Below are 115343 nucleotides of genomic sequence, written 5' to 3' on the forward strand. Positions count from 1 at the left end.
TCAACCGAGGTGGTTAAGGGTGCCTTCGACTCCGCTCAGGCACCGGAAGCAACCATCAACACATCACCACATCCTCAAATCATCCCTTTGCGTCCTTCGAGGCTCTCTGTGTTCTCCGTGACTAAAAACTTCAGTACGAACTCTCTTCGTCTCCCCCTCTCTTCGTCTCAATCTGAAAGTTAAGGGTTAAAGAAATTCGGAGCTGGCTTGACTTTATACTCCGGCCTTGAGGCAGGTTTGCTTGTTTGTGGATTCAACCGAGGTGGTTAAGGGTGCCTTCGACTCCGCTCAGGCACCGGAAGCAACCATCAACACATCACCACATCCTCAAATCATCCCTTTGCGTCCTTCGAGCCTCTCTGTGTTCTCCGTGACTAAAAACTTCAGTACGAACTCTCTTCGTCTCCCCCTCTCTAAGTCACCCTCTCCCTTAGTCCCTCCGTCCCCAATTTCATTTGTGACTAAAAATAGCTGTATGGCATTTCTTTCCTAAAAGCCATTTCCTGAAACGAAAAATTTCAATTCAATTAAGCTGGTATAATTCAGACTTTTATTTATCTTTAGCCGTCTTATGATCAGGAATATACACTTTAAATAAAGGCTGTTGGTTTATGTGGAGGAGAAAGATTTTAGCTTATGGTATAATTCAAAAAATAACGTACCAAATACTTTTTAATGTAAGTGAAATCAGATAAATTTGTTTCAATTGTTTTCATGTCTGAATAGACCAACCTTTTTTTCATGATCGATTTTAAGAAAAAAATCAACATCGTTCCCCGATGGATCATAGCCTCCTTAGATGGTTTGATCATGTTCCAATCCGCCCTGTTGGCATTTTGGCTCCGGGTAAATTTTGACTGGTCCGATATGGAACATTTTAATGTGTTCAGAGGGGCTTTGGTTTATTTTCTGGCGGGCTTGCTGGCCATGTTTTTTACCAAAAGTTATGTGGGCATTGTCCGGCATACCTCCATGAGGGATGGGTTGATATTGCTGCGCACCATTGCCATTACTGCTGGCATCATTACCATCCTGAACCTTATTCTGGCCAATTTTCTGGAAGGCAGGAGTCATATTGTACCTTTTTCTGTGCTGATCATTGCGGCTGTACTGACTTCTTTTTCCCTGATGTTGTACCGGCTGATTGTCAAGGATATTTTCAGGCTGCTCAGGAGTAATGCTGAACCCAATTTACCCAGGAGAAAAGTAGTCATTTACGGGGCAGGAGAAGCCGGTATTTTGACCCATCAGGCCATAGCCAAGGACAGCCAGTATAAATTTGTCACCTATGGATTTCTGGATGATGATCCATCCAAGAAAGGAATGAAAATCGAGGGCAGGTCGGTTCACGGTAGTTTGGAAGTACTGGAGGATTTGGTAAAACGGAAGGGAATCAATGAACTGATCATTTCAATCCTGGAATTACCTGCGGAGAGAAAGCGGGAAATAATAGACCAATGCATTGCCCTTGGCATTCACGTGATGACCATTACCCCGGTAAATCAGTGGGTGGATGGAGGGAAGCAGCCGGGGAGTTTGCGGGAAGTCAACATTGAAGATTTGCTGGGCAGGGATGCCATTATTTTGAATAATAAAAGGGTGATTAATTACCTGAATGGTAAAACCATATTGGTCACCGGCGCTGCCGGCTCCATAGGCAGTGAATTGTGCCGGCAAATTGCCCGAGCCAGCCCTGGGTTCCTGATCATGCTCGACATTGCGGAGTCCCCCTTGCATGACCATGAAATCCGCATGGAAAGGGAGTTCAAAGACCTGAGGCTCCATTCGGTTTTGGGAGATGTTACGGATATTAAATCTTTGCGCCGCATCATGGAGAATTACCAGCCTGAAGTGATTTTTCATGCCGCAGCTTACAAGCATGTACCCATGATGGAGAAATACCCGGAGGCTTCAGTTCGCTGCAACGTGCTGGGAACGAAGAATATGGCTGATCTGGCAGTGGCCTACGGGGTGGAGAAATTTGTACTGGTCAGTACGGATAAGGCAGTGAATCCCACCAATGTGATGGGTGCCAGCAAAAGGATTGCCGAAATGTATGTGCAATGCAAAAACAGCATGCGTATCAATACCAGCAATGAACCCACCAGGTTCATTACTACCCGATTTGGAAATGTACTGGGCTCCAATGGGTCAGTCATTCCCTTATTCCGCGAACAGATAAAAAATGGAGAACCAGTCACAGTGACAGACTCCCGGATCACCCGGTATTTCATGACGATTCCTGAAGCCTGCGACCTGGTACTTGAAGCCGGCGTGATGGGAAACGGGGGAGAAATTTTTGTATTTGACATGGGCAACCCGGTTAAAATCATAGATTTGGCCAGAAAAATGATTCACCTCAGCGGGAAAATTCCGGATGTAGATGTGCCCATCAGAATTACCGGCCTGCGGCCAGGGGAGAAATTGTATGAAGAGGTGCTCAATGATGCGGAAAAAGCCCTTGAAACCCACCACAAAAAAATCAAGATTGCCCAGGTAAACCCTGGCTCCTATGCGCAGGTCAACAGGGAAGTAGACTTGCTGATGAACCTGGTAGAGCGGGAAAATGAGATGGACCTGGTAGCTCAAATGAAAAAAATGGTGCCCGAGTACATCAGCAAAATGTCCCGCTTTGAAGTCCTGGATGGACAGAAAGTGGAGAAATAGTATTTTTTTTCTTCCCACTCCGCCCCGTACCTCTCCTCGGGATTTGCAATCCCGAGGACAGACCTGGGGATTTGTAATCCCCAATACGTCCCCTAAAATCAGGACCGTAACCATCAAACATCCCCTGCTCCTTGAGATTTATAACCCCCGGATGCGCACGAAGGCAGGATTACAAATCCTGCTCATCTGTGGTTCGACATGGCAAATGTCGAACAGCACACCGCTCGCTCCTTGGGATTTGCAATCCCGAGGACAGACCCGGGGATTTGTAATCCCCAATACGTCCTCGTAAATCAGGATCGTAACTATCAAACATCCCTTGCCCCTTGAGATTTATAACCCCCGGACGTGCACGTAATGCAGGATTACAAATCCTGCTCATCTGTGGTTCGACATTGCAAATGTCGCACAGCATGCGCTCCTTGGGATTTATAACCACCCCGGTTCTACCTGGAACAAGGTTTGTTGCCAAAAGCAAGCCTGAAAACTTTCATCCTATTTCCGGCCAAATTAACCCTTAACATCCACGATCCTACATAATTTAAGCCTAATTGCTAAAGGTAGCCTCCCTACCACCAAATCACCTGCCGAACCCATTAACCCTTTACAAACAACCAGGCTAAAAATTTAAGGCTTATTGGGATCCTCCGGCAAGCCATGCTTTTTGAAAAAGGTGGCCGGATCTTCCGGAACTTCTACCGTTTGGTCATAGGCCCTGCCGGTTTTTTCAAACAGCTCCCTTCTGCCTTTGGTATCATCCACCAGCTCCATATAGGCAATCTGCCCCACCCGGACAGCCACCCTGCGGGGAACGACTACTACCCCATCAGAATCAGCCACTATCACATCCCCCGGGTAGACCGTACATCCTCCCACCACCACGGGCCTCTGTACATCGATCACCTCATTTCTTCCGATGCGTTCTCCTCTTCCCCTTTTGGTATAATCGGTGTATACCGGATTTTTCTGCCGGATGACTTCATCAATGTCCCGGACACCACCTGCGGAGACCAGCCCTACGGCTCCTTTCTCCTGCCAATCCATGATATTCTTGGATCCGGTGGATCCGGTGTCATTGTCATCCCTGTTGTCCATCACCACTACCGTACCTGCTTTGATAAACTCTCCAAAAGGCTCAGCAGATAATTGGGAGTACCACATGCCCCGCCATTGGCGGTAAACTTCATAATTTTCCGGTTGGGTAAGGTCTGCTCCAGGATGCATGGGCCTGTTGGTCGGGCCATAGCGGACGGTGACGGCTATTCCGGAAAACCGGTGTTCCATGGTTTCCACATCCCGCCACAAAGGGGCAATGCTTGGATCCATTACCCCCACATCCATATAACCTACCGTGACCAGGCCATCGACCACATCCGTGACGCGGGCTCCTTGGTATAACTCGAGCAGCACCTCATCCGATACGCCGGCGGCTTCCTGAGCGTAAGTTGCGGTACCAAAATCAATGAATACGGCTACCAATAATCCCATCAAGTAGGATATAGGCTGGTTGGGGAGAAGTATCCGGACAGGAAAGGATGGGTAATTCATGGTTATTTTGGGTTTAATGGTTATACATCAGCTTTTGAGTTCATCAGGTATGCATGGCGCCATTGACCTGCAGGGTTTGTCCCGAAATGTAGGCACTCATGTCAGAGCCCAGGAAGACGCAGGCATCGGCGACCTCTTCCGGCTTGCCTCCCCGTTTCATGGGTATGGCCTCCCGCCAGGATTGAACGGTCTTTTCGTCCAGCACTTCGGTCATTTCTGTTTCGATAAAGCCCGGAGCTATGGCATTGCAGCGAATATTTCGGGATCCCAGTTCCAGGGCCACCGACTTGGTAAAGCCAATAATGCCGGCTTTGGAGGCCGCATAGTTGGCTTGACCGGCATTTCCTTTTATCCCTACGACAGAAGTGATATTGATGATGGAGCCTGCTTTGGCCTTCATCATGGTGCGGGTTACCGCTTTGACCGTATTGAAGCAGGACTTCAGGTTTACATTGATCACCTCATCCCAGTTTTCTTCGCTCATGCGCATCAGCAAATTGTCCCGTGTAATGCCTGCATTGTTGACCAGTATATCCAGTCCTCCCAAAGCAGCGACCACATCGCTGATCAGTTGTTCGGCGGCTTTAAAATCGGAGGCATCAGAGCGAAACCCTTTGGCATTGACCCCGAAAGCGGCCAGTTCCTTTTCCAGTGCTTCTCCTTTTTCCACGCTGGACAAAAAAGTAAAGGCCACATCAGCGCCTTCCTGAGCAAAGCGGAGGGCGATGGCCCTGCCAATACCTTTGGAAGCCCCTGTTACCAGGGCTTTTTTACCTGTAAGTAATCCCATATTGAAAATTTTTATTGTTTTTTCCTGGCCAAAAATAGGTATTTATTCCAAAACTTAGGGTATGCGATTTAATTTTCTGCTTGTTCCTTCTTTCGCCATTTGATCTGCTTTTGGGTATTCATTGGGTTTAGGTCCCATTTGATTATCAAAACCAAATTTTTTTCTGAACATTATTATTATAAATTTGCATAGCAAAAAAGTAATCAAAAATATAAAAATATGTCTACAACAAAATTCGATGTCATTGTTCTGGGCAGTGGTCCAGGTGGTTATGTAGCTGCAATCCGGGCCTCTCAGCTTGGATTGAAAGTGGCCGTAGTGGAAGCTGAAGAACTGGGAGGCATTTGCCTCAACTGGGGTTGTATTCCTACCAAAGCGCTGATCAAGAGTGCACAGGTTTTTGAATACATCAACCATGCAGGGGATTATGGCATTTCCGTAGACAAGGCCAGTGTCAATTTTGAAGACATGATCAAGCGGAGCCGGGAGGTAGCCGATGGCATGAGCAAGGGCGTGCAATTTTTGATGAAGAAAAATAAGATCGAAAAACTGATGGGCTGGGGCAAAGTAAAGCCCGGCAAGAAGGTAGAAGTTGAAGACAAGGAGGGTAAGAAAACCGAATACAACGCAGACCATATCATCATCGCCACAGGAGGCAGGTCCAAGGAGCTTCCTGCGCTGAAGATCGACAACAAAAAGATTGTGGGATACCGCAAAGCCATGACCCTGGACAAAATGCCCAAAAAGATGGTAGTGGTGGGATCAGGTGCCATAGGCGTTGAATTTGCCTATGTGTACAGTTCCATAGGCGTGGAAGTGACCATTGTGGAGTTCCTGGACCGGATCGTGCCCAATGAAGACGAAGAGGTATCCAAGGCCCTGGAAAAGATCTACAAGAAGAAAGGCATCAACATCATGACCAGTGCCGAAGTCACCGAGGTAGATACCAAGGGGGCCGGCTGTAAGGTCACCGTCAAGACCAAAGAGGGTGAAGAGAAGATCGACTGTGATGTGGTACTTTCTGCCGTAGGTGTGGTTTCCAATGTGGAAAACTGTGGCCTGGAAGATGTGGGCATATTGGTAGATAAGGGTAAAATCAAGGTAGACGAATTCTACCATACCAACATGCCGGGTTATTATGCCATAGGAGATGTGGTAGCAGGACCAGCCCTGGCCCATGTGGCCTCCGCAGAGGGCATCATCTGTGTGGAAAAAATTGCCGGAGAGGATCCCGAACCCCTGGATTACAACAACATTCCGGGCTGTACCTATTGCCTGCCTGAAATTTCCTCTGTGGGCTATACAGAAGCCAAGGCCAAAGAGGCCGGCTATGAGTTGAAAATTGGTAAATTCCCCTTTTCTGCGTCGGGCAAAGCCGCAGCAGCCGGTGCCAAGGATGGTTTTGTGAAACTGATCTTTGACGCCAAATACGGAGAACTGCTGGGGGCACACATGATCGGCTACAATGTGACCGAAATGATTGCCGAAATCGTGGCCATCCGCAAGCTGGAAACCACCGGCCATGAGCTGATCAAAACCGTACATCCGCATCCGACCATGTCAGAAGCTGTGATGGAAGCCGCCGCAGCAGCCTATGGGGAAGTGATACACCTTTGAGATGACCTTTAGCTGATCCGGAAATTGTAAATACCACCTACTGACCAACAGGTTTTTTGGAAGAACAAACATTGATACAGGGGCTTAGGGCCAGAGACAGACAAGTTCAGGAATATTTGTACGAAAAATATTCCAGGGCCTTGTTTGGTGTGATCAGCCGGATCATTTATGACCCGGACCTGGCCGAGGAAGTGTTTCATGATGCCTTTGTCAAGATCAACCAGAAGATAGACAGGTATGATGCCTCCAAAGGTCGCCTGTACACCTGGATGGCCAATATATGCCGGAATGCGGCGATCGATAAAACACGCTCCAAAGAATTTTCCAAGAGCAGTAAGACCAATACCATCGATGACTACGTATATGGCATGGAGAGCGAGTCCGGCACCGCAGCAGCTGTGGATGGAATCGGTGTCAGGGAATTGATGGCGGAACTGAACGAGGAGCAACGATTTGTCATGGAATGCATTTATTTTAAAGGCTATACCCATACGGAAGTAGCCGAAAATTATGACATTCCGCTGGGAACGGTGAAGTCCAGGGTACGGTCTGCGATCAATGTGTTGAAAAAGAAAGCTGATATAATCTAGTGGATATCCAAAACTACATATCGTCCGGTAAATTGGAGCTTTTCGTTTTGGGTGACCTCAACGAAACAGAGCAGCAGGAAGTCCTGTCCATGGCCAGAAAGTATCCTGAAATACAGCAGGAAATTGATGCCATTGAAGCGGCCATGTTTGCCTTTGACAAGGCATCCGGAAAAAACCCTTCTCCTGCGGTGAAAGATAAAATTTTCGCCAGCCTGGAAGCGGCAGGACCAGTCATGGAACAAGAAGATTCTCCCGCTCAGGCAGAGCCTGTTGAAAAGGAAGTGAATTTGTATCCCGGGATCAATCCCTGGAAACCTTTTGCCGTGGCAGCCTCCCTTACTGCTTTATTGGCCATCGGTGCTGCAGCTTATTTTGCCTACAGCTACTTTGATGCAGAAGAAAGGTATGCCATCGCCCTGCAGCAAAATGCCATCCTGGCAGATGATATCCAAAGCAATCAGGTAAAACTCAATGAATTGGATCAAAGCATGGAAAGGCTGCTTTCCGGAAATTTTGAGAGGGTTCCCATGAAAGGGGAAGGCTTGCCCATGCAGGAAGATGCCCTGGTAGATGTGTTCTGGGACAGGGAAAGCCGGGAAGTATTGCTTTCGGTAAACCAGCTGGCGGACCTGGATGAGAACAGTGATTACCAACTTTGGGCCATTGGAGCCGATGGGCCGGTAGGTATCGGACTGGTCAATGCGGCAGAAAAGCTGAACCTGCAGGCCATGCAGGAAGCTGTTGAGGCACAGGCCTTTGCCATTACCATAGAGCCCAAAGGGGGCAGTGAAAGCCCCACCCTGGAAAAGCTGGTAGTCCTGGGAGAAATTTCCTAGTTTTGAAATTGGTTTAATTGACATCCGGAACATGCCCCTACTCCTCCATGGAACTACAACTTTCTACTCCAGCCCTGCTTTTTTCAGCCATCACCCTGATGATGCTGGCCTATACCAACCGTTTTCTGGCCATGGCCAACCTGATCCGGGGCCTGCACAAGAAATACCTGGAAAACAGCGGACAGGAAAAGGTACTTATCGGGCAAATAAATAACCTGAGAAAACGCCTGAACATGATCAAAAACATGCAGATTTTCGGAGTATTGAGTTTCCTGCTTTGCGTGATTTGCATGTTTCTTTTGTACCAGGAATTCATTACGGCCGCCAACTGGGTCTTTATGGGCAGCATGCTTTGCCTGCTGATTTCCCTGGCCATTTCCTTAATGGAATTACAAATATCCACCAATGCGCTGAACCTGGAACTCCTGGACATGGAAGATGTGCTCAACCGGCAGGGCAGTAAAGGACTGGATCAATTCTTCACCAAAAAAGACTAAAGCCAATGCCTCAGGAAGATGAGATCATAGACCTGCGCAGCGATACCCTTACCCAACCTACCCGGGAGATGAAGGAAGCCATGATGATGGCCAGCCTGGGAGATGATGTGTTTGGAGAGGATCCTACCGTGCGGCAGCTCGAAGGCAAGCTGGCCGGAATTTTTGGCATGGAAGCCGGGATGTTTTGCCCTTCCGGTACCATGACCAATCAAATTGCTATCCGCCTGCATACCCGACCGCAAACGGAAGTGATCTGCCATAAAAACTCCCACATTTACCTGTACGAAGGCGGTGGCATCATGTCCAACAGCCATGCTTCTGTGAAGCTGCTGGAAGGAGACCTGGGAAAACTCGATGCAGAAGCCATCCGGCAGGCGATCAACCCGGACGATGACCATGCCCCGGAAACAGCACTGGTATCTTTGGAAAATACCATGAATAAGGGAGGGGGAAGCGTCTACCAGCTGGAGGAAGTGCGACCCATCCGGCAGCTCTGCAAGGAGACCGGTTTGAAATTGCACCTGGATGGGGCAAGGATATTCAATGCCCTGATCCATTCCGGAGAGCGGGCACACGACTGGGGCAGGATGTTTGATACCATATCCATCTGCCTGAGCAAAGGCCTGGGATGTCCCGTGGGTTCGGTATTGCTGGGAAGCCAGGCCGGGATCAGGCAAGCCCGGAAAATCAGAAAAGCACTGGGCGGAGGCATGCGGCAGGCAGGAATGCTGGCAGCAGCAGGGATCTATGCCCTGGATCACCATGTGAGCCGCCTGGAGGAAGATCATGAGCGGGCCCGTGCCATCGCAGCAATCATGGGCAAACTCCCCCATGTCAAAGCGACCCTGCCAGTAAGTACCAATATTGTGATTGCCCGGTTGGATAAGATCAGTCCGGAATCCTTTTTGGAGAAATTGGCCGAAAAGCAAATCAAGGCAGTGAAGTTTGGACCGGATCAAATCCGCATGGTGACCCACCTGGATATAGAAGACCGGCATTTGGAAGCCCTGGAAGAGCGGCTGGCCAATTGGAAAATGACCCTGTAAATACCGTCGGAAAAAGAAAATACTGTAGCCATGATGGATCAAACCCCGCTGGCAGAAAGGATGCGGCCGGTTAGGCTGGAAGAGCTGATCGGCCAGGAACACCTTTCTGAACCCCAAACCTTTCTCTATAAAGCCATTCGCTCGGGATCTGTGCCCTCCCTGATTTTATGGGGACCTCCGGGGGTAGGTAAGACCACCATTGCCAATATCATCGCCAATGAAGTGAAAGCCCCCTTTTATACCCTCAGTGCCATCAGTTCAGGAGTAAAAGATATCCGGGAGGTGATCCAAAAGGCCCGGTTTCAGCAGGGAGTAGTACTTTTTATCGATGAGATCCACCGCTTCAACAAATCCCAGCAAGATGCTTTGCTGGGGGCGGTAGAAAAAGGCACCATTCGTTTGATAGGGGCCACTACAGAAAACCCCTCCTTTGAGGTCAACGCTGCCCTGCTTTCCCGTTGTCAGATTTTTACTTTAAATCCCCTGGGCAGGAAGGAATTGGAGGCCATGATGCTGCAAGCCCTGGAAAAAGATGAGGTCCTCAAAAATAAAAAAGTGACCTTAAAAGAAACCGATGCCTTGTTGCGGATCTCCGGAGGGGATGGCAGGAAGCTGTTGAATCTCCTGGAAATTGTCATCGATAGCTACAAGGGAGAAGAAATAATCATCGAAAATGAGCGGGTCATGCAGGTTGCCCAGCAAAAGGTGGCCCTGTATGATAAATCCGGTGAGCAACATTACGATATCATTTCTGCCTTTATCAAGTCTATTAGAGGCTCTGATCCCAATGCGGCAGTTTACTGGCTGGCCAGAATGATTGAAGGCGGGGAGGACGTCAAATTTATTGCCCGCAGACTGCTGATCCTTGCCTCTGAAGACATTGGTAATGCCAATCCCAATGCCCTGCTTTTGGCTACCAATTGTTTTCAGGCCGTCAATATCATAGGCTATCCTGAAGCCAGGATCATTTTATCGCAGTGTGTGACCTATCTGGCCGCTTCCCCCAAGAGCAATGCCAGCTACACAGCCATCAACCAGGCCCAGGCCCTGGTAAGGCAGGAGGGTGATTTGCCGGTACCCTTGCACCTGCGCAATGCGCCTACCAAATTGATGAAGGACCTGAATTATGGCAAAGCCTATCAGTATGCCCATGATTTCGAGAATAATTTTGTCTGGCAGGAATACCTGCCGGACAAAATCAAACATACCAAACTCTATGATCCCGGCAACAATGCCCGTGAAAATGACCTGAGAAAGCAGTTGCAGAAGTTGTGGGGGAAGAAGTACGGCTATTAATCCTCCTTGCTAAACGTATAGCGCAGACCAATCAAAGCCCGGAAAGTGAAATCAAAGGCATACATCGGGGTGCCCTCCAGTACCACTGCAAATTGCCGGTGGGCAGCGATGGGTTTGATGCTCAGCCCTACAGGTAACCCAAACCTGCCATCATCAAATTCTGTGTACCCCACCATCAATCCGGCATGGGCATTGTACCAATCGGTTCGTTTCAGGTTATAATGCCCCAGGGCTTCCAGACCCATGTAAGCATAGAACACGTCACCGGCCATGATACGGGCTTCTCCAAAAAATTGTTTTTCCGGATTGGTGCCCAGCCCAATGTGGTTCATGATCCCTCCCTGATATACCCCTACATGCACCTGGGCCTGCAGGCCAGCTGTTCCCGTAAAAAAAAGTATCAAAAGCAGACCAAATAATAAAGTGTAATTTTTCATGAGCGTTTTTTTTAACAAAATTAAAGAAATCTTTCGTTATTCACAGGTTTGTGTGAAAAGTCACCGGGGCTTATCTGAAAAAAAAGTAGTTTTGTAAAAAATTAGCGGACTATGAACTGGAAAAAGGAAATAAAAAGTTGGGGCATCATGCTGGGTTTTTTTGCTTTTTTGTATTTTACCGGGCTGATCACACCTATAGTTGGGGGGCTGCAATCTGTCATGCTTTCTACCGGTTTGATCCAGCCCAAGGTGCTTTTAGACAACAAGGAAAAGGAGGCCTTTGATTATTCCGGGCAATTTCTGGATGAATACGGTGACCGTGTAGGCTTGTCTCAATACAGGGGTAAAACCCTGTTTATTAACCTTTGGGCTACATGGTGTCCTCCTTGCAGGGCAGAAATGCCCCATATTTCAGATTTGTATGACAAGGTAAAAGATGAAGGCAAGGTGGAATTCCTCATGATTGCCCTGGATGATGATTTCAGCAAAAGCATCAAGTTCGTGGAGGACAAGGAGTTTTCTTTTCCTGTGATCCATGCCGCCTACGGGCTGAATCCTTCCCTTCAAAGCCAGGCCATCCCTACCACCCTGGTAGTGAGTCCGGAAGGAGAAATTGTTTTTTACCAGGAAGGCATGAGCAATTTCAATAACCAGGAGTTTCAGGATTTTCTTTTAAATCTTTAATAAATATGCCCGCTCCTTGGGATTTGCAATCCCGAGGACAGATCTGGGGATTTGTAATCCCCGGTAGGTACACGTAAATCAGGATTACAAATCCTGCTCACCTGTGGTTCGACATTGCAAATGTCGAAAAGCCCGTGCACCTCGGGATTTGCAATCCCGTGGTGCAGATCTGGGGATTTGCAATCCCCGGATGGGTGCGAAATAAATCCCCCTCCCCCCTTTTTTAAGGGGAATTTCGTTCGTACTGGATTTTTTATTTGCCTTTTCGATTTACTTTTCCATCAGCCGGATGAAATTTAAGCTACCAACAGTATTATCTGTATCACTCCTTGGGATTTGCAATCCCCGGTACGTGCACATTAAAAAAAACGGACTTTCCTGCTGTTTCAATCCTTATTTTCCACCTTTTTTCTGTCTGGTTTATGGCCGGACCTGGCCATTTCCACGAATCAGCCATTTGTAGGAACACATTTCTTCCAGGGCCATGGGGCCGCGGGCATGCAGTTTTTGGGTGCTGATACCAATTTCGGCTCCCAGCCCAAACTGTGCCCCATCCGTAAATGCCGTAGAAGCATTGGCATAAACGGCTGCTGCATCTACTGCCTGGAGGAACTTATCTATGGTTTTTTCATCCGTAGCCAGGATGGCTTCACTGTGTTTGCTGCTGTATCGGGCAATATGCTCCAGGGCTTCTTCCAACCCGCTTACGGTCTTTATCGCCAGGCTAAGGGAGAGGAATTCTGTGCCAAAATGCGCCTCTTCGGCCGGAAAAAGCAAAGCCTCGGGATATTTTCCTGACAACGCATCATAGGCGGCTTTATCGGCATAGATTTTTACCTCCTTTTTTGCCAGCGGCCTGCTGATGGCCTCCAGATCAGGCAGGCGGCTTTGGTGGATCAGCAGGCAATCCAGGGCATTGCATACACTGACTCTCCTGGTCTTGGCATTGAAAATGATCTGACTGCCTTTTTCCAGGTCTGCCGACTGGTCAAAGTAAGTATGGACGATACCCGCACCGGTTTCAATCACAGGAACTTTAGCATTGTCCCTGACAAAATCTATCAATCCCTGACTGCCCCTGGGGATGATGACATCTACAAAACCCACTGCTTCCAGCAGAGCTCCGGTCGCTTCTCTACCAGCAGGAAGCAGGTGGACGATATTTGTATCAACTTTATTTTTTTTCAAAACCTTGTGGATGACTTCCACGATCAGGGCATTGGAAGCATAGGCATCTGAACCGCCTTTCAGGATCAGGGCATTCCCGGTTTTGAGGCAAAGACTGAATACGTCAAAGGTTACATTGGGGCGGGATTCGTAAATGATCCCGATAACCCCAATGGGCACCCTGGTTTTTTTTAGTTCCAATCCGTTGGGAAGGCGTTTTTCTGCCAGCACTGTTCCCAGTGGAGAGTCCAGTTTGGCTACATTGATGAGGTCTTCTGCAATATTTTCTATGCGTTCTTCGGTGAGTTTCAGCCGGTCATATTTGGGATCAGCAGGGTCCATCCGGTCCAGATCTTCCTGATTGGCATCCAGGATTTCCGGGGTATATTTGATGGCCGCCATGGCCAGGTCATCCAGTATTTTGTTGATTTTCTCCTCAGGCAGCAAGGACAGTTTTCTACTGGCAGCCTGCACTTGTTGAAAGATGTGTTCGAGGTTTTTCATAAGAAGCATTTGGTCTCCGGCCAATTTTCAATTCAATTCTGATATGTAAAGGTAATCATAATGCACCAATGGTCTTTGTCCTCCCAGGCCAATTTTGTCTCTGGCCGTAGCAGCACCATATTCGGCTTTACCCAGTCCAATTCTTTTCCCAGAAGTATCCATGATGCGCACAATATCTCCTTTGAGGAAATCTCCTTTAATGGCATGAATGCCTACAGGCAGCAGGCTGGTGATTTTATCAGAAAGCAAAGCCTGTTTTGCCCCTTCATTGATGATGATTTCTCCCTTGGAATAATTGTCACTGTGGGCGATCCATTTTTTATGGTTGTGTTTGGATTTTCCAGGTTCAAAATAGGTGCATTGCAATTCTTTGTTGTAATAGTCGATCAGCACATGGTCTTTTTTCCCATTGGCGATCAGTACTTCAATGCCCAGGTCAGCGGATTTTTTGGCCATGGTCATCTTAGTCAGCATTCCCCCTCTGCCGAAGGAGGACTTATGGGTGGAGATGTATTGGCTGAGGTCAGGCATTTTTTGTCCCACATGAGGAATCAGCTCTGAAGCCGGGTCAGAAGGATGCCCCTTGAAAATGCCATCCACATTGGTAAGTAATATCAGGCTGTCTGCATCTACCATGGCGGCCACCAATCCTGCCAGCTCATCGTTATCGGTAAACATCAGCTCGGTGACCGCTACCGCATCGTTTTCATTGATTACCGGCACAATATGGTTTTTGAGCAGGCCCTCCAGGCAGTTTTTCATGTTCAGGTAGTGGGTGCGGTCCCTGAAATCCTCCCTGGTTACCATCAATTGGGCTATGGGATGCCCCTTAGCTGAAAACAATTCCTTATAGGCCCTGATCAGGTCAATCTGCCCAATGGCTGCCCATACCTGCTTTCTCGAAACGGCGTCGGTTTTGGAGGATAGCGGCTGGGATTTTCTACCGAAAGCTACCGCCCCGGAGGTCACCAATACCACCTTCAACCCTTTTTCCAGCAAAAACACCATCTGCTCCACCAGGCTGCGCATCCGTTGAATGTCGGGGCTGCCATCGGCCATGGTCAGGACATTGGAACCGATTTTAATGACCAGGGTACGTGGGGGAAAGGGCATAAGTGTTGAATTAAGGCGTTTTTCTGCAAAAATAACAAGCTTTGGGCAAATAGACTATTTTGTAAAGCCCATTTATCAAAGGGGCCGAGGGTATTTTCAGATTTAATCATTACTTTGTGCCGCATACGATCATTAAAATTGCAAGCCTAAAAAAATTACACCTTGGGAGATTTAATCATTGATTTCAGTAATTGGATATGGGGCACCCCCTTGTTGGTCCTTTTGATGGGCGGAGGTTTTTTCATGTTGCTGTATTCCCGCTTTATCCCTTTCAGAGGCTTAAAGCATGCCATGAAGGTAGTAGGAGGTAAGTACGATGACCCCAATGCGTCAGGAGACATCAGCTCTCTGCAGGCTTTGTCTTCTGCCATAGCGGCTACAGTAGGGCTGGGGAATATCAGTGGGGTGGCCCTGGCCATAGGTACCGGTGGACCGGGAGCAATTTTCTGGATGTGGGTATCTGCTTTCGTAGGTATGGCAACAAAGTTTTTTACCTGTACCCTGGCCATCATGTACCGCGGTAAAGATTCATCCGGCCATGTGCAAGGTGGTCCCATGTACGTAATAGAGGAGGGGATGGGTAAAAATTGGCGTTTCCTCTCTGTCATTTTCTGTGTGGCAGGGATCATGGGGCTGCTGGCCATCTTTCAGGCCAACCAGCTCACCGAGGTGCTGCGCGTGGTGATGCTGAGGCCTTTTGGGCTGGATTGGGGACAAACGTCCAAGTGGATCATTGGCATTACGGTGATGCTGCTGGTGGCACTGGTAATCCTCGGAGGTATCAAACGCATCGCCAAAGTGGCTTCTTTCCTGGTTCCTTTTATGGTGATCATGTATTTTATCTCTGTTTTTATCATCCTTTTCAAAAACCTGGGAATGGTACCGGAAATGTTTCTGGTCATCATAGAAGATGCCTTTACCGGTAAAGCAGTGCTGGGTGGGGCAGTAGGGCAGGTGATCATCATCGGTGCCAGAAGGGCCGCATTCTCCAATGAGGCAGGGATCGGTACCGCACCCATGGTCCATGGGGCTTCCAAGACCAGCGAACCGGTAAGGGAGGGATTGATTGCCATGCTGGGTCCTTTTATCGATACCATCGTGGTTTGTACCCTGACAGCCCTGGTGATCATGGTCACTGGGGTATGGAAATCCGGAGAGAGGGATGGGGTACTTTTGACCTTGTCTGCCTTTGAACAGGGTTTGCCGGGAATTGGCAAATACCTGCTGATGGCTGCCGTGCTGATCTTTGCCCTCTCCACCATGTTTACCTATTCCTACTATGGACACAAGTGCTTCAACTATTTGTTTGGAGCAGACAAGGCCAATTATTACAATTATTTTTACCTGATTACCATTGTGGCCGGAGCGGTAACCTCCCTGAGCGTGGTCATGAGTTTTGTGGATGGCATGTATGCAGTCATGGCCTTTCCAACCATGATTTCGGCCATTTACCTGTCTCCAAAGGTGGTGGCAGCGACCAAAGACTATTTTGAAAGGATGAAAATCATGGATAAAAAATGAAATGGCTGGTAGCACCCAATGCCTTTAAGGGAACACTGTTGGCAGAAGAGGCTGCTGCCATCATCGAAAGGGAGATTTTGAAAATGAGCCCTGAAGATCAGGTGGATACCTGTCCCATTGCTGATGGGGGAGATGGTACCTGCTTTTTGCTGACGGAACAATTGGGCTTGGAAAAAATCCCTGCCATGGTCTGTGGTCCGTTGGGAAGGCCTATAGAAGGTTTTTTTGGTTATGACAGGGATACCCAAACAGCCTACCTGGATGTGTCTACCGTTTCGGGGATCAAATGGCTGTCTGAAAATGAAAAAGACCCCTGGATAGCCAGTACCTATGGCACAGGAGAGCTCATCCAAAAGGCCGTCACCAAAGGAGCAAAAAACATCATTCTGGGATTGGGGGGAAGTGCCAGCATCGATATGGGTACAGGTATTCTTCATGCCCTGGGAGTTCAATTTCTGGATAAAAAAGGCCGGGAATTGACCCTGTTCAGTCCCGGATTTCTGGAAAAAATCGGACACATTCAATTGAATGGAAAGCTTCCTGAACTGTCATTCACCTGTTTGTGTGATGTAAGCAATACTTTTTTCGGCCCTGCGGGCGCCATCCCGGTATTTGGTCCCCAAAAGGGCTTGCTGCCCGGTGACCACCAGAAATTTTTGGAAGCCGGTCAGCATCTGTTTACTTTATTGCAAAAGAAATGTAAGTGGAAGCTGGATGACCAAGCCTGTTTCGGAGCGGCAGGAGGAATAGCCTTGGGTTTAAGTGCCTTTTTTCCTACCGAAATGGTGCAGGGGGCCAGGTATTTTTTTGAAAAGACCCGCCTGGAAGAGCGGATGTCAACAGCCGATAGGGTCATTACGGGGGAAGGGAAGTTTGATACCCAATCTGCCCAAGGCAAAGGAAGTTTTGAATTGTTGCAACTGGCTAAAAAAATGGGAAAACCGGTTTGGCTGATCTCATCGGGCAAGGAAGGAGAGCAGGTAGGTTTTGAGAAGGTACTGCAATTGCCGGACCTGGATTTCCATTCACCGGACCTGGTTGATCGGGCTGAAGAAAACCTAAAGGCCACTATTTTGAAAGGATTAACAGGATCTTAGGGTAGGTGCTGTTTGACATTTGGCATATAACAGGATTTGCCATCCTGCTTATGTACGCAATAGGGGATTACAAATCCTCCGGTCTGCCGTAAGGGGTACAAATCCTGAGGAGCGGATGCTAGAGGGTATTGATTTTTCTTAATAGATCCTGTTTAAATGGCTTACTGATGGGCAAGGTTTTCTTATTGATTTCAAGAAAGCTGTCCCCCACGGCTTCAATTTTAGCGATATTGACCAGAAAAGACCGGTGGATCCGGATAAACCGATGGGTAGGAAGTTTGTTGGCCAGTACTTTCAGGGGACAGACTACCAGGACCGTATGCTCTTTGGTATAGATTTTTGCATAGTTTCTTTCCGCCTCCATGTAGAAGATATCATCGTAGAAAATTTTCACGAGTTTATTTTGATTCCTTATAAAAATACTGTCTTCATTGAAAGTGGGAGGCTGTACCTGCTCCTTTTTCAGTTGAATCTGGTCGATGAGCAGTGCCAGCGTCCTTTCCAGTTCCTGGAAGCGAAAAGGCTTTGAAATAAAAGCAAAGGGATGGGTTTTTTTTGCCAGATCAAAGTAATCCTCGGCATCGTTGCCGGTAAGAAAGATCGTTTTCACCTCATGGTTTTCCTGTATCTTTTCTACCGTTTCAATACCATTCATTTCTCCTCTCAGACCGATATCTACCAGTAAAATTTCTGGTAGAAATTTCTGAAAATGAAGAATGGCTTCTGCACCATTATTTTTTATCCCGGTTACTTCATAACCCGACTTTTGGAGTCTCTGGGCCAAATCGCTGGCCAGGACCATATCGTCTTCAATGATCATTAATTTTGTCATGAGAAAACCGGTTGGTTGACGTTTTGGAAGTTTAGCAGATAGTAGGTGCCTTCATGGTTTAATTTTCTTATTTGCCCATCAAGTTGAGCTGTAAGCAATTGTATCAACTGCGCGCCAAATCCTGTAGGGGTATCAGGATTCTTTTCCTCGAATCCTATGCCATTGTCCATGTAATGCAGGGTCAACGTAGGATCGGTTCTCTCTAAATATATGGTAATCTGACCTGATGACAAGTTCGGAAAAGCATATTTAAGAGAATTGGTGATCAATTCATTGATGATCAAACCTATGGGAATGGCTGTAATGATATCTAATTCTATGGGCTCCATGTCACATTTCAGGGTTACTTTTTCCAGGGCACCAAAACTAAAGATAATGTCCTCCCCTAATTTGGAAAAATAATCCCTCATTTCAATACAAGCCAGGTTTTTTCCCTGATAGAGTTTTTGATGAACCAAACCCATACTTTGCACCCTGTTCTGGCTCTCAATCATAATTTGCTGCATTTCGGGATCTGTAATGCGTTCTGATTGAAGAGATAGCAGACTACTCACCACTTGGAGGTTGTTTTTTATGCGGTGATGGGTCTCTCTGACTAAAAAAGTTTTTTCCTTATTTTGAATTTCTAATAAATTATTTTTCTTTTTGATGATTCTATAGCCACGAAAAAGCAATAAAAAGAATACCAGCAGGAGTATACTTCCCACAAACCAATAGGTGGACCTTTTTTTCTGCTGGGCCAGGTTAAAGGCTTGCTGTTTAATGGTGTTTTCTTTTTGCGCCAGGTCAAGGGCAGACATCAAGGCAGCGGTCTTCTGTTCGGTTTCCTGATTGAAAATGGTTTGATTTAACCTATGGTAGGTTTTAAAAGCAGTCAATGCCTTATCTGCGGCTCCTGTTTTTTCATAAACCTCACTTAAATTTTCGTAAGCCTGGCTTAAGAAATAGTGGTCGCCAAAATCTTCTCCTGCCACCTCAATACTCGACAACAAATGATTTTCTGCCTCCTTAAAATTTCCTCTGGCTATGGCTACCTCTCCCAGTCCCAACAGGGACCTCATCTGCATGAATTTGTTGTCCAGTAAGGTGGCATAGTTCAGGGCTTTGCTACCTGCTTTTTTTGCAGCGGTGAAATCTTTTTTGAGGATATAAAGGCTTACAAGCGATATGTACGCATCACTGAGGTTGTTATAAAAACCAAACCTTTCGCCCATGGCGATGCTTTGCAGGAAGTGGCTTTCAGCCTGGTCCAGTTGGGATAGGGCCAGGTAATTGTTACCCACTACATAATGGGTAAAATCAAAGTCCAAATCATCAACTCCTCGGTTTCGAAACAATTCCAGGGATTTGAGCCCATAGTTTAACCCCGTTTCAAATTTACCTTGTTTCCAGAACAAATAACTGATGTCGCTGTAAGCCATTGCCTGGGCTTTCAGGTCTGCAGTGGCCAGACCCAGGTCCAGGGTTTTTTTGGCCCATTCAAAGGCCATGCTGATATCTCCTCTTCTTTCATACACATAACCCAGGTTGGTGTATAATAACCACAGGTCACTGTTGTTGACTTTGTTCTGGGCGGAGCGCAGGTAAAGCTCCGCCTGATCCGGTTCATCCATTCTCAGCAGAATAGCCCCCTTTATCAGCTGAAACCTGCCTTCCCAAAGGCTGTTTTTTTCTGATTTCGCTTCCTCCAGCCCCATATCGGCAAAAGTAAGTGCGCGTGTAAGGTTTCTGGTGTGCGTATAATAGCTCAGGTCCCATAATATCTCCCAGCGCAGGCTGTCCGGCTGTTGCGCCTGTTGGACCAACTCAGACAAATCATTCAGGTATTCCTGTTCAAAATCGGGAGGATAAGAAAATACCGGTTGGTAAGTAGGTACTTGATATACAAAACCGGAGAAGAAATAACACGGTATAAACCCGATTAAGATAAGCAAAAATTTCATATACTAAATATAGTAAAAAACCAATAGAATTGGATCATGCCTAAATTATTGATTGTTGTTATCCAAGGGATTCAGACTAATTTGGGAAAATAAAACTGGTCATTTGGACAAAAAATACGCCATTTGGGAATAATTTCCTTGTTTTGGGGGAAGATTATGGTTTCCTTTAAATCAGGAAAAAATCCTACAAAATAATAAAGATTAAGGTTTTTAACAATATAAAAGCAGCCTCTCCTGGAGGCTGTTTTTATTTATATTACCCTATGGATAAACTACTTTTTAATTGGGTTGAATTTCTTTTTGTTTATGATAAAATTTATAAAAAATTAATTCACATATACCTATCAGGTAAATAATTATTATAAAAGTACCAATTATGTTTTAATTCTTTTATCTTACTTTTTAATTGGTAGTTTTTTGATCATGCTTTCGTTTTCCGGATATCCCTTTTTGTTGATTTTGATGGTGGCAGTAGCTATCGTGCCCCTACTCTTTCCCCTTTTTGTCAGAAAAAGGGATCAGGAATCGGTGTATACCTACTTCATTTGGATCATGGTAGCTTGTTTTACCTATTCCTTTACCTATGTTTTGGAATTGGCTCTGACTACTGTTTCTTTAAAAATCCTGATGATCAAAGCACAATACCTGGGAGCGGTATTTTTTGCGCCGCTGGTCATTTTGTTTACCCTGGCTTATACTGAGAGGAACAGGTGGATCACAAGAAGATTGATGTATGCTTTGTTTTTCCTTCCCCTGCTAAATTTATTAGGGGTGTGGACCAATGAGTGGCACCATTTGTTTTATACTTCTTTTAGTACCACGGGCAATGGTCTTTTTCAGGTGATGCACACAGGGAAGGGAATCGGTTATTGGCTCCACCAGGGCTATACCTTGATTTTATTGTTTGTCAGCCTTTGGTTTCTGGTCAAGAGAGTAAGGGAAATTCCACCTGCTGATTCCAGGCAGGTGATCATGGTGATACTGGGTTTGTGCAGCCCCTTGCTGTTGTATGTTTTGTATTTGGCGGACATGATCCCTTCACTCCTGGATCCCATGCCCTTTGGTTTCCTGGGGACGGGTCTTTTTTTTTATCTGGGACTAAAAAAATTCAACCTTTTCAAGATGGTACCCATTGCCTACCGTACCCTGTTTGACAACATGCAGGAAGGGGTACTGGTCCTGGATACCAAGGGAGATCTGGTTACTTTAAATTTATCTGCAGCCAGTTTAATTGGTGTCAGCAGTGTTCAGGAAAAAATAGCCGTTCAGGAAATCAAAAAGTGCTGGCCCGAAATCCATCAACTATTTTCAGACAGGAATAGCTATCAGATTCATGAATTGAAAAGACAGGTAGATGGTTTTTCCCATTGGTACCTGATTACCAAATCCCTGGTGCGGGACGAGAACCAAAGGATTGCCGGGAGTTTGCTCGTCATAAGGGATATTACCCAGCAAAAGAATTTCCAGATAGAAATAGAAAGATCCAGGGAGCTGGCTGAGGAGGCCAATCAGGCAAAGAGTGAGTTCCTGGCCAATATGAGCCACGAAATCAGGACTCCCCTAAACGGCGTCATAGGCTTCACAGAATTGCTAACCAAAACCAATTTGAATGAACAGCAGCTGAGGTATGCCCAGACTGCCTTAAATTCGGCCAATGTGCTTTTAGGGCTTATCAATGATGTATTGGACCTGGCAAAGATCGAGTCGGGCAAGGCCGAGCTTCACCCGGAAAATATCTCGCTCCATACACTCCTCGAAAATATTCTGGATGTATTGAGTTTCCTGGCACATCAAAAGGGATTGGAGTTGATTTTGGATCTGGACGCCAATGTGCCGGGAAATATTGAGACGGATGAACTCAAGCTCAGGCAGGTATTGATCAATTTACTGAACAATGCATTAAAGTTTACCGAATCAGGTGAGGTAATCCTGAAAGTGGAATGGGAGGCAATTGCTGGTAATAGCAATAAGGGACAAGTCAGGTTTTCGGTAATCGATTCTGGTATCGGAATAGCGAAGGAAAAACAAGAATTGATTTTTGAAGCTTTTTCTCAGGCCGATTCTTCTACAACCAAGAAATTTGGTGGAACAGGCCTTGGATTGACAATCTCCAATAAACTGCTCCAGCTGATGCAGAGTAAGTTACAAATAAGGAGCGAGGAAGGAATTGGCAGCTGTTTTTATTTTGAGCTGGAAGTGAATTTTCAAAATTATAAGCAACGGCTAATAAAAGGGTTTTCTCAGGTATTGATAGTAGATGGGAATGAACCCTCCGGCATGGCTATTAAAAAATATTGCACCCTTTTTGGCTTGGAAGCCCTACTCGTTACTTCAGTAAACGATTCATTTCTGGTTCTGGAAAAAAACAAAGACATATCCCTGGTCCTACTGAACCACAAGATAATGGGTAAAAATAGCATGGCAGCCATGGAGCAGATGATGCGCATTGTCCGCCAATCGGGTCAAAAAGTTGATTTTGTGGCCTTGGTAGGTAGCCATGATAAGGAGGAAACCATTGAGTCCTATGAAAAAATCGGATGTCACTGGATAATAGACAAGCCTGTGACACCAGGTAAATTGGAATCATTACTTGTCAAAATCCTGGATAAAGGCAACAAGCCAAAACCATCCTCCGTAGCAGCCGAAATGCCTGCACAAAAACTGCAAAAGCATTTCAAATTTTTGCTGGCGGAAGACAATGCTGTCAACCGCATGTTGGTAAAAATATACTTTGAGAAAATGTATCCCGGAGCGCAGGTACTGGAAGCTGAAGACGGAAAACAGGCATTGGAAGTTTTTCTGAAAGAAAAGCCCGACTTGGTCATCACCGACATCCACATGCCTGAAATGAATGGGTATGAATTGTTACGGGCCATCAGGACATCAGCTTTTGGTAAAAAAGTCCCTATAATAGGATTTACTGCCAATGCCATAAACAGGGAAATGCCAGCCCGTCCGGAGTATGATTTTAACGCCTACCTGACCAAGCCAGTCAAACAGGATAAATTCAGAAAGGTGGTGGGTGACTTGCTATCCCATAAAACAGTACCATAGAAAAGGGAGACAGAATATCTCCTGTCTCCCTTTTTAGTAAAGTTTAGTTGTCTTCTCCTCTCAGTTTGATGACAGCACCCTCCAACTCTTCACTGATCCTGATCTGACAGGCCAACCTGCTGGTAGGGTAAAACTCCGGTAGTGCTTCCAATTGATCCAACTCCACATCGGTGGCTTCCCCCAGGCTTGCTTTTCCGGCCAAAATCTCTACGTGACAGGTGGCACAAAGTGCCATGCCACCACAAGTGGCCAATACGGGATACTCAGAGGCTTTTAAAACTTCCATCAAACTGAGCCCCATATCATCGGGTGCTTCAATGTCCTGACGATTACCTTCCAGATCTTCTACAGTGAATGTTACCATTTGCTAAAAATACGATTAAAATGAATTGACTCCGTTTACAGTGGTATATTTAAAACTCAGTTTTTTGTCAGGATACACGTATTTAAAGGCAGACTGCATCATGATGGCTGCTTCGTGAAATCCACACAAAATCAGCTTCAGTTTGCCGGGGTACGTATTGATGTCACCAATGGCGTAAATCCTTTCCACACCGGTGGAATAATCTCTGGTATCCACTTCAATGGCATTGCGATCTACGGTCAGCCCCCAGTCGGCAATCGGTCCAAGTTTGGGGCTAAGGCCAAAGAGCGGGATTAAATAATCGGTGTCAATCTTTATTTTAGCTTTGGCTTTGTCCTCCAGAAGAACAGATGCCAGGTGGCCGTTTCCACCCAATTCTTTCAGATTGGCAGATAAAATCAAGTCAATTTTCCCCTCGTTAGCCAGGTTAAATACCTTTGAAGCGGAATCTGGTGCACCCCTGAAGGTTTCGTTTCTGTGTACCAGGGTGACCCGCTGTGCTATATCGGAAAGGTAGATGGCCCAATCCAGGGCTGAATCACCGCCTCCGGCAAGAATGACCCGCTTGTCCCGAAACTGCTCAGGATTTTTTACCATGTAAGATACTCCCTTGCCCTCAAAAGTTTCCAAATTTTCAAGTACCGGTTTTCTGGGTTCAAAACAACCCAGACCTCCTGCGATGACCACTACCTGCGCATGGATCTGCGTTTTGTCATTGGTGGTAAGGATGTAAGAGCCATCGGCCTGTTTGCTAAGGTGATCTACCCGTTCTCCCAGTGAGAATGTTGGGGTAAAGGGTTTGATCTGTTCCATGAGCTTGTCTACCAACTCCTGAGCCTTTACCTCAGGATAGCCGGGAATATCATAAATGGGCTTCTGAGGGTAAATCTCAGAAAGCTGACCTCCTACCTGAGGCAAGGCATCTATCAAATGGCAACGCATTTTCAATAAACCAGCTTCAAATACGGCAAACAAACCCACCGGGCCTGCTCCTATAATACAAATGTCAGTAGTAATCATGGTATTATTCGATTTTTATGGTTGAACCCCATGGGGATTCGATTGTTTGTACAAATATAGTTAGTATAACAACTATTATAAATAATTGGCAAATTTATTCTGCCAGGTTGCTGTAAATGGTATTAAGGATCCGCTTAAATTCTTCAAAATCTTTCTCATTTAAATTTTCCCAGGCCTTCTGCCGGATCAGGGCTATTTGAGGCTTTAGTGCAGCTACCTTGTCTTTCCCCGCTGCTGTCAAATGTAACTGATAGCTTCTCCTGTCCTCCGGATGTTGAATTCTTTCTACATACCCTTTCTTACAAAGGATATCCACTATCCTGGTCAATGTCGGGTGGTCTTTGAAAACAAGATGAGCCAACTCTGTCTGGCTGAGCTTCTCTTTCTCATCCAGATTTTTCATGACCAGCCACTGATCTACCGTGATGTCAAATTCCTTAACTTTAAACTTTTGCTGGGCATATTGTTTGACCTTCCTTGCGGTCCTGTCCAGCAAAAAGGAATACCTGCTAAATTGCTCGTATGTCATGCCAATAATTAGTAGGACAAATATAAATATTATTTTTCAACAACTTCCAACAAAGCCTATAAAAATTATAGGCTTTGTTGATTATTTCCCTTACAATTTGTTCTCCTGGATTTTTGGCCAAGTGAAGGGTATGCTTTATTTTCAGGGATCAAAATGAATAGCACCTGCCATGAAATCGACACGATTAAAATCATCATTAAACACACAGGGCAATGATTATTTTAATCGTCAAAGATTCCATCTGACCATTAAAAATCAAATTATAAACAGATGAAAACTTCTACCTATGATTATTGACTTAACAGGCTACCATGCCGTAGTGGGCGGAGCCACCCGGGGATTGGGCCTGGCCATTGCCCGGCAACTGGCAAAAAGTGGGGCGACCATTACCCTTCTGGCCAGAAACAAGGAAAAGTTGGCAGCGGCCAGAGACTCCCTACCGGTACAGGCCGGACAAAAGCATCAATACCTGGAAGTTGATTTTTCAGATTTCAATTCCTTCAGGGATCGTACCAGCCAGTATTTTAAGGATAAAAAAGTGGACATCCTGGTCAACAATACCAATGGTCCCCAGGCGGGAACGGTGGAAGAAAAAAACCTGGAGGCCTATCAGGAAGCTTTTGACCTGCTTTTTAAAACCTACCATCACCTCACTCACCTCCTGCTGGAAGGGATGAAAAAGCAGGGCTATGGAAGGATTTTAAATGTTTCTTCCGTGTCTGTTAAGGAGCCCATGCCCAACCTGGTCCTTTCAAACAGCATTCGGACGGCAGTAGTGAGCTGGGCCAAATCCCTGGCAACAGCAGTGACTCCATTTGGCTTGACTGTAAATTCCATCCTTACCGGGGCATTCGAAACGGAAAGGATCCGGGAGCTGACGGAAAAGCAGGTGCCAGGCAGTGGAAAATCCCTGGAAGAACTGATGGAAGCCAGAAAGGCAGCCATTCCCGCAGGCAGGTTTGGAAAACCTGAAGAATACGGGTATTTGCTTGCTTTTCTGGCCTCCCCACAAGCAGCCTATATCAATGGAGCCAGTATTCCCATAGACGGAGGGGCATCCAGGGGCTTATGAATGCTCACTGGCGATAAATTTCGTAACGGCGTTCTCTACCGGCTCCAGGCTTTGCAGGTAGTCGTAGATGGCTCCCAGGTCTTCCCGGCTCATGCCGGCATACATGGCCCAAGGCATGATGGTCTGCATTTCTCCGGGATTCAATTTCCTGATATGCTGGCTGTTTTCGTAGGCTTTGAATTGTTCAATAAATTGAGATTTGCTCCAGTTTTTTAGTCCTGTTTCATGAGGGGTAAGATTGGCGGAGCTCAGGACACTACCATCAGGAAACATAAACTTCCGCCCTCCGGCAAGGGGCTCACCGGTGTAGGCTCCGTTTTCAAATTGGGTATGGCAGTCTGCACAGGCGGATGCAGTGGTAAGGTATTTGCCATAAGCGATGGCGTCCTCAGGAGAGGGTTTTTTCGATAATTCAGCTTTTACAGGCATGGTGCGCATGATCAGATTTACCGGAAAGTCTGCTTTGGATACCTGCTTTTCAGAGGGCTTGGGCTCCAGGCTGCGGATGTAGGCAATGACGGCTTCTATATCTTCTGCATCCATCTTGCCATAACTGGCATAAGGCATGACCGGAAAAATGGGATTTCCGTCTTTTTTGACACCTGTGGTAATCAGTCTAAACAACTCTCCATCAGTATAATCCCCTATACCTGCCGGGGTAATGTTGGGCGAGATAAATACACCCGGGAAGCCCATGCTATGGTCAAACCGTTCGCCTCCTTTGGCTTCCGTCCCGGGTATGGGGGGCGCACTAAACAAGCTGAAGTCCCTTTGGGAATGACAATCGATACAAAGCATGACATGATTGGCCAGGTACTTGCCCCGTTCAATTTTTTCCGGACTGACCGTCACCTTGAGATTTTCAGGTGCAGGTCCCACATCAGGCAAAGCTGTAGACACATAGACCAGGCCGCTAATCAGTAATAACACAATGAAGGATACTGAAATGAGGATAATTTTTACTAATCTGGACATTTTACTGGGTTTTTTTGGGTATTGTATAATTTAACTTCATTCAGGCACAGCGCAATCGCCGTCATAATATTCAGTCCAATCAATATTGATTAAAAGACTGAAAATTCGAGATCAATGGAATTAAATATAGGTGGTGTTGTTTTCTAACGAATGATAAATTGAGAATAAATGTAATAAAAAAATTTATTATTTTTGAAAGTGATCCCTATTTTTACAGCCTTCACTGCTGCAAAAACCTGATCATTTCAGCAATACCATTGAGCTCTTCTGTTCGATCCGCAAAAAAAAGACGGATACCGAAAGGCTGATCCCTTACCACAATTCTTTCAGGCCGGGTCAATTCAGGATTTTTTCTAAAAACATTCCTGATCCAATGGCTCAAATGAATCGGTCCCTCTATCTGAGGGAGATTTGGGGGGTCTTTAAGCCTGATTTTGCCCGATTCCGGGTCTATCTGCCACTTGTCGCCCGGCAACAGGCTTTGGATACCTCCCTGTATCATGAGGTCCTCGGGACTTCCTTGCTGCAGGGCTTTGCCGGCTTCCATCAACCAAAGGGTATCTGCTGTTTCCATGGCCACTTCCAAATCATGGGTGACCACCAGGATGGCCTTGCCGGCTTTTTTGGCCAGGTCCCGCAGTAAATACATGATTTCAAAGCGGTTAGTCAGGTCCAGGTGGGCGGTAGGTTCGTCCAGGATCAGGATGGGACTATCCTGGGCCAGGGCCCGGGCAATCAGTGCTGTCTGCCTTTGGCCATCACTGAGGGCAGCCAGTTTTTTACCGGCCAGCTGGGTGATTCTGGTAATGTCCATGACTCGTTTTACCACGGACCGATCCTGTGGACTGAGCTGTCCCCACCAACCGGTATGCGGCACCCTGCCTAAAGCCACCAGTTCATGGACGGTCATGGCACCGGCAGGGATCTTTTCTGTAAGCACCACAGCCACCTTTCTGGCGCGCTCCCTGTCGCTCAGCTGCCTCACCTCTTCATTTTCCAGAAAAATACTCCCTTTTAAGGGTGGGTGCTGGTGGAGGATGGCTTTTAGCAAGGTGGACTTACCGACCCCATTGGGTCCCATCAGGCAGGTAAGTTCCCCCCGATGCAGGTCAAAGGAAACACCGGAGGCCAGCAGATTAAGGCCTTGTGCAGAACGGTAACCCAATTCCAGCTCTTCGGCATGGATAGCGGGGAAATTGGCTGCAGTCATTTTATCTTTTCCATCCATCGCCAGTAAAATTAAAACTCCTCGCTAAAATTCCTTCTCATGATCAGCCAGATGATGAGAGGAGCACCAAAAGCCGTGGTCACCGCATTGATAGGCAGGCTGGTGGCCATACCGGGCAACTGGCTGATGCTGTCACAAACCAGCAATACCAATATTCCCAAAAGGGCTGCTGCCGGGAAAAGCAAGGTATGGTTGTTGGTTTTGAACAACAACCTGGTCAAATGGGGAACTGCTATTCCAATAAATGCTATGGGACCACAAAAGGCTGTGATGCTTCCCGTTAAGATCCCTGTACTCACGATCATGGACCAACGCAATCGTTGAAAATTGATGCCCATGCTGACCGCATAGTTTTCTCCCAGAAGCATGGCATTGTAGGCCTTAACAGAAGCCAGGGCAGGTACCAGCCCCAGCAGTACCGCTCCGGAAAGCAAGCCCAATTTCTCCCAACCGGTATTTCCCAAATTGCCCATGGACCAGATGGTAAACATTTTTAATTCTTCGGCCGCACTGAAATAAGCCAGCAAAGTGATCAGGGAAGAGGCCGCACTGCCAAACATCAGGCCTACAATCAGTAAAGTCATGCTGTCCCGCACTTTCCATGCTGCCAGCCCCATCATCACCAGAACGGCGATGGAACCCAGGCTGGCTGCTATGATGGCCGACCAGTAATTTCCGGATCCGGCCAGAAATTGCCAGCCAAATGCCGAACCTGCCATGGATAGCAGGGCCACCCCTAATCCGGCCCCTGAACTGATACCCAGCACATAGGGCCCGGCAAGGGGGTTTCTGAAGAAAGTTTGCATTTGCAAGCCACTGATGGTTAGCCCTATCCCGGCCAATATGGCCGTAAGGGATTTGGGAAGGCGGTATTCCATGACGATGATTTCCCAACTGTCCGAAGGAAAGGGGATCCCTAAGAGTCTTTGCAGCAGGTGGTCCACCGGAATGGATACCGATCCCAGGCTCAGGTTGATCAGCCATAAAATCATGCAAAGTAGCAGGCTGAGCAGTAGCTTGTATGACTTGAGTTTATTCATCCAATGGCTGGAAATATTGAAAGTCATGGGTCGCCGCCTTTGAGGGGTGCAGGATTTTGATCATGTCCAGCAGTACCCAGTCCGGCCGAAGGTAGCCCTCTTCAAAGTACATCAGCCCTCCGGTTTCCCCTTGCTTTAGTGTATAGGTATAAACCTGTTTATTTTTCAAAGCTGCAAAATTGCCGTATTTGGGATTTTCAGCCAGCATATGGTCCAGACTTCGAAAATCAGCAGCTCCAATCCAGTAATTCGCATCCCGTGCATTTTCCAACACGAATTCATAGTTCAGGGTCAGACTCCCGGTCCCATCCTGTTCATCAAAGAGGTAATGCCCTCCCGCATCCTGAATAATCCGGGCCGCCCAGCTGTCTTTGGCAGGAGCATACCAGACATCCTTATAAAGCGTTCCTGAAAGTACGGATGGTCGTTCCCCTGCCGGAATATCTCTGGTTTTGGCCAGGGCGGCCAGGTAATTTTGTTCAATTTGAGCAAAAACACTATCTGCCAGCGCCGTTTTGCCCAAAAGTACCCCGCTCAGTTTGATCCATTCGCTCCTGCCCAGGGGATGTTTTTCCAGGAACTCACCATTGACAATGACGGGAATATTTGCCGCCTGCAGGCGCTCCTCCAATTGGGCGGCTGAACCGAAGTCCGAAACCATGAGCCAATCGGGATCCAGGGAAACGATTTTTTCCAGATCAGGGGAGGCTCCCTTTCCCAGGTCCGCAATTTTCTTTCCGTCAATGCTTTCCCTGATTTCCGGGGAGGATACCAGGTCCAGATTGGGGAAGGCTACCAGGTGCTCTACGGCCTTCAGGTAGGTCAGGTGAGGGAGTTGTGGGGTAGCTGTAAGGATGACTTTCCGGCCACCTTCGGGGATGTATCCGTCGATTTCGCCGGCAAATGCCATGTTTTCCTTCCCCGATTTATGGACCAGAAAGCGGCTTTTGTTTGGCCGGTTGGGTCCGATTTCCAACAGGTAAAAACCTGATCCCTTGTAGATGGCAAATCCCTCCGCATAAGCCATTGGGATTTTTTCCAGGGAGGAGAGATCGGTTGCAGCCTGCTTTTCGTTACAGGCAGCAAACATTGCCCAGAGCAAGATAATGAAAGGGTTGAAAACGGATCCTGGTTTGAAAGGGGACATCTGTGACCTTAATTTGAATCCAAAGTAAACCATTGTGTTTCCCAAATCCAACACCTTATTTTTTTGCATAAATTTTTTGATTGGGGATTTTACAGTATGTTTGTATCGAATTGTGGTTCCTGAACCTGTACCAGGCACTCAGGATTAATAGGGAATTCGGTGAGAATCCGGAACTGTCCCCGCAACTGTAACCCCTGCCTCCCTTTTGTGGAGGAGCGTTTGTCCATCCTTTGCCATTGTCCCCGGAGAGGGGATGAGAAGGCGGATCAACGAAGGGAAGTCAGGAGACCTGCCATTATTCTTTACATTCAAGGCTTTCGGGTGAAAGGCGGAGAAGAAGGGTTTTTTCCAATTGGATGGTCAGGTTTCTGCAGCGCTCAGGCTGGAGTGACTTTGCTTTAATCTTTGGAAGCAAGCCGTTTCTCTCTTTAATTTCCGATGCATGCCTCGAATAAATAAGACTTTATTATTTGGTTCAGGATGCTATACTACTTTGGGTTCGTATTTACTTTGTTTTCCGGAATTTCCCTGGCAGCGTCACCGGTAAAATTTTTGCAGGACACGGTAGATCTTGAGCCTGTGGAAATTCGTGCCGAACAGCTGCAAAAATATGCCTACGGGCAGTGGGTCAGAACCCTGGACAAGGCGCAGCTGGCCCAAATGTCTGGAATGAGCCTGGGTGAGGCCTTACAGCAAAATACAGGTTTATTTGTCCGGCAATACGGCCCTGGCATGCTCGCTTCTGTCAGCATGAGGGGTACTTCAGCAGGTCATAATGCCCTTTTCTGGAATGGTTTGCCGGTAAATAGTCCCTCCCTCGGCCAAGCCGATTATTCGATCTTCTCTCTGTCCGGATTTGACCAGGTGTCCGTCCATTACGGTAGTTCAGGTGCCCTCTATGGCACAGATGCTATCGGTGGAGCCATCCACCTGAGCAACAGTCCTTCATTCGAAAAAGGCCATGAAACCACCATCAATACCCGTCTGGGGAGTTTTGGCCGCTGGGATCAGGAGCTGAGCCACAGGTATGGGGGAGATGCTTTTTCCTTCAAAACAAGGGTTTACAGAAATTTTGCAGCCAACCGCTTTCCCTACAGGGACTGGGCCAGCGCAGGCACGCCCGAAAGGGTGCAGGACCATGCCGAAGTCACCCAAACGGGCTGGGCACAGGATCTGGCAGTCAAACTGAACCCGGAGCAGTCCATAGAAGCCTCTTTCTGGCTCAATGAGATCAATAGGGAGATCCAACCCCTGCTCGGCTCTCCGGAGCGGGATCAGCAGCTGGATTGGAATATCAGGGGAGTGGTGGATTATTACAGGCGGGGAGAAAAAGCCAGCTGGAACATGAAAGCCGGTTTGGTAAGGGATTTTATGAAGTTCAACCAGGAGGAAAACCAAACCCTTCTGGCCCTGCTGGGTGCAGAAGTGGATTGGGAGCATTCCGCCAAATGGCAGAGCCGGACCGGGATCCGTCTGACCCATATCGATGGAAAGCTGGCCAGCTACCGCCAGGAGGAACAACGGTTGGAATTGTATCAGGCCACAAATTACAAGCCCCTGCCCCAGCTGGGTTTTTCCTTGCAGGTTCGGCAGTTGATCCATGATGGCGAACGGGTTCCCTTTACTCCAGGTCTGGGTGCCTCCTGGGGCTTTTTTGAAAATCAGAACCATGAATGGGAATTGACAGCAAACCTGTCCCGGAGCTTTAAGGTGCCCACTTTAAACGACCGGTATTGGGTACCCAGTGGCAATCCGGACCTGCTACCCGAGCAAAGCTGGAGCCGGGAAGCAGGCCTGAACCATTCGCTGAGCCACTCTGGCATTCATATCAAAAACAGGCTTGCCTATTTTCACATGGCGGTGGACCAATGGATCATCTGGCTGCCAAAGGGTACGATCTGGACTCCTGAAAATGTCCGCAAGGTAGTCAATCAGGGACTGGAATATTTCTTTGAAAGCGAATGGGAAAGAGGAAATTGGAAATGGGGCCTGGATCTGGAGTATGCGTTTACACGCCCTGTCATCCAATATGATGAGCAGGTACAAAATATAGGCAAACGTTTGCCCTATGTGCCTGAGCACAAGGTTCAGCTGCAATTGGATGCCGGAAATGGTCCCCTTTCGCTTTTTATACGGGGACAGCAAACCGGTGAAAGGTATGTAACTACGGACAACCGCAGCTCCCTGCCGGCATTTACCTTATGGGGAGCTGGGGTACACTACGATTTCAAGTTTTCTACCTGGTTAATGGGGAATATGGGTCTTGATGCTCACAATATTTTTGACCAGGCCTATCAGATTTTGCGTTTAAGGCCCATGCCGGGCCGGAATTTTCAATTTAATATAAACCTAGTTATATGAAAAAGCTACACCTTGCCAGTTATTTATTGTCGATTTTCCTGTTGTTTTCCTGCGGGACAGATCCTGTAGAACTCCCTCAAGGGGCCTATGAGGAAGGGGTGTTGGTCATCAATGAAGGGGCTTTTGGAGCCAATGATGGAGAGATCTTTCATTTTGATGAAGATTCCGGGGAGTTGGAGGAAAATATATTCGAAAAAGCCAATGGCAGGCCCTTTGCCGGTTTGATCCAAAACATGCATGTATTCGATGGGTACAGCTACCTGGTGGCCAATACCGGGAAGGTGGAAATCGTCCGATCATCTGATTTTATGAGCGTGGGAGCGATAGAAGGAGAGCTGCTCAACTCCCGTACCCTGGTGGCTACGGATGGAAAGTTATTTATCAGCGATTGGGGTGCCTACGACGAAGCCTGGAACAATCCGGATTCGTTTATCGCCGTGGTCAATGACCTGCAGGGCGGATCAGTCGCCAATAAAATCGCTATTTCCTCCAGACCGGAAGGAATGACACTCCTTGGGAACCGGATTTTGGTAGCCTCCCAGCAGGAGCAGCTGATTTCGGTATTAAACCCTGAAACTGAAACCGTGGAAAAGACGGTACCGGTAAGCGGCACGCCTTTTTATTTCTTCAATTACGCCAACCAAACCTATCTGTATGCCAACGATGCCGAAAACGTTTATGTGCACCGGCTAGATCCGGTAAGTTTTGAGGTGGAGGAAACAACAACCTTTGGGGTTGAGAACAGCATTTATAATGGCAATTTTGCCCTTACCGATAGCGGCGAACTATTTGTCATTAGCAACCAGGCCAATGAAGATGTGGTGGTCAGGCTGTCCCTGAGTACCGGTGCGGTTTTGGAGGAGCATTTTTATTCAGGAAATAATTTTTATGGATTGGGATACGATGCGGCAACGCAAAACCTTTTTATAGGAGAGCATGCCGGCTGGCAGGGAAACGGATCGGTACTGCGTGTCGATGCAGCCGGAGAGCTGATAGACCAAATGCCGGTGGGAAGGGGGCCCAGTGGTTTTTATTTTCCTTGAAATTCATAGGCTGATGTGGTGATGTGATGATGTCTCGTCACTGCGAGGGTGCGTTTTAGGATAAAAAATGATCGTATCACTCGTCGCACCCGTGGCAGTCTGTGGGTGAAGGTTTGCGCCACTCGTTTTCTATTTGCCTTCTACGGATGACTTTCGTTCCCGCTCCGGATCAGATTGCTTCGCGGGCTACCGATGACGTATTTTTACCACCCCCTGTCTCCCCCTCCTGAAAACAGGAGGGGGTTGGGGGGAGGTGATTTGATATCACTCTTTATTTTTATAACATTTTGATTTTTAGATAGGTAAAAATAAATACCGTCATCCCGATTTCTACATTTAATAAAAGTTAATTCTCGCAATGACGGGTTCTGGCATCACTGCGAGGGTGCGTTTTAGGATAAAAAATGATGGTATCACTCGTCGCACCTGCGGCAGGCTGTGGGTGAAGGTTTGCGTTACTCGTTTTCTATTTGCTATCTACGGAGGATTGGCCTTTCCGCTCCGGATCAGATTGCTCCCTTCGACAGGCTCAGGGACCGATGCCGGTTATGGATGATTTGGTGGTTTGTGGATTTGTTAAAAAATGTTAATTTCTTGGTTGGGGTCTTGTGTAAATTCTGCTTCTCTCATAAAATTGTTACCGCAATTCTTGAAGTTATCTCAAGGTAAATAGGGTATGATTTTACGTTAGTAGTTTAATTCATAATTTCACTTATTTATATGAACACAGTAGGTAATTTTAGCAAAAAGAGCTCCAAGCAGGGGTTGGATTGTTTGTTTACATTATTAGTTATTGTTTTTGTATCCCTGCTTCCTTTAAAAGCCCTGGCGCAGGATCCCGGGGATGGATCTTCGTTTTCCGCAAGTCTCCTCAATATCGAAGCCCCGGTCAATGAAACCTTCCGCTACCAGGCCACCCTGAAAAATAGTTCTGCACAAGCCCAAAAATACGAACTAAGGGCAGAGGGTCCTGACGGCTGGAGGGTCGCCTTCAAGGCCAGGGGCAGTCAGGTCACTTCGCTAAACGTAGAGCCTGGGAAAACGGAAAATCTCACCATCGAAATTCGACCGGCCTATGGGGCAGAACCATCTAAATATGTTCTCCCCGTTCATGCCGAAGCGGATAATAAGAAACTTTCTCTTGAGCTGGAAGCGGTGGTGGAAGGATCCTATGAACTGGAACTTACCACTCCTACGGGGCGCCTGAGTGGTGAAATAACCGAAGGAGAAAAGGCCGAAATCCTCCTCCAGGTCAAAAACACCGGTTCGCTTGCCCTGAATGAAATTACCTTTTCTTCACAGAACCCACCCAATTGGCAGGCCACCTTTTCTCCTTCCGAAATCCAGCAGCTGGATCCCGGAAAGAGCGTGGATGTGATTGCAACCCTATCCGTCCCCGATAAAACCCTGGCAGGGGATTATGTCAGTAAGTTTACTGCCAAGAATGCCTCAAGTACCAGTACCGCTACCTACAGAATGACGGTCAAAACCTCCATGTTGTCAGGCTGGGTGGGTATACTGGTGATTTTGCTGGCGATCGGTTTCGTTTTTTACCTCATCCGAAAATTTGGTAGAAGATAATCAACGTTATGACTAACCCAATCATAGAGTTGAAGCGCCTGACAAAGACGTATGGCGGCTTCAAAGCAGTGAATGAATTGGATCTTACGGTAAACAAGGGCGAGATATTTGGATTACTGGGTCCCAATGGAGCCGGAAAGACGACGACCATCCTTATGATGATGGGGCTGACGGAGCCCAGTTCCGGCACGGCGCATGTTTGCGGATTTAATGCCACCAAGGATCCCCTATCTGTCAAGCGGCTTGTAGGGTATATGCCGGATAGTGTCGGCTTTTACGATACAATGACGGCCCTCGAAAACCTGATGTACGTGGGAGAACTGAATGGAATCCCAGGTTCCGAAGTGGAGGGCCGAGCCCTTGCTACCCTGGATTTGGTAGGGCTGTCCGGAGATGCCATCCACAAAAAGACAGGGGCCTATTCCAGGGGAATGAAGCAGCGCCTGGGCCTGGCAGAAGTGCTGATCAAAGATCCGGAGGTCATTATTTTGGATGAACCCACCTTGGGAATCGATCCAAGCGGGGTGAAGGAATTCCTGACGCTCATTTTGCGCCTGAGCCGTGAGAAGGGGCTTACTGTATTGCTTTCGTCCCACCACCTCCATCAGGTGCAGCAGGTTTGTGACCGGGTAGGCATCTTTGTCAAGGGAGAACTGCTGGCTGAAGGCACCATCGATACGCTTTCAAACCGGATTTTTGCTGAAAAATCGTACGAGGTCCATGTCAGCCTGGCAAATGTCGTCGACCTTCCCTGGAAGGATGAGGCGGAGATGCTTCAACTGGAGGCTGTTCAAAGTGTCAGGGTACAAGATCAACTTATCGGGATAACGAGCAGTAAAGACCTGACCCCCGATATCGTTCGGTTCTTTGTTCACAAAGGCTATGAGGTTTCCGGTGTCCAAAAGAAGGAGTATGGATTGGAGGAAATTTACGAAAGGTATTTTGAGAGAAATTAAACTTAAAATAGCAGTCAATGAAAGCAATCAGGGATCTATTTGAAAGTCATTCTTCTACATCTACAGAAACTCGTCCCCATCCCTTTTGGGTGATGGTACGAAAAGAAATAGCCGGTCATATTCGTAGCTGGCGGTTTTTGGTACTGCTGCTGCTCATTCTCCTGACATTCTGGGGCAGCATATCGGTGGCTCTGGGTAATATCCGCGAGGTGGTGAACAATGTAAAGGACCCGGACCGGTTTTTCCTGTACCTGAAGTTGCTTACCACCACCGAAGGCACCCTGCCACCGTTCCATGTGTTTCTGAATTTCCTCGGCCCCATTGTGGGTATCAGCCTTGGTTTTGATGCGATCAACTCCGAGCAGCAAAATGGAACCTTGACACGCATCATGGCGCAGCCCGTGTACCGGGATAATTTGCTCTTGTCGAAATTTGTCAGTGCGGTGACACTGGTTGGGAGCTTATTGTTGACGCTCTCGCTACTGATGATCGGTGGGGGCATCCTGATCACCGGTGTGCTCATCGAAGCAGAGGAGGTGTTTCGAATCGTTGGTTTTACGATCCTTTGCACGGTTTATGTGGGATTTTGGCTGGGGCTTTCCATTTTATTGTCGATCATTTTCAAACAGGCTTCCACCTCCGCACTGACAGCGATCGGTATTTGGCTGTTTTTTACCGTATTCTACCAAATCATCATCGACTTGATTGTTCCGGCCGCCAATGAATTTTCAGAAACGGATGTGATCCGTTACAACCGGCAGGTTTTAAATCTGTTGCGCCTCTCGCCCAGTCAGCTTTTTACCGATGCGACCACCACCTTGTTGATGCCTTCGGTAAGGAGCCTGGGGCCGATTACGATGGAACAGATGGCCGGTGCCATCCCTTCACCGCTTCCGTTGCGGGACAGTCTGATGATCGTATGGCCGCAGCTCAGTGGACTGATCGCTGCTACTACGATGTGCTTTGCAGCTTCGTATTACCTGTTTATGCGAAGGGAAATAAGGGGGTAGGTTAGTGCAAAAGCCGCGGGTGAACAGGATTTGAGATTATGAAACAGTGTCTTTCAGCGGATTATTAATTCCCTTTCGCTGAACCATGGAATTACAAATTCCGGGGGAGCGGGTTGGAGAGAACACTAAGCAACTACAAGCAAAAAGGTTTTTTGGAGAATGGTAATTTGTAAAGATCATGCGGGCATTTCAAATGCCTCAGGTAGGGTGATACCCTGGCATGGAAGGTGTCAATCAGGAGCGCAGACATAAAAGCCGACATGAGCGAAATCCCCCTTTAAAGGGGTCAGGGGGATTTTTTCAAGTCATTGTTAATTGGATGCATTATTCCTTGTGTTTTTGAGATTTGAAATCCCGAACCCAGAGATGATCAGGAATGGGCATGCTGATAACGAAGCTTTCCGGGGATTGCAAATCCCCTTTATCTGAACCAAGGAATTACAAATTCCGAGGAGCTCCGCTGTTCGACATTTGCAATGTCGAACTCCAGATATCCAGGATTTGCAATCCTGTTTTTGTGACCAAAATTCAATTTTTCAAAACCAATACCCCAACCGGTACACCACATTATTAAAGGTGATTTTGTCTTTGGCGTAGTAGCTCCAGTCTTCCGGACGATTCGGGTCAGGGGAGGGTTCCCGCGGATTTCCGGTGGTCAGGTGGTATACCTGTCGTTTGTAGGCCAAACTGAGGGTCCAGAAATTGGACCTTTTCGTTTTTAGCCGTAGCCCTATGCTGCCCTGTCCCATAAAGCCGCCTTCCTGCCAGCGGTGTTCGTTCCACTCGGTGACTACTGTGGGCTCCAGCACGGTGGAGCCGAATCCCAGATCCAAACCCCCATAAAGCTGCCAGGTGTCTTCCGGGTTTAAAACCGCCCGCCAACCCATGGCCACGGGCACCACGGACAGGCTGCCGTATTGGTCCAGTCCGGTTACAAAGCCAAAAGCATGCTGGTCAGAAAGTTGAAATCCGTTGAAGGTTTGGAAGGTAAAATTGGTCCGGGTGCCAAACTCATCCCTACCGCTGAGTACGCCCATTTCCGAATGATGGGTAAAAGGTAAGGCCTGTCCCCAGCTGTTAGAAGGACAGGCCAAATATAGGGTTGCTGCAAAAATGGTATAAATGACCTTCATCTATCGAAAAGATACACTGATACAGCTTAATTCTTTTAGTTTTTCCGGATCGGAGTAGTCAAATTGACAAACGCCTTCCGGTCCAATAACAATCAGTGATTTTGGACCCGGTATGATATCAATGGAGGCATAATCCTTTAGATGTTCGATCTGGTTATTGCTAATCTCCAATACGTCTGCCACGTTGAAACTCTTCAATCCGTGCTCACCTTCTGCAAGGTACAAATAATCTCCGGAAAGACCTAGTCCATGAGGGTTATCCATGGGATAGGATTTGATTAATTTAGGGTTGTAAAGGTCTTTGATGTCCAGCACGTGTAGCTCGTCGGCACCCAGGCGGCAAAGCGCACCACTTCTCAGGGTAACGAAAGCGTAATCGTCGTTTACCACCACCGGATCGCAGGAGGTAATGTGCTCGTACACGGCCATCTTCTGGGGCTCAGCCGGGTTACTGGCATCGTAAATGTGCATGCCGGTCATGGAACCGATAAACAATTTTCCTTTGAAGGGAAAAATGGTCTCTATGCCCCAGCCCAGGTTGATGTTTTTCAGGTACTGGGGGTCGGTTGGTTCTTCCACATTGAATACCCGCAGGTCATAATCGTCCACCGTATACAGGTGTCCTCCGAGTAGGGTAAATCGCGCCATGGAACCACCCTGGCCATAACTTTGTCCGCCGCTGCCTCTTCCGGCATCACTGGAAAAGGCCGCAGATTCCATGGCCATAAAATCCGATCTGAATGCAGGGCGGCCCCAGCTGGACCAGGCCATATTGGGGTCGGTAGAGGTTATCAGCGTGTCTTTGTAGGTGACGATGGTTCCGGTTTCTTCATTGGAATACAGGTTGGGGAAAACATCTTCTTCCCTATTGACCATTTCGATGTTTTGAGGATCGGAGATGTCAAAAGCCAGTAAGTCTACATAATTGTCTGCATAAAGTATACTTTGATTGATGGCCAGATCACCTGTTCCGGGAATATTGATAAAATTAAGGTTGCGGGGACTGGAAGGATCGGTATTGTCCAGTATATGGATGCCTTTACCGGGTTCGGAAATAAAAAGGTAATCCCCGTAAATATAGATTTTGCCCGGATCATCCAGGGGTTTGCCCGGTTCGATGATGATGTCGGCTTCCCTGAAGGTATTGACCTGCAAAAAGACGGGCACCTGAGTTTGGTAGGTATAGGTGGTTTCCATTTGGTCTTCGCAGGAGCTAACTACCAGCAATAGCATCAGGGACAATACCAACTGCATGGTCCACTGGAAAGGTTTCTGTATACTTGTTTTCATGGCAAAGCGGGATAAATGAACACTATTTATTACCAGGACGAAGTGTCAGTCAAAAACGCTACAAGCTCCCCCAAAAAATGTGAAATATTTTTATGCATTGGTTACAGGTCCAGGTTTTTACCCATGTTTCTTTCAAAGTCTTCGAGAAAATGAATGTATTTTTTCGCAATATTTTCGGATAAGGATCCCAGGTAGTCTCCGGGATAAAGGGGATTGTATTTGATCCTGCAGATGATCATGTCCAGCCAGCCCTGCCCGTCATCGATAAGGTCTGCATGAAAAGCCTCAACGGTAGCATCCCTGGATCCGGAGAAGGGGGGCTTTCCCTGCGTTCTGAAATAGGAGGCTATGGTTTCCAATGCCGCATCGTGGGTTTTTTCAAAAAGCTTTACCAGATTGCTCCTGGTATTATCGTCCATGCCATGACTTTTTCCCTCCTGGATCAAATCCCTCAAATCATTCAGGTGATTTACAAATTCCGCATAGCAATTCTCGCAGTCCAATTCTACTTTTTTCATGGATAAGCTGTTTTTAAAGATGTTGATATAATTTACCAAATTACCGGTAAAATTGAAACAATAAACTTAATAATTATTTAGAATCTGCAAACCTGTCAGGTTTTGATGATTTTCAACCCACAATAATCTTTGGGGAGATTAAACCTGACTGGTTTTTACACCCTCTTAGTCAGTTAAATATGGAATTGTGTTGCGGATTTCTGAAATTATTTTTTGATGCGGCCGGGGTTTTCATTGACAAAAGATTTCCAGCCACCGCTCCTTCCCCTGGTTTGGAGCCTGCCCTCATGGAAATGGTGGCAAAGGGCTACGGCCAATGCATCGGTGGCATCCAATAGCAAGGGGATTTCTTTGATGTTTAGCAGCGTTTTGAGCATCTCAGCTACCTGCTCCTTAGAAGCGTTGCCATTGCCGGTTACCGATTGTTTTACCTTCTTGGGGGAATATTCCGTGATGGCAATTTCCTTTGCCAGTGCCGCTGCCATGGCCACCCCCTGGGCCCTTCCCAGTTTGAGCATGGACTGTACGTTCTGACCAAAGAATGGGGCTTCCAAGGCTACAGCATCTGGAGCAAACTCCTCCAGAATCTGGCTTATTTTTTCAAAAATCTTTTTCAGCTTCAGTGCGTGATCACTGTATTTTTTCAGGTGGATCACCCCAAACTGCAGCAGGGAATATTTGCTGCCCTTTACCAAAATCAAACCAAATCCCATAACGTTCGTTCCGGGATCTATCCCCAGAATGATTTTTTCTTTTGTTTGAATTTTCGGTTCTTTATCCATTGGTGCAATTTACCACAAATCCTGCAAAGCGCGATATGGTTCTTCTGATTGCTTGGGTATACTTTTTAGTTTTAGGTGCTTACCTGGCCATTTTGTTGCTCCTCGGGCAAGAATGGAAAAATATTCCCACCGGCCAATACCCGGTCGTATCCCCGAGGCTGCCCGTTACTGTATTATTGCCCTTTAGGAATGAGGCGAAGCATATGGTCGATTTATTGCCTCATTTACTCCTTCAGCTTCCTGCGGATGTCCCTCTTATTCTCATTGATGACCACAGTGAAGATGATGGTGGCCGGATAGTCACCAGTTTTATCCTAACCCATCAGCTAAAACACTGGCAATACCTAAAAAGTGAAGGCATGGGAAAAAAAGCCGCTCTGAGTACCGGGATTAGGGCCGCTTCCACCGAAATCCTATTGACTACCGATGCGGATGTACAACTTCCTGAGGGCTGGGTGGATAAAATGACGGACCCTTTCAACCTACCCAACGTACAAATGGTGGCCGGACCGGTGATATCGGGCGGAGGTTCCGGTTTATTTGCCAGGTTCCAGCAGATCGAATGGGCCAGTATCATTTTGTTGACGGGCATTTCCTTTCACCGGAAAAATCCATTGATGTGCAGCGGGGCAAACCTGGCCTTCCGAAGGGAGGCATTTTTTAAAGTAAATGGCTATGAGGGGAATGCGCACCTGCTATCCGGTGACGATGAGTTTTTGATGAAAAAATTCAATCAAACCTTTGGTGCAGCGGCTTTGGTGTACCTTCCTGAACTTTCTGCCTTGGTAGAAACCCTTCCTCTGGAAAATCCCAGGGCCTGGATCCGGCAAAGGAGCAGGTGGGCCAGCAAGTGGAATGCGCATCAGGGGAACGCCCATTGGCTAAGCGCAGGCGGACTGGCCCTGATCTCCTTGTGTCAGGTATTTTCTTTGTTTGTGGCCCTGATTTCCTGGGATTTTTTTTGCCTGGTGCTACTCTTCTGGATAGGGAAATTGGTGGTGGAAAGGGCCGTTTTGGCTCAGGTTTTACATCGGTTCGACAAAAAGGCGAAGCTTGTCGATTACCTCCTTTCCGGTTGGCTGTACCCCCTTCTGGTCCTGGCAGCCCTTCCTTTGGCGATTTCAGGAAAATATTCCTGGAAAGGAAGGAAAAACTAATCTATCCCTTATTTTTGTCATTCCACCTAACCCATGGGCTGAAATGACTGATGATGAATTTGACTTGTTGGATGAATTGTATTTTCTGCAACCCTATGCTTACCTTCAGGACAGTTTAAGTTGGGAGGATGAAAGACTGCTCCTCAATCTGGAAGCATTATATAAGAAAGGCTGGATAAAATGTTATGCAGGGCCCGAGGAAGAGCTTTTTGACGATCCCCCTATACAGAACATAGGCAGGGAGCTCTATTACCTGGCCACAAAGAAAGGCCTTCTTCAACACAATACACGTTAAAATGACCACAGAAACTGTAAAATACCAAAGGAAGGAATTAGAGTTAAAGGCACTTTTGGAAATCACGCAAGCCATTAATGAAAACAAGACGGAAAATGTGTTGCTGAATATTTTTAAATTTACCTGTTTGGTGCACCTGAATATAAAATCCCTGTTGCTGTATGTATTCAATGAGCAGGAACAGTATTTTGACCGAAAGATATCCCATCAGGTAAAGGGAAATTTACCGGACCACATCCAAAAGGAAGATGTGCAGGAAAACAAAACCCAGGGTAAGCTGAGCCTGACCCTTTCCGGTGAGTATTCCTTTTCAGAGGTAAACATTTATGTTCCCGTTTATCACAAGGATAAAATGCTGGCAATCTTGTTCCTGAGTACCAAGGATAAGGAAAAAGGCCTGGACCTGGATTTTACCCAGGCCCTGGCGAATATCCTGGTAGTGGCCCTGGAAAACAAGCGTTTTGCCAGGAAGCAATTGGAACAGGAGCGCCTGAGGAAAGAATTGGAAATTGCCAGCAATGTGCAAAGGATGCTGTTTCCAGCGACGCTCCCTTCTCATGATCAACTAAAGGCAAAGGTTACTTATTTTCCCCACAGCACTGTGGGAGGGGACTACTATGATTTGATTCAGCCTTCCGAAAATGAGGTGTATTTTTGTGTAGCCGATGTGTCTGGAAAGGGGATGCCCGCCTCCTTATTGATGTCTAATTTTCAGGCAGCCCTGCGGACCTTGCTCCGCAGTGGTTCCAATTTGAAATTTATCGTCGAACAGTTAAACTTTACTACTTTTGAAAACACCAAAGGGGAGCGTTTCATTACTTTTTTTCTGGGACACTATAATTACAAAGAGGAAAAACTCAGCTATATCAATGCCGGGCACAATCCTCCTGTGATTTGCCTGAACCAGGACAAAAGCCTGGAATTACTGGAGGCAGGTACCACCATTCTGGGGGCTTTCGAATCCCTTCCCTTTTTGGAACAGGGGGAACGGAAGAACCTTAAAAATTTCATGTTGCACCTCTATACGGATGGACTTACCGAGACTTTTAACCCTCAAGAGGAGGAGTATGGTGCAGACCGCTTTTTGGATTATATCAAAACCCATCCCTGCGAGGACCCGGAGGCCTTTCATGCCGGCTTCTTTCAGGAATTACATGCATTTGGAGCAGGAGTTTCCAAAAGGGACGACATTACCCTGTTGAGTCTTCAGTTTAATTGAGATGAGACCATTCAAGGTACCTGACATAGCACAGCATCTTCTCGGGGGATTCACCTGGCACAAGGAAAGAAACCACCAATCCATATACCTGACTTTTGATGATGGTCCGGTTTCGGGAGTCACCGATTTTGTTTTGAATGAACTGGGCCGCAGGAACATGAAGGCTACGTTTTTTATGGTAGGCAGTAACGTACAAAAATCCGGCAGCCTGGCCCTGGAGGTTTGCAAGGCAGGGCATGGCATAGGAAACCATACCTACCATCACCTCAATGGCGCAAAAACGGCGGAGCACAGCTACCTGGAGGATATCGAAAAGTGCCAGCAGGAGATCATGGGAAAAACAGGTGTCAATACCCGCTTATTCCGGCCGCCTTATGGCCGTTTGACTTGTTCCCAAAAGAGGAGCATTCAATCCCAGCACGAGATCGTATTGTGGGAGCTCATTTCCTGGGATTTCCGGAAGGAAATGTCACCAGGCAGGTCCCTGCAACAGCTGAAGCGGAAGACAACCAATGGTTCTATTGTCCTGTTTCATGACCAAAAGAAAAGTGAGGGTTTTCTGAGAGCCATGTTGCCGGACTATCTGGATTTCCTGGCAGGGGAAGGATATGCTACCCAACCACTGTAAGCTGATGTTGGCCACTATCGCAATGGGTATCCTGGTTTTGGTTGGCATTCAATATTTTATATTGTGGTGGCTGATCAGCAATAACTTTAAAAAACATGAGGGGGGTACGGCTGCATTGCCAGTGGTAAATGTACTTCTGCCTTGCCGCAATGAAGCCCATAACCTGCCGGCCTGTTTACAGTCGCTTGAAAACCTGAATTACCCCGGGGATAGGATCCGTTTTTATGTGGCAGATGACCACAGTGAAGATCAAACCGGGACCATGCTGGCCCAATGGGTATCCGCTGGAAAAAACAGGCAGCTGGTGCAGCTGGACCAAAAGCCCGGGGCGCAGGAAAATGGCAAAGCGGTAGCTCTTGCTGCCATGGTGCTATCGGTAAAGGAAGGCCTCCTGTTATTTACAGATGCAGATTGCGTGGTTCCTTCCGGATGGGCTGAAAAAATGGCGAGGGCTTATCAGGAGGAGTTTGGCATGCTTACCGGCATCACCATGATTTCCGGGAAGACGATTTTCGATCAAATGCAGGCCATGGATTGGTGGCTGACCCTGGGAAAAGTGAAGGCGGTGTCTGATCTGGGGTATTCACTTACGGCCATGGGCAACAACATGCTGATCGGGCGGAATGCCTACCAGATAGCGGGAGGGTTTTCTGCCGTAAAGGAGCAGGTAACGGAGGATCTGGCGCTTTCCAAAATTATGTTTCAAAAAGGGTACAGGCCGGCCCATCTGGTGAATAAGGAAGTTTTGGTCAGGACCCGGCCGGAAAAAAACTTTACTTCCCTGATGGAGCAGCGGAAAAGATGGGCCAGAGGCGCTTTTTTGCTCCCCTGGTACTGGCAATTGCTTTTGGGGCTTCAGGTGGCTTTTTATTTGACACTGCTTGTGGGCCTGGTCCATTCTTTTTGGTTGGCAGCAGGTATTTGGGGAGTTAAAATTTGCTTTCAATCCTTATTCATTAGCACTTTTGCAGGCAAAACGGAAACTAAAATTGGTCTTTTGCCATTATTAGGATTTGAAATTTACAATTGGCTGGTTAGCTGGTCTACCGTATTGTATTATTTCTGGCCATCAGGTATCAAATGGAAAAACCGAACGTACCAATGAAATCGACACGATTAAAATCATCATTAAACACACAGGGCAATGATTATTTTAATCGTCGAAGATTCTCCCGATTTAGTATCGGGACAGGCATCTGACCATTAAAAATCAAATTATAAACAGATGAAATTCATAGAGACTCACGCCCATATATACAGTAAGAAATTTGATCAGGACCGGAATCAGGTTATCCAAAATGCCATTGAAGCAGGTATTGAGAAGATTTTTATGCCCAATATTGACCTGGAATCCATTGAGGGGATGCTGGCCGTAGAAAGGGATTTTCCCGGCGTTTGTTATCCCATGCTCGGGCTGCATCCCTGCGATGTAGGTGAAGACTTTGAAGCGCAGCTTGCGCAGATAGAGAGCTGGTGGAACAAACATGCTTTTTGTGCAGTTGGGGAAACCGGTATTGACCTTTACTGGGACAAGACCTACTTCGAGCAGCAGCAGGAATCGCTGAGAAGACACATCACCTGGGCAAAGGAAAAGCGGCTGCCCCTGATCCTGCATTGCAGGGAATCCATGGATGAAACCATAGCATTGGTCCAATCCATGAATGATGAGCGGCTGACGGGAATTTTCCACTGTTTTTCAGGAAGCCTGGAGCAGGCGAGAAGCATCACGGAGATGGGTTTCTATCTGGGTATTGGAGGCACGCTTACTTATAAGAACAGTGGGGTAGGGGAGGTCATTGCGGAGATGGGGCTGGGTCGGCTGGTTTTAGAAACCGATAGTCCCTACCTGGCTCCGGTTCCCTTCCGGGGAAAGCGCAATTCACCCGAATATATTCCTCATATTGCAGAAAAAATGGCTCATTTCACCGGTAAGTCTCTGGAGGAGGTAGCTGAAGTAACGAGAAGCAACGCCCTGCAGGTGTTCAAACAACATGCTCATGAATTATAAAATTGTCAGGTTAAATACAGCAGCCAAACAGGAAATTGAGCATGCGGTGCTGATCATTTACACAGGGGGTACGTTGGGGATGGCCTATGATGAGCAAGGTGCGCTGGTGCCTTTTAATTTCGGCAAGATTCTGGAAAAAATCCCCAACCTCAATAACCTTAACATAAGCATTACGGTCATTTCCTTTCCTGAGCCGATAGATTCCTCCAATATCAACCTGCAGCACTGGGTGGATATGGCTTATATCATCTATGAAAACTACGACACCTATGATGGTTTTGTGGTGCTGCATGGGACAGACACCATGGCCTACAGTGCTTCCATGCTCAGCTTTATGCTCAGGGGACTGAATAAACCGGTTATTTTTACCGGGGCACAACTCCCCATCAGTGCCATGCGCTCGGACGCCAGAGAGAACCTGATGACCTCTCTGGAAATTGCCATTTCCAAGGTGAATGGCAAACCGGTAGTACCTGAGGTCTGCATTTTTTTCAACCACATGCTGTTGCGGGGAAACCGGGCCAAGAAGGTACAGAGTGTACATTTTGATGCTTTTGAGTCTGAAAATTATCCGGCCCTGGCAGAATCAGGTATTGTCATCGATTACAATTATGCTTCCATACGACCGTATGAAGAGGGAAAAAAGCTCAAATACCTGAATAAATTGGATAACCATGTGATGGTATTGAAGTTATTTCCCGGAATCACCAAAAATGTGGTACAGCATTGTTTGCAAATAAAGGGATTGAAAGGGATGGTACTGGAAACTTACGGTTCTGGTAACAGCCCCAGTGAGGACTGGTTTATTCAAGCCATGGAAGCGGCGGTTGAAAAGGGGATGTTGATCCTGAATGTTTCGCAGTGCAATGGTGGAAGAGTGATTCAGGGCAGGTACCAGACCAGCAAAGACCTCAAAAGGGTGGGGGTTTTGAGCGGAGGGGACATTACTACTGAGGCGGCCGTCACCAAAATGATGTTTATTCTGGCCAATGAGACAGATGAAACCGAAATAAAGCGGAAGATGATGATGCCCCTGGCAGGAGAAATGTCGGTTTTGAGCCAGTGAATCCTTTCCGATCAAGGCTTTGACCATCAATCCCCTAGCTTTCATAGCCAAAAAGAATACTTTTAAACCATGTTTTTTTTCAATAATAAAGCGGGGAATTATTTGCATGGGCTGATTTTTATAATTTTATTTGTCGCTGCAAGAATGTTAAAAAAAACAATTAGAGAGGTGTCCGAGCGGTCGAAGGAGCACGCCTGGAAAGCGTGTATACCCCTAAAGGGTATCGAGGGTTCGAATCCCTTCCTCTCTACAGATTTCAGTAAGAAGCAATGGAAGATTGCTTTTATTAAATGGGATAAAGATAGTAATTACAATAAAAAGTTTGTTTTTATCCACTCAAATAGTGCGATTTCCATTTAAGTAAATTAAATTACATGTTCCATTCCATTAAAATACCTTGAAATCCTGTTTGATCAGCCAGGCTGGGAAGGATTTCTCAGAAATTATAATGGAATCATTTGCAATTTGAGTTGAAAAAATTATAACTTTAAAAACTTAATTCGAATTTAGAAACCGTTCAACCTTTAAAAGTCTATTAAAAACTACATTATGAAAAAGTTAATCGCTTTGTTCATGCTTTTCGGAATTTTATTCTCTCCGATGATCACAAAAGCACAAGAAGAAACAGAAGAAGCAGAAGCTGACACCACTGAAGAGGCTGCTGCCCCAGAACAAACAGCTCCGGAACCAGATCCAACACCAGCCATGACTGATGATGAAATTGTTGCCGAGGAGCAATCTTTTCATCAGGTTATAAAAGACAAATTCATTGAAGGAGATCCTACTTATATGACTCCTGTTTTGTTGTGTTTGATTTTAGGCTTAGCCGTTGCACTGGAAAGAATCATTACCCTGAATCTTTCTACTACCAATACCAAAAAGCTTTTGGCTAAGGTAGAGAGTGCATTGGAAGAAGGAGGAATTGAAGCTGCAAAGGATGTAACCAAAAGCACCAGAGGACCAGTAGCTTCTATCTTTACACAAGGTCTGATGCGGTACTCTGAAGGTATCGACATGGTGGAGAAATCCATTATTGCCTACGGATCAGTAGAAATGGGCCGCCTGGAAAAAGGTTTGGTATGGATTTCCCTGTTTATCTCCCTGGCTCCTATGTTGGGTTTCATGGGTACGGTAATTGGTATGATTGGTGCCTTTGACTCGATTGAAGCAGCTGGAGATATTTCTCCTTCATTGGTTGCTGGTGGTATTAAGATTGCCCTTTTGACTACGGTTGCCGGTTTGATCGTTGCCATTATCCTTCAGTTGTTTTACAACTATTGCGTAGCGAAAATCGATTCTATCGTAAACGATATGGAAGATGCGTCTATCAGCTTAGTAGACATTTTGGTAAGGCATAAATTGACCAGGTAATACTGGTCATTTTGTTTTTACTGTTAAAATGATTTATTTCACTTAAGAATTAAGATAAAATGGATACTACTGATATATTTTTATATGCAGGGTACTTGCTGATCATCGTTGGAGCGATATTTGCCATACTTATGCCTTTGATCAAGTCTTTTGGTGACCCCAAGAGTTTATTGAAAACCGTTATAGGTGTGGTGGTGATCGGTGCCTTGTTTGGCATCGCCTATTCCTCAGCAAGCGGTGAAGTTGCAGCCAAATACGCTGCAGACCCTTTTAATATTACAACAGAGGGTGCAAAGATGGTAGGTGGCGTACTGATTACAGTATATGCACTTGCTATACTTGCAATCTTTGGGATTGTAGTTACAGAAATCACTAAAATAGTTAAATAATTATGGGCAAGAGAGGTAGAATGAGTCAGGAGGTAAATGCAGGGTCGATGGCGGACATCGCCTTTTTGCTTCTTATCTTCTTTCTCGTAACCACGACAATCGCTTCGGATAAGGGTATCATGAATATCCTTCCTCCCAAGCAGGATCCGAACCAACCACCTCCTGAGGTGGAGTTGAATGAGCGGAATATTTTCAATATTCTGATTAATGCCAATGATGACCTATTGATTGAAGGAGAGTTTCGTAACAGTTCTGACGGTCTTTCCGAGGAGATCAAGTCTTTCGTTATGAATTTTGGCAACCCCGATGAAGATGCGGTGGAATTGTTTAATAGCCTTCCCCCTTCCCTAAGGGGCTTGGCCAATCAAGATCCGGAATCCTCAGATCATCCCATGTCCGGTGGTGCTGTAATTTCAATCAAAACCAATAGGGGTACTGGTTATGAAAAGTATTTGGAGGTTTTGGATGAAGTAAAAAAAGCCTATTTCGAAATCTACGGTGAGCGGGTTGGGCTATCTGGTGAAGAATACCGGGCACTTACCGGTCAATCTGCTGCTGAAAGGGAGCTGATGGACAGGGGTAAGGAGAATCTTCCCATGGCCATATCTATTGCGGAACCTGATAAAATCGGAAGCTAATTATGTCAAAGTTTAAAAAGAAAACCAAAGCGGAAACCAATATTCCTACCTCTGCCTTGCCGGATATCATTTTCATGTTGTTGTTCTTCTTTATGGTTACAACAGTATTGAGAGAGCAGGAAATATTGGTTGAGCAGAAGATTCCTCAGGCTACCCAACTTCAGAAAATTCAAAAGAAAACCTTGATTTCTTATCTGTATGTGGGGCAACCAAAGAATACTTCTTTGTATGGTACGGAGCCAAGAATTCAGGCAAACGATGTGCTGATCAATACCTCGGATATTGTACTCTGGGTAAATCAGGAAAAAGATAACCTCTCTGAAGCTGAAAGAGACCAGATCTGGATTTCTCTCAAGGCTGATAGGGATGTGAAGATGGGCCCCATTAGTGATATTCAATTTGAATTAAGAGAAGCAGATGCCAGAAAACTGATGTATGCCTCTGTAGGAAGAGTTGAAAATAATTGATCCACATCTAACCTGACATGATCATTTACAGCTGTCCGTATGGGCAGCTTTTTTTTTGCCTTAATGGCTAATGTGATAAAAATTACTTTTTCTGCTGCTTTCTTCCCCTACTTTTGTTGTGTCACTTAACAAAAGAAGAAAATGTTTAATCTATTTCATAAACAAACAAAGCAGTATTCAGATCTCAATGCTGAAGAGTTTCACCAGGGTATGCAGGATAAGGATGCCGTTGTCATCGATGTGAGAACGACAGGTGAATTTAACGGAGGAAAGTTACCCAAAGCCAGGAACCTGGATATGATGTCACCTAACTTCAAACAGCAAATTCAAAACCTGCCCAAAGACAAAGCCTACTACCTGTATTGCAGGAGCGGAAACAGAAGTGGTCATGCCTGTGCGATGATGGCAGATTTAGGGTTTAAAGAAGTTTATAACCTGGCAGGTGGAATCATTTCCTGGCCCTACTGATGGTCTTATGTGACCAAAGTCCTATAAATCAGGGATAAAATGGTTTTATTTTGTGTTAATTATTACCAACGATTAAAGGCCATGAAGTCAGGCATTAGGGAGGCAGTACAAAGGGATGCCCTGCCAGTCCCGTTGATCCTGAGGGCATAAGTAGGCTCTCAGGAATTCAGTCAGGGAAAGGCTATGCATCCTTTGGGTGCACGACAATGTATGACCAAAAAAACAAAAAATTATAAGCAAATGAAATCGACACGATTAAAATCATCATTAAACACACAGGGCAATGATTATTTTAATCGTCAAAGATTCCATCTGACCAATAAAAAAAAATTATAAACAGATGAAAATAGAACAAATTTATACCGGTTGTCTGGCTCAGGGAGCCTATTACATTGAATCCAACGGAGAAGCGGCTATTGTGGATCCCCTAAGGGAGGTACAGCCTTATATCGAAAAAGCAGAACGGAATGGAGCTACCATCAAATACATATTTGAAACCCATTTTCATGCCGATTTCGTATCAGGTCACCAGGATTTATCCGCCAAAACAGGCGCTAAAATAGTATTCGGTCCTACAGAAATGGCCATGGGTTTTGATGCGATTGTTGCCAAGGATAATCAGATTTTCAAATTGGGAGGTGCTTCCATCAAAGTGATCCATACCCCAGGTCATACCATGGAAAGTTCGGTGTTTTTATTGACAGATGAGGAGGGAAAAGATGTCGCCTTATTTACTGGAGACACTTTATTTATCGGGGATGTGGGTAGACCTGACCTGGCTCAGAAAGTAATCAAAGACCTGACACAGGAAAAGCTGGCAGCCCATTTATACGATTCCCTGCGGGAGAAGATCATGCCACTGCCCGATCACCTGATCGTCTATCCCGCCCATGGAGCAGGAAGTGCTTGTGGGAAAAACATGAGTAAAGAGACCAGTGATACCTTGGGAAATCAAAAGAAGACGAACTATGCATTGCAGGAAATGTCGAAGGAAGCATTTATTCAAGAGGTCCTTACTGGCCTCACCCCTCCGCCGGCTTATTTCCCTCAAAATGTGTTGATGAATATTCAGGGATATGACAGCATTGATTCGGTGTTGGACAGGGGCCAACAGGCGTTATCACCTGCTGCTTTTGAAGCGGCGGCCAATGAGACAGGTGCTGTGGTGTTGGATACCCGGGCGCCGGAGCAATTTGCCAAAGGCTTTATTCCCAATGCCATCAATATAGGGATCGATGGAAGTTTTGCCGTTTGGGTCGGTACTTTAATTCCTGATGTAAAGCAAGAAATTCTGGTGGTAGCGGATGAAGGCAGGGAGGAAGAAGTCATCACCCGCCTGGCAAGGGTAGGATATGACCATGCCCTGGGATACCTGAAAGGGGGGGTAGATGCCTGGAAAAAGTCCGGAAAAGATTTGGACCATATTTCAGTTGTTTCAGTTGAGGAATTGGCTGCTCTGACTGATAAAGTGAAAGATATCAAAATTTTGGATGTCAGAAAGGCCAGCGAACACCAAAGCGAACACCTGATAGGTGCAGAAAATTTACCGCTGGATTATATCAACGAAAATATGGCCGAGATCGACAAGGAGAAACCTTATTACGTGCACTGTGCCGGAGGTTATCGGTCCATGATCTTCAATTCGGTATTGAGAGCAAGAGGATATGAGAATCTGGTAGACATTCAGGGTGGATTTGATGCCATAAAAGCATCAGGTAAGTTTCCGGTGAGTGATTACGTTTGTCCTACTACCTTATTATAGGCGCATTTTTGGTTGATGTGTTGGTTAATGGCAGGACCTGGTTTCCTGCCATTTTTATAACCTTCATCCTGAGGTGACAATTATCACAATAATAAGCAAAAAATGAAAGGTTATATCCACTGTTTTCCGGCCTGCTTGCTATTTGGATGGTTACTTTCATTCGGATTTTCTGTACAAGCACAAGAGGGAAGTTATGATTCAGCGATTCATTTTGAGAATGGGAATCTGGCCTCTTTCGTAAAGAGTGGTGAATTTGATTTCCACATGCGTAGCTTTTTCATGCAAACCCTGAATAAAGGAGAATTGGTTGATTATGCTACCTGGGGTTTAGGCGGAGGTATGGGATATTACAGTCCTTCTTTTAAGGGTTTCCATGTGGGTTTTAGTGGGTTCTTTGTCTTTCAGCTTTATGAGCAAAACCTGAGGAAAATTGATCCCACTACGGGATCTAATAACCGGTATGAAATCCTGCTTTATGACATGAACGATTTTGAAAACAGCAAGGATTTGGATCGCCTGGAAGAACTTTACTTAAGTTATTTGAAAGGGGGGTTTAAGGCAACCTACGGAAGGCAAAAAATCAATACACCTTTGCTCAATGAGCAGGATAACAGGATGCGGCCCAATTTATTCAGTGGCTTAACCTTACGATACAGAGCCTCTGATTGGAAATATACCCTTGGCTGGTATGATCATGTGACCATGAGGGGTACCGTTGATTGGTATGGAGTTGGGGAGTCTTTTGGTGTATATCCATTTGGTAGAAATGTTTCCGGAGCAGCGTCTGCTTATAAAGGTAATATTCATTCGAAAGGAATCGGACTGGCCGGTATTTCGAATAACCACGAGAAGCTGGGGCATTTTCAGTATTGGAGTTATCTTGCCGAGAATGTTTTCCAATTGCAGTTTGGACAATGGGATAAACATTTTTCCCGCGGGAAGCTAACCTTTAATGTTGGTTTGCAGGGTTTCTACCAGGGAGCCCTGGGTTTTGGAGGAAATCAGGATCCCGACAAAACCTATATGCTTGCCGGGGAAAAAAGTCAGGGTTTTGGAATGAAGCTTGGATTGACTGATAGCCAACAAAGTATTTCTTTTAATCTGCTTCGCATTGCCGACAATGGGAGGTTTTTATTCCCGCGGGAATGGGGCCGGGAGCAGTTTTTTGCCAGCCTTCCAAGGGAAAGATTTGAAGGAAACGGTGATCTTACTGCTTTAGCAGTTAAGTATAACTGGACACCCAGTGATCGATTGCTCCGTGGAAACCTGGGCATGAGCCTGGTGTCTGCTTCGGATACAGACAATTACCGGTTGAATAAATATGGCGTACCTTCATACTTTCATTTCTCCGGAGGGCTTGATTTACCTTTGGAAGGGTATTTGGAAGGAATGGATTTAAAATTCCTGTTGGTAAACAAAACGGCAAGTTCTCCTAAAAAAATCACAGAATTGAGCCGTATCAACAGGGTGGATTTATGGAACATTAATTTTATCGTTGATTATAGATTTTAAAAAAACAATTAAAAAAGAAAAAAAATGGAACAATTAATAGAATGGATCAAGCAGCCCTGGCCATGGTATATAGCCGGGCCCCTGATAGGATTGACCGTACCTGCATTATTGATCATAGGGAATAAATCCTTTGGTATTTCCTCTTCCCTGAGGCATGCCTGTGCCGCTTGTATCCCAGCCAAGATTCCCTTTTTCCAATACGATTGGAAGAAGGAAACCTGGAATATGCTGTTTGTTTTGGGTATATTTTTGGGTGGAATAATTGCAGCTGTATTTCTTTCCAATCCAGACGCAATAGTGGTGGCAGAAAGCACCCAGGAGGATCTGGCCCAATTGGGAATTACGGATTTCAGAAACCTGCTTCCGGCAGATATCTTTAGCTGGAGCAACCTATTTACGTTAAAGGGCTTATTCTTTTTCGTTATTGGCGGTTTTCTGGTGGGATTTGGAACCCGGTATGCCGGCGGTTGTACTTCGGGGCATGCGATCATGGGGATCAGTAACCTTCAATGGCCTTCATTGCTGGCCACAACATTCTTTATGTTGGGAGGTTTTGCCATGACTCACCTGATTCTTCCCTACATCATGCAGTGGGTTGGTTTTTAATCAAGGACCAGGGATCAGGGATAGAAAGTTAAGGAATGAAGGCCTCAAAGGTAATTTAACAGTGGGACAGGTTTCCAAACGGTCCTGGTGGCCATTAATAAAATGCTGCCATCCGAATTTGGGCCGGGCCATAAGGAAGCATACTTCATATAATTCATTAAACAAAAGATTTCAATTCAATATAAAATGAAAGTAAAGGAAAAAATCGAAACCAATCCGCAGGAATGCGAAGCACCCAATATGAGGAAATCCGGTGAGTCCGGATGGAATCTCCTGAGGTACCTGATCGTAGGTGTTTTGTTTGGGATAATATTTGTCAAAGCTGAGGTCATTTCCTGGTTTCGGATTCAGGAAATGTTCAGGCTACAGTCGTTCTTTATGTATGGTGTAATTGGTTCCGCCATCCTGGTAGGGATCATCTCCATACAAATCATCAAAAGGTTTGGCATCAAAACATTAAGCGGAGAGCCCATCAAGATTGCAGATAAGGAATTCAGGAAAGGACAGGTGATAGGAGGCTTTATCTTTGGCCTGGGTTGGGCACTGACAGGTGCATGCCCCGGACCATTATTTGCGCAAATCGGGTCGGGTTTCTCAGTAGTACTCGTGACCTTACTTAGTGCCATAGCCGGAACCTGGGTATATGGTAGGTTTGCCGATAAATTACCAAACTAAAGGGACTAAGGCCGGACAAGCTGTAAAAGCGGTCCGGCTTTTTTATATTTCCTCCCCGTCATTTTCCACCAATTCCCGAAGGTCTACAGGGACCACCCTTGAAATACCTGCTTCTATCATGGTAATACCATAGATGATGTCTGTGCTGGCCATGGTTCTTTTATTGTGGGTGACGATAATGAATTGGGATTCATTGGAAAATTTCTGAATGATCTGATTGAATTTATCAATATTGGCATCATCCAATGGCGCATCCACTTCATCAAAAATACAAAAAGGAGCAGGTTTCAACAGGTAGATGGAGAATAGCAGCGAGGTGGCCGTCAGGGTCTTTTCTCCTCCGGAAAGCTGATTGATAGACAAGGGCCTTTTTCCCTTGGGTTTGGCAATGATTTCAATGCTGCTTTCCAGGGGTTGGTCGGGGTCGGCCAGTTTCAGGTCACAATCATCTTCTTCCGTAAAAAGGGAGCGGAAGACCTTGACAAAATTGGCTTTAATTTTTTCAAAGGCATCCAGGAAAGTCTCCCTGGCCACCTGGTCGATTTCATTGATGGTAGTGACTAGCGATGCCTTGGCTTCCTGCAGATCATCTCTTTGTTCGGTGATAAAGGTGTGCCTTTCTTTGATTTCATCATAAGCTTCCATGGCCATGGGATTTACCGGGCCCATTTTTTCAAGTTTTTGCCTGGCTTTGCCGACCTCCTCTTTGATAAATGCCTCCTCTTTACCTTCAAATTGGGCATCCAGTTCCGGCTCCTCTTTCATCATTTGGTCCAGGTCAATTTCAAACTCCACACTTAACCTCTCCTTTAGGCCATTGAGCTTGAGGTTGATCTCATTGGCCGCCTGTTGTAATTCCATTACCAGGTTATCCACTTGTTCTTTGCGTTTCTGGATTTCCCGTATGGCCTTTTCTGCCTCGTCTATTTCACCCCGGACGGCATAATAATCTTTTTCAGCTTCATTGACGCCCTTCTCTATGTCTTCTTTTTCACCATAAAGTTCAATGAGCTCATCATCTTTGACCTCATTGTTGTCAATCAGGGATTTGATCTCCTGGTCTGTGCGACTCATTTCCAGTTGGGCCGTTTCAATCCGTTCCTTGCTGTTTTCGAAGGTGCTTTGTTTGAAACCTATTTCCTGCTCTATGCTTTGCAGCTTGTTCAGGTGTTGGTGGTATTGAATATTTTCTTCGTTGTATTGTGAAGAGCGAAGGGAAAGATCTTCTGCCGCCTCCTGTAAGGTCAGGTTAATTTCATTGATTTCCTCCTCCAGATTGGCAAAATCTTCCTTTTCACTGGCCAGCTGTGGTACCAGTGCCTCCAACTCTTCGGTTAGCTGGAACAGTCTTTCCTGTATGTCTTCCTTTTTATTGGCATTGGAGGAAAGCATTTCCGCCAATTGCTCTTTTTTAGTTTTCAGTGAAATGTATTCCTGATTCAGCTCATTGACTATTTTTTGTTTTTCCTCCAGTGGCTGCTTGAAATTAATCGCTTTTAATTTGGAAACCTCTGCGTTCTTTTTATCAAGATTGGTTCGGACTTCACTGATCTTTTTCTGCAGGGACTTGATGTCTTTGTCGAGTTTTTCCAGGTTCTTAGCCCTGCCTATCCTTTTTCCTTCAAACAAGCCGACAGAGCCTCCTGAGATGGTGAATTGGCGGTCAATAAATTTACCGCTTTCTGTAATAAAAATGGCTTCCTGAGACTTAGGGACCTGGTGTATGTCACCATTGAAAATGTATACATCGTCCAACAGGTAGGCTATAAGGGGCGCATATTTGGAATCGTATTCAATAATTTCGGTAGCTGCCACGGCATCAGAAAACAGTTTGTTCTGAGAGGGCCGGAATTTTTCAAACCTGTCTAAAACGAAAAAATGTGCCTTACCTTTTCCTGCATCACTCAATAATTTCACTGCTTCAATGGCTTCCTTATCCGTTTCAACCACATAATAGTTCATGTAGTTTTCCAGAAAATTTTCTATGGTGACCCTGTATTTTTCATCTGTGGTCAGTATATCGGAAAGCAGCGGTTTGTTTTTTCCCCAACTGCTGTTTTTCTTTAAAAATTTAATGGCCTCCGGAAAGCCTTCCAGGTTATCCACCAGAGATTTGGTAAGCTGATATTCGTTACTTTTGGCATCCAGCTTCCGGTTGATCTGGGTCAATTCCTCACGGATAAGATCCAGGGTACGGCTCGCATCCTCCTGTTTCAGTTGATGGCTTTCTTCTTCCGACTTAATCTGCTGTAATTCCTTGTTTTCTCCCTCTAATTGATGTTGTATGGATTTTAAACTTTCAGTAAATCCGGCCAGATTTTCCACCTGGCTGCTGTCATCTGTTGCCGTTTTTTCCAGCTCTTGCCTGAGGCTATTCAATTGAATCTGTTTTATCTCCTGGCTTTTTGTGAGCTGATACATCTCGTCCCTTTTTCGGGAAAAGGTGCTTTGGAGGACTTTTTGTTGCTCTTGCTGGGTATTGTGCTGTATCTTTTTTTCCTCGTAGATCGCTTTTAGCTCCTGGACAAGTTGCTCTTTTTCTGCAATCAGTTTTTCAGCAACTTGTTTTTCCTGTTCCAAAGACTTTATACTGAACCCTGCTCTTTCATTGCTTTTTTTATCCTGTTCGATCTGGGTCCTGAGTTGTTCGGATTTATCCTGAAGAAAGCGCAACCGCTCGTTTTTAATTTTTTTGTCACTTTCAAACTGACGGATTTTCAGGACATGTTCATTAAGTGCCTTTTGTCGGGAACCCAGGAGCTTCTCCTTATTCACCATTCCTGACTTCAGTGCTTCCAGAGCAGCTTCCTTTGCAGCAATGCCTGAATTAAGTTGTATTTTTTGATCACTTTCTGCTTCCAGCTTCTGGTTGATGCTGATCAGGGCATCACTTTGGTCTTTTACGCTTTTTTTGGCCAGCGCGATGCTTAATGACTTGTATTCTTGTTTAAGTTCGAAATAGCGTACTGCTTGCCTGGCCTGCTTTTCCAGGGATTTCAGGTTTTTTTCTATTTCAAACAAGAGGTCCTCAACCCGGTCCAGATCGGCATCGGTATCCTCAAGTTTCCTTAAGGTCTCTTTTTTTCTGGTTTTAAATTTGGAGATTCCGGCCGCCTCTTCGAACAGGTCTCTTCTCGAATTGTTTTTATCGTTGAGCAACTCATCGATCATTTTCAATTCAATGATTGCATAGCTGTTTGAATTGATGCCGGTATCTAAAAATAAGTTGGTGATGTCTTTAAGCCGACAGGTTACCCCATTCAGCAGGTATTCGCTTTCTCCGGAACGGTAGTACCTCCTGGTGATGGTCACATGGGTGTATTCGGTCGGCAGCAGGTTTTTGGTGTTTTCAAAAGTCAGGGAGACCTCTGCCATGTTGAGTGGTTTACGGTTTTTAGTCCCATTAAAAATGACATTCTCCATCTTGTCCGAGCGCAGCATCCTGGTTTTTTGCTCGCCCAGTACCCATCGGATAGCATCTACCACATTGGATTTCCCACAGCCATTGGGCCCTACAATACCAGTGATACCTTTATCAAAATGGATCAATACTTTATCACCGAAACTTTTAAAGCCTCTTATCTCAAGTTTGGAAAGCTGCATGCAGGTTCATTTAGTGCCAAACAAATTTAACCCAATCCGGTCAATTTGCAAGAAAGGAGGAAGGCAGATATCAAATAAAAATTAGCCTGAAACCATGGCCCTGGAGATGGTATAGCTGTTGGGTCTCTCTCAGTTGATGGTGTCTTTGTTTTTGGTAATGACGATATTTTTATCAAAGAGATTATAAATCTCCGTAAATACCTGTGGATAGACTGGTTTTTCAAGATAACCGATTACCTGGGGGTATTTGTTGGATTTCGCTTTATCTGCAGGATCAGTAGATGAGGTTACCATTACTACCTGGATCTTATTTTTATAGGTTTTTTCTTGTAGCAATTCCAAAAAAGACCATCCATCCATGACCGGCATATTGATATCCAGAAATACCAAAATGGTATCAAAATCATCTTTCCTGTTTTCCAAAATCTGAAAGGCCAGTTTACCATTTTCAGAGGTATGTATCGGACCATCAATGGGAGATGTTTTGACTATTTTTTTAATATAATGAAGGGTCAAAATATCATCATCTACTATTATGGTTTCAAGTTTCTGTTTCATGCTGCAAATTTATTTAACCCGGAAATCCCAGCTTTTAAAATTAAATCTTCTGTCTTTCGAATTTATGACTTAATACAAGATAAACAAAACCGAATTTAAAAAAATAAGGTTGAAATTCAAAAAAATAACCTGAATGCAGATATATATAATTCTTGAAATAATAAGTATAATTTAATACGGTTTTGAAGAAATGAAATGAACCCCCTTATTCCAAATGTTTCCAATAAAATGTGGTTTATAGGTGGAGAATATTCACTGGTGATTTTTTTAAACTAACAGGGTAAATTCAATAATATTTTTGGGGTCAGAATAATCTTTTCAATAAAATGCATTTAAAAAGGGCATTAGTGGGCTTCATATTCGTCTCTTTTAATCAGTCAAATTAAATCTTAGAAAAAGTATAAAAGTAATTAGCCCTATTTTGTTTATTGTTTTCCTATTGCCACTTTATTAGTTTATAACAGCAATGAAAAAGTAATATTCAAAAATATATACGGTAAAAATTATTTAAATTACTTGAAAATGCTTTGTAAAAATATTTCTTGGACCTGATTTTTTAATCGGTTATATTTAAAATATAATTAGAGAATATTGGATTATTTAAACTATATACTTTATTCACTTAAAAGCAGTTTTTAACTAAAAAAAGAAAAAATCATGTGGACCTCAGAAAAAAAATCTAACCCTGCTATGGATGGACCAAGTTCAACCTCCTTTTTTGCTCCAGGGTTCAGGATGATTGGAGACATCGATTCCAGCAACGATATCCGCGTCGAAGGAATCATTCAGGGAAACCTAACTACTACAAAAAGGGTGATCGTAGGAACGACGGGTCAGATCATTGGAAATGTCAAGGCCAGTCACATTTCAATATTAGGTGAAGTGGTAGGTGAGGTGATGGCCACAGATATTACCATCATCGGCGAAACAGGAGTCGTTCATGGTACCGTCATTACCAATAAGATTAAAGTTGAAACAGGTGCGGAAGTGGAGGCTTGTATCAAGAAATACAGTGATAAAAAAGAATCGAATAAGGGTGAAAAAGAGGAAAGTAAAAGTAAAGTCGGTAAAATAACAGAAAACAGCTTACAGCCCCAACTGATCAAAGAAGCCCTTGATAATTAATGGTGAACGGTAAAAGTGCTAAGGGATCAACTTTCCCTTAGCACCTTATTTTTCTGAAAATTTTGTTCTCTCAAAACCAATTCAGAGGCCAGTTCCGCAATTTTTTCCAGGCTTCGGGCTTCTGGTTGGGTACCATTTAGTATCGCTTGAGTAGTTCCATTTTCATCCAGGAAATAGACCGGGTTTTTCAAGTCAATTTTTTCCGGTAAATCCTTTTCCAGACACTCTCTGGGCTCATTTTCCGTTTGGTAAAATATAGGGAAAACCAAGTCATCCTTGATATAGGAGTTGAGCCAGTTTACAGATGTCAGGTGCTCTTCGAATGACCTCCTGTTAAACCCAATCAAGTGAAAATTCATGTCTTTCAACGTTTTCAGTGTCTGTAGAAACTTTTTTTTGTCTGCAGCACCCGCTGGAATCATTTCTGAGGGATTGATGTATACAATCGTCCTTTTATTCCTTATCATAGACTTTAAATATACATTTCCGTAATGCGTTTTCACCAGTAGATTTGGGAAATCTATCCGCATCTCAATCAGTGGAGGTATTACTTCTTTCGTTTTCATCTCAGTATAGGGTTAATGTATTCAATTATGATAGCTGGTTTTTGTATTATGAATATAAAAAAAATAAATTGAAATATTATAGGATATTTTCACTTTCCTATTGAAAACTGATTTAAATCATATAATTATCTAATTGGTTTGACGATCCTTTGGCTGATTCAGGGTCGCTGTATTTCTCGACTCTGAATCTCGGTAACGCACATCTGCATTTAATTTGAATTCATCTCCACAAATGATTGGCATTAATTACCCTTGTAACGATTAATTTTTGTAAATTCATTTTTTAATCAAGCGCACCATGGATTCAGGAACGATATTCTATATCATTGCCATCATCATTTATTTTCTTTACACCACTTTTGCAAAAAAGAAAACACCGGATATGGAGAATGATCCGGAAGTAACGGAAAAGCCTCCACAGAAAGGCCCATCATTTGAAGAGTTGCTCAGGGAGATCCGGAATGATCAGTCTGAGAGAGAAAGGGACCTGGAGTATGATGATGAAGTGATTGTGGAGGAAAAGCCGGTGGTTTCAAAAAAGCCTGCTCCACCTGAGCCTGTGGTACTACCTGAGGAAGAGGGTGCTTACAAGGATCCTTACCGGGATATCAGACAACCTATGGTAAAATTGGATGATCAGGTAGACCTGGAAGATGACCAAAAGATTCTCGGGGAAGTGGTGGATGTAGCAGAGGAGTATTCAGGAAGAAGCAAATATGCCAGGATTTTGAAAAACACCGAATCTGCCAGAGATGCGGTGATTTTGACCGAAATTTTCAATAGAAGGCATTTCTAAAATCCTGTTAACGACCAATTTTTGTAATGAATAACTCCTATAACCTGTGATCATTCGCTGGATAAAATCCCTGGGTCCCGGATTGATTACTGCTGCGCTGGTATTTGGTCCGGGAAGTCTGACCATAACCTCTAAATTGGGCGCTGTCTATGGCTACCAATTGCTGTGGGTGATTCTCGCTGCAGTGGTACTCATGCTGACCTTTACTGGGATGGGCGCCAGAATAGGGATGGCATCTGATGCATCCCTGATTAGCTTGTTTAGAAAAAAGTGGGGAAATGCTGCGGCATGGATTGCCGGGTTTGGGCTTTTCTTTGTGACAGCTTCCTTCCAGGCAGGGAATACGGTAGGAGCCGGGCTTGCCCTTTCTGAGTCACTTGGAGGTGCCAATGCCTGGTGGATCACTGGTATCTCCCTGTTGGCGATTTCCTTGTTGTTTTTCAAAAGTTTTTACAAGGTATTGGAAAAGGTCATGATTTTGATGGTAGCTGTGATGTTGGTTTCCTTTCTTCTCACACTTATATTGGCCCCTCCTGATTGGAGACAGGTGTTTTCAGGCCTGGCTCCATCTATTCCGAAAGGTTCCTTTGTTTTGGTCATCGCCCTGGTAGCATCCAGTTTTTCTATTGCAGGAGCATTCTACCAGTCCTATCTGGTTCAGGAGAAGGGCTGGCATACCTCTCAGAAGCGGGAAGCACTTACCGAAAGTTTTACCGGGATACTGGTCCTGGGTATCATTTCTTCCATGATCATGTTAAGCGCAGCAACTATTTTGTATCCGAAAGGTGTGGGCGTAAGTTCTGCAGGAGATATGGGCCTGGCTTTGGCACCGGTTTACGGTCAGTTTTCTTTTCTGGTCTTTATGGTAGGTTTATTTGGTGCTTCCTTTTCCTCCTTACTGGGTAATGCCAGCATAGGAGGCACCCTCCTGGCCGATGCCCTTTCTTTGGGTAGGGACTTGAATAGCTTTTCCGTTAAATTACTGATTTCCCTGGTCATTGTTATTGGAGCAGCTGTGGCGCTTATATTTGGCCGTTTGCCACTGGAACTGATTGTTTTTGCCCAGGGAATCACCATTTTTGCCGTTCCATTTATAGGCCTGGGCCTGTTTCTGATTGGAAATGATAAGGAAATAATGGGGAAATTGAGGAATAAAAAGCCCTCCAATGTCCTTGGCCTTATCGGTTTACTGGTATTGCTTACCCTGGCTGTCAGCAATGCAGTAAATTTGTTTTTCAGCTGAGAATAGTAAAAATTGCATTTGTAATAAAATTGAAATATCATGAATCCATGAAATTGAGCCTGCCTACCGGCAGGAATCTGACCGATGAAAAAAAATAGGACATGAAATCTGTAGCAGAACTTGAAGAAAAACTCAGCAGGCCATCCTTGGCTCTTATGGATGACTTAAGGCGAATGGAGGGGGATATCATCATTTTAGGGGTGGCAGGAAAGATGGGACCCAGCCTGGCAAAACTGATCTTAAGGGCTGTGAAAGCTGCTAATTTGAATAAAAAGGTGATTGGAGTATCCCGTTTTTCTGACGCTACCACAAAAGCCGATTTACAGGATCATGGACTGCAGTGTATCAGTGCCGACCTGCTGGATGACGAATCCTTACAAGCCCTCCCGGATGTGAAAAATGTAATTTTTATGGCCGGAAAAAAATTTGGAACTTCCGGAGACGCACACACTACCTGGGCCATGAATGCCTATCTTCCCGGACGCGTGGCAGAAAAATTTAAAAACTCCCGCATGGTAATTTTCTCCAGTGGAAACATCTATCCGTTTGTTCATTATGCTTCTGGTGGAGCCACCGAAGATACCCCTCCGGAGCCTCTGGGAGAGTATGCTCAATCCTGTCTGGGCAGGGAAAGGGTATTCGAGTATTTCAGTCACCGCTATGGTGTACCCATGCTCATTTATCGGTTAAATTACGCCATTGATCTGCGGTACGGAAATTTACTGGAAATTGGGAAAATGGTCTATGAAGGGCATGCCATTGACCTGAGCAGCGGACACATGAATGTGATATGGCAGGGAGATGCCAACGAGGTTGCTGTACGTTCCCTTTTGCATGCCACCTGTCCTCCAAAATTGTTGAACGTTACCGGTCCTGAAACCATCAGTATTCAGCAAGTGGCCCAAAGTTTTGGGCGTATTTTTGATAAAAATCCGGTTTTTAAAAATGAGCCGGAGCCTTATGTTTTACTTAACAATGCCTCCCGCTGTCACCGCATGTTTGGATACCCAGGGACCTCCCTGCTTGAAATGATAGAAATGACAGCCGAATGGATACAGCAGAAGGGAGAGACTTTAGATAAACCCACTCATTTTCAGGAAAGGAAAGGAAAATTTTAATTTATGAACCCTCTAGATCCCATAAAAAACAAGTATCTGCAAGAAGGCTTGGTGATTCCGGCCCATCCCCTGGCCCTTAAAGCCAACAGGAAATTAGATGAAACCCACCAAAGGGCGCTCAGCAGGTATTACCTGGCCTCAGGCGCAGGGGGTATGGCGGTAGGCGTTCACAGCACGCAGTTTGAAATCAGGGACAAGCAATATGGACTACTGGCTCCGGTGCTTAAAATGGCCATGGAGGAAGTTCAGGCAGCAAAGCCGGAAAAGCCTTTTTTAATGGTCTCCGGGATAGTTGGCGATACCGATCAGGCACTGGAAGAAGCTTACCTGGCCAAAAGTTTGGGATATGATTTGGGCCTGTTGAGTGCGGGTGGACTGGGTGACTGGTCAGAAACGCAACTGATAAGGAGAGCAGAAAAAGTAGCGGAGCTGATACCGCTCTTTGGGTTTTACCTGCAACCCTCTGCAGGAGGGAGGTTGCTCAGTCATGAATTCTGGAAGGATTTTGCAGCTATTCCGAATGTGCATGCGATAAAGATGGCACCATTTAACCGTTACCAGACCCTGGACGTGGTTCGGGCCGTATGTGCATCGGAAAGGAAGCATGAAATAGCCTTGTATACCGGAAATGATGACAATATTGTAGCTGATTTACTCAGCTCATTTTCTTTTATGGTCGATGGACAGTTGGTTACCAAAAGAATCGTTGGGGGATTGCTCGGGCATTGGGCAGTTTGGACCAGCAAGGCAGTAGCACTATTGAACAGGGTGAAGGACTGCCTGGATAGGGATGAAGGTGACATGGCCGATCTGCTGGCGCTGGGTGTACAGATTACCGATACCAATGCCGCTATATTTGATCCTTCCCACCAGTTTAAAGGGTGTATTCCCGGTATTCATGAGGTTTTGAGGCGCCAGGGTTTGCTTCAGGGAAGGTGGTGCCTAAACCCGCAGGAAGTCCTTTCACCGGGACAAATGGAAGAAATAGACCGGGTCTATTCGGATTACCCGGAATTAAATGACGATGATTTTGTGAAAAAGCACCTTTCTGCTTTTTTAAAACCCCGTCAGGGGGAAAGGTAATACTCAAAAAAGGAATAGATGATTTCGTTGGATTCCGGGTTGGGTGCGTGGGTTTCCCGATTACTCATGCCGACCCGGTTTTTTACGCCGAAGAGTTCGTTAGCGCGCAGGCTGTAGTTTAATGGAACCCAGCGATCCTGTGGATCTTCGGCTCCTCCCGATACCAAAAATGGACGGGGTGCCATCAACACGTGAAGTTCATGTAAGTCCATCTTTTTCTCCAGTAATTCAGGGTAAAGCCCCATTGCGGGATTTTTCTCGGTAGGTAAGCCCCTTTCCCTCCAGGGAGGCGGATGATAGCCCAAATACCAGGGTTCCCAATAGTTGATATTGGGTTTGTCTTTTTCAAAGACTATGCCCGGGTCTGACCAGGCAGCCGCAGCATATTTTTCAAACAAACAGGAGGCGAACATCGCCCATTTGCCACCATAGGAATGGCCTGTGATGCCTATCTTGTCCGCATTGACTTCAGGTAGTCCTGCGAGCAACTGCCAGGCGTTGGCTGCAGCGTAGGCCAGCATGGACAGGGGCTGTACCGTGGCACTGTCTATGTGAGGGTAATACAGGGAATAGGTTTCATTTTCAGTAGTTTGTGTGGTACCCAATGAGAGGGTGACAAAGCCCCGTTTGGCCAATTGCAAGGCAAAATCCCTGTCAGGCAATCCTTTTCCTATGGCTGTTTCAGGCTCATAATATACCGTTACCACAGCAGGCTTGTTTTTGGCGCCATAGGGAACCAGTAAATACCCCTCTGTCATTTGTCCGGGAACCCATTCAAACCTGATCTTTTTTTGTACAAAACCTTCCTCCTCGACCGTATGCAGTACTTCGAAAGTAGGAGCGGTGATCAATTCCGGCCATTCCCCCATGAGCATGTGCCACTTTTTGAGTATTTCTTTTCTTCTCTCCCGCCAGTCGGCCAAGTCACTGACCACCGTTCCATCCTCAAAAACAAATGGGTCACTGAAATCTCCTTCCACGTCTTCGTATTCATAGGGCAATGAAAAGTAGGGAGCCAATTCATCCCATTGGATCATTTTTTTCAGGTAGGCAGGAAAGGTTTGTCCCTCACTGGTACCGCTGCCTTCCATACCCTGACCATAGATAATGCTGTCGCCAAAAAAGACCAGTTTTTTCTTTTGGCTGATTTTATTGCTTGTTACCAGGAATTCAAAAACCTTTTCAGCAATGATCTGATTGCCTTTGCTGGTGGGATGCACCCCATCGGGTTTTCCCGAATTCGCCACATTCATTATCAATGAACCTTTTCCAGGATTTGGTGATTTTCTTTTGATAAATTCCTGGTGTAGATCAATCACCTTTAGCCCATTTTCCCTGGCCAGTTCAGCGATGATTTCGTTTGCTTTTCTTATTTTGACCAAAGGAGGTGAGTCGAAAAAATCCAGCTCATACCTGTTGGATATGGCATTGGTATCTACAGGAGTAAGGTTAAGCAATACGGTTTCTATACCTGCTTGCTCCAGTTTGTTAATGATTTTTTGATAGGCTTTGCGATAGGTGCCATAGTCCAGAAATTTATGCAGGTTGATCATGTCGTGTATGCCCACCATGATAAAAACCATATCCGGGTTTTCGCTGATGACATCCCGGTCTATCCTCGCCAATAGGTCCAGAGAATTGTTGTTGCCTGCCCCCTTGTTGATGATACTCCATGTAGGTGCAGGGGCTTTTGCTTCCAGTAAAGTGGAATCCTTCAAAAAAACCGTACGGGCCAGTGTTAAGCTAAAACTGGCCAAAAGAAAGCCGAAAAGGAAAAGATATTTGAAATGCATTTTTAATGATCTGAAACATATTTTTTTAAATTTAAGAATTTCAATTTTAATTCGCCATATAAAAATTATTATTTCGCTTCACATCCTAAATATTTGTCAGCCAATATTTTATAATTTAAAATTAATCAGGGTTTTTTACCATTAATTTCTTCCAATGACTGATTTCAGAAATGGGAGGATAAATGTATATTGCCTTACATTTTCAATCCATTTTGCCCACTCTATGTTAAGACTCTGTTTTATTCCGTTGATGCTCTGCGTTTTGTTTTCCTGTACTATCCCTGATTCCAGGCGAATCCATGTGGTGGGTCAGTCCAATAACGATTTATTGAAATGGCTGGATAGCGAAGGTTTTCAACTGGAATTTCATGAGGATCCAATGGAAGCCGTTGACCGGATGTCCAGGGGGGCTACTTTTTTGATATTGGCAGGAAATTATCCCAGGGAGCGGGTAGCTATTCCGGAGGGTTTGATTGCCTCATTAAAGGAAAAAGAAATACGGTATTATTTGGAGTATCCGGAAGATTTTGTTGGCTTGGAAAGTACGGGAGAAATATTGCAGACCAGGCTGGAAAGGGGCGTGGTGGTGACAGGTGATTTTGGAGATCAACTTCCACCAATGCGGATTCTGGGAATTAACGATTGTCATGTTATCCCTGCAGAGGTAGAGGATCCCATGTTGGTGCTGGCCAAAGTCGCAGGATTAGACCATGCGGCCTATGGGCTGGAGGGAGTACCCGCTTATCCGCTCCTGTATCAGAAGGATTCCGGATTCGTTGCATTGACCCGCCTGTCGGAATTTGCAAAAGGGCGCTTTGGACCTCAGAACCATTGGAAAGTCCTTTGGGGCCACCTGATAAGCCAGCTTACAGGAGAGCATTCACTCACCTATGAGGCCTGGCCCAGGTACCTCGAACCAACATTTGATGAAACCAGTGCCATCGGGGATGAAGACAAGGTCAATAGCGTAAAAAGGGGAGTGGACTGGTTTTTTAAGGGTAATTTTTTCATTCATAAGGATTGGAAGGAAAGGTGGCTGCAGTACCAGGGGGATGGTACCAACCCTGTTGGACCACCGGTACCAGGCTATTTGCCCACGGGAGATGGCACAGAAGGCCTTTTGGAAGGGCATTCCTCCAATATCTACCATGATGGTAGCCAACAATACCGCTACTGGATCAGGGCAGATGTTCAGGGTGAAGGGGCCTATGCCCTGGCGGCTGCAGGCAGACTTTTGGATGAAAAGGAATATGATAAAAGAGCAGAAAACCTGATGGAATTTTTATTCCGGGAAAATTTAAGGGGAGGTCCCAGGAGCCACCCGGATTCCGCAGCTTTTGGACTAATAGGCTGGTCACATACCCACCCCCATGTCTATTACGGAGATGACAATGCCAGGGCCATATTGGGCGTGTTGGGAGCCATGGCTCACCTCGAAAAGCAGGATTGGAATTTGGAAATGCTGGAAGCCATATTGGGAAATTTCAGGACTACTGGTAGCAATGGATTCAGGATTAACCGCATAGAAAACCAGGACCTTCAAAGACAGGGATGGAAGCATTACTGGAACAGGGATATCGTCAATCCAGCCCCACATTTTGAATCCTGGATGTGGGCGGTATACCTTTGGCTTTACGACAAAACCGGCTATGAGCCCCTATTGGAAAAGACCAAAACAGCCATCAGGATTACCATGGAGGGCTATCCGGATGAATGGTTGTGGACCAATGGGATTCAGCAGGAGCGGGCACGGATGATTTTACCCCTGGCCTGGCTGGTCAGGGTAGAAGATACGCCCGAACACCGGGAATGGCTGGACACTGTGGTAAGCAAACTTTTGGAGAATCAGCAAGCCAACGGCGCAATCAGGGAAGAACTGGGGGGCAGCGATAAGGGCAGGTATGGCAGGACTCGGTCCAATGAGGAATATGGCCTTCATGAGGCACCCCTGATTTTTGAAAATGGGGATCCTATTGCAGACATGCTGTATACCAGTAATTTTGCCTTCTTCAGCCTCAACGAAGCGGCCCATGCCACAGGAAACCCGCAATACCAGGAAGCCCTGACTAAACTATCCGATTTTTTAACCAGAATTCAGGTCAAAAGTAACCGTTTTCATGATCTAGACGGGGCCTGGTTCCGGGCATTTGATTACGATAAATGGGAATTCTGGGCATCAAATGCCGATGTGGGCTGGGGGGCCTGGGGTACCCTCACCGGCTGGACCCAAAGCTGGATTGTAGCCACACAGGTTTTGGTCTTGCAACAGCAAAGTTATTGGGAATTAACAAGCGGTTCAGGTATTGCAACCCATATGGAAGATCGGCTGGATCTAATGCTGGAGGATTACCGGTAAATGATCCAGCCCATTGAGGGACTTTAACCCGGGTTATTTATTAGGTTTAGTTAGGAACGCCGAAATTGCAAGAAAATCAGGCAGTTTGGAAACCAGCACCGCTATGGTGAAGTTGAAAACTGCAGCGAAGTGACTGATTTTGAAATAATTTCAATCTGCAATAGGATTCCTAATGCATATTAGGGTTTAATTTGCCAATTTAGATGGGTATTATTTCATGCCTTCCCGGAATAGGAAAGGATCAGCCGGCCAAAAGTTCAGAACCTTTTGATTTTGATGTTTCTGAAATATACTTTGTCACCATGGTCAGTGATAAGGATGTGCCCCTCTTCTAACTCCCCGTAACGAACATCATCTTTGAATTTGTTCCCCTGCTTTTTTTTCAAAAAATCCTTGCTTCCCCGGGTATAGGTTACCACCTTTTTTCCATTCAACCAATGGGTGACCTTATTTCCCCTGGCCACAATTTTTCCTGTATTCCACGTGCCATGTGGTTTAAGTGTTTTATTTTTTGGGGGATAAAACAGATAGGCAGCGGCTGTTGAGCTCAATCCATTTGGATCTTCCTTTATTCCCGGGTAATTGTAGTCATCAATGATCTGGTACTCGGGGCCGTTGACCATCATGTTGCCGGTTTTTTCGTGGTATAGGGTGTCCACAAAATATTTGATACCGCTATTGGCACCTTCGGTCAGGTTGAATTCAAATAGCAATTCAAAATCGCCGTATTTTTCTTTGGTGATGATATCCCCACCACCCTTGCTCTCCAGAAATAGCAGTCCATCGGCCACTTTCCATCCCTTGTCCGGAAAGGCATCATGCTGTTTGCCACGCCATTTATCTACTGAACTACCATCAAACAGCACTTCATATGTCTCTGATTGGGCCCATATAGTTGAAATGGGCAGGGAAATACAGGTAAGCAGTAAAAATAACAGGCTTGCTAAAGATTTTGGGGAATTCATATGGGTTTTCATTTTATGGTTATTTACTTTTTAAGGGACTGATTTGGATTTGTCTGGCCAGGGTATCAAATGCGTCCAGAATTTGTTCTTCCAGACCCGGTTTCCAGGCATTTGGAAGGCCATAGACCATCTGGGAACTGTAACCTTCATAACCTCCTTCTTCCAGAATTTTTTCTGTAGGAATATAGCCCATCACATCATTGCTGTATGCCATCACAAATATGTCCGGGCCATATTTTTCTTTTAACTTGTTGGCATAGCCAATGGTGGCCTCTCCTCCCATATTGAATATGGTGTACTCTCCGAGTTTTAGTATTTGCAGGGGAAAAGGATGGGAAGTGGGGATGGGTTTCTGATCTTTTATTTCCTCCAACATCCGCAAGGCCCAGGTTTTCATGTATCCCTGCTGTTCGGTGACCATGTTTTTCAGTTCTTCCCTGCCCGGAGGAGGCTGAAGTGCCAGGTCGATTTCCTGGTATGCATGCTGAATAGCCGATGCTAAGGGAGTCATTTTTTCAGCCAATACCTGATCTACAGCGGCTGCAAGTGTATTTCCATATTGAACAGCCAGGGATAGGGATCTTCTGGGCAGGGGATTCTGGTCTCCTGCCGCTCCCTGGAAAAACAGGGCCATGGCCCCGGGATGGTTGGTTTCCAGTGCTTCCTGGGCATACCCGGGGAAGTCTCCTGACCATTGATAATCGCTTAATACGGTCGGGTGACAGGCATATCCAAAAAGAATATGGGTCAGTCGATCCTGCATATCGCTGATTTTGATCACCGGAACGGCATGATCCATGGGGCCTTTTAGCTCCGTAAGTAAATGGATGTCACTTTCTTTATTGTTTCTTCGGTTGACCTGAAATCGGGCAGTACCTTTGCCGGAATAGAGCTTGGATGGTTTCATGTTTGCCAGGGCTTTACCCACACTTTCTACCACGGTTTTTTCCAGTTTTTGGCTATATGCTGAAATGGCCCGCCGATCTTGATCCTTCAAAGGGTAAATGTCAAACAGTGCTGCTTCCAAAACCGGACCGGAGTGGGTATGCGAACTATTTAAAATCACCTGTGACCTGCTCAATCCGTATTGCTGGTAAATGGCCGTGCGGATGTCGTCAGACATGCGTTTCGGAAAACCCAACAGATCTGAACTGACCATTATGACCCGATTACCTTGCTGGTCTTCCAGTGCCAGGACTTTGAGCCAAAGGTCCCCGTACTTGCCTTGTGCAGGCTGATCCCTTGATGCGTAGCCAGCCATCCACAAGGGAGATTCTGGGGTGATCCTGGATTTGTGGCCACCTACTTTCCAGGAATAGCTGCTTTGACCTGAAGCCGGAGATGCCATGGACAGCAGCAGGAAAATGAAAAAGGTCATGGTAACGGAGCGTATTGGAATTAATAAATTAGATTTTATCAGGGATACCATTTTTTGGCTGTTTCGGGGTTTATTGGAGTTTATTTTAAGGACCATTCGATGGCATTTTCCAGGAGTTGGAGAAAAGAAGGGTGGGTGAAATCGGTAGGATAGCCCAAAGAGGTGTAAAACACCCTGCTTTGGCCTGATTTCCTGGTGTATGCCAGGGGGGCATTTTGTCCGGCTGAACTGCCAGATAGCAGGACTTTGGCCCTGGGGTCTAAACTATTCTCCATCAGGTATATATTTCCCTGGCTTATCCAGGACTGCCGGGGAATGTTTTTTAAAAGACCCCTTCCAAACTTTTTTTCAGGCAGCACCCTGGTTATTTCTTTTGCCGGTCCATAGCCTTTGTTTACATGGCCCAATACTTCGGGTACAAAGTCCCACCAATCCTCATATCCAGCAGGTATGGAATCCTCCCGGACAGAAAAAGCATGGTTGGCAGTTCGGATTCCCAAAACCGGTTTGCCCGCTTCAATGTGTTTTTTGATCATGGCCATTTGAGCATTGGAAAGGGCAACTCTCCTTAAAAAAAAGACCAGTAAATCACAGTTTTCAATTTTTTCCAAGCCGGGTAGATGAAAAGCGTTTTGATCACCCTCACCCATAATGACCTGGGTTTGGTATCCCTTTTGTTTGGCCAGCTTCATGGCAAAATAAGGAACGGTCATATCTGCCGCATAGTTGTCCGGGTCCCTGTTGATGAGAAAGGTGATGTTCGTTTTTTTAGCTTCCTGTGTTTTCTTTTGTTGGGGAAGAACCTTTCCATACACTTTTAATTGATAGTCCCTGTAGCTGCTGTAGCGACCGGTAAGCCAAAGGACTACTTCCCTGTCCTGATCTGCCAGTACAATGGGCCGGATATTGTCTTCTTTGGATTGATAGGTAATGGGGCTGAATTGCCAGCTGCTGTTTTCGTCCAACCTTTCTGCCCTGAAGATTTCATACCTTCTTTCTCCGTCTACCAGCATGGCTTTTCCGGATACCGGATGGACATCTGCCGAAAAATAGAGCACATTTTTATCCGCAGGATGCAGACTGATCAGTCCGGTGTATTCATTTTCTCCTGGATAAAGTCTGCTGCCGGCAAAAGCGATTTCCTCTTCTATCCAATCCCTGCCGTTCCAACGGGCATAATGATAGCGGTGGTCATTTCCTCCTAAGGAGGTATTGACGGTTTCACCCCTGCTTATGGGGTCTTTGGTAACAGAGAATACAAAATAGGGAAATCCTGCCTCATCCAGCTGCATGTCGCTGGTCCAGGCCACATCTGTTCTGGTATTGAGGTCTCCATCGTAGACAAGGGTAAAATCAGAAGGTTTTAAACTGCTGGTATCGGCAGTACTCAAGGGAGCTACCAGGCTGCCATCTGAGCGGTAGGCATTACCATTTTCGAGATATCCGTGGTATATGTTGTTATTGAAATGCCGGGGGTGGCCATCCGTGGTAATGAAGTGTATTCTTTTTTCCCCGTCTGAAGCATATTTGAGATAGGACCGGCCCTCAAATTGAAATAACCTCCCCCCAAACTCCCAGGTGTCTCCCTCATCCATGGAGCGCAGGTAATGTGGGTTGTTTTGATTTCCCCTGAAAAAGTTAAAGGTCTCGCCGGTAGCCTTCAGGTGAAAGAGATTCGCATAACAAACCCTTCCATTGGTTTCAAATACCGATTCTTCCTGCCAATTATCGATATTCAACCCGGAACTGGTGCTTCTGTACCTCACCAGGCTGTCTATACTGTGTCCGGCATATACGGTGAGTAATTTACCATCGGGCCTGAGCATTAGGGCACCAACATTGTGGTCATCTGGGGGCAGTGTGCCTTCGGTCAGTACCTTGGTAGAGGTTTGGTTGTCTTCCAGATTCCATTCACTAACGGTATTGTAACCTGCAGCAGTGACTCCGGTAAAAAAAACCTTGTCTGCTATCAATAGGGCCCGCTTATCCTGAAACCAACACCAGCTGCCGTCTTCCGACAACAGGACAGGTTGAAAAGGATCTTTTGGCTCAACAGTAGCAGTTTGTGAAAAGCATAAGGTAAAATTGGCAAAACAAACCAAACAGGCTAAAATTGCCTTGCATGGAATAACAGGCATCAAACAATTTTTGATCAGGGATATCATGTGGTTAATTTAAGTTATCCTCATGAAACCAGCATGGGAAAAGGGATAAAATACTTTAAAAAAAATACCAACGGTAAAAATAGAAATGAATTCCCCCTATCCGTGGGCCATCAAGCCATTTTCGGGTTCAAAAACTTCTACCGTTCCTTTTTCATTGATGCCAGCTAAAGTGACTTCCTTTATTTCGTTGATCAGAAGCGGATCATATTTGGCACTGATCCTGATATAATTTTCAGTAAAACCGTGCATTTTACCCTCTTCGATGTCCTCTTCAAAAAGCACCTGGAAAGTTTTGCCTAAATTTTCTTCGTAAAAGGCCCTCCTTTTCTTTTCAGAAAGAATCCGTAGCATTTTCGACCGTTTGTTTCTGATTTTCATGGGGACAACATCCTCCATTTCCGCTGCCCGGGTATTGGCCCTTTCTGAATAGGTGAAAACGTGGAGGTAGGAAACAGGTAATTCTTTCAGGAAGTTGTAGGTTTCCAGAAACAAGGCCTCAGTTTCTCCTGGAAAGCCCACAATCACATCTGCCCCGATACAGCAATGTGGCATCAGGCTTTTGATTTTGTATACCCGGTCCTCATACAATTCACGCAAGTACCTTCTACCCATCTTCCTCAGCAGGGTATTGCTCCCCGATTGCAATGGGATATGAAAATGGGGGACAAAGTGCCTGGAAGCGGCAACAAACTGAATGGCCTCGTTGGTCAGGAGATTGGGCTCAATAGATGAGATCCGGAACCTGTCAATTCCTTCTACCTGGTCCAGGGCCCGGATCAAATCCAGAAAGCTTTCCTTTCTTTTGCCATTCTCTATTCCAAAATCACCAATATTTACGCCGGTAAGCACCACCTCTTTGACATCCGTTTGGGCTATTTCTTTTGCGGTGCCAAGAATGTTTTCGATGGTATCACTTCTGCTTTTCCCCCGGGCAAGGGGGATGGTGCAGAAAGCACACCCATAGTTGCAGCCATCCTGTACTTTCAGAAAAGTCCGGGTTCGGTCATGCAGGCTAAAAGCATGGTTGAAATCCTTTGCCTCTTTGATTTCAGAGGCATACACTTTGGCTTCCTGATTAGCAGCAAAACCATCCAATAATTCGATGAGTCTGAACTTTTCTGCAGCACCCAACACGGCATCCACCCCTGCGATCTCAGAAATTTCCCGGGGTTTTAGCTGGGCATAGCAACCAATTATAGCAACAAACCCATCAGGAGAGATTTTTTTGGCTTCCCGGACGATTTTTTTACATTTTTTATCCGCATTTTCGGTGACCGAGCAGGTGTTGATAATGAAAATGTCCGGTTTATCCTCAAAACCTACTTTTTCATACCCTTTATTATCGAACATCCTGCTGATAGTGGAGGTTTCGGCATAGTTTAACTTACAACCCAGCGTATAAAATGCTACTTTTTTCAAACTTCAAGCCATTTAATTTTGTAGGGCAAAGGTAAGGAATATCAGTGAGTTTTCCATTTTTGTAAAATTTCGTATCCAAACCGGTTTTTTTTCTTCATATGATGGATATTTCTGCTTTACTTGTTGTCAAATGTGTAATTTTAAGCAGATTGGCCCCTATTTTTCACCATTTTTGTTAAAGACTCATTTATTTTTCTATTTTTGTAATTAGTTTTTAAACCATAAACTATAACAATGGCAACATTAAGACAAAAAGCATTAATGAAGGTTCAGGGCAGACCACAGGTTTCTGCCGTTGCGCCCTCTTTAAAAATTTCCGATTATTTTGGATCGCAGGTTTTTGGCTTGAAAGAAATGCAGGAAACCCTGGCGACTCCTGTTTTCAAGAAGGTCAGTACAGCTATCGAAAAGGGGACAAAAATTGATATGTCCACCGCAGATGAGGTAGCAACGGCTGTAAAGAGCTGGGCGCTAGGTAAAGGGGCTACTCATTACACCCACTGGTTTCAGCCTTTGACCGGATCCACTGCAGAAAAGCACGATACTTTCTTCGATGCCATGTCAGGCATGGAGAAATTTAAGGGAAGTGCCCTGGTTCAACAGGAACCTGACGCTTCATCTTTCCCCAGTGGTGGTATAAGAACCACTTTTGAAGCCCGGGGATATACCGCATGGGATCCCAGTTCACCCATCTTTATTTTCAATCAGACCCTTTGCATTCCAACCATTTTTGTTTCTTTCACAGGGGAAGCCCTGGATTTCAAAACCCCACTCATCAGATCAACTGAAGCCATCAACAATGCTGCAGTTGAAATTTGCCAGTATTTCGATCGGAATGTAAAGAAAGTGAACCCTTCTTTGGGAGTAGAGCAGGAGTATTTTGTCATAGACAGGGCCTTGTATGCCACCCGCCCGGATCTGGTCATGGCAGGGAGAACGGTTTTTGGCCACAATCCGGCCAGAGGTCAGCAACTGGACGATCATTATTTTGGCTCCATTCCTTCCAGAGTAAAGGAGTACATGAAGGACTTTGAAATAGAAGCACTCAAATTGGGGATTCCTGTTTCTACCCGTCACAACGAAGTGGCTCCTGGTCAGTTTGAGGTGGCACCCCTTTTTGAAGACATCAATAAAGCCACCGATCATAACCTCTTGTTGATGGATGTGATGGAAAAAGTGGCTGAAAAGCATGGGCTGAAGGTATTGTTTCACGAAAAGCCCTTTGCAGGCTTGAATGGTAGTGGAAAACACAACAACTGGTCCCTGATTACGGATACAGGTGTCAATCTTTTCCAACCCAGCAATTCAGCCAGAGAAAACCTGCAATTCCTTTGTTTTCTGGTAGCCACCCTGAAAGCGGTTTACAAAAACGCAGACTTGCTGAGAGCCAGTATTGCTTCTGCAGGTAACGATTTCAGGTTAGGAGCCAATGAGGCACCTCCTGCCATCATATCAGTCTTCCTGGGATCTACCCTTACTGGAATTTTGGACGAGCTGGAGAAAAACGGCAACATCAAAATTGAAAAAGGTGACAATATGTATATGAAACTTGGAATTTCTAAAATTCCTGAAATCATATTGGACAATACCGATCGTAACAGGACTTCTCCATTTGCCTTTACCGGAAATAAGTTTGAGTTTAGGGCAGTAGGTTCCAGCGCCAATCCAGCCGGTCCCATGACAGCCCTTAATGTGATTGTGGCCGATGTTTTAAAGGAGCTTAAAAAAGACATCGACAAGGAGATCGAAGCAGGTAAAGAGAAGAAGATTGCTATTGTGAATGTATTGAGGAAATACATAAAAGAAAGCAAAAAGGTCAGGTTTGAAGGAGACGGCTACTCTGAGGAGTGGGAAAAAGAAGCCGAAAAGAGAGGACTTTCCAACCTTAAAAGTACAGCAGAAGCACTGGACGTATTGTTGTCCAAGCAGGTGGCTGACTTGTACAAGCGGCACAATGTGTTGAATGAAAAAGAACTCCACGCCCGCCATGAAATCAGACTGGAAAACTACATCATGAAAGTCCAGATTGAGTCCAGGGTTATGGGAGATCTTGCCTTGAACCACATCATTCCAACAGCCATCCGCTATCAGAACAAGCTCATTGTCAATGCCAATGGTCTGAAAGGACTGGGGCTTGATCACAGGGCAGCAATTGAAACCATAGAGGAAATTTCAAAGCATATCGAATCCCTTAAATCAAATGTTAGTAACATGATTGAAGCCCGTAAGCGGGTCAATAAGGTGGAGGATATAACTGAAAAAGCCAAGTTGTACAGTTCTGAAGTAAAAGATGCCTATTTTGATAAAATCAGGTATGCAGTAGATAAAATGGAATTGCTTGTTGATGACGAGTACTGGCCATTGGTTAAGTACAGGGAAATGCTTTTCCTTAAGTAAAGACCATTATTTCTATTACAATAAAATAAAGCCCGGAAGTATTTCCGGGCTTTTTTCATTGAATTGCCTGAAATCATCCTGTGGGGTTGAATCTTTAGCCTTTTCAGTAATCAAAAAACCTGTTGGATAAACCTGTTGCTATTGAAGAAGCCGTTTTTTAATTCCTAAAACCCTAAAGACTGCATTGAAAAAAAACCCGGTTTTGCAAGCAGCAGGGATCTGCTAAACGAGGTTGGTAAATAAGCGACCAGTCTAAGGCTTTCTACTCCAGGTCCCTCTGGCAGAACACATAAAAGTACTCAAAAACATCAATAGGTGTAAAGGGGGATATACCAGCTCATCAACTTGTCTTCAAACTTTGACAGGCAATCTGTGTTTTTTTCCACCCTCATTTTTCTTCTGAGGACTTTTTCCAGTTTTCTAAAATCAATGGCATGCCTCTCCGGATCACTTTCACAGATGAAGTATAGGTCTTGCACATTTCCCCGAATATCAATGTAAACCCTGCTCTGGATTTTAATGTTGCGAAACAGGTTTTTGGTATCCTCATCAAAATAGGGGGCGATAAGGTCGAAATTCAATTCTTTACTCAAAGCCATGGAAGAACAATCCAGGCTAAGTCTTTCGGTATCTATCTGCGTATAATCTTTACCTTTCGTTTTGACCACATAGGCCCGGTTGGTTTTCAATACTTCATAATCTCCCTGAACTTGCCCATATGTCATGAATGGGTAAGTTACCAATCCTAAAATAGTGAGTAACAACAGCAATAATTTATTCATAATCGAATCAAATCAGCATTCAATCTGGAAATTTTCAAACTGAATCACAAAAACCTATCCATAATCGGCCTAAACGTTTTATTAATGGTTGGTAATTAAAAAGTTATCATGGCTTTGATCACCTGCATGGATGGGTCAGTGAGTTGGGAAAACCGCTCCGGTACCTCATCAAATGGTAAATCATGGGTATGGTACTTTTCGGTAGGGAATTTTTTCTGCGATAAAACTTTTATTACCTCAAGAAAATCGGCCTTGGTCGCATTTCTGCTGCAAAGCAAGCTCAGTTCCTTTGCGTGGATAGAAGGGTGGTGGAAACACAACTGATCCTTGTAAAGCCCTACCAGAATAAAACTTCCTCCATGCCCTGCAAAATAAGGCCCGGATTCCATGGCTTGTTTGTTTCCGGTAGCATCAAAGACGACCTGGAAAGCGCTCGAAAAATTGGTTTTTTTCTCCGGGGCTGATTCCATCTGCTTTGCATCAATGGTTGTCCCGGCAAAAAAATAGTCTTTTGCCAATTGAAGGCGATTCCTATTGGTGTCGAGGGCTGTGACCCTGGCTCCGGCAAGGTGGGCAAATACCATAATGGCCAATCCTATGGGGCCACAACCCATGACCAATACCTCATCCCCGGTCTGAATGCCAGCTCTCTTGACCGCATGTGCAGCAACGGAGAGGGGTTCCACCATGGCCATTTCCTCCCAGCTCAGTTGGGGACAAGCAAGCAAAAGGTCTCCGGACAGGGACATGTATTCCTGCATGGCACCATCGGTATGTACTCCCAAAACCTTTAGGTTTGAACAACAATTGGTTTTCCCGGATTGGCAGGCACTACATTTTCCGCAGTGGAGGTAGGGAATCACGACTACCGGGTCTCCCGGCTGAAAAGGAGACCCATTGGTCTGGCTGACGGTTGCGGCAATTTCATGCCCCAAGATGCGGGGATAGGTAAAAAAAGCCTGGTTTCCTGCAAATGCATGTAAATCTGTTCCACATACCCCGATTTGCCGGATCCTTATTTGTACCTCTCCCGGTTTTAATGGAGGGATACTGATATTTTGATGTATTAGGGAGCCTGGTTGCTCACAACTGATTGATTTCATGTTTTTGATTCAATGGTATTCTAGGATGTAAAAGTAAAGAAAGCCATCCTAAGACCAATATAACTTGCCATAAAACTGAGCAGGCAGCCATGCCTGAAGCATGTCGGAAATGAATTTTGTTAACCTCCTGCCAGGCTTTACCATTTCCCAGGTGAAAGAAAGTTGGTTTTACCAGGTAATGGCAAAGGTTGGGATTGATTGAACTGAAATCTTTTTTCAGCTAAAAAAAATCATTTAATTAGTAAATTGAGTTTTAACATGTATCCTTAGAAAAATGGAAAATAGTATTCGCATCCCGTACAGGCAATTGACAGCTACATTGGAGGAAATTCTGAGAAAAACAGGATTTGATGCTGAAAAAGCCACTGTCTGTGCTTCCCTCTTTGCCAAAGCCAGTTTGGATGGGGTGGCATCTCATGGCCTGAACCGCTTTCCGTCTTTTCTCGAGCAGGTGGCCAAAGGGCATGTGAAGGCTGATACCATTCCTGTCAAGGAGTTTTCCTTGCCCGTGATGGAGCGTTGGGACGGAAGACTTGGACCTGGCATGTACAATGCCCATTTTGCCATGGAAAGGGCGATCACCATGGCTTCAGAAAATGGCCTGGGATCAGTGGCCATGAACAATACCAACCATTGGATGAGAGCAGGGAATTATGGCTGGCAGGCAGCGGAATCAGGTTGCATAGGCATTTGCTTTACCAATACCATTCCCAATATGCCTGCCTGGGGGGGTAGTGAACCAAAATTAGGTAACAATCCGTTGGTAATGGCTGTTCCTTATGGGGATGAAGCTGTCGTGTTGGACATGGCCATGACCCAGTATTCCTATGGGAAAATGAGTATTTTCGGGAAGGAAGAAAAATCAATGCCGCATCCGGCGGGCTTTGACAGCAAGGGAGCCCTTACCAAAGACCCCCTTTATGTATTGGAAAAGCAGCTGGCTTTACCCATTGGGTTATGGAAAGGGGCAGGTTTGTCTTTGATGTTGGATTTAATGGCTGCTGGCTTATCTGATGGAAAGACTACCCGGGATATAGGCCAACAGGGAGAAGAATACGGAATCTCTCAGTTTTTTTTATGTTTTCATATGGAAAAGTTGGGAATTGACCCCCTGGAATTAAAAAACAAGGTAGATGGGGTATTGGATGATTTAAAGGCTTCAAATGTGTTTGAGGGCATGGAAGTAAGCTATCCGGGAGAAAAATCCTTTCAAAGAAGAAAGGAAAACCTGGCTTTCGGCGTACCGGTGGCCACTGATACCTGGACAGAGGTTTTGCAAATGATTAAATAGGTGCGGCGGATGATTTCCATCAGACCCTTGGTTTCTATCTGAAAAATATAGCTGTATTATGTTGGTATTGGTAATGGGTTTACCCGGATCAGGGAAAAGTTTTTTTGCCAAAAGGTTGGCTGCTGTTACCGGCATGACCTATCTAAACAGCGATCAGGTAAGAATAGAAATGGGTGTAAGGGGCAAATACAGTGAAGAAGACCGCCAAAAAGTTTACGCTGCCATGGCTGCCAGGTCTGAAGAAAGGTTGGGCCAGGGAGTATCGGTTTTGGTGGACGCCACTTTTCAAAGACAGAAAAACCGGATCGATTTTCAGCAACTGGCCAGCAGGAAAGGCCATCTCTGGGCTGGTATCCGGGTGTGGGCAGATGAAAATCTGATAAAAAAGCGATTGTCATCGGAAAGGGAAATGAGTGATGCGGATTTTTTGGTTTACCAGAAATTGAAAGCTGATTTTGATCCGCTCGAGGGAGAATACCTGCCTATTCAATCTGAGGATGGCTGCATTGAAAGCATGATACAAGAAGCACTTAAATATTTGAAACGATACGATGAAGGCTAAAGATATTCAAAAACTGGCCTCAGAAGGATTGTATTTGGGCCGCAAAGTAAATGGGCAGGTCCTCGAAACCCACATTTCCTGGCTTATCATAAGTCAAAAGTGGGTCTTTAAAATCAAGAAGCCGGTCAAGCTTTCTTTTCTGGACTATTCTACACTTGAATCAAGAGCGCATTTTTGCGAAAAAGAGATTCAATTGAATGGTCGTTTTTCGTCCATTTATATCCGGAGCTGTCCGGTTACCTGGCATGAAGGAAGTTGGGTATTGGATGGCAAAAAGGGTACGATTTACGATTATGCCGTGCTGATGAAGCGTATCCCGGAAGAATTTCGAATGGATAAGATGCTGCAAATGGGTCAAGGCTCTGACCTACTGATAGCTAAACTCGCTAAAAAAGTAGCCTTTTTTCATCGCAGGCAGCCGGTAGAGGAATCCACTTTCGATATGAATGAAGCGAAAGCCCTTTTTAACGATATCATCCACCCGGAGTTTAGGTATAGTTCCGAACAGGCAAAATTTCTTCAGAAGGCTGTCCAATGGAGCGATGGCTTTTTGGAAAAACACGAGCAGCGATTTAAAGAAAGAGCCCGGCTGGGTTGGGTGAGGGATTTGCACGGGGATTTACATACGGGTAATGTCTTTCTGACCGATCCCCCGGTAATTTTTGACTGTATAGAGTTCAGCAAAAGGATACGGACCATAGATTTTTTGTATGAAGTGGCTTTTATTTGCATGGATTTGGAGCGTTTTGGCAAGGAGCACTGGGCAACTTATTTTCTGGAAACCTATCTCAAGAGTATTCCGGTATTTGAGCCAGACAAGGATGAGGCAATTTTCACTTATTTCAAATGTCTGAGAGCCAATGTCCGTGCCAAGGTTTTAGGTCTGGATCCTGCCAGAAATAAACAGAAAAAAGAAGCCCAAAACGCCTATTTTCAATTGATGGAGCAATACATGAAGCAACATTGAAAGCTTTGTAGAGACGACTAGGATGATTGGATGAATGTCTGGGCCATGGACAGGGAGCCAAGGGTAAATCTTTTTTTATTTCGACTGCCACTGGTTCGAAGCATGATTTCTTTGAGGCTTTCCAGTACGGATATAGTGTGTTCTCCCTTGTTGATCATGATGCACTCGGCCAGGGAGGCCTGGATGGCATCTGTTATTTCTGACCGGGTGGGCATCCCGGATTTTTGGAGGTTTTCCAGAACCTGTGTGGCCCATACCACAGGTACATGTGCTGCCTCGCATATCCATAGTATTTCTTCCTGAATTTCCCCCATCCGTTCAAAACCAATTTCTACTGCCAGATCTCCCCTGGCAATCATGATTCCAAATGGGGGGTTTTTCATGCCTTCCAGAAGCAATGCCGGTAAATTGCTTACCGAATCAGGAGTTTCAATTTTGTAAACAAGAGAAGGGAAGGGACCATCAATTCTCTGCAACGCTTCCCGCAGGTTTTGGATATCTCCAGGGTTTTTTACAAAGGAATATCCCAGAATGTCTGCATGGCGGCAAATAAAGGGCAGACAAGTCTTGTCATAAGCTGTCAGGGACGGAATGTCCAGGCCAGTGTCCGGAAAATTAATTCCTTTCTCAGATTTGATCCGGCCTTTTTTGGAAGAAACCCGGTCTATGGTAACCGCCGCCCTTCCGGGTCCCGTTTCGCTGACCCTGCCAGCGATTTCACCATCATCAATGAGGATACGGTGTCCGGGTGCCAATGAGGAGATAATGCCTTTTTCGTTTGGGTGCAATACGATCTGCTCATCCGTAAAATGGTCCATGGTTTCCGATAGCCAGATGGTATCTCCAACCGCAACCTTCACTTTGCCTTTCTTTTTCCCTTTTCCAAGCAACACGGTTCTGATTTTCGGCCCTGCCAGATCCATGTGGATTTTACAACTCTTGCCGGTCTTTGTCTCTGCCTTCCGGATTTGATCGATCATGGATTTCCAGACATTTTCATCATCGTGGGCGCAGTTTATCCTGGCGACATTCATGCCGTGAAGCAACAGGTTTTCAATCAGGTCGGGATCAGTTGCAAAGGCACTGTCAAAAGTAACCATTAGTACAGGCAGGCCAGCTTTGTCAGGCTTCCCAAATAGCAGGCGGCTGTTTTCCTTTATTTTTTCCTTGCTATAGGTATAGGTACAGGGGTTGAGTTGATCCTTTTCGTAGGCCTGACCCAGTCTTTCGCGAATGGTTTGAATTTGCCGGTGGATGTGGTTTTCCGAATTAGACAAGGCGGAGAGGCCGTACAGATGCAATTGTTCCTGCAGGACCTTCCGGTCTTCGCTTCGGAAGTACAGGTACTGTATCAGGTTTTCGGCCGACACCCCTTGTGCTTTCGGGAGGGATTTCAGGTAGATCTGACGGTGTTGAGTGGCCTGAATCAGGTTTTCTTCCAACTCTCCCAGTTCCTGGTTTAGTTTTTCCAATGCAGCTTTCATCAAGGGTAAATATAGAATTTATTTTGCTTATTTTTTCAATAAGGGTTGGTAATGGGCATAGGGAAAAACGCCGGGATTTGCCAAAAGAAGACTTCCACTATTTATTTGATTTTGATTCCTTACCCATACCCAACCGAATAGCCGCTTCTACGGGAGAATAGTCGCCAGCGGTTTCCATGACAGACAAGTCAACTTTTAACATCAAGGGCGGTTGGGCCATAAACCTGGGGGCCTGTCCTTTGTGGGCCTGGGCTGCATGAACCAGAAAAGGGTGGCACAGGTAAATCGTTCCAGCTTTACCGGTAGCATAGACTTCCTCCCGTTCGGGCAGCCCATTTATTTGACTTGACAGTTCCATAAAGGAAAGACCTAAATCCCCTTTGGCGGACAATAATTTTGCAACGTCCAGGTGAGACCCTTTAAAAATGATCGTAGGAGCGTCGTTTTCGCTGACATCGGAATACAGGAGCAGCATCAATAAGGCCCTCCCTTTAGATTTCACATTGATACGCCATTCCAGAAAATTGTTTGGGTCATTGCCTGGAAAGCTTGCATCTACATGCTTACCGGTATCAGGTGCTTGCTGATCAGATGGAAAACGAACCGGAAATGTGCCTACACTTTTACAAGGAATCCATTTGCCTTCTCCAATCAATTGATCAAAAATGGCATACAATCTTGGCGAGTTCACGGATTCAATAAAGGGCTGTTGGCTGTACATTCCCAGACGAATAACGGGTTCCTTCCAGGATTTTGGATCTGACCTGTCACACGGAAGGTCTTTCCATAGAATGCCCAGGGCCTTATCGGCAATATGCCGGGAAAAAGCTTTGTCTATGCGCACAAAACCATCTTGGATAAATTGGGTGATTTCTTGTTTACTAAGTAATATTGACATGATTTTATGGGTTGGCTTCAAGCCCATCCGCAGCAATACCGGCCTGATTAAAGGCAATGAAGTAATGGATTAAAAGAAGAAGTACGCTATGTATTTAAAATAGCGCATGTCCCAGGAGGGGAATTTAAAAAGGGTATTGTAGCATGACAGTTACACACATGCGGTAAATTTACAATAAACCGGTCAAACAAAAAAGGCCGACAGCAACCTGGTCTAGCAGATAAAATTGGGCAGGCTAAAAATCGATAAAAGTGAATAAACTTTTAAGGACTCCTGTTTTTAAGTATTTTGCAGGCTGAGTTCCATTTAGCAGGGGCTTTGTCCAACGTACTGTATTAAAAAAATTAGAAAAAATGCTTTCTTAAGGGCTAATACCAAATACATTCCATTTTCAACCTTCATTCACCGGGCGCAATGTTTCATGACTATAATCAAATGATTTCAGGGTTTCTTACGTACATATCCATACTTTTCTTGCTGGTTGCCAGCCTGTCCTGTGCCGAAAAACAGCCGGAAACCTTCTCTTTTGTTCAACTATGCGATACCCAATTGGGAATGGGAGGATACGAACATGATATCCAAACGTTCAAACAGGCTGTCCGGCAGATAAATAAACTGGAGACGGACTTTGTGGTGATTTGCGGTGACCTGGTGCACGATGCCAGTGACAGCAGCTATACTGATTTTAAAAACATCCTGAATGGCCTGGACGTAACCAGTCACCTGGTTTCAGGAAATCATGATGTAGCCAACATTCCAACGGATACCACACTGGATTATTATCGGAAAACCATCGGCGAGGATTACTACCACTTCGAGCATAAAAACCACTCTTTTGTGGTGACGAATACGCAGCTTTGGAAAGTTGAGGTGGCAAATGAATCAGAAAAACACCATGCCTGGTTTGAAGAAACCCTTAAGAAGCAGGGCGAGAGACAGCATCCTGTGTTTGTTTTGGGACATTACCCTTTGTATACCGAATTACCCGATGAGGAGGACCACTATTACAACCTGCCCCTACCTGCCAGGAAAAGGATATTGGAATTGTTTATCGAAAACAATGTAGTGGCCTACTTGTCAGGGCATACCCATAAATTAACGATGAATAATTATGAACATATCCAATTGGTGAGCGGGGAGACCACAAGCAAAAATTTTGACGACAGACCATTGGGATTTAGGGTTTGGCAGGTTTCAACTGACAGCATTACCAATAAGTTTGTCCCCCTTGAACTTGCAACCGCTGATTCCATACGGAGTTCTTCTTCAAATTAACGGGTAGACCTTGTTTATGTAAGGCACCTTGACCAAATGCACCGGCCGGATAGCTAGCTGCATGAATAAGAATACCGGATGCCTGGTTTTGGTTCTGAACCCTTGATGGGGCGAAAAGTAAAAAAGAAATGAAAATAATAAGGCAATCAACGATCAGCTGCCCCTACTGCGGATATCAAAAGAAAAAAACCATGCCTACTGATGCCTGTGTCTATTTTTACGAATGTGAAAACTGTAGGAAAGTATTGAAGGCAAAACCAGGTGATTGTTGCGTCTATTGTAGTTATGGGACAGTAAATTGTCCCCCGATACAATCCGGTACCAATTGCTGTCGGTGACAATGAATACGTTTAATTTTTAAAAGGCGAAACCTAATCTCTGGACTGAAAGCCGATTTGGTGATACACCTTCCCGAAAGGTCCTGAAATACCCAATGCAAACGCTTAAGGTATCAGGGGCTTCTGGAATAACAGGATAAAGGCATAAAAAAACGGGACAGCCTGAAACTGTCCCGTTTTTTAAAACATGCTGCCGTTAGGATTTGCTCCAGTCCTCCCAGCCTCCGGCATAATTGACTACATTGTCAAAGCCATTGGCCCTTAGCAGGGAGTAAGCAATGGCCGCACGGCCACCACTTTGACAATGGACGATTACCGGTTTGTCTTTGGAGACTTTATCCAGGTTTCGATCCAATTTTCCAACGAAGAGATTTTCCGCCCCTTCGATATGACCTTTTTTGAATTCAGATGCTCCCCGTACATCTACTACCTGCACATTGCCACCTTCTAATTTGGCTTTCACTTCTTTTTTATCGATGGCCTGGTAACTTTCCAGGTTCTTTCCTTCAAAGTCGGCCAATTGACCGGGAGTAATGAAACCATGAATATTATCCAATCCGATTCGCATCAGTTTACGGGTCAGATCTTCCACATCTTCCTCTTCTGCGATCAGTACAAAAGATTCCTCATAATCCATGTACCAGCCCATCCAGGTAGAAAAGGTGTTGGTGTTCGGGATATTCAGCGATCCCTGAAGGAAACCTTTGGAGAAAGCCTCCGGTGTGCGTACATCGATGATTTTTAAACCTTCTTTTTTGGCCTTTTCAAATGCCTCCTGAGACAGGTTTTGAATTTCCGGGACTTCCGTCAACAGCTTACGGTCAATTTTGTTAAGCTTTTTCATCATGGCAAAATACCGGGGAGGTTCCGGTTGGTCGGCCAGAAGCTCCTGACGAAAAGCTGCCTTATCATCCAGCATTTGCAATGCCCAGTTGCGGATTTTTTCGTAGCCTACTGTGGACAGGGGCACTGCCCCCAGGGATTTACCGCAGGCTGAACCTGCCCCGTGGCCAGGCCAAACCTGAATAAAATCCTGAAGCTTATTGAATGTTTGCAGGGAATCAAACATCTGTGCCGCACCGATATCCTGTGTGCCCTTCAGACCGGCTGCCTGTTCCAGTAAATCTGGCCTACCCACATCTCCTACGAAAACAAAATCTCCGGTGAACAACATTACGGGTTCCTGGCTGGCTGGTTTGTCGGTTAGCAGAAAGCTGATACTTTCCGGAGTATGGCCTGGGGTATGCAAGACCTCAAAGTTAAGGTTACCCAGTTTGATATGATCCCCATGCTTTAGTTTGTTATGGGGGAATTCGTATTTCCAATCCTTATCTCCCATATCGGAAAGGTACATTTCTGCGCCAGTCAATGCTGCCAATTCCCTGGATCCACTCAGGAAATCTGCATGGATGTGCGTTTCCAGAATATGGGTAATTTTCATATTGTTGGCTTTGGCTATCTCCAGATAGGTATCCACATCCCTTTTAGGGTCAATTACAGCGGCTACGCCACCTGCCTGACATCCGATCACATAACTGGCTTGTGCCAGACTTTTGTCATATACTAATTCGAAAAACATCGCTATTTTTTTATTTTATGGTTAATTCATTGTCCAAATAGGTGATCGATCTCGATGATCACCCAAACATATTACAAGTTTAAGCATTCCGGTCTGTTAAAAATGTGATAATTATTACGGAAGGGCCTGCTTAGCCCGTAAAATGTCGGCATTTGGCTTTTTTTGAACTTAAAATTCTTGGTTTTTTCATGTTGGTCTACAGGAGGACGAGATTTTTGACAGGATTAGTCCAAGGTGTCACACTTATAATTTATTCAATCTAAATAAAGGTCAAATTCCTTACAATTCCGCAAAAATTATATTAAAATTGCCTTTCCAAATCATCTCAACGGAATTGGTCTCAAATTCAAATTACTCATGACTGCAGCCGGACTTAAAATCAATCAAATCTACGAAATAGAAAGGATCACCACTTCGCCCCTAATGGTAAGGATGATGGAAATGGGGGTAATGCCCGGTAAAAGTATCAGTTTACTTCAGAAAGCGCCGTTTAAGGGTCCTATGGCGTTTTTGATAGAAGGGAATATCCTTGCCCTAAGGATTGAAGAAGCCGAGCTCATCCAGATAAAAGTAGCCTAATTCATGGAAGTAACAGAGAAAAAAGCTGTAAAAAGCATTGCCATTATAGGAAATCCCAATGTAGGGAAATCAAGTATTTTTAACCAGCTGACAGGTCTCCACCAGAAAATAGGCAATTATCCCGGGATGACAGTCGACAAGATGCTCGGCTATTTTAATATCGGGGATAAAAGTTTTGAGTTAATTGATTTGCCTGGTACCTATAGCCTCTATCCCAAATCAGAGGATGAGATCATCGCACACAAGGTATTGAATGGAATCGGGTTGGAAAAGCCGGATGCGGTAATGGTGGTGCTGGATGCTTGTAACCTGGAGCGAAGCCTTTTGCTGGGTACGCAGGTCATGGATCTGGGCATACCCATGGCATTTGTGGTTAACATGAAAGACCTGGCCGAAAAACGGGGGCTTTCAATCCAGACTTTTGCGCTTTATCAGGAATTGGGTGTTCCTTTGGTGATGACAGATGCCAGAAACAATCATGGGCTGGAGGCGGTCAGGGACCTTTTATCCAATGATGATTTCGCAGTTGGAAAAACCTTTTGTGAGTGTGGCTTCGCCGAATTACTGGAAGAGGTGAGGTTGAAGTTTGGTTTTGAAACTCCCTATCAGGCTTTTCAGCAGCTGGTCTTTGCGGAATTTGATCCCATGCTGGATCCGGAAATGAAAAATTGGCTGGAGGAGAGGTCGCAAATACATGATTTCGACAGTCAGGTCCAGCAAGCGAGGGAAACCAACCAAAGGTATGAGCATATAAAATCCATCTTGCTCAAAACCCAGTCTTCAGGAAGCGGAAAACCGAAGAAGCTACATGCTGCTTTGGATGGAATTTTCATGCATCCCGTTTGGGGTTATGTTACTTTTTTAGCCATCATGCTTTTGATATTTCAGGCGATATTTGCCTGGGCAGAAGCACCTATGGATTTGATTGATGGAGCCTTCGCTGCGCTCAGCGGATGGGTGGCAGAAACCCTGCCTCCCGGGGTTTTGACCGACCTGCTTTCAGAGGGCATCATCACCGGCATTGGTGGTGTGGTGATATTTATTCCCCAGATTGCACTATTGTTTGGATTCCTGGCTTTTCTGGAAGATACGGGATACTTTTCGAGGGTGGTTTTTTTAATGGACCGGCTCATGCGGCCGTTTGGATTGCATGGAAAGAGCATTGTACCACTCATTTCAGGTATGGCCTGCGCCATTCCCGGGATCATGGCCACCAGAAATATCAGCAATACCAAAGAAAGGTTGATTACCATACTCGTGACGCCCTGGATGAGTTGCTCTGCGAGACTTCCGGTTTATATCATTTTGATTGGCCTTACAGTGCCTGATGAAGCCTGGCTGGGGGTCAACCTGCAGGCGTTAGCGCTCCTGGTGATGTACCTGATAGGTACCCTGTTTACCCTTTTGGGGGCTTTTGCGTTAAAGTTTGTGCTGAAATCAAAGGAAAGGAGTTTCCTGATGACGGAATTGCCCATCTACCGAATGCCCCGCTGGCAGACGGTATTGCTGACCATGTTCAACAAATCGAAAATTTTTGTTTTGGAAGCAGGAAAGGTTATTCTGGCCATTTCAATTGTGCTTTGGGTACTGGCCAGTTATGGACCTTCAGGAGAAATGGAAGCCATTGAAGCCGAGCAGGAAGCCATGCTGGAAACGGTACTAGAGGAACAAAGGTATGAATTGAACAATGAATTTGCTTCTAAAAAACTCGAAGCTTCCTATATCGGGATTTTAGGTAAAGCAATAGAACCGGCCATTAGGCCCCTAGGGTATGACTGGAAAATCGGGATTGCGCTGCTGACCTCCTTTGCAGCAAGAGAGGTTTTCGTGGCCACGGTAGCCACCATTTACAGTGTAGGTGGAGATGTGGAGGATGAGTTGACGATCAGGGAAAAACTGGAAAAGCAGGTTCACCCAGATACCGGAGAGAAGGTATTTACCCGGGCCACAGGCTTTTCCCTGATGGTTTTTTATGCACTGGCCATGCAGTGTATGAGTACTGTGGCGGTGGTTTACAGAGAGACCAAAAGTTGGAAGTGGCCGGTATTGCAGACCATTGGTATGACGATTGTGGCCTATCTGGGAGCATTGCTAACTTATCAAATTTGGAGTTAATCATGTGGCAGGAAATCATCGTAGCGGTTTTGTTTGTTGGAGTCATTTCCTTTTGGGTTTACCGGACCTGGGTTAAAAAACCAGCCAAAAGCCAAAATGGATGTGGTTGTGACAAGTGTGGCTAAACTCTTTGTAGATTGCCCTTTATTTTTCCGGATTTACGCTTAAATTTGAGGCGGTTTAAATTTTCAGAGAAGAATGCCCGGGAATAGCTCCCGTTTTCATGTTTTATGAAGTGGACATACAGTGTAAAGAATAAAATAACAGCTGCAAGCCTGTTATTTGGGGTAATTGTAGTTGTTTTGCTAATCAATATCAATCAGCGCAGGCAGATTGGAGATTTGAAATCCGCCTTTGAGGCCATTTATCAGGACCGCTTGGTGGCAGAGGGCTACATTTTGGATTTCTCTGAAAAGCTTCATGACATGAACGATGCGATCAATGATCCGGAGAAGTCCTTTTCGGAAAAACAGGAAATTGCCAACCATATCCTGAATGAAATTGATACCCTGAATCATTTGTATGAAGCCACCCGTCTGACGGATGAAGAAGCCAGGCATTTTGTTCACTTTACCGGGCTCACCCATGAAATGAACCTCCGCTTAAAAGCAGGGGATTTGGAAAGCGAAGCCCCCATGATTCGATCTGCCTTGCTGGACCTGCATTCCCTTTCTCAAATCCAATTGCATGAAGCGGACAAAATTAAGACGGAGACAGATCAGATTTTTTCCCATGGCAGTATCATCCTGCAATTTGAGATGGTGGTGCTGATCATCATCGGTTTATTGATACAAGCCCTGCTTTTTGCCTCAAAAACAAGCAGGGGATATAAAGTCCCTCAAAATCCCAACCTGAACTAAGTGCTTTTCTCAGGCCTGATCCGCCTGCACAGGTCCAGTCCGAAAGGATTGGATGGCGGCTGCAGTCAGTTCAAAAGAATGCAATCTCTTTTCATGGTCGTATAGATTCGTGGTAATCATCAACTCGTCAATTTGATGTTGGTGTACAAAACTTTCCAATCCTGACTGGATGGTATCCTTGCTTCCAATAAAGGTATATTGCATCATGTGCTGTAAGGCAGCAGCTTCCTGCATGGACCAGATCTGATCCATATCTTCTACAGGTGCCGGTAGGGGATAGGAGCGGCCCCGGATAATACCCAATGCCATCTGGTAAAAGGAGGTGGCAAGGTAGTGGGCTTCTTCATCGGTATCGGCTGAAATCACATTGACACAGGCAATCAGGTATGGCCTGGCGCCATTGCCGGAGGCCTGAAAGTGATTTCGGTAGTAGGATGTTGCCTGCTGAAAATAGTTTGGGGCAAAGTGACTGGCAAAAACATAGGGAAGGCCTTTGGATGCGGCCAGGTAGGCACTGTCCATGCTGGATCCCAGCAAGTAAATGGGTACGGTTAATCCCTCTGCCGGAAAGGCCCTGACAGGAGCATCCAGGTTTTCGTCAGAGAAAAATTGTTGTAATTCCTCCAGGTCCTGAGGAAATTCCTGGACAGATTCCATTCTTCCACGGCGCAGGACGGCAGCCGTTTTCTGATCCGTTCCCGGGGCCCTTCCCAAACCCAGGTCAATCCTTTCGGGATAAAGGGTGGCCAAGGTTCCGATTTGTTCTGCCACCATCAAAGGGCTGTGGTTGGGCAGCATGATACCTCCGGAACCTACCCTGATGGTGCTTGTTCCCTGCGCTATGTATCCCATTAACACAGTAGGAGAAGAGCTCCCCACATGGGGCATGTTGTGGTGCTCTGCCAGCCAGAACCGGTGGTAGCCCCATTTTTCGGCATGCCTGGCCAAATCCAGGCTCCTTTTGTAAGCATCTGCGGCATCATCGCCTTTTCTTAAAATGGCTAAATCAAGAATGGAAAATGGTGTATTTGTCAGCATAGGTATTTAAAACTACAGGTTCCTTTTTTTGGTTCCTGCGAGTGCAGGGGGTACCTTAAAAAGACATTACTATTGGGGCAAGAAGGGGGAAAATAAAAAAACCACCCCCGGAATGGGATGGCTCCTTATATTTTTCAAAGCTGAATTTTAGCTATTGGCAGCTACTTCCATTGGGGGATAATCAATGTATCCTTTAGGGCCTGGGGTGTAAAAGGTGTCCTGATCCCATTCTGCCAGAGGAGCTTCCAGTTTGAACCGCGCTACCAAATCCGGATTGGAAATAAAGGGTTTGCCATAGGCTACTGCATCCGCCAATCCTTCGCTGATAAACCGGTTGCCTTTTTCTTTATCAAATCCTCCATTAATGATGAGGGTGCCCTTGTACATGGGCCTGTACCTGACGGCAATATTTGTTTCTGCATAAGGAATGTCAGAAACATCAGTGAACGGTTCTGAAAGATGCAGGTATGCCAGGCCGTAGTTGTTCAGTTTTTCAATGATATGATCGAAAGTAGGAATGGTCTCTTCATCCATGGTCATGCCAAATAAGCCATGAAGGGAAGGATTTAATCTCAACCCGATGCGATTTTCCGGAATTTCCTCCCGGATGGCATCAATGATTTCAAAAAGGATTTTGGTCCGGTTGGCGATGCTGCCTCCGTATTCATCCATTCTCACATTGGAGGTGCGATTAAAAAACTGGTGCAAAAGGTATCCGTTGGAGGAATGAATTTCGACACCGTCAAAACCTGCAGCCCAGGCATTTTTTGCAGCCATTCTGAAATCCTGAATGGTTTCCCTGATTTCTTCAAGACTCATTTCCTTAGGCGTGACCGTCTCTTTAAATCCTTTAGGGGTAAAGGCCTTGGCCTTGGGATTTATCGCTGAAGGAGCAAGTGGCAATGCTCCATCATGAAAATCCGGGTGGGAAATCCTACCTACATGCCAAAGCTGAATGAAAATTTTACCCCCCTTTTCATGTACGGCTGAGGTTACCTTTTTCCAACCTTCTACCTGGGCAGCGGAATGTATGCCCGGAGTATTGATGTAGCCTACAGCTTTTTTCGATATTTGGGAGCCCTCCGTAATAAGGAGACCTGCCCCCGCCCGCTGTGTATAATAGGTTTCCTGCAGTTCGGTTGGTGCATTTTCTGGATTATCTGCCCTGCTTCGGGTCATGGGAGCCATCACTACCCTGTTGTTGAGTTCCAGGTCGCCCATTTTTAATTTTTCTAATAGTGGTTGATTTTGCATGTTTTAGTTGGTTTACAATCAAACAAAATAATTCAAAAGCTGTTCAAACGAGTTGAAACAATTATCTTTATATGTATGTACAACTAATGTTTAAACATATTAGTTCAGTTGATGGGATATAAATTCGGCTTTTAGGTTTAAACATACTGACCGTACGCCAGGTATAATTGCTTTCTATCCAGATAAAGTCCACCCTGCCCAAGTCAGAAAGGGATGGAAAACTTCATATCGTGACCTGAATATTAATTAGGGGAGATTCCATGTCCGCCGACCAGAGAGGCATCTGACCATAAAAGACAATTATAAACAGATAAAAAATACTGAAATGAGGCCTTATTGCAGGTGTATAGTGGTTTAAGCCCATAGTAAGCCAAAAAAAGCCGCCAGTAGCGCCATAAATGGGCTGTTCTGGCGGCTGCTAAATAGTTCCGGAAATTAATGCTGGTGCTTTTCCACCCAATTCCTGGCATTGATAAAAGCCAAAAGCCAGGGGCTAACCTCTCCGGATAAATATTCTTCCGGATAATAGGGCCAGTTCCAGGGGGCAAGAGACCGCTCAATATGCGGCATGATGGCCAGGTGCCTGCCGTTTTCAGAAACCAATCCCGCCACTGCATGATCAGAGCCATTGGGATTGCCGGGATAGCTGGTGTAGCTGTAGTTCATGCCCATGTGATAGGAAGATTTGTCCTGAGGCAGGTGAAATTTCCCCTCTCCATGCGCTACCCAGACTCCCAGACGGAGGCCTGACAAGGAGCCCAGCATGACGGATTCATTTTCCGGAATGCTCACATTCACAAAGGCTGACTCAAACTTATGGCTGTCATTATGCAGCATTTTGGTCTTTTGTGCGTGTTCCGGATTCACCAGATCCAATGCCACCATCAGTTGACAGCCATTGCAAACCCCCAGGCTAAGGGTGTCTTTTCGGGCATAAAAATCATCCAATGCTTTTTTGGCTTTTTCATTGTACAGGAATGCACCCGCCCAGCCCTTTGCTGATCCCAGCACGTCAGAATTGGAAAATCCTCCAACAAACACGATCATGTTGACATCCTGCAGGTTTTCTCTTCCGGTTATCAGGTCGGTCATGTGCACATCCTTGACATCAAAGCCGGCCAGCCAGAGGGCATAAGCCATTTCCCGGTCTCCATTCACCCCTTTTTCCCTGATGATGGCTGCCTTGGTGCCGGTTGGACTTTTCCTAAGCGGGTCTAAGCCCAAAGACTGGTAGGTTCCCTGCCAGTTTTCCGGGAATGAGTACGCAAGGGGCTGCTTTTTGTAATGATCAAATCGCTCTCCGGCCAGTTTCTTTCCTGATTGTTGCTGGTCCAGCAAAAAAGAAGAACGGTACCAGGTATCCCGTAGCGTGGGGAGGTCCCAACTTTTCTTTATGGCAGGAATTTCCACCCGAGCGGAAGTTTGAATGCTTGCAATTAAGGCGTAAGCGATACCTTTTTCTTTCAGGTAATTTTCAGCTTCCGATGAGGATGCTACCTGAAGCACTACACCCGGGTTTTCTGCAAACAAAGCTTTTACCGGGTCCTTTACCCTGAGGTTTTCCAGGTGGATGGTCAATCCGGTATTTTCATTGGGGAAACACATTTCCAACAGGGTAGTGACCAGCCCTCCTGATGAAATATCATGTCCGGCCAGGACCTTACCCTTTCGGATGAGTTCCTGTACGGTTTCAAAGGCTGAGGCGAAGTAATGTTCATCCTTGATATCAGGCGTTTCATTGCCGATTTTATTCAGGATTTGCGCAAAAGAACTGCCTCCCAATTTGGCTTCATCGCTGGAAAAGTCGATGTAAATCAGCCTGGAACCGGCTTCCGGCTTGATGGTAGGAGACAGGATTTTGCGGATGTCCTCACATTCCCCTACTGTAGAAATAATCACTGTGCCGGGCGAATATACTGTTTTCCCATCCGGGTATTTTTGGGTCATGGAAAGGGAGTCCTTACCGGTTGGAATGTTGATGCCCAGTTGGATGGCAAAATCGCTGGCTGCGGCTACTGCCCGGTACAGGCGGTCATTTTCTCCCGGGTTTTTTGCCGGCCACATCCAGTTGGCACTCAGGGATACGGCCTTCAGCCCGCCTGTCAGCGGAGCGAAGAGCAGGTTGGTCAATGCTTCTGCAATGGCCAGTCGTGAACCCGCTTCAGGATTAGCCAGGGCAGCCACGGGTGCATGGCCGATGGAAGTGGCGATGCCCTTGTAACCGGAATAGTCCATGGCCATCACCGCTACATCATTCAGGGGCAATTGCAGGGGGCCGGTACTCTGCTGTTTGGCTACCCGGCCGGTGACCGAGCGGTCTACCTTATTGGTAAGCCAGTCTTTGCAAGCGACGGCTTCCAATTGGAGAACCTGATTCAGGTAGTCCTCAATCCTACCGGTATCATAACTGAGAGCAGCAAAGGATGCGGTGGATTTTTGGTCTTCCAGAATGGTTTTGGGAGAAGATCCAAACATGTGGTTCAGGCTCCAGTCTATTGGTTTTTCTCCGGTCAGGCTGTTTTCGAAGGTAAAATTTAAATCACCGGTAGTTTCTCCGATTTCATAAAACGGAGCCCTCTCCCTCAGCGCAATTTTGCGGATTTTCTCCAGTTTATTTTTGTCCAGGACCAGGCCCATTCTTTCCTGGGATTCATTACCCACAATCTCTTTGGCGGAAAGGGTGGGGTCTCCCACGGGAAGCTTGTCCAGGTGAATGGTACCACCGGTTTCTTCTACCAGTTCGGAAAGGCAATTCAGGTGTCCTCCTGCTCCATGATCGTGGATAGAAAGGATGGGGTTGTCATCGCTCTCGGCCATGGCTCGGATCACGTTGGCCACTCTTTTCTGCATTTCAGGATTGGAGCGTTGTATGGCATTCAGTTCCAGGGTATGGCTGAGTTCCCCCGTATTGAGGGAAGATACGGCGCTTCCACCCATGCCGATACGGTAATTGTCTCCACCCATTAACACAATACTGTTTCCCTTTTCAGGTGATTTTTTCAAGCTGTACGGTGCCCTGGTAAAACCCACACCGCCTGCCAGCATGATCACCTTGTCAAAGCCCCAGTTTTTGCCCTGTTCCAGATGCTCAAAAGTCATCAGGCTGCCACAAATCAAGGGTTGGCCAAATTTATTTCCAAAATCGCTGGCCCCATTGGAAGCTTTGATCAGGATATCCATTGGACTTTGGTACAGCCATTTTCTGGCACCAGCATTTTTTTCCCATGCCCGGTCGGGAGCTGTTCTGGGATAGGAAGTCATGTAGACGGCGGTTCCCGCCAAAGGTATGGATGCCGTACCTCCTGCCATCCTGTCCCTGATTTCACCACCGGAACCGGTAGCGGCCCCGTTAAAGGGCTCCACTGTAGTAGGGAAATTATGTGTTTCGGCTTTCAGAGAGAGTACGGTATCGATTTCCTTTAGCGCAAAGAAATCAGGTTTATCCTGATTCAGGGGAGCAAATTGCATTGCTTTTGGTCCTTTGACAAAGGCCACATTGTCCTTGTAGGCGGAAACAATACCATTTGGGTTGGTTGCTGCGGTTTTTTTAATCAACTGGAAAAGTGACAGGTCTTGTTCCTTACCGTCTATGATAAAGGTACCGTTAAAAATCTTGTGCCGGCAATGTTCCGAATTGACCTGGCTGAAGCCAAAGACCTCACTATCCGTGAGGGGCCGGTTCATAGATTGGCTGATTCCTTCGAGGTAAGTAATTTCCTCTGCACTGAGTGCCAGGCCTTCCTTTTCATTGTAAGCAGCAATATCTTCGATAAACAGTATGGGGTCCGGCTTTTTTTCGATGAAAAACAAGTCCTGGTCCAATTTTTTATACAATCGCTGCAGCATGGGGTCCATAGAATTCCCGGCTGTCCAGGGGTAAAAAGCTTCAATTCTAAGGATTCCCCTGATTCCCATGTTTTCACAAATCTCAACGGCATTCGTAGACCAGGGAGTGACCATTTCTTTTCTTGGCCCCACATACTCGCCGGTTAGGTTGTTCTGGTCGAGCCAGGTAGCATCGCCGAACAGCCAGGTTAATTTTTGAAAGTCCTCATATTCCAAATTTTGGCGGGTTTCAAGGGCATAAATTGTTTTTTCAGGAGATTGAAAAAAGAAAATTTTCATAGGAGAATCAATAGCTATTTAGAAAGCACAAAGGTACAAAATTGCTTTTGAAAATTACTGGCCATATTTAGAGTAAACTGTTTGCGGACTACAAGAAAATGTCCGTTTTCGTATAGTTTGGAAGAAGAGCTGTTCATTTTTGAACAGATTGATAGGAAGTCCATGCCTGGTGGGAGATTTTATTTGAAGATCCTGGCAGCCTTTTTTAGTCGAAATGCCAGGTTGTTTTGAGGGATAAGGATAATGTATCCTGCATTTAAGTACTTATTTTGTTGAAGAGGAAAAATAATTCATTTAATTTTGGGAAAACTTTGAACCTTTTGAAAGTTTCCTGAGTTTTTTGGCAAGATGTTTATAGAGGTATAATTTGGAAACGAAAAAGAAAATAATTGAGGTAGCACTGGAGCAGTTTCTGGTTTACGGAATCAGGGCCGTAACCATGGATGAAATCGCAAGGCAGGTAGGGATGTCTAAAAAGACCCTTTATGAGGAATTTTCCAGTAAAGAGGATTTGGTGAATGCCTCCTTTGAAGTGGCCCTCAAAGAAGATGAGTGTGCATTTGATAAAATGATGGAGCAGGATGAAGGGGTAATTGATCATTTATTGCGGATGACCCGATATCTGAGGGAAAGGTTTTCCAGTATGAATCCCTTATTGATGCATGAAATTCAACGGTTTTATCCCAAATGTTGGAAAAAACTCGAAGAATTTAAAAGGGAGCATGCCTGGAAAGGCATTGTGGAGGTACTTGAAAAGGGGAAGCAGTCAGGAGATTTCAGGAGTGAAATCAATTCAGAGATATTGGCTTTTATGCGCTTGGAGCAAATTACCAGTTCTTTTTCCGGGAATGTTCCCGGTGGCAAATACAGTCTGCTGGAATACCACTTACAGATTGTAGATCATTTTATTCATGGGATACTGACGGAACAAGGAAGGACGACTTATTATAATAAACTCAGCAATCAGTAAATATAGTTATATGAATTTTATAAAAATACTTCTCTTTTCAATGATTTTTGTTTTTGGGTTTGGATCAATTCCCATGTATGGACAAGAGGTAACGATGACTTTAAGTGAAAGCATTACCTATGCCTTAGAGAACAACGTTGATGTAAAGAATGCCCAATTGGAAACTTTGATTTCAAAGGCAACAATAGGGGAACAAACATCTCAAGGTCTTCCTCAAATCAACAGTACCCTGGAGTTAACTAAAAATGTGCAACCACCATTAATCATTTTGCCTGCAGAGGCAGGATCGGTAATTGGAGGCGGAGATGGAAATGGTGGTGGAAACGGTGGGGGAGCCCCACCACCAGATGACACCCCAAGTGATGTTACAGTGATCCCATTTGCGGTAAACTTTCAATCCAGTTTGACTACTACCGTTGAACAGATGATTTTTAACGGAAGTTATTTTGTTGGTCTACGGGCAGCAAAAACATTGAAGGAGTTGACCGATTATGACAAAGAAAAGGCTGAGCTCGACGTAATTGAAGCAGTAAAAAAGGCTTATTTCACGGTGTTGGTCAATGAAGAACGCAGCCGTTTGGTAGCGGCAAATCTAGAGAGGTTAGAACAGCTACTCAGCGAAACCACTGCGCTTTTCGAAGAGGGATTTGTAGAAAAATTGGATGTCTCCCGGATAAAGGTTCAGTTGAATAACCTTCAGACAGATTTTGATAAAGCCATAACTGCCGCTAAAGTAAGCAGGTACTTATTAAAAATTCAAATGGGAATGCCATTAGAGATGGAACTTGTATTGGAGGAGTCTCTTCAGGAATACAACAATGAGGATAATGGATTTTATTCAACGCTTGAAGCAGAAATGCTCAATCGGGTGGAAATTTTTCAACTTGACAAAAACATTGAATTGGCGACTTTGGATTTAAAAAACAACCAGGTACAATATATCCCTAATTTTTCAGCCTTTGGAACCTTTCAACGGGTCACAGGTGCCCAGGATTTCAGAAATGTTTACCAGGCAGACCGCTGGTTTTCCTCTTCCTTTGTTGGATTAAGGCTTACCATCCCTATTTTTGACGGGTTAAGAAAGAGCTATGTTATCCAAAGCAACAGGTTGCAGATCAGACAATTGGAGAATGCAAAATTTAATACACTTCAAAATATTAAACTGGAAGAATTCCAGGCGAAGGCTACGCTGAAAAATAGTCTTAAAGCATTGGAGGTACAGAAAGAAAACAGGGTATTGGCCAAAGAGGTATTTGACATGACTAATATCAAATATCAGGAAGGCGTTGGGTCGAATTTGGAAGTGGTTGAAGCTGATGCTGCCTTAAAAGAGGCGGAAACTAATTATTATGCAGCACTTTATGACGCATTAATCGCAAAAGTGGATCTGGAAAAGGCATTGGGAATTTTAAAGTAAAAAAAAAGGATACCAAATATTTTATGAAAAATACAATCACGTTTTTAACACTTGCCCTGCTGATCGGGGTAGTTTCCTGCTCCGAGCCAAAAGACGAGCTGGCAGAAAAAAAAGACCAACTGGAGGCTTACAAATCAGAAGCCACTGCATTGAAAACTTCCATTGAGGAACTGGAAGATGAAATTTCCCGATTGGACCCCGAGTTCCGAAAGAATCAGCGTAAATCCGTATTGATTACCACTGCACAGCCCGGGCGAGGAAATTTCGAACATTACGTAGAGGTGACCGGCTCCGTGCTGTCCAAAAAGAACGTCAATATCAGTGCAGAGCTTTCCGGTAGAATTGAGGAAATCGTTACCCGTGAAGGCATGTCTGTGAAAAAAGGGCAGGTGATTGCCAGCATAGATGCAGAATCTGTCGAGAGAAGTATAGCTGAAATTCAGACCCAATTGGACCTGGCGCGGACGGTTTTCGAAAAGCAGGAGCGGCTTTGGAATCAGCAAATAGGCACGGAAATGCAATACCTGGAGGCAAAAAACCGGATGGAAACACTGGAAAAAAACCTGTCATCTCTGGAACTGCAAAGGGACAGGACCACAGTGCGGGCCCCTTTCAATGGCACCGTAGAAGAATTGCTGGTTAGGGTAGGCGAATTGGTACAGCCTGGTTCTCCTATAGTCAATATGATAGGTGAAGATGACTTGTTTATAGAGGGAGACATTTCTGAAAGGTACATCGGTATCCTGGATCAGGGAGATTCGGTAAGTATCCGCTTTCCCTCTATCGACAAATCCCTGAAAACCAAAGTGAGCGCCATAGGTAGCGTGATCAATCCGGATAACCGGACCTTTAAGGTGGAAGTGTTTTTGCCCAAAATGGAAAACGTAAAGCCCAATATGCTTTCGGTGTTGAACATTCAGGATTATGAAAATCCCGAGGCAGTGACGGTACCCACTTACCTGATCCTACAGGACAATAAGGGAAGTTATGTGTTTGTAGTGGAAGAGGGCATGGCCAGGAAAAAATATGTAGAGAGAGGCATGACCTATCAGGGTGAAACCGAAATACTATCAGGACTGGATGGTTCTGAAACACTGGTAGACAAAGGTTTCAGGGAAGTAGGAGATAATTTTAATGTAAACATTGCATCATAAGGCATTTATGGATACAGAAAACACACCAAAAAAAGGCCTGATCAGGGAATTTGGCATATCTACGCTTTCGGTAAACAACCGTACCAGTGTGGTGATCCTCACTTTGATCATCACATTTTTAGGCATGTATGCCTACCGGACCATGCCCAAGGAAAGTTTTCCGGAAATCGTGATACCCACCGTCTATGTGGGTACTGCGTATCCGGGTAATTCTCCCGTGGATATGGAAAACCTGATCACCAGGCCCATAGAAAAAGAACTTAAATCGATCAACAATTTGAAAGATGTGAGTTCCACCTCTATTCAGGATTTTTCATCCATTGTGGTAGAGTTCAATCCCAATGTGGACATTTCAAAAGCCCTACAGGATGTAAAAGATGCCGTAGACAAGGCCAAAAGTGAATTGCCCTCAGACCTGGACAGGGATCCGGATGTATTGGAAATCAATACCTCGGAGTTTCCCATCATGAACGTGAATATTTCCGGTAACTATACCGAGCAGGAACTGAAAAAATACGGCGAATTTCTGGAGGATGAAATCGAGAAGCTAACGGAAATTTCCAGTGCAGATCTTGGTGGTACGATTGAAAGGGAGATTCAGATCAATGCTGACTTGTATAAAATGGAAGCCAATGGGGTTACCTTTTCGGACATTTCAGGCGCAGTAGCGGATGAGAATGTCACCATCTCCGGCGGCAATATCCTTTCCGGCGATTACCGAAGGACCTTGCGCATCGCAGGCGAATTTACGGATCCCATGCAATTGGAGGATGTAATCGTCAAGACAGAAAATAACAAAATAGTTTACCTCAGGGACGTAGCGTCCGTGGCGGATACCTACAAAGAGCGGGAAAGTTATGCCAGAAGCAACAAACTTCCCGTGGTTACCATCAATGTTGTCAAAAGAAGTGGAGAAAACCTGCTGGATGCATCGGACAAAATCAAGGATTTGATAGAAGATGTTAAAACCAATCGGTTTCCGGAGGACCTGGAGGTAAGCATTACCAACGACCAGTCCAAGGCTACCCGATCCCAGGTGGATAATTTGGAGAACAGTATTGTTTCAGGGGTGATCCTGGTAGTACTGGTACTGATGTTTTTTCTGGGTTTCAGGAATGCCTTGTTTGTGGGTATAGCGATTCCCTTGTCCATGTTTATTTCCTTTTTGGTGCTCAATTCCCTTGGAGTCACCCTGAATTTGATGGTTTTGTTTTCCCTGATCCTTGCGTTGGGTATGTTGGTGGACAATGGTATTGTGGTAGTAGAAAATATCTACCGTTTGATGCAGGAAGGAAAGTCAGCAGTCCGGGCAGCAAAAGAAGGGGTAGGAGAGGTCGCCTGGCCCATCATTACCTCTACAGCTACTACACTTGCGGCATTTCTTCCCCTGGCATTCTGGGACGATATCATCGGGGAGTTTATGAAATACCTTCCCATTACGCTGATCATCGTATTGTCTTCCTCTCTTTTTGTGGCTTTGGTCATCAATCCTGTGTTGACTGCCCTGTACATGAAAGTTCAGGATGTAGACAAAAAGAAGCCGGTTCAAAAACCCATGATCGTGGCAGCAGTACTCACTTCCATGGCCATCATATGTTACTTTGCCAGCTGGATAGCCTTGGGCAACCTGTTGTTTCTGGGAGCCCTTTTGACAATTTTCAATGTTTTTGCCCTAAGAAAAGCCATCCGCTGGTTTCAAAATGTGTTTTTGGTCCAATTGGAATCCTTGTATGAGAAAACCCTGTATTTTGCGCTGAAGGGATTCAAGCCTTACTTGTTTTTTGGAGGAACGATCGTATTGCTCATAGTTTCCCTGGTATTACTTTATGTCAGGGCACCTAAAATCCTCTTTTTTCCGGACAACCAACCTGCCCTGGTGAGCATTTATATGGAGAAGCCCATAGGTACGGATATCGAGGCTACCAATGAATTTGTTCACCAACTGGAGGACGATTTATTTGAACTTCTGGAACCCTATGATAACATCATAGAGTCCGTCATTACTCAGGTTGGGGAAGGAACGGGGGATCCGCTGGAGGGTCCCAGCCAGGCAAAGACCCCGCACAAGGCGAAAATTACCATCGGATTTGTGGAGTATCAGTTTAGGGAAGGCGTGAATACCAATGAAGTCATGGAGAAAATCCGGAACCTTGCAGAAGGGTATCCCGGGGTATTGGTAACGGTGGATAAACAAAGAAATGGCCCCCCTGTAGGGAAACCCATCAACATTGAAGTAAGCGGAGAGAATTTTGACCAGTTGATCAGCTATGTGAACCAAATGCGGGAACATATCAATGAATCCGGAATCGAGGGAATTGAAGAACTGAAGACTGACCTGGAACTGGGAAATCCGGAGCTGATCATCGACATTGATCGTGAAAAGGCCAGGAGATTCGGTTTGTCTACTTCCACCATTGCCAATGAATTGCGAACGGCCTTGTTTGGATTGGAGGTTTCTAAATATAAAGAAGGAGAGGATGATTATCCCATACAATTGCGCTTGTCAAATGAGTTTCGGTACGACATAGGGGCTTTATTGAACAAGAAAATCAGTTTCAGGGACAAGTTTGGCAACCAAAAGGAAATCCCCATATCCTCCGTGGCCAGTCTGGAATACAGCTCTACTTATGGTTCGGTGAAGCGAAAAGACCTGGAAAGGGTGATTACATTGTTTTCCAATGTCAATGATGGTTTTAATGCAACAGAAATCAATAATGGAATCAAGCGCCTGATGCAGGACTTTGAGGTGCCCGAAGGCATAGATGTGAGCTTTACCGGGGAGCAGGAAGAACAAGCCAAATCGGCTGAATTTCTTACCAGGGCTTTGATTATTTCCATTTCCCTGATATTCCTGATTATTGTGGCACAGTTTAATTCGGTTACCACCCCATTTATCATCATGGGTTCTGTGGTTTTTAGCACCATTGGTGTCTTTTTGGGATTGCTGGCCTTCAATATGGATTTTGTGATCATCATGACAGGTATTGGGATCATTTCCCTGGCCGGTGTGGTGGTAAACAACGCCATTGTATTAATTGATTATACCAACCTGGTCAGGATGAGAAAAAGAGAGGAACTGGATATTCCGGAAGAGGGATTTTTATCCAAAGAAGATCTCCTGGACAGCATTATTCAGGGAGGTAAAATCAGGTTGCGACCCGTATTACTGACAGCGGTTACCACTGTATTGGGGTTGATTCCGCTGGCTCTGGGAATGAATATTGATTTCTATGGCTTGTTGTCTTCTTTTGACCCCAAATTTTACATTGGCGGAGACAATGCAGACTTCTGGGGACCAATGGCCTGGACAGTAATATTTGGGCTAACCTTTGCAACCTTTTTAACGTTAGTAATAGTACCTGTCATGTATTTATTGGCAGACAAATTAAATGCAGTTGTTCGCAAGAGCAATTAATTAGATTTAATTAAAGGTTGGTGGTTTTTTAAGTGTTCAAACCTCCGGGGCATTGCCCCGGAGGTTTTTATTTTTTAGCTATCCTGCCCATAATAAGCCCCTTCACCATGCTTTCTGTCATAGTGTTTCTTAATCAATGCTGCCTTGAGCCTGGGAGCATTGGGGTTGATCTGAAGTGTCAGGTAGGCCATATGGGCAATTTCTTCCAAGACCCTGCTGTTATACACGGCCTTTGCGGGATCCTTTCCCCAGGTAAAAGGCCCATGATTGCCAATCAATACCATTTCCACCTCTTCATAAGACAGGTTTTTTTCGGAAAAACAATCCAATATTTGTTGCCCGGTCATGTGTTCGTAATCCCCTGCGATCAAATCATCTGCCATTGGGGGAGCACAGGGGATGTCTTTGGTATTGTGATCGGCATGGGTGGTGCCAAAGATCGGAATGTCCATTTGGGACTGCGCCCAGGATACGGCATAGGTGGAATGGGTATGGCAAATCCCTCCGATCTTTTGCCAGTGCTTATATAAAAAAGCATGGGTTTTGGTATCCGAGGAGGGCCTCATTTTACCCTCCACCACCTGGTTATCATAATCTACAATGACGATATCCTCCGGTTTGAGGTCTTTGTAGGGTAATCCACTGGGTTTGATGGCAAAAACAGCCTTTTCCCTATCTACGGCACTTACGTTACCAAAGGTATAGACCACCAAGCCTAAATCAGGTAGTTCCATATTGGCCTCATAGCAGGCCCTTTTCAATTCTAAATAGTCACTCTTCATAGGTATTGGATATTTTCTCTATAGTTACCGGAGAACCTCCGGATGCTTTTTTTATTTATATTTTAAAGGGTTACTTCAGGCCATCCGGCTGCTGTCCATTTTATGCTTCTGATCAATAGTTTTGCCCTTCCCTCCGCTTCAACCGTAACCGGGTCATGCGCGCTGAGCGCTTCTGTGGAAATTGTTTGGCTCAATCCAGAAAAATGAAGGCCAAATAAAAGAAGAGAAAAAAGACAATGTCTGACGAAGGCAATCATTTCTTAAGGGGTTAATTTTTTAATACCGTGAATAAGAACAGGTTCCAGCAGGTACTGGTCCCGGTTTTCCATGTCCTGAATTTGCTTCACCACATCCATGCCCTCAACTACCTTTCCAAAAGCAGCAAAGCCTAGCCCGTCCGGATGGCGCTGACCACCGTAGTCCAGTTCCGGTTGATCCCCGATACAAATAAAAAAACTGCTTTGGGCCGTATCTGGACCAAGTCTCGCCATGGAAATGACGCCGTTTTTATGCAGGATTCCTGTAGACCGGGTGGTTTCTATGGGTATGGGAGGCAATAGTTGTTCCTCAGGAACGTTCCCCCCTTGTATGACCTGGATTTTAATCGTCCTATCGGCCTCGTTCCCGGGCGTACAAACCCTGAAGAATGAGGAAACATCATAGGCACCTATTGCTACATATTGGAGAAAATTAGCCACCGTTTTGGGAGCCTTATCAGGATAAAGTTCGACTATGATGGGACCTTTATCCGTTGATATCCTGCAAGTCAAAGCCGATTGGGCGGTGACATGGGAGTAGCCTAAAAAGAGTAAAAAGATAAAACAAGCTGATTTATTCATAGGGTTTCAGGAATGACAATTTCAATACCTACATATTTTTTTTCAATATCCAGAAAAAGAATTGCTTCGGCAATTAATTTAGTAGAAGACTGCTTGTGTTTATATGGGATGCATATCACAAAGAAATTTTATTTCAGGGACTACCATTTACACCGGTCCTGGAAATTTCCTTTTCTGATTTTTTTTATTTCCAAAAATAAGGTGTAATTATGACATTTAAAACACAAACCGGTTCCATGAAGAGTTTTCCCCAATATGAAGTATGGTTTATCACAGGCAGCCAGCACCTGTATGGTGAAGCCGTCTTGTCTGAAGTAACCTTGCATGCCAGAGAAATAGCATCGGCGTTAGCTGCATCAGAAAAAATTGCGGTCAATATCGTGTTCAAGCCCATAGTCACCACTGCGGCTGAGATTTATGAGGTATTTGCCCAAGCGAATATGCGAAAAAATTGCATAGGGCTCATCACCTGGATGCATACATTTTCTCCCGGAAAAATGTGGATCAACGGGTTGAAAATGCTACAAAAGCCCCTTTTACACTTGCATACCCAATTTAACCGCAACCTACCCTGGGATACGATTGACATGGATTTTATGAACCTAAACCAAAGTGCCCATGGAGATCGGGAGTTTGGGTTTATCTGTACCCGCATGAAAATCCCCAGAAAGGTAGTGGTAGGCCATTGGAAAGAGGGGGCAGTGCATACAGAGATAGACCATTGGTGTCGGGCAGCCTGTGGCTGGCACGATTGGCAGGGAGCTCAATTTGTACGATTTGGGGACAACATGCGGCAGGTGGCGGTAACAGAGGGGGATAAGGTGTCTGCGGAAATGCATTTTGGCTTTTCGGTGAATACCCATGGGGTAGGTGATTTGGTTGCAGAAATAGCAGGAATTTCTCCTGCAGCCGTTGATGGTCTGGTTGAAACCTATGAACAGCAGTATCTGGTGACAGATACATTGAAATCGATGGGAGACAAAAGGGAATCCTTGCGGGATGCTGCCAGGATAGAGTTGGGTTTGAAGCAGTTTTTGGAGCAGGGATCTTTCAAGGGGTTTACCAATACATTTGAAGATTTGTATGGCATGAAGCAGCTACCGGGGATTGCCGTTCAGCGCCTTATGGCCCAGGGTTATGGGTATGCAGGAGAGGGTGACTGGAAGACCATGGCACTGGTCAGGGCCATGAAGGTAATGGGCACCGGTCTGCCGGGGGGCAATGCCTTTATGGAAGACTATACCTATGACTTTGAAGAGCAGGGAGGACTGGTGTTAGGGGCTCACATGCTGGAAGTGGATGAATGCTTGGCAAACGGAGCGATACGATGTGAAATACATCCTTTGGGGATTGGGGGGAAGGATGATCCGGTAAGGCTGGTTTTCAATGCCGGAGGAGGAGTTGCGCTTAATGCTTCCCTGGTAGATTTGGGAGATAAATACAGGCTGGTAGTGAATGAAGTCGAAGCCATCAGCCCTCCCAGGGACCTGCCTCAATTACCGGTGGCCCGGTGCATGTGGCGGCCAAAGCCGGATTTCAAAACGGCTGTTAAGGCATGGATTCTGGCAGGAGGGGCCCACCACACCTGTTTCAGCCAAAACCTCCCAGCCGAGGTTCTGGAAGATTTTTCCGAAATGGCAGGCCTGGAATGCTTGTTGATCGATGGGGAAACCCGGTTGAAAGATTTTAATCAGAAGCTAAACCTCCTGAAATGATCAGTTGACCGGGTCAATCAATTGTTTCTTCAGATAGGACTCGTAAAAATGGGTAGCAGCCATATGGTGGGGTATCAACACCTTGTCGGCACCACTTTCTTTGAATAAAGCCTGATCTTTTGCCTTTAAGGCAGTCAGGTAGATTTTACCTTTAAAATCATTGTTGATCAGGGTTTCAACCAGGTGTTTGGAGGAGTCCAAAATGGGGACGGTTGATATCACACATTTGCTGGTTTGAAAAGGGATTTGGTCGAATATTTCGGGGTCTTCCATATCTGCAAACACCACATCTCTACCTGCTTCTTTTTCCTGTTGGACCACCTGAGGGTCAAAATCAACCCCAAGGTATTTGATCTCCTTTTGCTGGTCCAGAATATCTGCGATTTTACTTCCAAACCTGCCAAATCCAAAAATGATCAGCTCATAAGTTTTTCCTGTTTGATCTTGCAGGAATGGATCTTTAATATTTTTCCTTTCAAAAATGCTCAATGCTGGTGCAATGAACTCATAAATGGGATGTGAATAGAGAATTAGGTAAGTGGAAAGCCCTATGGTAATGAGTCCAACCAGGGTAATCAATCCAACGGTCTCTTCATTGATATGTCCGATGCTGAGTCCCAAACCAGCGAAAATCAAGGAAAACTCACTGATTTGAGCCACCGTCAGCCCGGCCAAAAAGGATGTTCTTTTCTTATATCCCATCACTCCCATGATAATTAATACGATGATGGGATTGCCAATAAGTACAAAGAAAGAAAAAACAAAGGCCTTTCCTACCTGATTGCCAATGACATCAAAATTCAAATCCGCACCTAAATTGACAAAAAAGAAAAGTAGTAGGAAATCCCGTAGGCTCACCAACCTGCTACTAATAGTTTCTTTGAAGGTGGAAGAAGCTAAGCTGACGCCTGCCAAAAAAGCACCCACTTCTCCACTAAACCCCATTATTTCCCCTAAAGATGCCAAGAATACGGCCCAGGCTATGGCAAATAAGACAAGCATTTCCTGGGATTTGGCCAGGAATTTACTCAGCCTGGGAATCATCCATTTCATGGCAAGCCAGGTTAAAAAAACGAGCACTGTTCCTGATAAGACGGTTTGCAGAATGGCATGCCAAAGGGGAGACTCATTGTCTTGTCGCATGGTAGATAAGACAATCATGACAAGGATAACCACTATATCCTGAACAATCAAAAAGCCAACGGCAATTTGCCCGTGTAAGGAATCAATCTCTTTTTTATCGGATAATAATTTGACTATAATGATGGTACTTGAAAAGGTAAGCGCAACTGCTATGTAAAAACTATGGAGGGTTGAAAAACCCATTCCAATTCCTATAAGGAAGCCAATAAGTGAGGTAAATAAAACCTGACCCATTCCCGTCAAAAGTGCAATCCTACCGACCGATTGAATTATCCTTAGGTCCAGCTTTAAGCCAACAATAAATAATAAGACAACAATCCCAACTTCTGCCAATAGGTGGATATTATCCTTAGAATGAACCACATCCAATACTGCGGGCCCCACCAGGATTCCCAAAGCAATGAACATAACAATAAGGGGTTGCTTGAGCAATTGCCCTATACTACCCAAAAGTGCTGCCAGAACCAGGATAATGGTAAATTCATAAAAGGGGTTTGATGCAATCTCTCCAAGCCAGTTCATGAAGGTAGGATGATGAGTGGCGTGTTTCCATCATGGATCAGGTCATTGATAAACAATTTCCTAAACAGCTGATCATTTAGGTTTCTGGACCCTTTTTGCAGGACGATAAAAATCTCCTGCTGATTCCTGTATTTGGATTTTATTTCTGAAAAGGCATCTTTTCCCAGGTAGATGTTGAATTTTTTGGGCAATTGCTCATTCAAACCATGTGACAGTTTTTGTAAATAGGAAGTACTTTCTTCCTCTTCAGATTTTTGGTTAATAATTGTGAGTAGTTCCAATTCCTCGAGATTATTTCCAATAGCCCCAAGAAGCTGTTTCAATGAATTTTCATTCACAGGGTATTTTGGATGACAAGCCAAAACCAATTTTTTGGGGATGTTGCGATCGATATTTTTTGGAACTCCAATAACCAGGTTGTTTAATTGATTAATGATTTCTGTTGCCGTACTACCAATAAGGTATTTCTTTAAAAATCCCGTCCCCTTTAATCCCAAAAGCAAAATATCGTCCGGTTGTAAATAGGTTTTTAAAAATGGAATCAATGGATTATCAATAGCTAAAAATATACCCTCGCCTTGTGTAAGGTCATTTTTATCCAAGATTTTCAAAAAATTCTTTTTGGCATCCTCCTTTTCATGTTTGATCACCTGAGTACGGGTCTTTTCGTCCGCAATGGCAGGTACAAGTCCCGGAACACGGTTGATAAAAACCAACCCCATCCCAAAATGCTCCTTCCATTGGTAGGCCATTTGAAGAAGCGGGGAAGAATAGATAGAAAAATCCAATAAAACAACTAATCTCTTCATTTATCAAGGTTATATCTTGGACAATGCAATAGTCCTAAATATATAAAAATATCCAGTGATTTGCCATACTCAGGCAGCTTAAATGGGGAATTAAACCTTACTGGTCTTCATACCATTTTTCGTCAAAGGTATGTGCAGATTCAAAAGCAGCTTTCAAAACCTTTATGACCATCCAGATCATCAATACCGGGGAAATCGAAAACATTAACAATATGAGGGCAGTGTTTAGATTTACAGCTACTGCAACAACATAAATCAGTAGAAAGCCCGTAACCAGGCTTATTGGAACCAGGGGATTTTCCATAAGTTTTCCTTTTTAATGGAAACGATTAAACCCTGGCAATTGTTCAGTAGCGTTAATCAATTGTCTTTCAGGCATTTTCTACTCTGGGCGCCCAATAAGTACAATATGCTTGTGGTTTTACTGGTCCTTTAAAAAGCTGGCAGCCACCGCATTTCCTTTTTTCCGTAGGGGGCAGGTAAAGTTGGCAATTGTCACAACGGTTATCTGATACCGGCGTTTCTTCCTCATAGCCCAGGCTTTTTCTTTTTTCCAGTTCTTCCTCACTCAGGCCTGTGAGATCAGCACAATCGGTAACCTGATCCAACTGGTATTCTTTTGGGGGACTTCCACAGTTGACCAGGATCAAGCCTGATGATCCGAGCAGGTATTTTATGAATATTCTTCTTTGCATGGAGATTGTTTGGTTAAAGGTTGGCCATCAAATCCTGAAGGGGGAATTCGGTATAATTTTCTGCAGCTTCCAGTTTTTCCAAAAGGCCAGCCAAATTTTCAGAATGACTTTCCTTGGATTTTTCCAGGCCTTTTTTCAGGTTATCCAGCCCAATTGGTTTCCAATGATCCGGGTTTTTGTCCTGAAGCGAAGATAAAAAGCCGATGTAAGCCTTGATTTGGGTCTCTTCTCCTTTCGCCCCCAATATGTGGGACACCTCCTTCAGGTAGTCATTTTTCCAGCTTTCTGAGCTTTCAAAAAAGTCGTATTGCGTCTTCAATTTTTCAAGAATCTCAAGACCTGAACCGGCATTTGAACTGAGAATAGCTATCCGAAACCATTTATTGGTTCCCTTTTCCATCAGGGCTTCGGCCATTTTTTCAATGACATCCTTGTCTTCCCCGTTGCCAAGGCTAAGGATTGCTTGCAGGGCGACCATGGGGTTTTCATCTGTCACTTTTTGGGAGATAGCTTCTTTCAGTGAAGGGAATTCCTCTGCCAGGACCAGCGCATTCTTTACCAAACCCCAGTGATCGCTTTCCATTGCTGCTTGCACCAAATCCGGCGTCAGGGATCCCAAAGATTGTAACAAGTGGAGGGCGAGAACTTGTGTTTTTGGATTTTCATCCCTTGCTACTTCTAATAATGCAGGCACATAATCCTGGCTGGGATTTTCAAGGATCAACCGTTGGGCGGTGGTCCTGTTCCAGCCATTTTCATGAGACAGTTGGGCCACCAGGTTTTCAGCATCCATCTGGGAATAATCAGGAACCTGAGGAGCACTTGCCTCAGTTCCTTTTGGTACCAGGCGGTATATCCGCCCGTGATTTTCTCCATGCATAAAATCCATTTCCTCTTTCAAATCATCAGGAATGGAAACCGGAGTTTCTATGTGCTGCCGGTAAAAATCCACCATATACAGGTAGCCATCTGGCCCAACAGTAAACCCTACCGGCCTGAACCAGGGATCTGTTGATGCCAGGAATTCTTTCGTGGTTTCTTCAGATGGACGTTGGGCTATAAGAAATGGTCCGTTTTTATCCGGCACCAGCCGATCTCTGTGCACCAGGTTTCCGGCTACATCCCCTGTAAAAAGGTCTCCGTAAAATTCATCCGGAAAGGCTCCTCCATCGTAAATGGTCCCTCCTGAAGCGCCTGTGAAATAGTCTTCTGCATGCTCTACCCGGTCCAATTCCTGTTCCTGATACTGTTTGTTCCTTCTTCGGGTTCTTTCTGCCCTCCAATAGGGGGGAGGTGTCATTTGAAACATTTCAAAATCATGGTCGGAAATGTTTTGGTTGACGGATTTACTGGACAAGTGGCCGTGCCGCTCCAGGTACCTGCCGGGGATAACCGCCTGCTGTATATGCAGGGTGTTTTGTGTAAACAGTTTATTGCCCCAGTCATCGAACGTTTGGCCAAACTGGGCAGTACCGCTTTCTTTTTCAAAGGCATCCTTGTCAAGCCGAAACCTGAAATCCATCCCCTGTAGGGACAATGGACTTGATTCTGGTTTTTTCTCGAAGGTAACATCACTTCTTTGACCATTATTGGCCGCATAGATCCAGTTATCTACACCCAATCGCAGGTTGGTGATCTGGGCCTCCGAATTATTCTCAAAGAAACCGGAAAAAACGATTTCTTTGCTGTCTGCAACGCCATCGCCGTCCTGGTCTTTCATGTAATAAATATAGGGGGCTGCTGTTACCAGGAGGCCTCCTTTCCATGGCATCAGGCTGGTGGCATCTGCTATGCCTTCGGCAAAAACAATGGCAGCATCCGCCTGGCCGTCGCCATCCTCATCTACCAGTTTCTTAATGACTCCCCTTCCTTCGCCTTTTTCAGGTTTGTAGGGATAATCAGGCATTTCTATGGCGAATGCTGCCCCCATTTCATCAAATACCAGGTCTACCGGATCCTTGATATGTGGCTCAGCAGCAAATAGCTGTACCTCAAAACCTTCATGCAAATCAAAGGTGGCCATCGAAGCCTCCGGATTTAGGGGCCCGGCGTACTTTTCCTCAGTACAGGATTGAAAACCTAAGAAAAAGAACATCAAAAGACTAATGGAGGCTGTACTTTTCATAATTTTATATGGCTTGTTGGATGGATTATCAATATTGGATTTAATGCAAGAAAATGAAAATTATTTTCCATCAAAGGATGACATTTTTTATTAAAACCTGACATAAGTAAGCAGGAGCTATTCAAAGGGCAATTTATTAATGGGATCAAAACCGAAATATTTATCCAGAAAGGCATAGGCTTCTTTTCTTGTTTCCGGGGGAAAGTCATGCCCGGCATCCGGGTACCTTACCTGCAGATTATCCGGAAATCCCATCCACCGGTATACCGGAGCGAGCCGGTCAATCCCTGATTTGACACCCGCTACAGAAAAATTACTATCCTGTAAGGGTGCATTGGTAAAAACCGGCCTGGGAGCAATCAAGGCAATGATGTCCGTAAAATCAAAGGGAAGCCTGGCATCCGGAAGCTGATTTTTGATGGCAGGCATGTACCTTTCCTGTGCCCAGGGACCAAGTCGTCCCCCGTATTTTTTTGAACCTTCCTCTCCAATGTCATAAAATTCAAATGGCGTCCAACCACAACTGCTGACCACCGCTTTGATCCGCTGGTCATGGGCAGCGGCGAATAAGGCATTGTGTCCGCCAAGGGAGTGGCCAATCACACCAATCCTATCGGAATCTACTTCCGGCATCTGACCCAGTACATCCACGCATCGCATGTGGTTCCAAACGCCCAGCAAGGTTCCGGAAGGGAAGCCGTCTCTGGAAAAATCATGGTTTCTCTGCTCCCCAAAGCTGGGGTAATCGGGTGCCATCACCACATAGCCTCTCTCTGCCAACTCCCTTGCAATTCCCCTGTTTTCCAGCGGACCTTGTCCATCTACGATTTTTTTCCCCCCTTCACCTGTACTATGTAGTACCAGCATAGCAGGCCGGTTTTTGCTTTGGTGGGGCACATACAGGTAGGCCGTGACTTTATTCCTTTCATCAGATGGGAAACTCACCTGGTGCCTGGTAAAACTGCTTTCCACCAGGGAATCGGAATAGGTAAGCCGGGGTACCGAAAGATGCTCCCGGGAGGGTAGCGTTCCCATGATAGAGGCCACCTTGTGCTGCCAATCTTTCTTTTTTTCTTTCCATTCCTCGAGGCTTCTGATAGGAACATCACTTTCCCGCTGTAAAAGGTAGGGACTAGTAACCGCCTGACCCGGGTTTGGCTGGTGCAATAACTTTTTGATGGCCTCCAGGATGACAGGCTCGGCTTCGGCTGTCACCGGGCTGGCGTTGATTTCATAGCCTTGCTCCGGGTAGGCTGCCGCTGTGCCAATATAAAACGGTCCGTAATCCCCATAAGCAGCCATGGCTACCGATAAATCCGGCCTTACTGCCTTGGCGGCCAATTGGTATTCCACAAATAGTTCTCCAGGAAGATGGAGTATTCTGGCATCTCCC

The 115343-nt window shown here is 45.4% G+C and carries 96 protein-coding genes, 1 tRNA gene and 1 riboswitch (1 of these 98 running past the window's edge); of the genes, 54 read left to right on the plus strand and 43 right to left on the minus strand.

Annotation, left to right across the window (positions count from 1 at the left end):
* The first annotated feature begins 741 nt into the window (after positions 1-741).
* Positions 742-2667 (plus strand): polysaccharide biosynthesis protein, encoded by a 1926-nt coding sequence (locus GL182_RS17560; RefSeq protein ID WP_163381095.1) that lies wholly within the window; start codon positions 742-744, stop codon positions 2665-2667.
* A 627-nt stretch (positions 2668-3294) separates the two neighbouring features.
* Here GL182_RS17560 and GL182_RS17565 read toward each other — a convergent pair.
* Positions 3295-4215, minus strand: coding sequence for an RraA family protein (locus GL182_RS17565; RefSeq protein WP_205603682.1), 921 nt, complete (start codon positions 4213-4215; stop codon positions 3295-3297).
* A 43-nt stretch (positions 4216-4258) separates the two neighbouring features.
* On the minus strand, positions 4259-5005 hold the full coding sequence (gene fabG, locus GL182_RS17570) for a 3-oxoacyl-[acyl-carrier-protein] reductase (protein ID WP_163381096.1): 747 nt from the start codon (positions 5003-5005) through the stop codon (positions 4259-4261).
* Between the two features lie 219 nt (positions 5006-5224).
* On the opposite strand from fabG, the gene lpdA reads away from it, so the two are divergent.
* From lpdA to GL182_RS17600, 6 genes are read left to right on the plus strand one after another with little or no spacing between them, the layout of a single operon-like run.
* Positions 5225-6622 carry a dihydrolipoyl dehydrogenase gene (lpdA, locus tag GL182_RS17575; protein WP_163381097.1) on the plus strand — a complete coding sequence of 466 codons (1398 nt, stop codon included), beginning with the start codon at positions 5225-5227 and terminating at the stop codon, positions 6620-6622.
* A 56-nt stretch (positions 6623-6678) separates the two neighbouring features.
* Positions 6679-7212 (plus strand): RNA polymerase sigma factor, encoded by a 534-nt coding sequence (locus GL182_RS17580; protein WP_163381098.1) that lies wholly within the window; start codon positions 6679-6681, stop codon positions 7210-7212.
* The gene (locus tag GL182_RS17585; RefSeq protein WP_163381099.1) at positions 7212-8048 is read left to right on the plus strand and encodes an anti-sigma factor domain-containing protein; all 837 of its coding nucleotides are present in this window, start codon (positions 7212-7214) and stop codon (positions 8046-8048) included. The genes GL182_RS17580 and GL182_RS17585 overlap by 1 nt, the downstream gene beginning before the upstream one ends.
* Positions 8049-8095: 47 nt before the next feature.
* A complete protein-coding gene (locus GL182_RS17590; protein ID WP_163381100.1) occupies positions 8096-8545 on the plus strand; it encodes a DUF2721 domain-containing protein in 450 nt (149 codons plus the stop codon).
* A 5-nt stretch (positions 8546-8550) separates the two neighbouring features.
* A complete protein-coding gene (locus tag GL182_RS17595; protein ID WP_163381101.1) occupies positions 8551-9591 on the plus strand; it encodes a threonine aldolase family protein in 1041 nt (346 codons plus the stop codon).
* Between the two features lie 33 nt (positions 9592-9624).
* Positions 9625-10887: a replication-associated recombination protein A gene (locus tag GL182_RS17600; protein WP_205603688.1), complete on the plus strand. Its 1263-nt coding sequence runs from the start codon at positions 9625-9627 to the stop codon at positions 10885-10887.
* Here the strand turns inward: GL182_RS17600 and GL182_RS17605 are convergent.
* Positions 10884-11324: a hypothetical protein gene (locus GL182_RS17605; RefSeq protein WP_163381103.1), complete on the minus strand. Its 441-nt coding sequence runs from the start codon at positions 11322-11324 to the stop codon at positions 10884-10886. The two genes, GL182_RS17600 and GL182_RS17605, sit on opposite strands and share 4 nt — an antisense overlap.
* A 111-nt stretch (positions 11325-11435) precedes the next feature.
* On the opposite strand from GL182_RS17605, the gene GL182_RS17610 reads away from it, so the two are divergent.
* Positions 11436-12008: a TlpA family protein disulfide reductase gene (locus GL182_RS17610; protein WP_163381104.1), complete on the plus strand. Its 573-nt coding sequence runs from the start codon at positions 11436-11438 to the stop codon at positions 12006-12008.
* Between the two features lie 420 nt (positions 12009-12428).
* On the opposite strand, the gene GL182_RS17615 is transcribed toward GL182_RS17610, so the two are convergent.
* Together GL182_RS17615 and proB are read right to left on the minus strand one after the other, a co-directional pair.
* A complete protein-coding gene (locus GL182_RS17615; RefSeq protein WP_163381105.1) occupies positions 12429-13679 on the minus strand; it encodes a glutamate-5-semialdehyde dehydrogenase in 1251 nt (416 codons plus the stop codon).
* Positions 13680-13706: 27 nt separating this feature from the next.
* On the minus strand, positions 13707-14792 hold the full coding sequence (gene proB, locus GL182_RS17620) for a glutamate 5-kinase (protein WP_163381106.1): 1086 nt from the start codon (positions 14790-14792) through the stop codon (positions 13707-13709).
* A gap of 162 nt (positions 14793-14954) precedes the next feature.
* Between proB and GL182_RS17625 the strand changes: the two genes are divergently transcribed.
* Positions 14955-16313 (plus strand): alanine/glycine:cation symporter family protein, encoded by a 1359-nt coding sequence (locus tag GL182_RS17625; RefSeq protein WP_163381107.1) that lies wholly within the window; start codon positions 14955-14957, stop codon positions 16311-16313.
* Positions 16310-17410: a glycerate kinase gene (locus GL182_RS17630; RefSeq protein WP_163381108.1), complete on the plus strand. Its 1101-nt coding sequence runs from the start codon at positions 16310-16312 to the stop codon at positions 17408-17410. Before GL182_RS17625 ends, GL182_RS17630 begins: the two co-directional genes overlap by 4 nt.
* A gap of 118 nt (positions 17411-17528) precedes the next feature.
* Here GL182_RS17630 and GL182_RS17635 read toward each other — a convergent pair whose 3' ends face one another.
* A complete protein-coding gene (locus GL182_RS17635; RefSeq protein WP_163381109.1) occupies positions 17529-18242 on the minus strand; it encodes a LytR/AlgR family response regulator transcription factor in 714 nt (237 codons plus the stop codon).
* Positions 18239-20185: a histidine kinase dimerization/phosphoacceptor domain -containing protein gene (locus tag GL182_RS17640; RefSeq protein WP_163381110.1), complete on the minus strand. Its 1947-nt coding sequence runs from the start codon at positions 20183-20185 to the stop codon at positions 18239-18241. The genes GL182_RS17635 and GL182_RS17640 overlap by 4 nt, the downstream gene beginning before the upstream one ends.
* Positions 20186-20608: 423 nt before the next feature.
* Here GL182_RS17640 and GL182_RS17645 point away from each other — a divergent pair, with 423 nt between their 5' ends.
* Entirely contained in the window at positions 20609-23239 is a 2631-nt protein-coding gene (locus GL182_RS17645) for a histidine kinase N-terminal 7TM domain-containing protein (protein WP_205603683.1), read from the plus strand.
* Positions 23240-23282: 43 nt separating this feature from the next.
* Here the strand turns inward: GL182_RS17645 and GL182_RS17650 are convergent, their stop codons facing one another.
* The 3 genes from GL182_RS17650 to GL182_RS17660 all read right to left on the minus strand — a co-directional run bounded on the left by GL182_RS17650 (position 23283) and on the right by GL182_RS17660 (position 25152).
* The gene (locus GL182_RS17650) at positions 23283-23603 is read right to left on the minus strand and encodes a 2Fe-2S iron-sulfur cluster-binding protein (RefSeq protein WP_163381112.1); all 321 of its coding nucleotides are present in this window, start codon (positions 23601-23603) and stop codon (positions 23283-23285) included.
* 15 nt (positions 23604-23618) lie between these two features.
* Positions 23619-24623, minus strand: a complete 1005-nt coding sequence (locus GL182_RS17655) for an NAD(P)/FAD-dependent oxidoreductase (protein ID WP_163381113.1) — start codon at positions 24621-24623, stop codon at positions 23619-23621.
* A gap of 94 nt (positions 24624-24717) precedes the next feature.
* Entirely contained in the window at positions 24718-25152 is a 435-nt protein-coding gene (locus tag GL182_RS17660; protein WP_163381114.1) for a MarR family winged helix-turn-helix transcriptional regulator, read from the minus strand.
* Between the two features lie 286 nt (positions 25153-25438).
* Between GL182_RS17660 and GL182_RS17665 the strand changes: the two genes are divergently transcribed.
* A complete protein-coding gene (locus tag GL182_RS17665) occupies positions 25439-26224 on the plus strand; it encodes an SDR family oxidoreductase (protein WP_163381115.1) in 786 nt (261 codons plus the stop codon).
* Here GL182_RS17665 and GL182_RS17670 read toward each other — a convergent pair.
* The 4 genes from GL182_RS17670 to GL182_RS17685 form a co-directional block, all read right to left on the minus strand.
* Positions 26219-27199, minus strand: a complete 981-nt coding sequence (locus GL182_RS17670; protein WP_163381116.1) for a c-type cytochrome — start codon at positions 27197-27199, stop codon at positions 26219-26221. The genes GL182_RS17665 and GL182_RS17670 overlap by 6 nt on opposite strands.
* 220 nt (positions 27200-27419) lie before the next feature.
* Positions 27420-28427, minus strand: coding sequence for an ABC transporter ATP-binding protein (locus GL182_RS17675; protein WP_163381117.1), 1008 nt, complete (start codon positions 28425-28427; stop codon positions 27420-27422).
* A gap of 11 nt (positions 28428-28438) precedes the next feature.
* Positions 28439-29467 (minus strand): iron ABC transporter permease, encoded by a 1029-nt coding sequence (locus GL182_RS17680; RefSeq protein ID WP_163381249.1) that lies wholly within the window; start codon positions 29465-29467, stop codon positions 28439-28441.
* A complete protein-coding gene (locus GL182_RS17685; protein WP_163381118.1) occupies positions 29460-30683 on the minus strand; it encodes an ABC transporter substrate-binding protein in 1224 nt (407 codons plus the stop codon). Before GL182_RS17685 ends, GL182_RS17680 begins: the two co-directional genes overlap by 8 nt.
* Before the next feature lie 27 nt (positions 30684-30710).
* A riboswitch (cobalamin riboswitch) is annotated at positions 30711-30926 on the plus strand.
* Between the two features lie 168 nt (positions 30927-31094).
* Between GL182_RS17685 and GL182_RS17690 the strand changes: the two genes are divergently transcribed.
* The 5 genes from GL182_RS17690 to GL182_RS17710 all read left to right on the plus strand — a co-directional run bounded on the left by GL182_RS17690 (position 31095) and on the right by GL182_RS17710 (position 37565).
* Entirely contained in the window at positions 31095-32975 is a 1881-nt protein-coding gene (locus tag GL182_RS17690) for a TonB-dependent receptor (RefSeq protein ID WP_163381119.1), read from the plus strand.
* Positions 32972-34018, plus strand: a complete 1047-nt coding sequence (locus GL182_RS17695; RefSeq protein ID WP_163381120.1) for a YncE family protein — start codon at positions 32972-32974, stop codon at positions 34016-34018. The genes GL182_RS17690 and GL182_RS17695 overlap by 4 nt, the downstream gene beginning before the upstream one ends.
* 720 nt (positions 34019-34738) lie before the next feature.
* Positions 34739-35599 (plus strand): NEW3 domain-containing protein, encoded by an 861-nt coding sequence (locus tag GL182_RS17700; RefSeq protein ID WP_163381121.1) that lies wholly within the window; start codon positions 34739-34741, stop codon positions 35597-35599.
* An 8-nt stretch (positions 35600-35607) separates the two neighbouring features.
* Positions 35608-36555, plus strand: coding sequence for an ABC transporter ATP-binding protein (locus tag GL182_RS17705; protein WP_163381122.1), 948 nt, complete (start codon positions 35608-35610; stop codon positions 36553-36555).
* A 17-nt stretch (positions 36556-36572) separates the two neighbouring features.
* Entirely contained in the window at positions 36573-37565 is a 993-nt protein-coding gene (locus GL182_RS17710; RefSeq protein ID WP_163381123.1) for an ABC transporter permease, read from the plus strand.
* A 536-nt stretch (positions 37566-38101) separates the two neighbouring features.
* Here the strand turns inward: GL182_RS17710 and GL182_RS17715 are convergent.
* The 4 genes from GL182_RS17715 to ruvC form a co-directional block, all read right to left on the minus strand.
* Complete coding sequence (locus GL182_RS17715) at positions 38102-38698, minus strand: hypothetical protein (RefSeq protein WP_163381124.1); 597 nt, start codon at positions 38696-38698, stop codon at positions 38102-38104.
* The gene (locus GL182_RS17720) at positions 38699-39988 is read right to left on the minus strand and encodes an LVIVD repeat-containing protein (RefSeq protein ID WP_163381125.1); all 1290 of its coding nucleotides are present in this window, start codon (positions 39986-39988) and stop codon (positions 38699-38701) included.
* Between the two features lie 101 nt (positions 39989-40089).
* The gene (locus GL182_RS17725; RefSeq protein ID WP_163381126.1) at positions 40090-40506 is read right to left on the minus strand and encodes a nucleotidyltransferase substrate binding protein; all 417 of its coding nucleotides are present in this window, start codon (positions 40504-40506) and stop codon (positions 40090-40092) included.
* Between the two features lie 206 nt (positions 40507-40712).
* Entirely contained in the window at positions 40713-41288 is a 576-nt protein-coding gene (gene ruvC, locus GL182_RS17730) for a crossover junction endodeoxyribonuclease RuvC (RefSeq protein ID WP_163381127.1), read from the minus strand.
* A gap of 35 nt (positions 41289-41323) precedes the next feature.
* Between ruvC and GL182_RS17735 the strand changes: the two genes are divergently transcribed.
* The 17 genes from GL182_RS17735 to GL182_RS17815 all read left to right on the plus strand — a co-directional run bounded on the left by GL182_RS17735 (position 41324) and on the right by GL182_RS17815 (position 55549).
* Positions 41324-42445, plus strand: a complete 1122-nt coding sequence (locus GL182_RS17735) for a glycosyltransferase (protein WP_163381128.1) — start codon at positions 41324-41326, stop codon at positions 42443-42445.
* Positions 42446-42488: 43 nt separating this feature from the next.
* Entirely contained in the window at positions 42489-42740 is a 252-nt protein-coding gene (locus GL182_RS17740; RefSeq protein ID WP_163381129.1) for a hypothetical protein, read from the plus strand.
* Between the two features lies 1 nt (position 42741).
* On the plus strand, positions 42742-43959 hold the full coding sequence (locus GL182_RS17745) for a PP2C family protein-serine/threonine phosphatase (RefSeq protein WP_163381130.1): 1218 nt from the start codon (positions 42742-42744) through the stop codon (positions 43957-43959).
* A gap of 1 nt (position 43960) precedes the next feature.
* A complete protein-coding gene (locus GL182_RS17750) occupies positions 43961-44587 on the plus strand; it encodes a polysaccharide deacetylase family protein (RefSeq protein ID WP_163381131.1) in 627 nt (208 codons plus the stop codon).
* A gap of 4 nt (positions 44588-44591) precedes the next feature.
* Entirely contained in the window at positions 44592-45692 is a 1101-nt protein-coding gene (locus GL182_RS17755; protein ID WP_163381132.1) for a glycosyltransferase, read from the plus strand.
* A gap of 120 nt (positions 45693-45812) precedes the next feature.
* A complete protein-coding gene (locus tag GL182_RS17760; RefSeq protein WP_163381133.1) occupies positions 45813-46595 on the plus strand; it encodes a TatD family hydrolase in 783 nt (260 codons plus the stop codon).
* Positions 46585-47661 carry an asparaginase gene (locus GL182_RS17765; RefSeq protein WP_163381134.1) on the plus strand — a complete coding sequence of 359 codons (1077 nt, stop codon included), beginning with the start codon at positions 46585-46587 and terminating at the stop codon, positions 47659-47661. The genes GL182_RS17760 and GL182_RS17765 overlap by 11 nt, the downstream gene beginning before the upstream one ends.
* Positions 47662-47823: 162 nt before the next feature.
* Positions 47824-47911: transfer RNA gene (locus GL182_RS17770), tRNA-Ser, on the plus strand.
* A 299-nt stretch (positions 47912-48210) separates the two neighbouring features.
* Positions 48211-49032 (plus strand): MotA/TolQ/ExbB proton channel family protein, encoded by an 822-nt coding sequence (locus GL182_RS17775; RefSeq protein ID WP_163381135.1) that lies wholly within the window; start codon positions 48211-48213, stop codon positions 49030-49032.
* Positions 49033-49091: 59 nt separating this feature from the next.
* Positions 49092-49421 (plus strand): hypothetical protein, encoded by a 330-nt coding sequence (locus GL182_RS17780; RefSeq protein ID WP_163381136.1) that lies wholly within the window; start codon positions 49092-49094, stop codon positions 49419-49421.
* Positions 49421-50059, plus strand: a complete 639-nt coding sequence (locus tag GL182_RS17785) for an ExbD/TolR family protein (RefSeq protein WP_163381250.1) — start codon at positions 49421-49423, stop codon at positions 50057-50059. The genes GL182_RS17780 and GL182_RS17785 overlap by 1 nt, the downstream gene beginning before the upstream one ends.
* A 2-nt stretch (positions 50060-50061) precedes the next feature.
* On the plus strand, positions 50062-50526 hold the full coding sequence (locus tag GL182_RS17790) for an ExbD/TolR family protein (protein ID WP_163381137.1): 465 nt from the start codon (positions 50062-50064) through the stop codon (positions 50524-50526).
* A gap of 141 nt (positions 50527-50667) precedes the next feature.
* Positions 50668-50994: a rhodanese-like domain-containing protein gene (locus GL182_RS17795; protein WP_163381138.1), complete on the plus strand. Its 327-nt coding sequence runs from the start codon at positions 50668-50670 to the stop codon at positions 50992-50994.
* 340 nt (positions 50995-51334) lie between these two features.
* The gene (locus GL182_RS17800) at positions 51335-52756 is read left to right on the plus strand and encodes an MBL fold metallo-hydrolase (RefSeq protein WP_163381139.1); all 1422 of its coding nucleotides are present in this window, start codon (positions 51335-51337) and stop codon (positions 52754-52756) included.
* 102 nt (positions 52757-52858) lie between these two features.
* A complete protein-coding gene (locus GL182_RS17805) occupies positions 52859-54268 on the plus strand; it encodes a hypothetical protein (RefSeq protein WP_205603684.1) in 1410 nt (469 codons plus the stop codon).
* A 24-nt stretch (positions 54269-54292) separates the two neighbouring features.
* Positions 54293-54874 carry a YeeE/YedE family protein gene (locus tag GL182_RS17810; RefSeq protein WP_163381140.1) on the plus strand — a complete coding sequence of 194 codons (582 nt, stop codon included), beginning with the start codon at positions 54293-54295 and terminating at the stop codon, positions 54872-54874.
* Positions 54875-55060: 186 nt separating this feature from the next.
* The gene (locus tag GL182_RS17815; RefSeq protein WP_163381141.1) at positions 55061-55549 is read left to right on the plus strand and encodes a DUF6691 family protein; all 489 of its coding nucleotides are present in this window, start codon (positions 55061-55063) and stop codon (positions 55547-55549) included.
* A 42-nt stretch (positions 55550-55591) separates the two neighbouring features.
* On the opposite strand, the gene smc is transcribed toward GL182_RS17815, so the two are convergent.
* Together smc and GL182_RS17825 are read right to left on the minus strand one after the other, a co-directional pair.
* On the minus strand, positions 55592-59152 hold the full coding sequence (smc, locus tag GL182_RS17820; RefSeq protein WP_163381142.1) for a chromosome segregation protein SMC: 3561 nt from the start codon (positions 59150-59152) through the stop codon (positions 55592-55594).
* A 129-nt stretch (positions 59153-59281) separates the two neighbouring features.
* Positions 59282-59710: a response regulator gene (locus GL182_RS17825; RefSeq protein WP_163381143.1), complete on the minus strand. Its 429-nt coding sequence runs from the start codon at positions 59708-59710 to the stop codon at positions 59282-59284.
* 657 nt (positions 59711-60367) lie between these two features.
* Between GL182_RS17825 and GL182_RS17830 the strand changes: the two genes are divergently transcribed.
* A complete protein-coding gene (locus tag GL182_RS17830) occupies positions 60368-60835 on the plus strand; it encodes a polymer-forming cytoskeletal protein (protein ID WP_163381144.1) in 468 nt (155 codons plus the stop codon).
* Between the two features lie 26 nt (positions 60836-60861).
* Here the strand turns inward: GL182_RS17830 and GL182_RS17835 are convergent, their stop codons facing one another.
* Positions 60862-61401: a hypothetical protein gene (locus tag GL182_RS17835; RefSeq protein ID WP_163381145.1), complete on the minus strand. Its 540-nt coding sequence runs from the start codon at positions 61399-61401 to the stop codon at positions 60862-60864.
* 298 nt (positions 61402-61699) lie between these two features.
* Here GL182_RS17835 and GL182_RS17840 point away from each other — a divergent pair, with 298 nt between their 5' ends.
* The 4 genes from GL182_RS17840 (at position 61700) to GL182_RS17855 (ending at position 65641) form a co-directional block, all read left to right on the plus strand.
* A complete protein-coding gene (locus tag GL182_RS17840) occupies positions 61700-62197 on the plus strand; it encodes a hypothetical protein (protein WP_163381146.1) in 498 nt (165 codons plus the stop codon).
* A 46-nt stretch (positions 62198-62243) separates the two neighbouring features.
* The gene (locus GL182_RS17845) at positions 62244-63440 is read left to right on the plus strand and encodes an Nramp family divalent metal transporter (protein ID WP_163381147.1); all 1197 of its coding nucleotides are present in this window, start codon (positions 62244-62246) and stop codon (positions 63438-63440) included.
* Between the two features lie 101 nt (positions 63441-63541).
* Complete coding sequence (locus GL182_RS17850; protein WP_163381148.1) at positions 63542-64558, plus strand: NAD-dependent epimerase/dehydratase family protein; 1017 nt, start codon at positions 63542-63544, stop codon at positions 64556-64558.
* A 3-nt stretch (positions 64559-64561) separates the two neighbouring features.
* Positions 64562-65641 carry a dihydrodipicolinate synthase family protein gene (locus GL182_RS17855; RefSeq protein ID WP_163381149.1) on the plus strand — a complete coding sequence of 360 codons (1080 nt, stop codon included), beginning with the start codon at positions 64562-64564 and terminating at the stop codon, positions 65639-65641.
* Here GL182_RS17855 and GL182_RS17860 read toward each other — a convergent pair.
* Positions 65626-67434, minus strand: a complete 1809-nt coding sequence (locus GL182_RS17860) for an SGNH/GDSL hydrolase family protein (RefSeq protein ID WP_163381150.1) — start codon at positions 67432-67434, stop codon at positions 65626-65628. The genes GL182_RS17855 and GL182_RS17860 overlap by 16 nt on opposite strands.
* A 223-nt stretch (positions 67435-67657) precedes the next feature.
* Here GL182_RS17860 and GL182_RS17865 point away from each other — a divergent pair, with 223 nt between their 5' ends.
* Positions 67658-69790: a hypothetical protein gene (locus tag GL182_RS17865; RefSeq protein ID WP_163381151.1), complete on the plus strand. Its 2133-nt coding sequence runs from the start codon at positions 67658-67660 to the stop codon at positions 69788-69790.
* Positions 69791-70047: 257 nt separating this feature from the next.
* Here GL182_RS17865 and GL182_RS17870 read toward each other — a convergent pair whose 3' ends face one another.
* The 4 genes from GL182_RS17870 to mtaB form a co-directional block, all read right to left on the minus strand.
* On the minus strand, positions 70048-70755 hold the full coding sequence (locus GL182_RS17870) for a DUF1080 domain-containing protein (RefSeq protein ID WP_163381152.1): 708 nt from the start codon (positions 70753-70755) through the stop codon (positions 70048-70050).
* A gap of 19 nt (positions 70756-70774) precedes the next feature.
* Positions 70775-72133: a neutral/alkaline non-lysosomal ceramidase N-terminal domain-containing protein gene (locus GL182_RS17875; RefSeq protein ID WP_163381153.1), complete on the minus strand. Its 1359-nt coding sequence runs from the start codon at positions 72131-72133 to the stop codon at positions 70775-70777.
* 80 nt (positions 72134-72213) lie between these two features.
* Complete coding sequence (locus GL182_RS17880) at positions 72214-74271, minus strand: BNR-4 repeat-containing protein (protein WP_163381154.1); 2058 nt, start codon at positions 74269-74271, stop codon at positions 72214-72216.
* Positions 74272-74394: 123 nt separating this feature from the next.
* Complete coding sequence (gene mtaB, locus GL182_RS17885) at positions 74395-75717, minus strand: tRNA (N(6)-L-threonylcarbamoyladenosine(37)-C(2))-methylthiotransferase MtaB (protein WP_163381155.1); 1323 nt, start codon at positions 75715-75717, stop codon at positions 74395-74397.
* A 234-nt stretch (positions 75718-75951) separates the two neighbouring features.
* On the opposite strand from mtaB, the gene GL182_RS17890 reads away from it, so the two are divergent.
* Positions 75952-78114 carry a glutamine synthetase III gene (locus GL182_RS17890; protein WP_205603685.1) on the plus strand — a complete coding sequence of 721 codons (2163 nt, stop codon included), beginning with the start codon at positions 75952-75954 and terminating at the stop codon, positions 78112-78114.
* 308 nt (positions 78115-78422) lie between these two features.
* Here the strand turns inward: GL182_RS17890 and GL182_RS17895 are convergent, their stop codons facing one another.
* Positions 78423-78839 carry a hypothetical protein gene (locus GL182_RS17895; RefSeq protein WP_163381156.1) on the minus strand — a complete coding sequence of 139 codons (417 nt, stop codon included), beginning with the start codon at positions 78837-78839 and terminating at the stop codon, positions 78423-78425.
* 152 nt (positions 78840-78991) lie between these two features.
* Positions 78992-79999, minus strand: coding sequence for a zinc-binding alcohol dehydrogenase family protein (locus GL182_RS17900; RefSeq protein WP_163381157.1), 1008 nt, complete (start codon positions 79997-79999; stop codon positions 78992-78994).
* Between the two features lie 274 nt (positions 80000-80273).
* Here GL182_RS17900 and yiaK point away from each other — a divergent pair, with 274 nt between their 5' ends.
* The 3 genes from yiaK to GL182_RS17915 are packed head-to-tail and all read left to right on the plus strand — an operon-like array spanning position 80274 to position 82819.
* On the plus strand, positions 80274-81290 hold the full coding sequence (gene yiaK / locus GL182_RS17905; protein ID WP_163381158.1) for a 3-dehydro-L-gulonate 2-dehydrogenase: 1017 nt from the start codon (positions 80274-80276) through the stop codon (positions 81288-81290).
* Positions 81291-81348: 58 nt separating this feature from the next.
* Positions 81349-81852: an AAA family ATPase gene (locus tag GL182_RS17910; RefSeq protein WP_163381159.1), complete on the plus strand. Its 504-nt coding sequence runs from the start codon at positions 81349-81351 to the stop codon at positions 81850-81852.
* The gene (locus GL182_RS17915) at positions 81842-82819 is read left to right on the plus strand and encodes a phosphotransferase (protein ID WP_163381160.1); all 978 of its coding nucleotides are present in this window, start codon (positions 81842-81844) and stop codon (positions 82817-82819) included. Before GL182_RS17910 ends, GL182_RS17915 begins: the two co-directional genes overlap by 11 nt.
* 17 nt (positions 82820-82836) lie before the next feature.
* Here the strand turns inward: GL182_RS17915 and GL182_RS17920 are convergent, their stop codons facing one another.
* Together GL182_RS17920 and GL182_RS17925 are read right to left on the minus strand one after the other, a co-directional pair.
* Positions 82837-84303: a pyruvate kinase gene (locus tag GL182_RS17920; protein ID WP_163381161.1), complete on the minus strand. Its 1467-nt coding sequence runs from the start codon at positions 84301-84303 to the stop codon at positions 82837-82839.
* A gap of 97 nt (positions 84304-84400) precedes the next feature.
* On the minus strand, positions 84401-85201 hold the full coding sequence (locus tag GL182_RS17925; RefSeq protein WP_205603686.1) for a phytanoyl-CoA dioxygenase family protein: 801 nt from the start codon (positions 85199-85201) through the stop codon (positions 84401-84403).
* A 435-nt stretch (positions 85202-85636) separates the two neighbouring features.
* Here GL182_RS17925 and GL182_RS17930 point away from each other — a divergent pair, with 435 nt between their 5' ends.
* Together GL182_RS17930 and GL182_RS24325 are read left to right on the plus strand one after the other, a co-directional pair.
* Entirely contained in the window at positions 85637-86476 is an 840-nt protein-coding gene (locus tag GL182_RS17930) for a metallophosphoesterase (protein WP_163381162.1), read from the plus strand.
* 128 nt (positions 86477-86604) lie between these two features.
* Positions 86605-86814, plus strand: a complete 210-nt coding sequence (locus GL182_RS24325; RefSeq protein ID WP_163381163.1) for a GDCCVxC domain-containing (seleno)protein — start codon at positions 86605-86607, stop codon at positions 86812-86814.
* 196 nt (positions 86815-87010) lie between these two features.
* Here the strand turns inward: GL182_RS24325 and GL182_RS17940 are convergent, their stop codons facing one another.
* Positions 87011-88393, minus strand: a complete 1383-nt coding sequence (locus GL182_RS17940) for an MBL fold metallo-hydrolase (RefSeq protein WP_163381164.1) — start codon at positions 88391-88393, stop codon at positions 87011-87013.
* Positions 88394-88750: 357 nt separating this feature from the next.
* On the opposite strand from GL182_RS17940, the gene GL182_RS17945 reads away from it, so the two are divergent.
* The 3 genes from GL182_RS17945 to GL182_RS17960 all read left to right on the plus strand — a co-directional run bounded on the left by GL182_RS17945 (position 88751) and on the right by GL182_RS17960 (position 91947).
* Positions 88751-88972 (plus strand): ferrous iron transport protein A, encoded by a 222-nt coding sequence (locus GL182_RS17945; protein ID WP_163381165.1) that lies wholly within the window; start codon positions 88751-88753, stop codon positions 88970-88972.
* 3 nt (positions 88973-88975) lie between these two features.
* Complete coding sequence (feoB, locus tag GL182_RS17950; RefSeq protein WP_163381166.1) at positions 88976-91087, plus strand: ferrous iron transport protein B; 2112 nt, start codon at positions 88976-88978, stop codon at positions 91085-91087.
* A gap of 230 nt (positions 91088-91317) precedes the next feature.
* Entirely contained in the window at positions 91318-91947 is a 630-nt protein-coding gene (locus GL182_RS17960; protein ID WP_163381168.1) for an MCP four helix bundle domain-containing protein, read from the plus strand.
* A gap of 9 nt (positions 91948-91956) precedes the next feature.
* On the opposite strand, the gene GL182_RS17965 is transcribed toward GL182_RS17960, so the two are convergent.
* The 3 genes from GL182_RS17965 to purL form a co-directional block, all read right to left on the minus strand.
* Complete coding sequence (locus GL182_RS17965; protein ID WP_163381169.1) at positions 91957-92985, minus strand: LLM class flavin-dependent oxidoreductase; 1029 nt, start codon at positions 92983-92985, stop codon at positions 91957-91959.
* 147 nt (positions 92986-93132) lie between these two features.
* Positions 93133-94239, minus strand: coding sequence for an alkene reductase (locus GL182_RS17970; protein WP_163381170.1), 1107 nt, complete (start codon positions 94237-94239; stop codon positions 93133-93135).
* Between the two features lie 435 nt (positions 94240-94674).
* Complete coding sequence (gene purL / locus GL182_RS17975; protein WP_163381171.1) at positions 94675-98364, minus strand: phosphoribosylformylglycinamidine synthase; 3690 nt, start codon at positions 98362-98364, stop codon at positions 94675-94677.
* Between the two features lie 367 nt (positions 98365-98731).
* Between purL and GL182_RS17980 the strand changes: the two genes are divergently transcribed.
* Genes GL182_RS17980 through GL182_RS17995 form a run of 4 tightly spaced genes read left to right on the plus strand, consistent with a single transcriptional unit; the run spans position 98732 to position 105320 of the window.
* Positions 98732-99334 (plus strand): TetR/AcrR family transcriptional regulator, encoded by a 603-nt coding sequence (locus GL182_RS17980; RefSeq protein WP_163381172.1) that lies wholly within the window; start codon positions 98732-98734, stop codon positions 99332-99334.
* Positions 99335-99344: 10 nt separating this feature from the next.
* Positions 99345-100751: a TolC family protein gene (locus tag GL182_RS17985; protein ID WP_240469877.1), complete on the plus strand. Its 1407-nt coding sequence runs from the start codon at positions 99345-99347 to the stop codon at positions 100749-100751.
* A 23-nt stretch (positions 100752-100774) separates the two neighbouring features.
* Entirely contained in the window at positions 100775-101905 is a 1131-nt protein-coding gene (locus GL182_RS17990; RefSeq protein ID WP_163381173.1) for an efflux RND transporter periplasmic adaptor subunit, read from the plus strand.
* 7 nt (positions 101906-101912) lie between these two features.
* Positions 101913-105320 carry an efflux RND transporter permease subunit gene (locus GL182_RS17995; protein WP_163381174.1) on the plus strand — a complete coding sequence of 1136 codons (3408 nt, stop codon included), beginning with the start codon at positions 101913-101915 and terminating at the stop codon, positions 105318-105320.
* Positions 105321-105394: 74 nt separating this feature from the next.
* On the opposite strand, the gene GL182_RS18000 is transcribed toward GL182_RS17995, so the two are convergent.
* The 3 genes from GL182_RS18000 to GL182_RS18010 all read right to left on the minus strand — a co-directional run bounded on the left by GL182_RS18000 (position 105395) and on the right by GL182_RS18010 (position 106941).
* On the minus strand, positions 105395-106102 hold the full coding sequence (locus GL182_RS18000) for an L-ribulose-5-phosphate 4-epimerase (protein WP_163381175.1): 708 nt from the start codon (positions 106100-106102) through the stop codon (positions 105395-105397).
* A gap of 62 nt (positions 106103-106164) precedes the next feature.
* Complete coding sequence (locus GL182_RS18005) at positions 106165-106359, minus strand: hypothetical protein (protein WP_163381176.1); 195 nt, start codon at positions 106357-106359, stop codon at positions 106165-106167.
* 3 nt (positions 106360-106362) lie between these two features.
* Positions 106363-106941 (minus strand): peptidylprolyl isomerase, encoded by a 579-nt coding sequence (locus GL182_RS18010; RefSeq protein WP_163381177.1) that lies wholly within the window; start codon positions 106939-106941, stop codon positions 106363-106365.
* 209 nt (positions 106942-107150) lie between these two features.
* Between GL182_RS18010 and araA the strand changes: the two genes are divergently transcribed.
* A complete protein-coding gene (gene araA, locus GL182_RS18015) occupies positions 107151-108656 on the plus strand; it encodes an L-arabinose isomerase (protein WP_240469878.1) in 1506 nt (501 codons plus the stop codon).
* Here araA and GL182_RS18020 read toward each other — a convergent pair whose 3' ends face one another.
* From GL182_RS18020 to GL182_RS18045, 6 genes are all read right to left on the minus strand, one after another.
* Positions 108657-110321 carry a cation:proton antiporter gene (locus tag GL182_RS18020; protein WP_163381178.1) on the minus strand — a complete coding sequence of 555 codons (1665 nt, stop codon included), beginning with the start codon at positions 110319-110321 and terminating at the stop codon, positions 108657-108659.
* Positions 110318-111130, minus strand: a complete 813-nt coding sequence (locus GL182_RS18025) for a hypothetical protein (RefSeq protein ID WP_163381179.1) — start codon at positions 111128-111130, stop codon at positions 110318-110320. Before GL182_RS18025 ends, GL182_RS18020 begins: the two co-directional genes overlap by 4 nt.
* A 97-nt stretch (positions 111131-111227) precedes the next feature.
* On the minus strand, positions 111228-111434 hold the full coding sequence (locus GL182_RS18030) for a hypothetical protein (protein ID WP_163381180.1): 207 nt from the start codon (positions 111432-111434) through the stop codon (positions 111228-111230).
* Between the two features lie 67 nt (positions 111435-111501).
* Complete coding sequence (locus GL182_RS18035; protein WP_163381181.1) at positions 111502-111825, minus strand: high-potential iron-sulfur protein; 324 nt, start codon at positions 111823-111825, stop codon at positions 111502-111504.
* A gap of 13 nt (positions 111826-111838) precedes the next feature.
* Positions 111839-113950, minus strand: coding sequence for a PVC-type heme-binding CxxCH protein (locus tag GL182_RS18040; RefSeq protein WP_163381182.1), 2112 nt, complete (start codon positions 113948-113950; stop codon positions 111839-111841).
* A gap of 117 nt (positions 113951-114067) precedes the next feature.
* On the minus strand, positions 114068-115343 hold the 3' portion of the coding sequence (locus GL182_RS18045) for an alpha/beta hydrolase family protein (protein WP_240469879.1). The gene runs 1139 nt beyond the window's last position; the window shows 1276 of its 2415 coding nt (coding positions 1140-2415); its start codon lies off the right edge, out of view — the gene reads right to left on this strand; it ends in the stop codon at positions 114068-114070.

The sequence above is a fragment of the Cyclobacterium sp. SYSU L10401 genome (genome assembly GCF_010993705.1).
Lineage (GTDB): Bacteria > Bacteroidota > Bacteroidia > Cytophagales > Cyclobacteriaceae > Cyclobacterium.

Excerpts from the sequence above, each read along its gene's own strand:
- GL182_RS17560 (WP_163381095.1), top strand. The coding sequence starts at position 742 with ATGATCGATTTTAAGAAAAAAATCAACATCGTTCCCCGATGGATCATA.
- GL182_RS17565 (WP_205603682.1), bottom strand. The coding sequence starts at position 4,215 with ATGAATTACCCATCCTTTCCTGTCCGGATACTTCTCCCCAACCAGCCT.
- fabG (WP_163381096.1), bottom strand. The coding sequence starts at position 5,005 with ATGGGATTACTTACAGGTAAAAAAGCCCTGGTAACAGGGGCTTCCAAA.
- lpdA (WP_163381097.1), top strand. The coding sequence starts at position 5,225 with ATGTCTACAACAAAATTCGATGTCATTGTTCTGGGCAGTGGTCCAGGT.
- GL182_RS17590 (WP_163381100.1), top strand. The coding sequence starts at position 8,096 with ATGGAACTACAACTTTCTACTCCAGCCCTGCTTTTTTCAGCCATCACC.
- GL182_RS17595 (WP_163381101.1), top strand. The coding sequence starts at position 8,551 with ATGCCTCAGGAAGATGAGATCATAGACCTGCGCAGCGATACCCTTACC.
- GL182_RS17600 (WP_205603688.1), top strand. The coding sequence starts at position 9,625 with ATGGATCAAACCCCGCTGGCAGAAAGGATGCGGCCGGTTAGGCTGGAA.
- GL182_RS17605 (WP_163381103.1), bottom strand. The coding sequence starts at position 11,324 with ATGAAAAATTACACTTTATTATTTGGTCTGCTTTTGATACTTTTTTTT.
- GL182_RS17610 (WP_163381104.1), top strand. The coding sequence starts at position 11,436 with ATGAACTGGAAAAAGGAAATAAAAAGTTGGGGCATCATGCTGGGTTTT.
- GL182_RS17615 (WP_163381105.1), bottom strand. The coding sequence starts at position 13,679 with ATGAAAAACCTCGAACACATCTTTCAACAAGTGCAGGCTGCCAGTAGA.
- proB (WP_163381106.1), bottom strand. The coding sequence starts at position 14,792 with ATGCCCTTTCCCCCACGTACCCTGGTCATTAAAATCGGTTCCAATGTC.
- GL182_RS17630 (WP_163381108.1), top strand. The coding sequence starts at position 16,310 with ATGAAATGGCTGGTAGCACCCAATGCCTTTAAGGGAACACTGTTGGCA.
- GL182_RS17635 (WP_163381109.1), bottom strand. The coding sequence starts at position 18,242 with ATGACAAAATTAATGATCATTGAAGACGATATGGTCCTGGCCAGCGAT.
- GL182_RS17640 (WP_163381110.1), bottom strand. The coding sequence starts at position 20,185 with ATGAAATTTTTGCTTATCTTAATCGGGTTTATACCGTGTTATTTCTTC.
- GL182_RS17645 (WP_205603683.1), top strand. The coding sequence starts at position 20,609 with ATGCTTTCGTTTTCCGGATATCCCTTTTTGTTGATTTTGATGGTGGCA.
- GL182_RS17650 (WP_163381112.1), bottom strand. The coding sequence starts at position 23,603 with ATGGTAACATTCACTGTAGAAGATCTGGAAGGTAATCGTCAGGACATT.
- GL182_RS17655 (WP_163381113.1), bottom strand. The coding sequence starts at position 24,623 with ATGATTACTACTGACATTTGTATTATAGGAGCAGGCCCGGTGGGTTTG.
- GL182_RS17660 (WP_163381114.1), bottom strand. The coding sequence starts at position 25,152 with ATGACATACGAGCAATTTAGCAGGTATTCCTTTTTGCTGGACAGGACC.
- GL182_RS17665 (WP_163381115.1), top strand. The coding sequence starts at position 25,439 with ATGATTATTGACTTAACAGGCTACCATGCCGTAGTGGGCGGAGCCACC.
- GL182_RS17670 (WP_163381116.1), bottom strand. The coding sequence starts at position 27,199 with ATGTCCAGATTAGTAAAAATTATCCTCATTTCAGTATCCTTCATTGTG.
- GL182_RS17675 (WP_163381117.1), bottom strand. The coding sequence starts at position 28,427 with ATGGATGGAAAAGATAAAATGACTGCAGCCAATTTCCCCGCTATCCAT.
- GL182_RS17680 (WP_163381249.1), bottom strand. The coding sequence starts at position 29,467 with ATGAATAAACTCAAGTCATACAAGCTACTGCTCAGCCTGCTACTTTGC.
- GL182_RS17685 (WP_163381118.1), bottom strand. The coding sequence starts at position 30,683 with ATGCAAAAAAATAAGGTGTTGGATTTGGGAAACACAATGGTTTACTTT.
- GL182_RS17690 (WP_163381119.1), top strand. The coding sequence starts at position 31,095 with ATGCTATACTACTTTGGGTTCGTATTTACTTTGTTTTCCGGAATTTCC.
- GL182_RS17695 (WP_163381120.1), top strand. The coding sequence starts at position 32,972 with ATGAAAAAGCTACACCTTGCCAGTTATTTATTGTCGATTTTCCTGTTG.
- GL182_RS17700 (WP_163381121.1), top strand. The coding sequence starts at position 34,739 with ATGAACACAGTAGGTAATTTTAGCAAAAAGAGCTCCAAGCAGGGGTTG.
- GL182_RS17705 (WP_163381122.1), top strand. The coding sequence starts at position 35,608 with ATGACTAACCCAATCATAGAGTTGAAGCGCCTGACAAAGACGTATGGC.
- GL182_RS17710 (WP_163381123.1), top strand. The coding sequence starts at position 36,573 with ATGAAAGCAATCAGGGATCTATTTGAAAGTCATTCTTCTACATCTACA.
- GL182_RS17715 (WP_163381124.1), bottom strand. The coding sequence starts at position 38,698 with ATGAAGGTCATTTATACCATTTTTGCAGCAACCCTATATTTGGCCTGT.
- GL182_RS17720 (WP_163381125.1), bottom strand. The coding sequence starts at position 39,988 with ATGAAAACAAGTATACAGAAACCTTTCCAGTGGACCATGCAGTTGGTA.
- GL182_RS17725 (WP_163381126.1), bottom strand. The coding sequence starts at position 40,506 with ATGAAAAAAGTAGAATTGGACTGCGAGAATTGCTATGCGGAATTTGTA.
- ruvC (WP_163381127.1), bottom strand. The coding sequence starts at position 41,288 with ATGGATAAAGAACCGAAAATTCAAACAAAAGAAAAAATCATTCTGGGG.
- GL182_RS17735 (WP_163381128.1), top strand. The coding sequence starts at position 41,324 with ATGGTTCTTCTGATTGCTTGGGTATACTTTTTAGTTTTAGGTGCTTAC.
- GL182_RS17740 (WP_163381129.1), top strand. The coding sequence starts at position 42,489 with ATGACTGATGATGAATTTGACTTGTTGGATGAATTGTATTTTCTGCAA.
- GL182_RS17745 (WP_163381130.1), top strand. The coding sequence starts at position 42,742 with ATGACCACAGAAACTGTAAAATACCAAAGGAAGGAATTAGAGTTAAAG.
- GL182_RS17750 (WP_163381131.1), top strand. The coding sequence starts at position 43,961 with ATGAGACCATTCAAGGTACCTGACATAGCACAGCATCTTCTCGGGGGA.
- GL182_RS17755 (WP_163381132.1), top strand. The coding sequence starts at position 44,592 with ATGTTGGCCACTATCGCAATGGGTATCCTGGTTTTGGTTGGCATTCAA.
- GL182_RS17760 (WP_163381133.1), top strand. The coding sequence starts at position 45,813 with ATGAAATTCATAGAGACTCACGCCCATATATACAGTAAGAAATTTGAT.
- GL182_RS17765 (WP_163381134.1), top strand. The coding sequence starts at position 46,585 with ATGAATTATAAAATTGTCAGGTTAAATACAGCAGCCAAACAGGAAATT.
- GL182_RS17775 (WP_163381135.1), top strand. The coding sequence starts at position 48,211 with ATGAAAAAGTTAATCGCTTTGTTCATGCTTTTCGGAATTTTATTCTCT.
- GL182_RS17780 (WP_163381136.1), top strand. The coding sequence starts at position 49,092 with ATGGATACTACTGATATATTTTTATATGCAGGGTACTTGCTGATCATC.
- GL182_RS17790 (WP_163381137.1), top strand. The coding sequence starts at position 50,062 with ATGTCAAAGTTTAAAAAGAAAACCAAAGCGGAAACCAATATTCCTACC.
- GL182_RS17795 (WP_163381138.1), top strand. The coding sequence starts at position 50,668 with ATGTTTAATCTATTTCATAAACAAACAAAGCAGTATTCAGATCTCAAT.
- GL182_RS17800 (WP_163381139.1), top strand. The coding sequence starts at position 51,335 with ATGAAAATAGAACAAATTTATACCGGTTGTCTGGCTCAGGGAGCCTAT.
- GL182_RS17805 (WP_205603684.1), top strand. The coding sequence starts at position 52,859 with ATGAAAGGTTATATCCACTGTTTTCCGGCCTGCTTGCTATTTGGATGG.
- GL182_RS17810 (WP_163381140.1), top strand. The coding sequence starts at position 54,293 with ATGGAACAATTAATAGAATGGATCAAGCAGCCCTGGCCATGGTATATA.
- GL182_RS17815 (WP_163381141.1), top strand. The coding sequence starts at position 55,061 with ATGAAAGTAAAGGAAAAAATCGAAACCAATCCGCAGGAATGCGAAGCA.
- smc (WP_163381142.1), bottom strand. The coding sequence starts at position 59,152 with ATGCAGCTTTCCAAACTTGAGATAAGAGGCTTTAAAAGTTTCGGTGAT.
- GL182_RS17825 (WP_163381143.1), bottom strand. The coding sequence starts at position 59,710 with ATGAAACAGAAACTTGAAACCATAATAGTAGATGATGATATTTTGACC.
- GL182_RS17830 (WP_163381144.1), top strand. The coding sequence starts at position 60,368 with ATGTGGACCTCAGAAAAAAAATCTAACCCTGCTATGGATGGACCAAGT.
- GL182_RS17835 (WP_163381145.1), bottom strand. The coding sequence starts at position 61,401 with ATGAAAACGAAAGAAGTAATACCTCCACTGATTGAGATGCGGATAGAT.
- GL182_RS17840 (WP_163381146.1), top strand. The coding sequence starts at position 61,700 with ATGGATTCAGGAACGATATTCTATATCATTGCCATCATCATTTATTTT.
- GL182_RS17850 (WP_163381148.1), top strand. The coding sequence starts at position 63,542 with ATGAAATCTGTAGCAGAACTTGAAGAAAAACTCAGCAGGCCATCCTTG.
- GL182_RS17855 (WP_163381149.1), top strand. The coding sequence starts at position 64,562 with ATGAACCCTCTAGATCCCATAAAAAACAAGTATCTGCAAGAAGGCTTG.
- GL182_RS17860 (WP_163381150.1), bottom strand. The coding sequence starts at position 67,434 with ATGCATTTCAAATATCTTTTCCTTTTCGGCTTTCTTTTGGCCAGTTTT.
- GL182_RS17865 (WP_163381151.1), top strand. The coding sequence starts at position 67,658 with ATGTTAAGACTCTGTTTTATTCCGTTGATGCTCTGCGTTTTGTTTTCC.
- GL182_RS17870 (WP_163381152.1), bottom strand. The coding sequence starts at position 70,755 with ATGAATTCCCCAAAATCTTTAGCAAGCCTGTTATTTTTACTGCTTACC.
- GL182_RS17875 (WP_163381153.1), bottom strand. The coding sequence starts at position 72,133 with ATGACCTTTTTCATTTTCCTGCTGCTGTCCATGGCATCTCCGGCTTCA.
- GL182_RS17880 (WP_163381154.1), bottom strand. The coding sequence starts at position 74,271 with ATGCCTGTTATTCCATGCAAGGCAATTTTAGCCTGTTTGGTTTGTTTT.
- GL182_RS17890 (WP_205603685.1), top strand. The coding sequence starts at position 75,952 with ATGGCAACATTAAGACAAAAAGCATTAATGAAGGTTCAGGGCAGACCA.
- GL182_RS17895 (WP_163381156.1), bottom strand. The coding sequence starts at position 78,839 with ATGACATATGGGCAAGTTCAGGGAGATTATGAAGTATTGAAAACCAAC.
- GL182_RS17900 (WP_163381157.1), bottom strand. The coding sequence starts at position 79,999 with ATGAAATCAATCAGTTGTGAGCAACCAGGCTCCCTAATACATCAAAAT.
- yiaK (WP_163381158.1), top strand. The coding sequence starts at position 80,274 with ATGGAAAATAGTATTCGCATCCCGTACAGGCAATTGACAGCTACATTG.
- GL182_RS17910 (WP_163381159.1), top strand. The coding sequence starts at position 81,349 with ATGTTGGTATTGGTAATGGGTTTACCCGGATCAGGGAAAAGTTTTTTT.
- GL182_RS17915 (WP_163381160.1), top strand. The coding sequence starts at position 81,842 with ATGAAGGCTAAAGATATTCAAAAACTGGCCTCAGAAGGATTGTATTTG.
- GL182_RS17920 (WP_163381161.1), bottom strand. The coding sequence starts at position 84,303 with ATGAAAGCTGCATTGGAAAAACTAAACCAGGAACTGGGAGAGTTGGAA.
- GL182_RS17925 (WP_205603686.1), bottom strand. The coding sequence starts at position 85,201 with ATGTCAATATTACTTAGTAAACAAGAAATCACCCAATTTATCCAAGAT.
- GL182_RS17930 (WP_163381162.1), top strand. The coding sequence starts at position 85,637 with ATGATTTCAGGGTTTCTTACGTACATATCCATACTTTTCTTGCTGGTT.
- GL182_RS24325 (WP_163381163.1), top strand. The coding sequence starts at position 86,605 with ATGAAAATAATAAGGCAATCAACGATCAGCTGCCCCTACTGCGGATAT.
- GL182_RS17940 (WP_163381164.1), bottom strand. The coding sequence starts at position 88,393 with ATGTTTTTCGAATTAGTATATGACAAAAGTCTGGCACAAGCCAGTTAT.
- GL182_RS17945 (WP_163381165.1), top strand. The coding sequence starts at position 88,751 with ATGACTGCAGCCGGACTTAAAATCAATCAAATCTACGAAATAGAAAGG.
- feoB (WP_163381166.1), top strand. The coding sequence starts at position 88,976 with ATGGAAGTAACAGAGAAAAAAGCTGTAAAAAGCATTGCCATTATAGGA.
- GL182_RS17960 (WP_163381168.1), top strand. The coding sequence starts at position 91,318 with ATGAAGTGGACATACAGTGTAAAGAATAAAATAACAGCTGCAAGCCTG.
- GL182_RS17965 (WP_163381169.1), bottom strand. The coding sequence starts at position 92,985 with ATGCTGACAAATACACCATTTTCCATTCTTGATTTAGCCATTTTAAGA.
- GL182_RS17970 (WP_163381170.1), bottom strand. The coding sequence starts at position 94,239 with ATGCAAAATCAACCACTATTAGAAAAATTAAAAATGGGCGACCTGGAA.
- purL (WP_163381171.1), bottom strand. The coding sequence starts at position 98,364 with ATGAAAATTTTCTTTTTTCAATCTCCTGAAAAAACAATTTATGCCCTT.
- GL182_RS17985 (WP_240469877.1), top strand. The coding sequence starts at position 99,345 with ATGAATTTTATAAAAATACTTCTCTTTTCAATGATTTTTGTTTTTGGG.
- GL182_RS17990 (WP_163381173.1), top strand. The coding sequence starts at position 100,775 with ATGAAAAATACAATCACGTTTTTAACACTTGCCCTGCTGATCGGGGTA.
- GL182_RS17995 (WP_163381174.1), top strand. The coding sequence starts at position 101,913 with ATGGATACAGAAAACACACCAAAAAAAGGCCTGATCAGGGAATTTGGC.
- GL182_RS18000 (WP_163381175.1), bottom strand. The coding sequence starts at position 106,102 with ATGAAGAGTGACTATTTAGAATTGAAAAGGGCCTGCTATGAGGCCAAT.
- GL182_RS18005 (WP_163381176.1), bottom strand. The coding sequence starts at position 106,359 with ATGATTGCCTTCGTCAGACATTGTCTTTTTTCTCTTCTTTTATTTGGC.
- GL182_RS18010 (WP_163381177.1), bottom strand. The coding sequence starts at position 106,941 with ATGAATAAATCAGCTTGTTTTATCTTTTTACTCTTTTTAGGCTACTCC.
- araA (WP_240469878.1), top strand. The coding sequence starts at position 107,151 with ATGACATTTAAAACACAAACCGGTTCCATGAAGAGTTTTCCCCAATAT.
- GL182_RS18020 (WP_163381178.1), bottom strand. The coding sequence starts at position 110,321 with ATGAACTGGCTTGGAGAGATTGCATCAAACCCCTTTTATGAATTTACC.
- GL182_RS18025 (WP_163381179.1), bottom strand. The coding sequence starts at position 111,130 with ATGAAGAGATTAGTTGTTTTATTGGATTTTTCTATCTATTCTTCCCCG.
- GL182_RS18030 (WP_163381180.1), bottom strand. The coding sequence starts at position 111,434 with ATGGAAAATCCCCTGGTTCCAATAAGCCTGGTTACGGGCTTTCTACTG.
- GL182_RS18035 (WP_163381181.1), bottom strand. The coding sequence starts at position 111,825 with ATGCAAAGAAGAATATTCATAAAATACCTGCTCGGATCATCAGGCTTG.
- GL182_RS18040 (WP_163381182.1), bottom strand. The coding sequence starts at position 113,950 with ATGAAAAGTACAGCCTCCATTAGTCTTTTGATGTTCTTTTTCTTAGGT.